Origin of the sequence: uncultured Nostoc sp. (assembly GCF_964247315.1) — a bacterium.
GTDB lineage: Bacteria > Cyanobacteriota > Cyanobacteriia > Cyanobacteriales > Nostocaceae > Nostoc.
In genome coordinates this window covers 1-115343 of the sequence record NZ_CAXTTT010000001.1, presented here as the reverse complement: position 1 = coordinate 115343, position 115343 = coordinate 1, and the positions used below count along the sequence as shown (strand labels likewise).

Here is a 115343-nt window from a genome sequence, read left to right as displayed (position 1 = left end):
AAAACAATGTTGCCACGAAAAATAAAGGTTTTTGTTGATTTAGTCAACAAGTTCGGGCAATACTCAAAATTTAACATCAAAAAATCGGTTTGACATCAAGCACTTTACATGATTTCTCTAGTTAATATTTACTAGCAAAAAACTAAATACTATAGCAATCTTGAATCATTCATGAGAAACAAGACTCCCGACAACTTTTAGGAAGTTGGGAATTTGTGGGTTGCAATTTTCACAAATTAAATAGAATTGCTATATATTTATTTTGAATATCCTGAATTTGACAGATGACAAATAGTCTCTTTGCCTAAAACTAAGATAGTGTTTATTAAGGAGGCGATCGCAATTGCGACCTCTCCTATGAAGGGAAGAAGTTTTTGAGCATAACTTCCTTGCCACCAAAAGCGGCTTAATTGTGAAGTGATATTACAAAGCTTGCAAAAATATTTAGAAATTGCCTACAAGGCAAACATAGTTCTAACGTAGAACCTATTAGGAGAGACTTGAGGCAAATGTGATGAGCGAAAATAATATTCAAAAGTATCGGTTTGTCTGTACCCTGACTTTCGGTGATATTTACGGTCAAATAATTGTTTGGTTGATTACAATTACCCTAAGTTTGGCATCAGCTTTAGCGCTGATGGGTGCCAAGCGGCCCGTGTACGCTTTAGCAACAGCTGGTCTCGTCGTTCTGCTATCGCTACCTTTCTTGTTGTTTGCGTTTGTCACGACCTTGTTAAATCATGTTGAAGTCAGTCCTGTAGGACCAGAAACCAAAATGGAACCCATACCAGGTAATGTGTCTCAGCAACAACCTGTACAAGCAACTAGCTAAAGAGTTAGGAGTTATGAGTACAGACGCGATTAATCGCGTCTGTACAGGAGTTATGAGTCGCTCCAGCAGTGCCGTAACTCTTTGTTTTTAACTTTTCACTCCTAATTTCAAAATTTTTTATAACGTCCCTGTCTATAAGCAGGGATTTTTTTGTAGAGATGCGACTGTTACAACTCACTAGCTGATTAATCACGTCTCTACAATAGAACAGCAGTGGTTTGCAATCAGAGGGCTAATTATGCTGGAACACGATGTGATTATTGTCGGGGGTGGATTGGCGGGATGTCGCGCTGCTGTAGAAATTGCCCGCATTGACTCTAGTTTAAATATTGCTGTGGTTGCAAAAACCCATCCAATTCGTTCCCACTCGGTTGCGGCTCAAGGTGGTATGGCTGCATCGTTGAAAAATGTTGATTCCGAAGATAGTTGGGAAGCACACGCTTTTGATACTGTCAAGGGTTCTGATTACTTGGCAGACCAAGATGCTGTGGCGATTCTCGCCCAAGAAGCGCCAGATGTGGTGATTGACTTGGAACATCTCGGCGTTTTGTTCTCTCGCTTACCCGATGGACGCATTGCCCAAAGGGCTTTTGGCGGACATTCCCACAACCGCACTTGTTACGCTGCTGACAAAACCGGTCATGCAATTTTGCACGAATTGGTTAACAATTTGCGGCGTTATGGGGTGCAAGTCTACGAAGAGTGGTACGTGATGCGTCTTATTTTAGAAGAAAATGAGGCGAAGGGTGTGGTAATGTTCCATCTTTTGGATGGACGTATAGAGGTGGTGCGGGCTAAGGCGGTGATGTTTGCCACCGGGGGTTATGGTCGCGTTTATAATACTACCTCTAATGATTACGCTTCTTCGGGTGATGGTTTGGCAATGACTGCGATCGCAGGTTTACCCCTAGAAGATATGGAATTTGTCCAGTTTCATCCCACTGGTTTATATCCGGTAGGGGTATTGATTTCAGAAGCGGTGCGGGGAGAAGGGGCATATCTGATTAATAGTGAAGGCGATCGCTTTATGGCGAATTATGCACCCAGTCGGATGGAACTAGCTCCTCGTGATATTACCTCACGAGCGATCGCTTACGAAATTCGCGCTGGACGTGGTGTTCATCTCAATGGAAGTGCTGGAGGCCCCTTTGTCTATCTGGATCTACGCCATTTAGGCAAAGAAAAAATTATGAGTCGCGTTCCCTTCTGTTGGGAAGAAGCCCATCGTTTAGTAGGTGTTGACGCAGTAACTCAACCGATGCCAGTCCGCCCGACAATTCATTATTGTATGGGTGGTATACCAGTTAACACTGATGGTCAAGTTCGTAGTAGTGGTGATGGTTTAGTTGACGCTTTCTTTGCTGCGGGTGAAACATCTTGTGTTTCCGTACATGGGGCGAATCGCTTGGGGAGTAATTCTCTGCTGGAATGTGTCGTTTATGGCAAGAGAACTGGGGCTGCGATCGCCAAATTTGTGCAAAAACGTAAGTTACCCTCGGTAGATGAGCAACGGTATGTAACAGAAGCCCAGCAACAAATTCAAGCTTTGCTAGAACAACCAGGACAGTACCGTATTAACCAAGTCCGTGAAGCTTTTCAGGATTGTATGACTGAATACTGTGGTGTTTTCCGCACTCAGGCATTAATGACTGAAGGTTTGCAGAAACTAGAAGAAATACAACAGCAATATCCTCAAATTTATTTAGATGACAAAGGTAGTTGCTGGAATACAGAACTTGTAGAAGCCTTAGAATTGCGAAGTTTGATGGTAGTAGGGCAGACCATTTTAGCATCAGCCCTAAATCGCCAGGAAAGTCGTGGCGCTCATTTCCGTGAAGACTATTCCCAGCGAGATGATGCTAACTTTCTCAAACACACAATGGCTTACTACTCACCAGCAGGTATTGAGATTCAATATCGACCGGTGGCGATTACTATGTTTGAGCCAAAAGAGCGCAAGTATTAGCCAAAGGTAAATTTATGTGATAAATCGAGGGGACTGCAAAAATTTTGTCCGCCTCGATTAAGAATATGAAATTATTAAGTTATCAATCAGAAACTAATTGTTTCTGAATCACAGCTATTATCTTTTCTTCCCAAGCCGGATCATTTAATTTTATTGCAGCATCACGATGACGAGATTTTCGTCTATCCATGTAAGCATAAAAGGCTTCCTTATCATCCTTGTGGGTGATAAAGTAACTCTTTAGCTCTTGGTCGCTCATTGCTGCATAGTTTAACTTATTTATAGTTCTACACTACCATCTGGTAGAATTTATAGCTCTATTTCTTCATTTTGAGCGATCGTTCATCTAATCGCACGATATGAATTGGCTGAAACATCACAAGTTCGTAGCGAATTGACAGAGGAAAACTTTTGAGGGTAGGGTAAGCAACAGAAACTACCTCAAGCATTCAAGATATGACTGGTCAGCAAAAAGCTACAGGATTTTATGATCGCACCTACAGAATGTAGGATTTAGCAGTAAGTGCGAAGATATTTTCTGTATACCGTAAAATTCTTACTATAAAAACAAAATTTTTATTTAAAATATGAACGCTCCACAAACTTGGTATATTGTCAAGTGTTCTGCTGGAAACTGTGAAATTATCCCCAGCGACCAAGTTGGCGACGATAATTTAGAAATTATAGAACAGTGGGGGCCTTTTAGTTCCCAAGAAGAAGCGATCGCTCGGCGTGTTGGACTTATTAGGGCTGGAAAGTGCCAACCAGTTTAAGTTAGGAGTTAGGAGTTGACAGTGAAGGTTTTTATTCCTAACTCCTCACTATTGACTCCTAACTCTTCATTTTTCTGCTGTAGGTGTACCCTTAACAGCAATTTTTTTACCTATCACTTCCACTGCTTTAGCAAATTGAGGGTCTGCTAAAGTAGCTAGTTTGTCACGTTCGTGGAGCCACAAATCCTCCATCTGCTTTTTGCTCAAATCCACCTTCACATCTGGCGAAATGCCTTTGTGATTGATATCTGTACCATTGGGGGTATAGTAATGAGCAATTGTCACCGCCAATCCTGAACCATCTTCTAAGGGACGCACCGATTGTACTAGTCCCTTACCAAAGGTTTGAGTACCAACCAAAGTAGCACGCTTATTATCCTGCAAAGCCCCTGAAAGGATTTCACTGGCACTAGCTGAACCTTTATCTACCAGCACCACCAATGGTTTAGTTGTCAAGGCTCGTCCGTTTGCTTCTTCTTTTTCTGCCTCTCCTTGGCGTTCAACAGTGGAGACAATCTTACCTTTATCTATCCACATCCGGGCAATATCCACGCTGGAGAAAAGTAAGCCGCCTGGATTACCACGCAGATCGAGAATATATCCAGCTACCTTTTTGTTTTCTAAATTTTTGATAGCGGTTTGCATTTCTTTACCAGCATTGGCGCTGAACTGGTTCAAGCGAATGTAACCAAGATTGCCTGCTGGGGTTTTCTTTTCAGAAAACTTAACTGGATGGATTTCAATTCGCGCCCGTGTAATGTCAAATTGTTTTGTCTTACCGTCGCGCTGAATAGTCAAGTTAACTTTCGATCCTGCCTCACCCCTAATCAAGGATACTGCCTGATTGGTATCCATCCCCTTGGTATCTTTGCCATTAATTTTGAGGATGATATCTTTTGCCAAAACACCAGCTTTAAAGGCTGGTGTATCCTCTATTGGCGCAATTACAACCAATTGCTTAGTTTTTTCATCCTGACTAATGGTGATCCCAATCCCTGTCAATTCTCCAGAGGTATCCACCTGCATATTCTTGAATTCCTCTGGATCCATAAACCTGGTGTAGGGATCTTCTAGCTTTTTCAGCATTTCCCGAATGGACTTATACGCATCCTGCGGATTACTGTAGGACTTGCTCAAGTATTCCTTACGAACAGCCTGCCAATCTACCTGATTAAAAGTACCGTCAACATATTGGCGCTGAACAATTTGCCAAACTTCATCTACTAATTCTTTGGGACTTGCTTTAAATAAAGCCTGACCTCGCGAGTGAATGCCAAGGCTAGTAACAGCGATCGTGGAGAGTGTAACTGCCGTAGCACCCAAAACAAGCCTACTTTTTGTAATCACCATAATGACAGCTGCGTCAGAGGGAAAATTTATAGTCAGTATGCTCAATCTAACACAGGCTACCACTTACAGACCAAGTATGTATTCTTAATTTGAACAAAATACTTGACAATCAGACGACCTTGGTGGTTAAAAAATATAAAGTTTTTAGGGATGGGGCATTGGGCATTAGGCATGGAGCATTGGGCACAAGAGCCAGAGGTGCACAGGGGAAAAACTTGCTGCAACTTCAATTTTCCCCTGCTCCCTTTAAGGTTCTACCCAGCGTTCATCTGCCTTAATGAGGTTAATTAATTCCTCTACACCTTTATCTTCTGGGACTTTTTTAATTTCTTCTCGACCACGATACAAAGAAATATAACCAGGTGTTTTGCCAACATAGCCATAGTCAGCATCTGCCATTTCTCCGGGGCCGTTGACAATACAACCCATAACTGCAATGTCTAGCCCAGTCAGGTGTTTAGTAGCTTCCCGGACTTTGTGCAGCACTTCCTCTAGGTTAAACAAAGTGCGTCCACAGGAAGGACAAGCAACGTATTCCACCATCGTTTTTCGCAATCCCAAAGCTTGGAGAATGCTATAACAGACGGGAATTTCTTTTTCTGGTGCTTCTGTAAGTGAGACGCGAATTGTATCGCCAATGCCATCAGCAAGTAAGGTAGCAATACCAGCCGTGGATTTAATTCGCCCGTATTCGCCATCACCGGCTTCGGTAACGCCTAAATGTAGCGGATAATCCATACCCAGTTCATCCATGCGCTTGGCTATCAGGCGATAGGCGGCTACCATCACCGGGACTCGTGAGGCTTTCATGGAAATTACCAAGTTGTGGAAATCCAAAGATTCACAGATGCGAATGAATTCTATGGCAGATTCCACCATTCCTTCGGGAGTGTCACCATAAGTAAATAGCATCCTCTCTGCGAGAGAACCGTGATTTACCCCAATTCGCATCGATTTCCCTTGATCGCGCAAAGAAACTACTAGAGGTTCTAAGGTTTCGCGGATTTTTTCGCCAATTTCATCAAATTCGGTTTTAGTATATTCAGTGCGATTGATGTTTGGCTTTTCAAACACATACAAGCCCGGATTAATCCGCACTTTCTCTATATGCTTGGCAACTTCCACGGCGATTTTTAGCCCGTTGTGATGGACATCAGCCACTACTGGCACGTCTTGATAAGTTTTTATTAATTTTTGTTTAATTTCCCCTAAAGCTTTAGCATGAGCCATACTTGGCACTGTGACGCGGACAATTTCGCAGCCAATTTCGTGCAGACGACGAATAGCAGCTACGGAACCATCAATATCAAGAGTGTCTTCGTTAATCATTGACTGCACCACAATGGGGTAGCCGCCGCCAATGGTGAGATTTCCCACCTTTACAGGACGGGTTTGACGCCGCTTGATAGTTGTATCAAAGGTGGCTTGAGGTGATGTGATGCTTGAGGTGTTTACTGTGGGCAGAGTTTGCATAACCTGATTAGGTAAATTTGCTGTAGCTAAAATATCAGATTTAATAAATCTCTGTTTCCCAGATTGCCACAGCTAGTGTCTTTTTTGGACGATTAGTATAGAAAAAAATGGAGAAAGTAACAATCCTCTAGTCTTTAGGGAACCCTAGTAAATGAAAAATCTATTGAAAAAGCAGGAATATGGGATTTATAGAAGCAATTTTTGGTGCTGGAGCTATTGTCATGAAGGCAATCCGAACTGTTAATCAAGTAACCAAAAACTATATTGCTAGAGTTGTTAATGAGATTTCGCAAGAGAGAGCCAAAGAAAACCAGGCTACGCCTAGTCCAACACCTATTACTGTAAATATTCAAATTGACATCAAGAATATTGACCTTGAGGAAACGGAACTTGAGAAAAAGCGGGCGCGTGATGGACTGCTAAAGCGAACTGAGCTAGAGAAACTCCAAGAGTTAAAAAAACAACGTGAGGATAAGTTTGAGCAGTGGCAAAAGGCTAAAACTCAAGAAGTCGTAGCCGAACAAGTAAAAAACCCTGATAAATATGAAACATCATTCTTGAACAATGATAAAGTTCACATACTTCAGTTTCACATGGGGCAAGTTGTTCTTGAAAAGCAATGCGGGTGTGGCAGACCAATGTTTTTACAACATAAAAATCGACCTGACAGCAGTTTATTGATGTTAAATGACTTTTTTTGGTCGTGTATTGGCTATTACAATCATGCAAATACTCAATGTAAAGGTACACAGAAATTTTCTACGCAGGATATTGGTTTAATGCATAAAGCAAATGTCTTTGAACTTAAGTTATCAAATGCCGAACTAAGTCAGAGTTTTACACCTAAAAATATCCAAATTACAGTGGTTGATCGTGTTAGACAGCATTTGAAGGTAGAAAATAGCGATGTACTATGCCCCATACATCATGTACCTATGGTCTTACGTGAAAAACGCAATCACTCAGATGTTGTTATAGATATGTTTTACCTGCAATGTCCGCATTTTGGATGTCAACAGCTTGTTAAATTGAAGTCAGCCGCACAAATTGCTGCATTTTTGCACAGTAAAGAAGGAAGGGGAATTTTGTAGTAAAAACTTAGTCAAGTATTATATTTAACTGAGTCAAGCCTAGTAATTATCAACACAAGTGTAGAATTATATGAACACTCAAATAACACCCCAACAACTAATTCCCCCACACTTTAATCCTGAAGAAGTGGGCAAAGTCTGGCGCGTACCTTATCAAGAACGTGCCGCTGAAGCTGAAATCTGGGCAAAACAACACGATATAAAACCAGCATCTTTAGATAAAACTCGTATTTGCCTACTATTAATTGATGTCCAAAACACCTTCTGCATTCCCGGATTTGAATTATTTGTAGCTGGGAAATCCGGGAATGCGGCGGTGGATGATAACCTCAGATTATCTGAGTTTATCTATCGAAACTTGGGAATAATTACGAAAATTGTACCAACTCTAGATACTCACACTGCAACGCAAATCTTCCATCCAATCTTTTGGGTGAACGCTGCGGGAGAACATCCCACTCCAGCAGCAACTAGCATCACACCAGCAGATATTCAACAAGGTATCTGGAAAGTCAACCCAGCAGTTGCTAACAGTGTTACTAATGGGGATTATGAATTATTAGAAAAACACGCTTACCATTACCTTAAGCAACTCAGTCAAGATGGTAAGTATCCCCTTACTGTTTGGCCTTATCATTCTATGTTGGGTGGTATCGGTCATGCTCTAGTTTCATCGATAGAAGAAGCGATATTTTTTCACGGCATTGCGCGTCAGAGTCAAACGCAATTTGAAATCAAAGGTGAAAATCCTTTAACAGAAAATTATTCCATCTTACGTCCAGAAGTATTAGAAGATTTTGAACAACGTCCACTTGCTCAAAAGAATACGCTGCTGATTAAACAACTTTTAGAATATGATGCAGTAATTATTGGTGGTCAAGCTAAAAGTCACTGCGTCGCTTGGACAATTGACGATTTATTAACAGAAATTAAACAGGTAGATGCTACTCTGGCGAAAAAAATCTATCTACTAGAAGATTGCACTTCCCCCGTTGTTGTCCCAGGTGTTGTGGACTATACAGAACAGGCAGATGCCGCATTTACAAGGTTTGCAGAGGCAGGAATGCACATCGTCAAATCTAGCGAATTTGGGAATTGGGCATAGGGCATGGTGCATTGGGCATTGAAGTTTAGTAGTCTCCCTTGTCCCCTATTCGCTATTTCCTACTCCCTACTTCCCATTTCTTCATTTCTTCAAATAACCCTTGGGATCTTGTGCTACCCAACCCAGGGATGAGCTAGAACGCACTTCAAAATGGAGATGCGGTTGAGTGGATGTTGGTTTTCCACTAGTGCCTACCGTTCCTAGTAAGTCTCCTTTTTTCACTTGTTGACCGACAGTAACTTTGATACTGTCAAGCTGGGCGTAGCGGCTTTGAAGTCCGCCACTGTGGTTAATAACGACCAACTTGCCATAAGAACCTTGCTCGCTGGCAAAGGCTACAGTTCCAGGTGCGATCGCTAGCACATTAGTACCAACTGGTGATAATAAGTCAACACCACTGTGGAAGAAAACTTCACCTGTCGCAGGATTAATTTGCCAGCCGTAAGCTAATCCCACAGTTGCCACTTGTGCTAAGGGATATCCAGACAAGGATGCACGGTTTGGTGTACCTGCATCAGTAGGCAAAGGGGACTTAGTTACAACACCATTGGGCGACCAATTTACCCCCGGAACAAACACGATTCTGGGGTTTTGTTGGCAGCCATTCACCTCAAACAGGCTATCAGCACGAACTTTGTATTGTGCCGCCACTTGTCGCCATGTTTGACCGCGAGGCACTTCGACTACAATCCCATTGTAGGGAGGAATCTGAAGCACACTACCAACGGCGGCAGCTGCACCATTCTGCAAAGCTGGATTCATGCCAATAATAGTTGTCGGAATGAGATTGTAGCTCTGCGCTATGCTCTCCAAAGTTTCGCCACGAACAACTTTATGGCGTTGGAAGCGAGATAGGGCTGGAGTTGAGCAACCACCCACAGCAGCCTTAGCACTGTTTGAATATGGCAGTATGCTTACTAGGCCCAAGGCGCTAACTAAGCTACAGAGAAACAGTTGACGAAAGGGTAAAGTCATGTACACAGGTCAATAGCGCATTAACTTTAGATTTTAGATGGGAAGAATGGGAATTGGGGAGCAGGGGAGCAGAAGAGGATAATTAATGCCCAATGCCCCATGCCCAATCCCTAATTTCTCGTAAATTGATCTGTCCACTTGCCGTTAGCTTGACTACACTTAGAAATTAGCAACTGCATTGCTGTTCTTGAGCAAAACAATTATGAAGTTATCCTTAAAGCAACTGGCGGTTTATGTATTTTTACTGGTAATTGGCGGTGGTGCAGGTTTGTTTGGCAGTCGCTATCTCATACCGCAAAATCGCTCGTTCCAACAGTTAAGAAATGTAACAATGGCTTCGCCTCCAGAATCCGTAGTTCCAAATTCTTCTAATGGAGCGACTGGGCCTACTGGTGGTGATAACCTGAATTTTATTGCGACAGCAGTGCAAAAAGTTGGCCCGGCTGTAGTGCGAATTAATGCCACTCGCAAAGTAGCCAATCCCATCTCTGATGCTTTAAAAAATCCCATATTGCGGCGATTCTTTGGAGAGGATGACCAACCAATTCCTCAAGAACGCATTGAGCGCGGTACAGGATCGGGATTTATTTTGAGCGAAGATGGAGAATTACTCACCAACGCTCATGTAGTGGCAGATACAGATACAGTACAAGTTACCCTCAAGGATGGTCGGAGTCTAGAGGGGAAGGTGGTAGGAGTTGATTCTGTGACAGATGTGGCGGTAGTGAAAATAAAAGCGAATGATTTGCCGACGGTAAAACTGGGCAATTCGCAAAACCTGATCCCAGGACAATGGGCGATCGCTATTGGCAATCCTCTGGGTTTAGATAATACTGTTACTATCGGCATCATCAGCGCTACCGATCGCACTAGCACTCAAGTTGGTGTCCCAGATAAGCGAGTCAGCTTTATCCAAACTGATGCCGCAATTAACCCTGGTAATTCTGGTGGGCCCTTATTAAACGCTCAAGGCGAAGTGATTGGTATTAACACTGCCATCCGTGCTGATGCTCAAGGACTCGGTTTCGCCATCCCCATTGAAACCGCCGCCCGCATCGCCGATGAACTTTTTACTAAAGGGCGTGTGGAACATCCTTTCTTGGGTATTGAAATGGCAGACCTTTCTCCCATCAGAAAGCAGCAGATTAATCAAGAAAATCAACTGAATATTCAGCAGGATGCTGGAATTGTGATTAAAGGAGTCACAGATGATTCCCCAGCCAAGCGTGGAGGACTGCTTCCTGGAGACGTGATTCAAAAATTTAATGGTAAATCGGTCAAAACTTCAGCCCAAGTTCAAAGGCTGGTAGAGTCGAGCAAAGTTGGAGACATTATAGCTATCGAAGTCAACCGCAGCGGTAAAAATCAAACCTTTAAAGTCCAATCAGGAGCTTATCCTGAAAGGAAGTAGTCAAAATAATTCGTAATTCGTAATTCGTAATTCGTAATTCGTGCTTACAAGATGCTCTCTAGGAGACGCTAAAAGCGTAGCTTGCTTCTCTGAAAGAGTACGCGAACTCGCTAAAGTTGTGTTATCAATGGAAGATTTAACTTTCCATAAATATCTTGTTGACCACTAAATTTTAATTCAGTGTCGACTACTATACCTTTTTTAATTACGAATTACGAATTAGTGATTATTTAGTCAATAGTCCCAGAATGTTTGATTACTGACTATTAATTATTGACCATTAGACAAATGCTCTAACTGCATTCTCTGTTCCATCTGGCGCAAAAAATACCCCGTCATCATAGCTGACGCTAGAAGTCCAGCTAAATTCTCCCGATCTGTTGTGATTTGCACGTTGAAATTTTCTGCCGGGAGCATTCCCACTAGCCCTTGGACATTTTGCGAGATGATTTGTTTAATTTCGGGGCTGGCGGACTGAGCAATCCTAGCTAAAACATCAGGAGACTGATGCTGTAGATATTTGAGTAACTGATTAGGGTATTCCTCAGAGTGGTCGGAAAGAAGTTGATTCGGGTGTTCCTCGGAGTTGTCATTCAAAAAGTCAGGATTAAACACCATTGGCAGTTTTATTTAGCTTAATTGCTAACTCTACTCTAAACCATAGTACAAGGGTAGCGCATTCACCACAGGTATAAGTCAAGAGAAGGGGGAATTGGGCATTGGGCAAAACAGTTCCTCTTTTTCGAGTTCCTCGGCAAGCGAGTAAACAAGTGAGATTCCCCACTCAGGACTCAGCACTCAACACTCAGCACTCCTGAAGGGCATTGGGCATTGATTATTTTTTTTATCTCCCTCATCACCCTACTCCCTTTAGTTCTAGTTCTAGTTCTAGTTGTTCTTCCTTCTGGCTGGTAGAAAGTATTTGCGGGAGTTGTTCGATTTGGAAATACTGATGAAATTTTGGTGTTACTTGGAGTGAGTAGGAGCGAGAATCGCTGTCTCGGCGTTTGCGGATGAAACCAAGTTCGACGAGTTCTGGAACATGTTGATATACTCCCGAACCGCGCAAGTTAATTAAGTCGCTCTGGAGTATGGGACTATTAAGGGCGATCGCTGCTAAAGTCCGCAATGCTCCTACACCCAATTCTACTGGTATCATTGTTTGCACTAGATCGTGAAAGTCAGATCGTAGTTGCAAACTGTAACCATCTGGGGTTTCTATGACCTCTAGAGCGCTATCTCGGTGGGCATAGTTGTCCATAAGTTCAATTATGCCTTCTTTGACAGTGGCGCGATCGCACGCGGCATACTCGGCGATTTCGCCGAGCGACAAGGGTTTACCCTTTAAATAGAGAATTGCTTCTATCTTCGTCGCTGTGGCTGTAATCATTTAGTAATTAGTCGTTAGTCATTGGTCATTAGTCATTGGTCATTAGTACATGACAACTAACAATCAACAAGTGTGTGGCATTATATCGTAAATTGTCAAAGTATTTTTTAAAACTTTTAAATTTGGCATTGGGATTAGAAAAGAGGTGACAGGTGACAGGGAATAATCTTTACCCTATTCCTTTCTTCGCTTCCTCAAAAGCCTCTACTTGTAAGAATAAATTCTGCGATCGCTAAATCTTGTGGAGTGGTTACTTTTAAATTTGTCTCTTCTCCCTCGACAATTCGGACTTCGATGCCGCACCTTTCAAATAAAGCAGCATCGTCTGTTACTTCCCAACCTTGACGGACTCCTTCAGCATGACACTGTTTCAACAACTTGACATCAAATCCTTGGGGAGTTTGTGCCGCCCATAGTTGTCGTCTGTCGGGTGTATCTTGAATTATGCCTTGCTCATCAACGACTTTGATGGTGTCTTTGACGGGTACACCAGCAATTAAACCGGGACAGTGGTAAATGGCCTCGGCACAAGAGTTAAATAAATCTGGTGTGGCTAGGCATCTAGCACCATCGTGAATTAACACTTGTTCTGCGGCTATTGGCAGAGATTGCAAGCCATTGTAAACAGATTCTTGGCGGGTAGAGCCGCCTTGAATCAATTCCACTGGTTTAGTCAGCTTTAGATCGGCGATAATTGCTTTGAACTCTGGCCAATCGTTAGACTGAGAAATAATCCCGATCCAACTGATTGTACTGGCGGCTTCTGCGGCTAATAAAGTCCAAGCAATAATTGGTTGCGATCGCACGAGTAGCAGGAGTTTATTGCGGTTACTACCCATTCTTTTTCCGATTCCCGCAGCTGGAATTAGTAAATACACAGAATTCCTCAATCTTTAAGCTATATATTTTCCCCTAAAATAGGGAGCGAGTAAGCGTCAATAAATATTATGCGAGTAGTAGCCCTTGTACCTGGCGGAATTGGCGACCAAATTCTCTTCTTTCCGACTCTAGATGACCTGAAGCACCATTACCCTAACGCTCAGATAGATGTCGTTGTTGAACCCCGGTCAAAGGCTGCCTACCGAGTGAGCAAGTCAGTTCACGAGGTGCTGAACTTTGATTTTAATGACCGTAACAGTCTGGCAGATTGGGGTAATTTAGTGGGGACAATTCGCGATCGCGAATACGATGTTGCCATTGCTGTTAAGCAAAATTGGTTGGTTGGTCTTTTACTCTGGTTGACGGGAATTCCTATACGTATTGGCTACCAAGGCAAAGGATCGGGTTTTCTTACCCATGCTGTGCCGTTCAAACCATCCCAATATGCGGCAGCAGTATATCACGACTTGCTGCAACCGTTGGAAATAAATAGCCCTGTCCCAGAATTAACAGTAAATGTGCCAAAACCAGATATTGAGTGGGCACAAAAGGAACAAAAACGTTTAGGGGTTCATGAAACAGGTTATATCTTGATTCATGGCGCTTCTGGCCAATTATTACAGGCTAAAGAACTAGATAAAATCTACCCTGTCGAGAATTGGCAGCAAATTATTCAAGCCTTCCAACAAAAGCAGCCCGATTTACCTGTGGTGGTGATTAAGGGACTTGATGATGAGCTGTTTGTGCGATCGCTTCTGGAGTCTTCTCCAGAAATCAAGGTAACTGCCCCAGATGATATTGGTAAGTTAACTGCCATAATTGCCGGGGCAAATTTGATGTTATCTACTGATAGCGCAGCACTACAACTGAGTGTTGCAGTTCAAACCTATACCATTGCTGTATTTGGCCCTAGCAATCCAGCTAAGTTGTTGCCGAAAAACGATAAATTCCTCGCTATTGAATCCCTCACGGGAAAAACGGCGGATATTTCACCAAACACAGTTTTAGAGAAAATTTGGGGTGGCTAAACCAGTAGTTTTCCCAAACTTAGATACCTAGAACAGAGAGTAAGTCTCAAAACCTCTCTCTTTACAGGAGAGAGGTGAATGTATATTGCATACAAATGAAAAGCTCTATAATTTATCACTCAGCCGTTGTCACAAGTTGGGAGCGGCTTTCAGTTTTTATTTAGACAAATCGATCTATTCTAAGGGAGCATCCCAATGCAAGCCAAAACACACAGGACTGCTACAAAAACCCTGTACAAACCTCTTTACTTTGCGTCCTTGGCGGTTCGTTATTTCATTCTCCGCCTAAGTCCAAATGCTGTATAAAAATAAACTTGCACATTTGGGATGCTCCCTTTATTAATTAGAGGCAAGCAATAAATGTCCAGCTTGCCATATATGTTCCCACAAATATACTGGGATAATCAGCATTACTATCGGAAACAAACCAGTCAGGAGTCGCTTTCTGCTGTCGAACTCTCTTTTCTAAACCAATTTGTAAAGATATATTCTCGTGAACAATTTTTGCATTAGCAATTTCTAGCATTTTCTCTATTGACTTTTGTAGCCACTCTGCTCGAACAAACAAAGTGTGAGATGGATGATCGCCGTAGCAAAAAGGTACAATGAGAACAAGATATCCTTTGTCGTTTAGTATTTTATTCAGGCAAAATTGAATAATTTCTTGATCGTCTTTTTTTTCTTGGGTATCTTTGTTAATGCTGTGAAATAATAAACCCGCTAGCACGACTGCATCAAATTTTTGATTATCTTCAACAAGTTCAGACAGGAAAAGCGATAAATCTTTGGTAACAAACTTTCTATTTGGGTAGAGTTTTAAACATTGTTCAATAGCTAATTCACTGTGATCGACTCCTAGATAGTCACATCGAGCCGGAAGATATTTGCTTAAAGCCCCATTACCGCATCCTAAATCTAATAAAGAGAATGAGTTTTCTGGAAAAGCGTTACTTAAAAAACCACCTGTAGGTGTGTATCGGGTGACATTCTCCGGGGATTCAAAGTAAGAATAATAGTCATCTTGAAAACGTTCTTCTTCAGATGTTGCACGCTCAGGTACTAAATTTTTCATTCCAAAACCCTCATTTTCTCAAGCTTGTTTAATTACAAAATTGCTCTTTCAGGATCTTGCGAACTACTGAAAGCACTTTAATGAACAAGTATAAAAGACAACTTGTTATTTTCCCTGTATAAGAAACAGGTTTCTATTCTCAGCATATTTGCTATAGTTAATTTAAAAAATATCTTTTTAGATAGATAAAAATTTCATCCTTAGAGGATGTTTGAAATATCGCAAAATATAGTATAGAGCAATACGATTCAGTTAAGTTTTTGGTATTGATTTCGGCAAATAAAGGCGCAAAATTATACTTCGTGTCGATGCGCTAACGCTTCTCTACAGAGGATTTAGGGCTTAACTGAACGATATTACAATCTAAGAATAATAACCTCACATAGTCCACTAAAATGAGGAAAATTTTCTCAAAACTCTTCCATGACCTATTAACTATTTAAAATATTTCAAAAAAAGCATCATCTAATTCATAACCTAGAATTTGCGCCATAGACTTTAGCCGCGAGAGGCTGGGGATATCTTGCTGTTTGAGCCAGTCACCTAAAATAAAGATTTTGTGCATCAAAAATATCTCTAAGGCTTCAGGATTGTATTGAATGCCTTCTTGGGAACTAAACTGGTGTGGTACAAGCATGGCGGCATAACGGGCAAATTCGCCAGTTTTCCAATCTAGTAAAAATGGCAACCAGGGATATTTGGCATCTAGACGCACAAACCACAGCCGCACCTCTGGAATTTCTGAAAGTTCTCGTGGGTCGCCAGGTTGGAGATCGTAATTGACATCAAAGTGTAGCTGCTGTTCGTGGGATGCAACCCCATCTTGCAGCAGTTTTTCAATCACCGTTGATGCAGGGGACAGATCCAGCTTGTTAATGAAGTCATTATTGAGTGCGATCGCAATTGTCATTGATTCAGCAGCCACTTTCTTGATGCTCAACTGTAGGATCGAGAATATACAGTAGCAGCTTTCAGGGATTGACGCTACATTAACTTTTGATAGCACAAAGTCTTCTTAATAAATCAATTAGTATTTACTGATACTTTTTTGCTGATAATTTCGTCAATCTATACAAAGTTTAAACATAAGTCTGACCTGGCTCAAATTTATTTGATACTTTTATTTAATTTTCGCTGGTTATAACAAATATACATCCATTAATAGCCTTGATATGAGCCACTGGTGATGGCTGCGGTAAATACTCGCCTACGCGACTCACTTCACCGATGTTTACTAAAATTAAATGTTACTTTTATCATTGCTATAATTACTCGCATCTAATAAATAATTACTACACGATTAATATGGTACGCCATTAGAATCAACCTACTTGGGCAAGACAATGGCTGCCCCAAGGTGGACATTTACAGCAATTTTAAGTTAAAGTTGTAATGAGTTTGTTTTAGATTAAAGTCTGACAAAATAGCCGTCAACAAGCAAAAAAAATCATAATCGCACCTGTCACTTCCCCAGCATCAAAAGCCAAAACATAAGTGCAGGTAAAACAGCAGTGTGCAATATCATTGCATATATTAAATAACCAATAAACATTTAGATTGGAAAATTCCCCAACAGTTAATAAGCTGTAATATGCAAAAACAAACAATTACTACAAAACCAATTCGTTCCTTAGAAGATGCGCTTGAGCGTTGTCAAATCCTGGGTATGCGCGTCAGTCGTCAGCGCCGCTTTATTCTGGAATTACTTTGGCAAGCAAATGAACATCTTGCTGCAAGAGAGATTTACGATCGCTTGAACCAAGAAGGTAAAGAAATCGGTCATACCTCTGTTTATCAAAATTTAGAAGCATTATCGAGTCAAGGCATCATTGAGTGTATTGAACGTTGTGATGGGCGTTTGTACGGCAATATTAGTGACTCTCACAGTCATATCAACTGTGTGGATACAAATCAAATTCTTGATGTTCATGTGGAACTACCAGAAGATTTGATTCACAAAATTGAAGAAGAAACAGGAGTGCGGATTACTGACTACAGTATTAACTTTTTTGGCTACCGCAATCCGCAGGAGGGCTAGTACCGCAAGGCGGAAGTCAAAAATCAAAAGTCAAAAGTCAAAAGTTTTATAGAATAAGCTCTAAAGAGCTTTTCAATGGTCTGCTTATTTACGCCGTACTGTGCTAGGGATTGGGGAGCAGGGGAGCATAGGAGAAGTTGTAGTAAAGTTTATACCCCTCTGCCTCTTGTGCCCAATGCCCAATGCCCTATTCCCCAATCGAATTATTGCCAAAAACTGTCTCATCATCGGCATCCTCATCATCTAAATCTACTGACAAAATTGTGCCTTCACAGCTTTCAATTAGTCCGATTGCAGGAGTTTTGTTCCAATTAACGTTTGTGTTTGGTGTAATTTTTACGGTGTTTAAAAAGGGTTGCTGCGATCGCAAATGTTTCAATATTTGAAAGGATTCTTTAGAGAATAGGGCACCATTATCAGCGGCCAATTTTTTGTCAGTCGCAGCAAGGATGGCGTCAAATAAGCAAGCGTTGGTAAGATTGGCAGAATTAAGATTTACCCCCATCAGGTTTGCCTGTTGCAGGTTTGCGCCTGTGAGATTTGCCTGCTGTAAGTTTGCGCCTGCGAGGTTTGCCTGTTGTAGGTTTGCGCCTGCGAGGTTGGCTTGTTGCAAATTGGCTTCAGCCAAATTCGCCCCTGTTAATTCCGCGTTAGATAAATTTGTTTGCTCAATATTTACCCCAGTTAACATTACTTGCGATAAAGAGGCTCCCGATAAATTGAGTCCAGCCAAAGACTTGATTCGGGTTACAAAAGCACTTTTATGCAAAACCGTTGTCCTAGCAATTAACACACTTAGCACTTCTGGATTGAATTCTGTCAAATTGACTGGGTTCCCACAAGGCCAAAATGGAACTTTTGTTTCTCGGTAGCAAGCACAAAGCAATAAAAACACATTCAGTCCCACAGCAGCATTCACCTGTTCAACATTCACAAGGTTTTGCAATGTGTGAAAACTAGTCAAAGCGTTATGGGCTATCCCTTCATCTAACCAACGTCCTTGACAGTAAGCACGCCAGAAAGATAAAAGACGTTGAAACAGAACTTCAAACGAAAATTTGTGCTTTTGTTGGCGACGCAATCCGGCGATCGTTAGTTCTTCAATTTCTTGGCTAAGTATCCCGTAACCTAGTAAATTATAAATATTCTGGGCTACGCTACTGAGAGAATCAAGTACAAAAGTGGGCGTACCATAAGCTTCATCTTGGTACTGAGTCAGAAGTTTAAGTTGAGCAGCAATCGCATCTGCACAAAGAGATTCTCCTAACTTGAGATGCGAAAACTCAATTAAACTACTTTTTGCTGCGCTTTCGCCTGAGCTTTCTACATCCCAAATTTTAAAATAAAATGCTGGTAAACTATTAAATTCACCAGCTAGATTAATTTGATGACGTTGCGAGTGTAAAATTTTGAGAGCGATCGCTTGCATCTGTTCGAGTAAATCTTGGGGATGACGACCGGCGAGTAAATTAGCGATCGCTTCTGGAGTCCGGTGGATATGAGCCGTACCCGAACGCAGTAGCATTGTTTTGCTCCCACCACTTAGCGGATAACCCAACAACCATCGACTCAGGCGATGATGAATTTCCGATAACAGAAAAGACTTTTGGGTATTAGCAGCTAACTGCAACAGTTCATCATCTAGCAATCCCTCGCGGTGCAAGATGCCCAATAAATGTAGCATTAGGGGTTGACGGACAAGAGCAGATAATTCTCTTAACTTTGATTGGCTGGTAAATAACCCTGCCTGTTTGAGAAATGTAAAGAAATTTTGAGTAATCGGCAATGATTGCACTTTTGCCCACTGTTGAAACCATTGTTTGAGTTCGTCCACATCCAACGGCTGAATAATAATTCGCCTCAACAACAATAGGGGTAGTTCGGAAATGATTTCTGGTAATATCTTTGACCGACTCGTTAACACAATTTTGTGCCGATGCTGAGATTGAAAGTTCAGTAATTGCTGAATAAAAATTGCTTGTGCCCTGATACCCCAAGCAGAATGGGGCAATTCATCCAAACCATCCAGCAGCAACAGACAAGGCAGATTTTCTTGCTCTAACCAAGTTGAAAGATTAACCAAAAAGGCAGAATTTAGAGTTTCGATCAGAGTTTTACCGTATTTTATATCTCGTAACCTAATTACTATAGGCATCCAAATAGGGTATAATTCCTGTGCTACCTGTGCTGCCCAAAGTTGGCAAAAACTAGTTTTTCCATAACCAGGTTCCGACTCAATAACAGCGATCGTTTCTAGATCGGTTAGCTGTTGCTGCGCCCATATTTTTAAATCAACTGGTTTAACAGCTTTTTTATCTTGTTCAGAAATATTTTCCTCTATTGGTAAGCCTTTTTGTGGCACATAAATATCCTTAAGAGCAAAGGATTCCGTTAGCAAAGGTATACTGAGGTTTTTAATCAAACTTGCACGGTAATGTTCTCGGTGCAAATCAATTTTCTCACCGACTGTAGAACCAACTTCTGGGGTAATGAAACTGGGAGATAACGAAATCCCCAAACGGAAAAATTTTTGCAGTTGGGCTAAAGGTGCAGCATTCTCGGTGACGACTACCAGTATGTCACCAGGAAGTGAGTTGACCAAACGCTGTATTAGGAGTTTCGCTTCCGGTTCTTCTGCACCATTGGCAACTAACCAAGCTATAACAGCGTTATTTATTTGTTGCACCAGTAATGAATCTGCAACTGAAGACAGTGCTTGTTCAGCTTGAGTATCAGTCAATTTACCTGGGCTGAGAGTTTTCAGCAATCCTTGTAGTTGTGGTTCTTGGAGAATGAATTTACCTAAATCCTCTTTAAGTATATGTGGTTGTACGGGTATAATTGCCCGGTCTAACCAGGGTTTTTGTAGGCTTGCTTCCTGGTCTAGAATTGCTTGCAAAGCCTGGAGATAGGCAATTTGAAACGCTAACCATGTGCCTTCGTTACGTTTTAAGGGTTTTTTTTGGCTAAGGCTACGTAACAGTTTTTCTGTCAACTGGGAAATGACACTGATTTCTTCCCAAACAATACTTAAGGGCAGTTCTAAAACCTCTACTAAGGTACAGATATCAAAAGGAATTAGGCTTTTGACTTCCATATCCTGAACAATATGGTAGGCAATACCTGCTAATTGCCCCTCTGAAAAGCCTTTGATTTGATTGATTGCGATATGGCGTTCTGCCAACCAGTGCCGAATACTCAGGTTCATTTAATTACACAGTGAAGGCTGCATAAGGCAATTATGATCGATTTATCAGTTTGCGAAAACAGGTGACAATGGGGAAGACAAAGTTTTGTATCAAAGCTATTTTCTGATTGGTAAAAAAACAGTGCTGATGTAATTGAGTGGATTATGAGCGATCGCCCTCTAAAATTATTGTTAATCGACCAAGACCCGATTTTTCGTCTAGGATTACAGGTAGCCTTAGAAGCGATTCCTAACCTAGAAGCGATCGCAGTTGTAGAAAGTGACACCATTGCCTTGCAGATTCTAGCAGAAATTGCTGAAAAAGACCCTAATCAGGTAAATTTGGTAGTTTTGGAATTCGGTAATAGTCGCTCCACTACTAGTCAACAGCTAGGTTTACAATTCTGTCGGCAAATCAGAGCGTTATATCCCAATCTACCGATTTTGCTCCTCAGTTCTGTGCAAGAACAAGGACTGCTATTAGCTGCGAAATCTGTTGGTGTAAATGGCTACTGCCCCAAAGGTACACCACTTCCTGAGTTAGTCGCCGCCATGCAAGAAGTTGCAGATAGTGGTTCCTATTGGTTTCAGGACACGCAAGCAATAATAACTCCTAATTCCCCACTCCCCTTCTCTAAACTGCGAAATAATTTGCGTTTGTCAGGAATTGCTAACATTGACGCTACCCTAGCCGCAGTAACAGCACAATTACAAATTCCTGGATTAGCAGTACTAGATCGAGCCATTCTAGCTGGACAGCGGCGAGAACTGCTAGCGGCTCGTTGGTTGCTAAATCGGTTGTTGGTTTCATCACAAGAAAGGCAAGAGGAACAGATTCTAGTTGCTGGTGAGCCGCCTTTGATTCCTCCATTAAGCAGTGCCATTCAGCAAAGGCAAACCGGATCGCCTTTACTTAGTCCGGGAACCCTACAATCTGCCTTGTTTACATCTTGCGTTAATAAGCTTCAATTTCCTTTAAGAAATGTCACAGATATACCTTTAGAAATTGACATTTTTCGTGAAGATAAAAAACGAGAATTACTTTATCTCATTTTACAAAAATTGGCTGAACAGTTGGATGATCTGCGTGCTTCTCAAATAGAGATAAATCAATTATATGAACTAAAAAATACCTTAATAAGTGATTTATGGCAAGCAGCCATTATAAATTTTTTTGGGAAGTTTTCTCGGATAAAAATAGTTAATCAAAATGTAGAAATTGTTAATTTATTGCTGCGAAATATAGAGATTGTGCAAAGAGATATTCTCAATAAAATTCCGTTAATTCGTGAGTTGTATTCTTATCTTTTATTTCAAACAGAATTGAACATTGATAATACCTCCTATCCAGTAGTGAGCACCGAAGCCAAGTCGCAAGCATTAATGATTTTAGAGAACTTGTTGATTCAGGTAGCGAATGGAGTAGTGCAACCACTGTTAAATTCTTTAGCAGATGTAGAAGAGATCAAGCAAAACTTTTATGGACGTGAATTGATTTCTACAAGAGAAATTGAACGGTTTAGAAATGATTTATCATGGAAATATAGATTAAAAAATTATATAAATGAGCCAAAAGCAGTTTTTGAAAGTCGGTATGAGCTATTTGTAATTGCGCCTCGTGGCATTGCCAATACTTCAGTTTATGCTCCTCGAAATCAGGAGTTAGTAAAACTTTCTAATATTCCTTTAGTAGTGACATTGCTCCTAGAATTTAGTGATGCGATCGCACCGCGTTTAAAATCACTATTAGCTGTTTTCGGTAGCGGTATAGTTTTTATCCTTACCCAAATAGTTGGTCGGGGTTTGGGTTTAATCGGTCGTGGTATTCTTCAAGGTATTGGTAGCGTTTCGTCACTAGAAAAGAACTTTAGACGAAATAGCGATCGACCTAAGTGAACCAGCAAAGCAGAGGGGCAGCTTTCTGTAAGTCTTTCTCCAATGACAAATGACAAATGACAAATGATTTTATCGGGCTAGCAATTTCTTATGTTTACGCTATCAGTCTGCTTGTGATTGGCGAGGGATTGCGTAAGCTGTTTGGTGTGAAGCCGGATTTGACCCGCAAGGTAATCCATATTGGTGCAGGGATGTGGGCTTTCGGCGTCCTGCTACTGTTTAGAAACTGGGAAATCGGAATTATACCTTTTGCTACCTTTATCGGACTGAACTACCTGTTTTACCGTTACCGAATCATCGGCGCAATGGATACCCAGGATAGCTCACCCGGTACAGTTTATTTCGCTATCTCAGTGACACTGCTGTTCGGGCTACTGTGGCGACCAGAGGGGCCAGTAGATAGCGCTCCAATTGCTGTAGCAGGGATAATGGCGATGACCTGGGGTGATGCACTAGCAGCATTAATTGGTAAGCGCTTCGGGCAGCATAAATACCAAGTGGGAAGTTCTATACGTTCCTGGGAAGGTTCAGCAGCAATGTTTGTGGCGAGTACAGTAGTAATTTTCTTGGTGCTGTTACTGCTACCTGGTTCGTTGCTGAGTCCCCTCGCAACGCCTTTAAGTTTAGGATGGGCATTGTTGACGGCGGTGGTAACTGCTACTTTTGCAACCCTAGCAGAGGCAGTCTCGCCCCACGGCACAGATAACCTCAGCGTACCTCTAACAGCGGCGGGAGTAGTTTGGATTTTCATGCAGGGTTTTTAAGGCACTCCCAATTACCTCGTTTGCAGTCTAAGACTAGAATTTCAGGCACTCATAATGTAGATTCTCAATAAAAACGGCTATTTCACTGCGATGTCTGCGGCGGGCTGTGACGCTCGACGGCTCGCTAACGTAGTGCTATCGGTATCGCACTATTAAATCGGTGATTTATACCCCTAATTTTTAGCACCTAACTTTGGAGTACTACTCCTTCATACTACAATACTACTATTTTGAAGTTTGCAGTGTACTGAGATGCTTGGCTGTGCTAACTATGAAAGCAAAAGACCCTTTTAAAACATCCTTTAAGCTCAATTTTGAGGGATACTCCCCAATTCTGATGACGTTGCGTTTGCAATCAAGGTGCTGTCAATATTGGCAAAGACAGCGAGAACTGCAAAGTCAGTAATAATATCAGCACCTTCTTTAAGTTATTATAGTGACAACTCTGTGCGTAAATGCTAATTCAATTGCGGCAGAAATGGAAGAAGCTTTCTAAAAACTCTTGCAAAGGAATGTTGGTATTTAACTTTTGCTTACTCCACTCTCTTGCAGTTCGTTCCAAAATTTCTGAGAAACTGGGATAGGCAGGAGATAAATTTGCTAGATGTTTGACTTTAATTTTTTGTGATATTGCTAGGGCAATCAAATTAATTAATTCGCCAGCTTCTCCCCCCAATATCGAAGCTCCCAAAATTTCGCCGTTGTCTAGCACAATTAATTTACACATACCAGTGGTTTCGTCCCGAAGTTGGGCTGCTGCCACTGTTTTAAAATATTGTCGCAAAACTAAAATTTTATCTCGGCTAAATAGGCGTTTTGCCTGTGCCTCTGTCAAACCCACTTGTGCCAGCATCGGCACAGAAAACATCGCCCAAGGAATGGAGCGATAATCTACTCGCAACCTGGGGAAAAAGAGTGCATTCTTCAGCGCAATTTTTGCTTCATAATTAGCGATATTGGCAAAGTCGTAACCACCAATTACATCACCACAAGCATAAATGCGGTGGTTAGTGGTTTGCAGCTTATCATTCACAACTAAGCTACGCCGATGCCATTTCACACCTACTGTTGCCAGATTTAAAGATTCAAGATTCGGCTGTTGTCCAGTCGCCACTAAAATTTCATCAGTTTCAATGGCCTTATCTCCTGCTTGAATCCACTTTTTATTCTCAATTAGCCTCACCTGAGTTACTAGTTTTTTGGTGAGAACGCGTACACCTTCGACTTCCAACTGCGCCTGAAGCAATATGGCTATCTCAGGGTCTAGATATGGAAGAACATAAGGATGCTTGACTACCAGCGTCACACTGCAACCAAATCTTGCTAAAGTTTGAGCGATTTCAATGCTTTGGGGAATTCCACCGATAATTACCCAATTTTTGGGTAATGTCGTTCCCTGTAAGGATTGCCAAATATTAGAAAGGGTTAGATAGCCAGTGGTTTGCAATCCTTCAATCTCAGGAATTTCTGGACGCGAACCACTAGCCAGCAAATAAGTACGAGCGCGTAGTAGGCGATTGTTAACGGCAAAAGCCAATTGGGGTAAAGATTGAAATTGACCACTGCCAACGAGCACATCGACTCCCTGCGCAGCTAAGATGGCAGGGGAATGCTGTTCTTGGAGATTTGAGGCGACGCATTGAGCATACAGCATCGCTTCTTGCCATGCCATAGATATGTGGCATTCTTCTGAGGTATCAGTGTGTGTGGCATGAATACTAAAACCAGCCGCATCCTTCAACTTCTGTGCTAGTTTACCAATTTCGGTAAGAGCATGGTGATGAGTAAACCCGTAGTCTACTTTGGGTTGTACCAGGGCTACTTTAGCACGTAGTTGGGTTGCAGCAAGGGCAGCGTAGTATCCAGCAAGACTGCCGCCAATAATTACAACATCGTAGTCAATTGTCATTTGTCATTTGTCATTTGTCATTGGGCATGAAGGAGAATGAAAAATTAGCTCATCTCCCTCATCTACCCTACTCCCCACTCCTCACTTAGCATTGAGCTTAATGCTGTTAGTAAGCGTTGGTTATCGGACTCTTCACGTACAGCAACCCGGAAAAAGCGATCGCCTAGTTCTTTAAAACTAAGGCAATCGCGGATTAAAATCTGGTGATACTTGAGTAATTGTTGCTGTAACTGGGAAGTAGATTCTTGGGACTCAACCAGTAAAAAGTTAGCAGCACTTGCTTGGGGTTGAAATCCTGGGATTTCATTTAAACCCTGAAATAGTTGGTTTCGTGCAGGTGGTAGCCATTCCCAAGTTTGCTGCTGAAACTCCGTATCCTGGAGTGCTGCAATTGCCGCCGCCACCGCTAGCGTGTTTACAGGCCAAGGATCGCGCCATAGCTGCCATTTAGCTAGGCAGTCAGGATGTGCGATCGCATATCCCAATCGCAGTCCTGGGAGACTGTAAAATTTGGTCAGCGATCGCAACACTACTAAATTTGGATATTCCTGCACCACCGAAATCAGGCTTTGTTCCTCATTGGGCGGCACAAAATCCATAAATGCTTCATCCACCACAACCAAAGCAAATTGCTCCAGGTAGGGCAAAATAGACTCCCGCGAAAATAGCTTTCCGGTTGGGTTGTGGGGGTTATTCAGCAATAGTCCACAGTGAGTGCTGTTAGCGGAAGCGGGGCGTTTAGCCCGTGCTGTTAGCGGAAAGCTAGGGTTTAGCCCGTGCTGAGTGCTGAGTAAAACTAGTAACTCAGCACTCGGCACTCGTCGCTCAGAACTAATCAGGGGACACTCCAGCACTTTAGCGTTGTACGCTGCCAAGGTTCGGTAGTAGTCGCCAAAGGCTGGAGTGATTAAAATTGTTGCGGCTAATTGAGCTAATTCCCTACCGATTAAAGTGAGTAATTCTGCGGAGCCGTTACCCGGCAGAATCCACTCAGACGGCAGTTGATGGAAGTGACTGAGAGCTAGTCTCAGTTCACTATAATTTGGATCTGGATAGTGCTTAAGATTACCAATTTGGGACTTAATAGCAGCGATCGCGCTATTTGGAGGTCCCAACGGGCTGATGCTAGCAGAAAAATCCAGAATAGCATCAGGGGGACAGCCAGCCAGTGCTGCTGCCCAGGCTAAATTTCCCCCGTGTGCAGGTTGCCGCATTAAAAAAGGGTTCCCGAAGACAGAACCTATGCTTTTGGGGGTGCTACCTTTTCTCTAAACAGTTTTCCTGCCGAAAAGGCAGGAACCCTCGTCGCTGGAATTTCCATTTTTTCATTTGTTTTCGGGTTGCGACCTTCACGGGCTTTACGTTCCCGTGATTCAAATGAGCCAAATCCCACCAACGTTACCTTATCACCAGAGGAAACCGCTTCAATAATCGTTTCCAAAGCGGCAGTTAAGACTGCATCTGCTTGTTTCTTGGTAACACTAGCCTTTTCAGCCACGGCATCAACTAATTCACCTTTGTTCATGTCAAACTCCTGAAGGTTTACTTGAGATTTTAGTACGGACGCACATTAATACATCCGTACTGAAATCTTTGCTTGCGGATATACAAAAATCAGCCTTTGGGAGTATTTTTACTCAAAACGGCTGTACATCCCATCGGCTCGACTTTTCAATGAATCATTCTAAGGTGTTGTAGCCTGATGTGGATAGATGAAACCATTAATTTATATAGATTTCAGGATTTTTTGTAATTTTAGGGTACTTGTTTCGTTAAAAACCACCTCAAAAGTAGGAAAAAATACTTAGTAAATCCCGTAATTGCAAAAAAACAGGGGAGTCAGGAGGTGGGAAATGGTCAACGTTTGTTGGCATTCATTACCGATGTTGAAGAGTTATTGCTGAGATTAACCAATTTTTATGGAAATTGAAGGCTCAGGTTCGCGATCTCTCTAAAAAGTCGGGGATTTTGCTCACTTTTCATGTGATGTGGAAAATCCAATGCGAAATTTAACCCCATAGGAAGCTTCTTTAGTCGGAAAGGGGTAAAAATTAAAGCTTCTCCCCTACAAGGCTATCCATTAGTCACATCTTTCTTAACATTTGTGGGGCGATCGCTGCAACAACTTCTTCTGGTGCATCCGTTACGCCTCTAACTGTCTCCATCTACTTTGGGATTATTTATTTTTTGCAAGTCCCTTATAAGAAAAATGCCGGAGTGAGTCAATCCCTAGCAGAAATTTTTTGTTGCACCCAAGCCCGAAAAGCACGAGTAGTAGCAATTTCCCCATTCTTCTTCGCTTCTTGGATAAATTGAGGAATCTCCTTCACTGGCACAGGCGCAAAAGTAGGGCTGGTTTCGACTTCTGAGTATTGCCCACTTACAAGCGTGTAGACTCGCAACACACTGCCGTTATAACGCCAAAATTCAGGAACTCCCATCGCAGCATAAAGCCTCAGCTTGTCTATTGCAGACCTGGAATATTCCACTTCAAGCACCAAATCAGGGGGCGGGTCGGTGGCGAGGTCAATATTTTCTTTATCTCGAACTAATGCTTCATTTTGGATGTAGTAGCTACTATCTGGCTCGGCTCCCCGCTGCAAATCATCCCGCGTTAAAGTTAATGAACCAGCGCGTCTAATTTCCCAGCCCAACTCTTCGCACAGTACGCCAACAAAACCTTCAATTACACGGTTTGAGTTCTCGTGCGGCATCAGTGGGATTATAATTTCTACGGTTCCATTGTCATAAGCCAGTCGGGAGTTACGATCTGAACCCATTTCAGCCAGCATGGTTTTAAAAGTTTGCCAGCTGATGTTGTGGAGTAAAACCCTATTTTCTGCGGATGTTGTTATTGCCACCATAGTTCAGTTCTTTGCAACAAACCTTTTCCAGTACTGTACCCATTAATATTACTGTTAAGGTTGAATGTGAATCGAGCCAAGGCAAAGAAGCGGTATGACCGAAACGACTACTAAGGGCGATAAATTATGACTCAAGTCATACCCAAACTAGTAACCTTTGAAGATTTTGCAGCATGGCGGCCCGAAGGCGGAAGATACGAATTACATGATGGCGTGATTGTTGAAATGGCACAACCAGTCGGAGACCATGAAGATGTTGTAGGTTTTGTAGCAAGAAAACTAATAGTAGAATTTGACCGATTAAATTTACCTTATACAATCCCCAAAACTTCGCTGGTAAAACCAACTAAGTCGGAATCTGGCTACTCCCCAGATGTGCTATTACTCAATCGCCCTAATTTGATAAATGAGCCGCTATGGAAAAAAGAATCAACTGTAAGCCTTGCAGCATCAATTCCTTTAGTAGTTGAGGTAGTTAGTAACAACTGGGATGATGACTACTACACAAAACAGGGTAAGTATGAGAGTATTGGGATTCCTGAATACTGGGTTGTAGATTATCTCGGTCTAGGTGCTAAAAAGTTCACTGACAATCCCAAACAGCCTACTATATCTATTTATCAATTAATCGATGGTGAATACCAAGTTACTCAATTTAGAGGCAGCGCTAACATAGTCTCGCCTACTTTCCCGGAATTGAATTTAACCGCTGAACAGATTTTTCAAGCTGGAAGTTTACTAACGTAGCCACAAATCTATTTGCTGTTTTATGCTACTAAAAAATGTCAGTTAAAGAAGCGTGAATATGAAAATAAAAGAACAACTTATCAAAGAAATCGAATCAGCACCAGATGCACTTTTGACTGAAACACTTAATTTTTTACGTTTTTTGAAAACAAAGGAAACCCAAGTGCAATCAACACAACATCTAGTAGAATCTGCTAGTCATACTACTGTTCATTCTACAGGAAGCACACTTTTAGAACATTTGAAAACTATAGGTACTTGGGAAGGTGACGACTTAGAGGAGTGTCTGAAGCTAGTAATTGCTAGCCGTGGTCAAGCAGAGTTTAATGAAGATAATCCTTTTGAATAATGTAGCTAATCGATACAAATCACTGTAGTCTAGCTATTTTAGGTAATGTCAATATATTAAGTCGCCTTGCTGAGATTGAAAACAGTCTAGTTTCAACTTGTGTCATTGTGCAGGGAGAATTAATAGATATGGCAGCACGTTCTCAAAAACAACAAATTAATTTAGCATTAGTAAGAAATTTTATTACAGGTATTTATATTTACAATATTGACCAGGAAACTGCTAATACTTATGGTCAACTCAAAGCTGCTTTATTCAATCAATTTGCACCAAAAGAAAAAAGTAAACGCAGAAAAACTAAAATAGCTGATTTAGGTTTTGATGAAAATGATTTGTGGATTGCTTCTATTGCTCTGCAACAAAATCTCACTATTGTCTCAGCCGATAGCGACTTTCAACGTATTCAACAAGTAAGAACATTATCTATTGAATCTTGGTTTACAAGCTGAAAACTTATATTTTTTCAAATCTTTTTATAGTATATGAGAACTGAAATTCACACACCGAAACTTTTACCAAATTCGTTGTATATTAAGTACAAAACTAGGTAAAATATTTTCACCGGAAAGATTTTGAGGAAATTTTAAAACTTCCACATCTGGTCCTGGACGATAAATTTCTACTTCCTGTTTTTTTCGGTTGATCAACCAACCTAGACGACAACCATTTTCGATATACTCTTGCATCTTCTTCTGAGTTATTTTTAAGCTGTCATTAGGGGAAAGTATCTCGATCACAAAAACAGTTTATCAGAACCAACAATCCTAATACGAATTTGCTGCAAACGTTCTCCCAAAGGGATTTTATTTGCAGAGTTTTTCAAACCAAGAAATTCAACAAAATCTAAAACTTCTCTTTGTTTTTTTTGTGGAAGAGAACGCCACTTTGTTAATAACTCTTGTTCTGAACTCATTAGTGTTCACCCAATACTGTTACTTCTATTGTAATTGGGTAGTTTTATTCTAGAATGACATTTAAACTTAAACCTACTCGTAAAAAAGAAGATACCCGGCTTCTTTAAGAAGTCGGGTATCTGAGCCTTTAGCAGAGTTAACTCACCTGCTTATCATCTTTATTACCTACCAGGAACCTTCAACCCCCGACGCTCAAGGATTTGCCGCACTTCGGGGCTGGGGGCGTAGTTATAGCCGTAGGAGGAGTTCTCAGAGTCATCCATAATCTGAGGTGTGAGTAATACAATCACCTCTTGACGCTGGTTCTGCCTGTTTGTACTTCTAAATAGTGAACCAATCAGCGGAAGATCGCCTAAGATAGGAATTTTGGAGACAGCTGTCCGGTCTTGGTCTTGAATTATACCACTCAGGACTAGTGTTTGACCATCTCGTAAACGAATTAAGCCAGAAGTAAGAGAGCGCTCAGACACTAAAACAATTTGTCCATTTCCTGTATCTTGTGAGGCGGAAGGAGCGCTGACAGTAGGAGCAATGGATAGAGAGACGAACCCATTATCGTCAATCCGCTCAATTTTTACGTTCAAGGTTAAGCCCACTTTTTGTTTCTCAATTGTTCTTTCTGTCCTAGAACCACCAGAAGTATCTGTTGTTTGGAGGGTTATATTTCCCACTACTTCTTGAGTAAGATTGACCAGAGCCTGTTGACCTTCTTGTACAATTAAGGTTGGGTCGGTCAAAATCTTGGCATTGCCATTTGTAACCTGAGCCTGCAAGCTAGTGAGAAGAGACTTGGTGAACCTGTATGCAGGAGTCAAAGCAGCTCTTGGATCTAGAATCGTTGGTGTACTAGTAACGCTACTTCTTACTTCACTACTAGTAGGTGTTCTGGCACCACCAAAATTTAGAGTTGCGACACCACCATCATTGCTAAAGTAGTTGTTACCAACCCCAAAAGAAAAGCTAGTGTTGTAGTCTTGAATGTTTGAGAGGTTGACATCAATAATCTTAACGTTGACTACCACTTGACGACGGCGGATATCAAGCTGAGTTAGTTGAGCCATCGCAATCTCAATCAGTCTAGGAGGGCCAATTAAGGTTAGGGAATTGGTGCGCTCGTCTCCTAATGCCTGTAAACCTCTTAGTAATGGACTAGAGTCTTGAAAATTAGCGCGTTGGGTTTCTAGTCTGGTTTCCGTGGTTGTCTGAGTTTGGGTGATGGGAGCAGCCGTATTACCCACGGCTACGGCACTAACACTGGTAACTTGTCGTTCGCGGCTGACGGCACTTTCTGCCCCCAAGCCAACCAAAAAATTCAGAGCGGTTCCCACCGTTACCTGATTGAGTCGCATACTACGTACAACCATATCACGCGTAGCATTAGGTAATTTAGCCCCGACAAAAACTGTACGACCACTGCGATTAGCTTCTAAACCACTCAGGCGCAAAACGTAGTTAAACACATCTTGCACTGGCTCATTTTCTATATCTAGCGAGATTGTTTGAGAAACTGCTGGTGCATTAGCAGCGGCACCTTGCTCACCTCCTACGTAAGCCAAGTTCAAACCAGCAGCACGAGCAAGCAATGACAAAACTTCACGTACTGGGGCATCTCGCAGTACTAGGCGGGGTACACGTTCCTGAGTTGCTAAGTCAACAGTGCTAGGAGAAGCATCGGTAGCCGAAATAGCAATATCTCCCACTGGTGGGGCAACGGCTCGAGGTAAGAATGGTGGAGCCTGACTCAGAGGTTGACCTGGCCCAGCAGCTTGTGCAGGTTGTCCGTCAATGGTGACTTGCGGGTTAGGAACGAGAACATCTGGCTTTTGACCCGGTTGGGCTGGAGTAGTAACAGGTGGTGCTGTGGATATTGGGGCTGTTGGGGTTGGTGCTGATGCTGTAGTGCCTGTTGAAGGGCTAAAGCTGAGTGTAATTCCATTTGGCGATCGCATCACCGGTTGACTGCTAGGTGTGTTGTTGCTGCCAGTTACCGTCACTCGGATGCTATTAGCATCAAGCTGATTAACCTCAACAGACGCAATTCCTGGTGCTGGGCTATCTTGACGAAAACTATTACCTTGTGGTAATCGTAATTGAGTATTGATAACATCTGCGACTAAAGCCTTGCCTCTTTTTGTAGTGAAAACTTGGGGGCGCGACCCGGAAGAAGTTTTCAAAACAACACTAACTCCACCATTAGCTGGATTTAATTGGACACCAGTAACTTGGCTCATTTGTGCCCAAACTGGTTGAGCTGCCAAAAATGCAAAAGCGGCAGTACCTAAAATAAAACTATTACCGTGAAGCTGTTTCACAGTTCATTCCTCACCTTATAAAACTTTGTTTACAAACAATTTTGAGTAGGCGGTTAGAAACCACACGCCAATTGCTTATGAGGGAAACCCTATTGGCGTTAGCCTCTCCTTTTTGGAGAAGATTGCACTGGCTTGACTATACGAGACTTTACCCACCTACCCTGCGGTAACGCCAAGGGCGAATGTGAGTTTCAAAACCCTCAATTATTTCCTTAGTTTGCGGGAAGGCTTTGTCTACGCTTGTGTAGCCGCGAATTCTATTTGTCCTGGCTCTAATTTGATTACTTTTTCGGAGCAGCTTTAGCTGCTGCGGCTATTTCTTCTGGACTAAGTGGCATCAATACCTGTAACTGGAATGATGTATTAATCGCTGCGGGGCCAACCTGCATCGGCGTTTTATCTAATGGGGATCTTGTCTCTGCTGGAGCCAAAGTTGCTTGATAATCTTTAACTATTAACAAAGGCTGTAACCGCTCAATGTTACGAATTATCGATTGTGTTTGTTCATAAGTTGCTGTAATCTCAGCACTGATAGTACTGCGTTGCAGCTTGCCGTTAACCTCTAGTCCTAGACTTCCATCGGTAATTGGTTCTGGTTTTTGGGAAATCGGCACATATTTCTTCAGTTTGGCTCTTACTGCATTAATAGAAGTTGCAGTATTGCCAGACTCAATTAAGCGGTTTAAATCCAATAGCAATGTATCTAAGGTTTTTTCGTTAGCAAATAAACTTAAAACCTGAACTTTTTGCTGCTTTGCGTGTGCTAGCTCGTCTTTAACTTTGTCAATCTGTTTGATATTGGCTTTCTTTTGCTCAATTTGCGCTTGCAGTTCAGAGCTTTTGGCTTGCTGCTGTTGATAGCTTTCCCAAGCTGGCATCAGCAGGTTTAAAAATATATAAGCTGCTCCCGCTAAACCAACTACCCCCACCAAGATCCCAATAATTTTTGGTGTGAAGGCAATACCAAATACCACAGGTGCGGCTGGCGTTGCCGGATCGAATTCCCCACCTTGTTCGGCAAAATTTAAATCATCACTCAGCGTCATTTTGAAATGACTCCTGTTTGTTGCATATTACGAATTCGAGTTACTAACCCCACTGTGCCTTTTTTTTCCAACTCTCGAATTAATTCCGATGCTGGAACGTTGTTCATGCTTGATTGAATAGTGTATTTAACTACTTGAGGTTGCTTAATTGTTACATCATTAGAAGATTGACTCGCACTTGATGTTAAGGGAGCATCTACTAACGTTGCTGTCATAATTCTGGTTTCTGTGGGCTTTAAAAACTGAGACTGTTGTAAACTCAATAAGAAATCATTGACATCATTAAAAGAACGAGCCAATCCGTTAATTTCTAATCCCCCTGCGGGATTATTTGGTGGCTGACCTGCCGCTACCGCTACAGGTGGGATTTGCTTGATGTTCTCGATTTGCACTGCCGTTGGGATGCGATCGCGCAAATCTTGCAGCATTGCTGACCAAGGACGAATCTGGTCAAATACAGTTACTAAAGCTTGGGTTTCCCCTTTAATTGCGTTTGTCTCGGCTTTGATATTGTTAATATTTCCTATTTCTGTATCTAATCTCTTGCTTTCTTGGTCTAGTTGTGCTATCTGACCATCTAATTCAACAATCTTCCCTTGCAGGAACCACCAACCAACTCCTAATAAAGCTGGAAAACCTACACCTACTGCAACTCCGACATACAGTAGTGTCAAATCTCCCGTAGGAAATTTTAGGGCTATTCCTCCCTTTCTCTCTGGATTTGGCTGGTATGCTGGGCGGTCTTTAAGAAAGTTAACATCTAGGCTGTACATTTTGTTACACCTCCCGCATTCCTAGACCTAGTACAATCGCCAAGCCAGAGCGTTGTACCTGTGGATATTTATCAGTGTCCACTTGCAAGGACAAAGACCCGATTGGATCTATTTGGGTAGTTGGCAAGCTCAATCGTTGGGTAAAAAATTCATCTAGCTGTTGAAGTCCACCTCCTGGCCCAGCTAATAAAATCTGCGCTACCTCCAAATTTTCACTTTGATTCAGGTAAAAATCGATGGAACGGCGCAATTCATCCGTTAGTTCTCCCAAGACTCTTAATATGGCAGCCATACCAGGATCGAGTTCGGTAACGCCAGTTTTGCCGCCGTCTATAGGAGTTGCAGGAATAACCATTCCGTGTAACAGTTCCATATCTCGTGATGTAGGTAAGCTCATTGCCCTTGCTAAGGCAGTTTGCATTTGATAAGTCCCGATTGGGACTGTGCGCGAAAATTGCGGCACTCCGTTAACAATGATGGCTATTTCTGTACTATCGAACTCGATATCAACTAGTACTGCTGCTTCTTGCGGGCCAAATTGTCGCAGTTGTTCGCGAATAGTCCGAATCAGAGCAAAACTGTTAATTTCTAAAACATCAATTTGTAATCCTGCCTGCTCGAAGGTACTTATATAGGTATCCGTTATCTCCTTGCGGGTGGCAACTAAGAGTACGTGTACTTTTTCAATGCCATCTTCATCTACAAAATACCCAAGTTTCTGATAATCTACATCAGCCTCTTCACGAGGATAGGGTAAATACAAACCTGCTTCATGGTTCAGCACCATTTCTCGGAGTTCTTTATCATCTAACTCTGCTGGCACTGGTATAATCCGAACAATAGAATCTCGTCCTGGTACACCAGTAGCAACGTGAGAAGTTTTGATTTTGCTCTCAGCTAGCGCTTGCTGGATTAATTGCGCCATTGCTGGAGGGTCGCTGATTTGACCATCGATAACTATCCCTTCTGGAACTGCTACCGATGTATAGATTTCTAGTTTCAAGCCTTGACCCTGCTTGCGTAGCTGAACAACATTCACCCGTTCGGGAGCAAGTTCAATGCCTACCCCTTTTTTCGATTTGCCAAACAGACTATTGAAGCTTTTTACCACAGTTGTGCCCGCTGGACTGCTAAATTGAAAATTTAAATTTGTTGCAGTAAAGGCGTTATATATTACGTCTTTACGGGTAATTTATTTAGCCTATAATCTCAACAATTCTGTCTAAGCTTTTCACACCGATCAAGCGTAAAAATACTGGGAAAATGATTCAATTGCGAAAATCTAAACAACTTGTTGCTTTGGTACTGCTTGGCTTATTAACCAGTTGGATTGTAAGTTGCAGTACAGGTAATGTTAATACAAGTACAAAACAAGCTACTTCAGGAGCGGGAACTGTTGAGTTTTGGACAATGCAACTCCAACCTCAATTTACCGACTACTTCAAAAGCCTAATTGCGAATTTTGAATCGCAAAATCCACGTATAAAGATTAACTGGGTTGATGTACCTTGGGCGGCAATGGAGAACAAAATATTAACAGCTGTCTCCGCAAAAACGCCACCTGATGTAGTTAACTTGAATCCGGGTTTTGCTTCCCAACTTGCCGGACGAAATGCCTGGTTAGATTTAGATGCGAAAGTCCCAAATGATGTACGTTCCTCCTATCTGCCGAATATCTGGAAAGCAAGCACGCTTAATGGTAAGAGTTTTGGGATTCCCTGGTATCTCACCACACGGCTAACCATTTATAACACTGATTTATTAAAACAGGCAGGTATCAATAAAGTCCCTACAACCTACGCAGAATTGGCACAAGCAGCGCAACAAATTAAAGACAAGACGGGGAAATATGCCTTCTTTGTAACTTTCGTACCGCAAGATTCTGGTGAAGTGCTGGAATCTTTTGTACAAATGGGAGTCACCTTAATAGATGCTGAGGGGAAAGCGGCATTTAATTCAGCACCAGGGAAAGCTGCGTTTCAGTATTGGGTAGACTTGTATAAAAAAGGGTTGCTTCCTAAAGAGGCCTTAACCCAAGGACATCGCCACGCGATCGATTTATACCAATCTGGAGAGACGGCGTTTCTAGCTTCTGGGCCAGAGTTCCTAAAAACGATCGCTAATAATGCTCCAAAAATCGCTCAAGATTCAGGAATAGCACCTCAACTTACTGGTGACACAGGTAAGAAAAATGTCGCGGTGATGAACATAGTTATTCCCCGCGATAGCAAACAACCAGATGGCGCTGTTAAGTTTGCTTTATTTGTCACCAATGACGAAAATCAGTTAGCCTTCGCTAAAGCTGCAAATGTCCTACCTTCTACAATCAAAGCATTATCTGATACTTACTTTAAAGATGTTCCAGCTAATGCTTCAACAATAGAAAAAGCGCGAGTTATGAGTGCTAAAGAACTGGCAAAGGCAGAAATATTAACGCCTACTTTGAAGGATTTTAATAAACTGCAAAAGGCTGTTTACGAAAATTTGCAAGCAGCAATGTTAGGCGAGAAGACTGTAGATAAAGCCGTAGAAGATGCGGCGCAAGAATGGAATCAAAGGTAAATTCGTAATTCGTAATTCGTAATTCGTAATTCGTAATTATGATTTACGAATGATATCAGTGGTTGCTAAAAAGTTGCCTACTAAATAAAGGGAACCACACAAAACGATTAAATCTTCTGTAGTAGTGGTTGAGGTTGCAGTCTCTAATGCTGTGAGTAAATCTGGATGGATTTGGCGATCGCTTAATTGGGGACAGAGGCTGTAAGCTAGGTTTGATAAGTAGTCTAGATCCGCAGAAGTTCTACCTGGCCAAGGTTCTACTGGTATTGGCACTAGAAAAAGGCGATCGCCTGGTCGCAGTAAGGCGGTAAAAATATCAGTATGATCCTTATCGGCAAACATTCCTATAACCCAATTGACGGGCTTGTGGTTAACTGCATCTAAGCTATCGACATACTGGCGGAGAACTTGGGCGGCGGCGGTATTATGAGCGCCATCAAGTAATAATTTATGGTTGTTCCAAGTAGTCCATTGCATCCGCCCTGGCCATTTAGTTTTTGCCATACCGTTAATTATGGCTTCTTCTGAAATCTGCCAACCCTGTTGTTGGAGAATTTCTAAAGCAGCTAAAGCCAAAGCTGAATTAGTTAACTGAATTTGTCCCGCTAACGGCAACGGATATTTAATTAAATTAGAATTTTGAATTGTTTGATATTCTGCCCATTCTGTAGCGATTTGACGGGCGGGTTGAGGCGTAAAAATCGGGCATTGTAATTCTAAGGCACGCGATCGCACCACTTTGTCTGCCTCTGGTGGTAATGGCCCAACCACAACGGGACATCCAGGTTTGAGAATACCTGCTTTTTCTCTAGCAATATCAGCGATGGTAGGGCCAAGTTGCTGCCAGTGTTCCCGGCTAATGGAAGTAATGAGCGTAACCAAAGGTTCTAAGCAGACATTGGTAGCATCTAAGCGTCCTCCTAGCCCGACTTCTACCACAGCCACATCAACTTTTTGCTGGGCAAAATATAACCAAGCAGCAGCCGTAATTACTTCAAACTGAGTTGCCGATTCGTCATCAGGGCGAATAACCGCTTGGACTTTTTCTAATAATTGACTCAATTCCTCTGAGTAAATTGGTTGTTCGTTCAGACAAATACGTTCCGTCCAATCAACTAAATGGGGGGAAGTGTAGCGTCCTGTACGATAACCAGCCTCAGTGAGTACCGAGGAAAGATAGGCACAGACTGAACCTTTGCCATTAGTGCCAGCAACATGAATTATCGGGACTTGGTGATGGGGATTGCCGAGATTTGCCAATAGATTGACAATGCGATCAAGTCCCAAATGGACACCAAAGCGTTGGAGAGGTTGTATTACAGAATCAATATCCAAGGAAGGGGAAGTGGAGAGAAATCAATTCAAAATTCAAAATTCAAAATTGAATAAAAAGACTGGGAAAGATGTAGCTTTAGCTTCTCGCAGGGTAAGACACAAAGGGACAAGGGGGACAAGGGAGACTACTAAACCCAATGCCCAATACTTCGGCTTCACTCAGTACAAGTGCCCAATGTCCCCATGCCCGATTAATGAATTTAGGCTTCCCTATCCAAAAAACCTTGAATTTGTCTTAGAGCCGCAGCGCCAATATTAAAGACTGCCCAGCCAGCAGCAATTGCAACTGGTGCTAAAACGATCGCTATACGAAAATCGATATCCATATCTAGAACCCCTCTCTTAAGTAGAAATTAAAGTTTTGTCAACAGCTCTCATTTTTATTTTTAGCTGAAGTGGGCAATTTTTCCAAATCTAAATGTAAAGAATGTTTAATTGATGGGGCATTAGGCATGGGGCAAAACAGTTCCGTTAGCGTCAGCGAGGCATTTAGCCCGTTTCGAGTTCCTCGGCAAACGAGTAAAGAAGTGAGATTCCCCACTCAGCACTCAGCACTCAGCACTCCTGAAGGGCATTGGGCATTGGTTATTAATTCTTGTCCCTCATCTCTCCCTGCTTCCCCTACTTCCCACTCCCCACTCCCTAAGCCTTGCTAAAACCAATATCACTACCCTTACCAGCATGAACTAAAGCTAACTTTTGGTAACGTTTAGCGTGTTCAATCAGTTCTGCGGCTTCAACGTCTGTTACTTGGCGTAATACTTTACCAGGAATACCGACAACTAGCGACAAAGGCGGTACATTTTTAGTTACCACTGCGCCAGCACCAATAATGCTACCAGTACCCACTCGTACTCCATCTAAAATCACTGCGCCAATGCCAATCAAACTTCCACGCTCAATGTAAGCAGAATGTACCACAGCGCGATGCCCTACGGTAACATGATCTTCTAAGATTGTTGGAAAACCAGCATCACCATGTAAAATTGCACCATCCTGAATATTTGTGCATTCGCCAATTTCAATCCGTTCTACATCTGCCCTCACCACTGCTCCATACCAAATGCTCACTCCTGTTGCTATATTTACCGAACCCATAACAACAGCATTGTTCGCAATGAAGGCAGCTTGAGAAAAATCAGGAGATGTCCAGTAAGAAGCGGTAGACACGATAGAATATGAATATGGTACCCAGGAACACTGGAGAAACTCCAACCTTTGAGGCTGGTTGCACAACCAGGATATCACAGCGTCAAGCCTCTACGCTGAGGAAAACACTAGTGAACAATGTTCCTGCTGCAACACCGTGTCTATGCAGCAGCGAGCAAGTAACCCAAAGTGGTTGAGCCGAAGTGTATAACCCAACCCACTAGTGCTGGTGAAGACAAAATTATGTTTGTACGCACTTCATGATGAATCCAGGTTTGCAGTACCCGATGTTTGGGCCGGAAATACAGTGTCCCCATTGTCGCCAGACTATTCCGGCGCTGACACTAACAGATACCTATTTGTGTCCTCGTCATGGCGCGTTTGAAGCTAATCCTAAAAATGGAGAGTTAATCCATTTGCAATCGGGGCGTCATTGGCGGAGGTGGAATAATGAATGGTATAGACAACATACTCATCCTGATGGTATTCGCTTTGAAATTCACGAAGCATTAGATAAGCTCTATACCCAAGGCTTTCGAGCAACACGAGTGATTATTGCTCGACGCTATCAGGAATTGATGAGTGGCTACTTGGAACGCAGCACACCTTGGCGTTCTGGACAACCAGAAGCTACTGCTGCGCGATTGTACGGTTTACCCGTGGAGTTTAGCCCCGATACTTCAGATGATGCCTGTTGGGAAGTGATTAATTTTGACTTGGAAAAAGAGCCTGGTGTCCCTGTACGCTACCCTTATTTCAGGTTGTTTGAGTAATGGTCATTTGTCATTAGTCATTTGTCATTAGTGAATAACAAGGGACAAATGACTAAGGACTAAGGACTAAGGACTAATATGCACCACGCTTCTATTCGGACTGCGAATATTCATCGAGCGATCGCTTTCTATGAACTTTTAGGGTTTACAATCTCAGAACGCTTTACCACAGGCTACACCTTAGCTTGCTGGATAGAAGGATTGGGCGGCAGAATTGAACTGATCCAAATTCCCGAACCAAAACCAGCCCCAGATGCTTTTGATGATGAGCATTATGTGGGATACTATCATCTCTCGTTCGATTTAACTGAGATTACACCAGATTTACCTAGCTGGTTGACAAGTTTACAAGAACGTGTATCGCTAGCTGCTGAGAGTCAAACCGAAGCATTAGAACCGTTGAAGGTACTTTTAGAACCGACACAACAGCAAATAGGCGATCGCATTTACGAAGTGGCTTTCATCGCCGATACTGATGGCTTACCTCTGGAATTCATTCGCGTTTTAGCAAAACTCCCATAATTTAGCTTTTTTATTACCTTTGTTGCTAATATATTGTTTTTCTGTATTGTTACTGAAGTCACAGATTTTTTTGCCAGATTAAAGTGTAGTCACCCACAAAAATAATTATGTAACTTAATTTACAGATATATCTGCTAAATACATGTATGGATTTTCCAAATTTTATTCTAAATTTTATAAATATCCTTTGCCGTTATTACTTTTAAGTTTATGGCTAGTAGCTGTTTTTTTGTTGAGCGATCGACCTGCTCATAGCCAACATCCAGTTATATTTACTAACAAAGAAAAATATCAGTCAACCTTGCTAGCAAAAAGAATAATGCCCTCAACACTGACAGAAAATGTCCGCAAGACAGTACTAGAGAATGGTCTAACTGTCCTGACAAAGGAAGTGCATACTGCGCCAGTGGTGACGGTGCAGGTGTGGTACAAGGTTGGCTCACGCAACGAAGAACCGGGTGTAAATGGCATTGCCCACCAGTTAGAACATATGATGTTTAAAGGTACAAAAAACCGTCCAATTCAATTTGGACGTTTGTTTAGTGCTTTAGGTAGTGATTCCAATGCTTTCACTAGCTACGATCAAACTGCATATTACGGTACTGTGGAACGAAACAAGCTAAAAGCGCTCTTAGTGCTGGAAGCAGACAGAATGCAAAATTCCCAGATTGAGCCAGAGCAATTAGCGAGTGAAAAGCGGGTAGTAATTTCCGAGTTGCAGGGTTACGAAAATAGCCCCGAATATCGCCTCAACCGCGCTGTCATGCAAGCGGTGTTTCCCAATCATGCTTATGGGTTGCCTGTAGGTGGCACAAAAGCTGATGTCGAAAAATTTGAAGTTGAGCAGGTAGAAAAATATTACCGCAATTTTTACAGTCCCGATAATGCTGTGTTAGTGATTGTTGGAGATTTTCAAACTGCAAATACCCTCGAAACAATTAAAGAGGTATTTGGTAAATTACCGAGGCAGGAGACAGGGGGCACGAGGCAGTGGACACGAGGCAGTGGGCAGGAGGCAGGAGGCAGGAGGCAGAGGGCTGGAGTTATTTCTCCATCACTCAGCACTCCCATAGTATTACGAGAACCGGGAGCAGGGCGGCTGTTACAAGTTGTGTATCCGCTACCGGATGCAAATCAACCGGATGTCCCGGCGCTGGATGTGATGGATTACATCTTGACAGAGGGACGGAATTCTAGACTTTATCAGGCATTGGTGGAATCAGGTTTAGCTAGTGAAGTTACAGCATCCGTCACCAGTTTGCGAGAATCTGGCTGGTATGAGGTGTTGGTAACGGCTGGTTCTAAACAAGATTTGAAAAAAATTGACTTAATGTTGAGTAGTGCGATCGCTAATCTAGCAGAAAAAGGCCTGACATCTGAGGAAGTAGAACGAGCCAAAACTCAATTAACAGCAGATGTAATTTTGAGTAACCGTGATATCACCTCTCAAGCAATGCGATTGGGCACTGATGAGACAACTGTTGGTGATTATAGCTACACAGACTGCTATTTGGCTGCTGTTCGTTTGGTGAAGCCGAAGGATGTTGTTGCTGTGATTAACAAATATCTGACAAAAGAAGCGCGGACAGTAGGCTTTTTTGAACCAACCCAGAAGCGGATAACAAAAGTTGCTGACAAACCAGACTCAGCCCAAACTACAGAAAATTTTTCTTCTGGCGTACCTGTGCTTTTTTCTGAGGTGATGAAATATTTACCACCTGTGGATTTGGCTACAGATGCGATTGCCCAAGTCTTACCTGATAAATTTAAATTTACCAACGGATTGCGAATATTACTGTTACCCGATCGTAGTACTCCCACCATTACCTTGAGCGGTTATATTCAAGCTGGGACGGAATTCGATCCAGAGAATAAAGCTGGATTGGCTGCTTTTGTGGCAGATAATTTGCTAAATGGCACTAAGAGCAAGGATGTTTTTACTATTGCTAAAGTCTTAGGAGAACGAGGGGCAAGTCTAGACTTTCAAACCTACCGTGAAGGTGTGCATATCGAAGGTGATAGTTTAGCAAATGATTTGCCGATAGTCCTGGAGATATTGGCAGATGTTGTTAAAAATAGTACTTTTCCAACCAAAGAGTTAGAACTACATCGCCAACAAACTTTAACCGAACTGCAACTGGAATTAGATGAGCCATCAGAAGTAGCCAGAAGAGTATTTGTTCAGTCAATTTATCCGAGAAAACATCCCTTACATACCTTTCCCACAGACGAAAGTTTACAGCAGATTCAGCGCCAGGATGTGATTGATTTCAAAGCTAAACATTATCGTCCAGATACAACAGTGCTAGCGCTGGTGGGAGATTTTGATCTAGACAAAGTGCGATCGCTGATTAAAAATAAGTTTGGAGATTGGGAAGTTAGCGGTCAAGCACCCACATTAAAATATCCCCCGGTGGCAATGCCGGAGAAAATCGTCAGTGTCAACCCAGTTTTACCAGATAAAGCCCAAGCTGTAACTTATATGGGTTACACAAGCATTAACCGTTACGATCCTCGATTTCATGCAGCCTTAGTATTGAACCAGATATTGGGAGGCGATACCTTATCTAGTAGACTAGGTGCAGAAGTGCGCGATCGCCAAGGTTTGAGCTATGGAATTTATAGCTCCTTCCAAGCCGGGAAGAATGTAGGGACATTTTTGATTGAGATGCAGACTAGTCCTGAAGATAGCAGTAAAGCGATCGCTAGTACCCGCCAGATGCTACAGCAAATCCATCAACAAGGTGTAACTGTACTAGAAGTAGAAACAGCTAAACGCACTCTCATCAGCAATTACAACGTTTCCCTGGCAAACCCAGAGGAATTAACAGATAGAATTTTGATGAATGAAGTGTATGGACTAGATAAAGTAGAGTTGCACTCCTTCACTGATAAAATCCAGAAAGTCACCCTTACCCAAGTGAATCAAGCGGCTCGTGAGTTACTCCACCAAGATAAAATCATAGTCGTTACTGCTGGGCCATCTGTGTTAGCAGAGAAAAGCATTAGGTAGAGATGGGCACTGAGCATGGAGAATATAAAGAATGGGTATTTGTCCCTCTGAAATCTGGTACTTTTGGCTTACGTTGTACAATACCAGGAGATACAGAAGCAGGTATGACTGGAGAGATTGCCATCAAGAATTAAAAATTAAAGATAATTGAGCTAAATACAACATTTCATTAAATTCTCTGCGTACCTTGGCGCTTACCTTTGCGTCCCTCTGCGTTTAAATTTCAACCCTCATTTTGGACAAAGCTGTACTAACTCCCATAGGGTGTCGTGAAAAATAACTTAGGACGTTTTTGATTCAAGTCCAACATATCAGGAGTATGTAAAGATGTTATTCTATATACATTAGCTCCAAAAATGGAAGAATCCCTATCAGGGATTAAAATAACTTAAATTATAGATATTATTTCTCAATTAATCTAGAGAAAGCATTGATACTTCAGCGTCAGAGCCACCAGTAATTATTAATTTCCCATGAACATTTTCAGTAACTTACTTTCTCAAACAACTCAGCCTACAACTGCAAAAAAACAACGCCGAGGAATTGAAATTAAATCGCCGCGTGAAATTGAAATCATGCGGAAATCAGCGGCAATTGTGGCAACTGTCTTAAAAGAAATTTCCGAGCTAGTAAAGCCAGGAATGACAACAGCTGATTTGGATGCTTATGCAGAAAAACGCATCCGCGAAATGGGTGCAACACCTAGTTTTAAAGGATATCACGGTTTCCCAGGTTCTATTTGCTCTAGCATTAATAATGAAGCAGTACATGGCATTCCTAGCCCCAAGAAAGTGATTCGCGTTGGGGATGTATTAAAAGTAGACACGGGCGCTTATTACCAAGGCTTTCATGGTGATTCTTGCATTTCAATTGCTGTCGGTGAAGTGACGCAAGAAGCTACTAAATTAATTCGCGTAGCAGAAGAAGCTTTATATAAAGGCATTGAGCAAGTTAAGGCTGGTGTATACCTGCTTGACTTAGCTGGAGCAATTGAAGATCATGTGAAATCTAACGGTTTTAGTATAGTTGAAGAGTTTACTGGGCACGGTGTCGGTCGTAACTTGCATGAAGAACCTTCAGTATTCAACTATCGTACTCGTGAGATGCCAAATGTTAAACTTCGAGCGGGGATGACGCTGGCAATTGAGCCAATTTTAAACGCGGGTTCTAGACACACGCGGACATTATCTGACCGTTGGACAGCAGTCACTATGGATAATTCTTTGTCAGCTCAGTTTGAGCATACAGTTTTAGTGACAGAGACTGGTTATGAGATTTTAACTGACCGTTCTAAGGTGTAATTGTTAGTTGTAATTATCTGTTGTTAAGAGGTGAAGTGCCAAAAGAGGGCGATTTACCTCTTTATTTTTTAACGCATAGGCGCTTCGCCTTCCTGCAATGTAGGTTCGCGAAGGTAAGGACAGAGAATATTAATTAATACCAATGCAGATTCAAATCCTATCTTATCCGCCTTATGGAGTTAGGTAAAATTATGCTGGACGAAGCAATCTATCACGGATAAGGTAGAAGGAATCCTATCTAATTTTCACAAATGATTTAGAACTGCTGACTAGTAGTCTGTCCCATTAATTTTGATGAGTTTGTAATAAGCAAAAAGCGTGCTTAAAAATCCAGCACTAAAGTCCTGACTACAAACTTGTTCACCCCTGGTAACTAATGAGAAATATCACTAGTAACTGCATAATTAATTTTATAAATAGTAAGCATCTCTTTAGCTTGTACAGAGACAGACGTACTCTCTGAAATAGCTTCTAATAAATTAATTGCTTGCTGGCATTTATCTTTTGCTTGTTGCCGACTTAGTTGTGAATGAGGTGAATTTTGAACAAATAAATTAGCTTCTGCTGCTAGCTTTTGGGCTGATTCTAAGTTTTCTAAGGCTTTTTTTTCAATTAACACTCTTTGAGTGATAAATTTATAGTTAATTTGATAGTAAGCCAATTTCTTTTTTGCCCGATCATAAACTGATGTCTCATGAGGAATAGTATCTAACAAGTTTATTGCCTGATACCATTTGTTTTGTGCTTGTTGCCAGACTTTTAGAGGATGCGGTGGCTTTTGAACCAGAGAAGCAGCCTCCATACCAAGTTTTTGAGCAGATTTAAACTTAGCATCAGCACTTCTTTCTTGAGTTAAACTTAGACTTTGTTCTTTAATTTTCCAACCACCAAAAGTTAATAGTAATAAACTTGAGGCTATAATCAAAGCTGAACGTACTACTTTTGGTGTAGAAAACTTCGGTACTATTTCTACTTCTTGACCATTAATTGTTTCTTCACTACTTTCCTGTTCAATTTTTTTTAGGGCTTGTTCTGCCTGTTGATTTAAAGTGTCACATTGCACGATCAAAGTAGCAATTTGTTCTTGGAAAAAATCACAATCATTGAGAATATCTGTTAACTCTTGAAATTTTCCCTCACTTGATATGATTAATTCATGGTCATCATCTAACCACTCTAAAACGAAACTAGATTTACCATAAAAAACTGATACACCTAATAAAATATTTAATAAGTTATGATTATTTTTAATAGTATTAAAAATATAATTTAATTTTTCTTGTAGCTGTAATAGTTGTTTTTGATAATCGCTAATGTTTTGAATTTGCTCTGTTAAAATATTAAAATTGCATAAATCTAACTTAATTATTAAACTTTTATTAAGCGTTTGAAGTTCATTGGATATGCTTAAATGACTAATCAAAGAGTTTAGTTGATTTACTAATTGAATATCACTGAGAATATCAGCCGCTATTGCTTGCAAAAAATAACCCCATTCAATCCAAGAATCAATTTTTAATTGTAAATCAGTTAATGAAATTTTAGTTTCTGAGTTCCCAAATTTTTCTGCTATGACTGGATCTACTAATCCTACACTAGGTATAAATAAAGTAGCTTGTGTGATTAATCGAGGAAGTGTAGCGATCGCAGAATGTTTGACGTTCTCAAATTTCAATTCCTGAGTGATTAATTTTTTAATATTTCGTAGTTTCTCCTGAGCATTATTAATCGGGATAATTTGTTCGATGATTTCATTAGAATCGCCAATAGTCAGTTTTAAACTCTGAATCAATGTTGGCAATTCACTAATAAGTATTTCTAGGTTAGCCATAAATACCCTTTAGAGATTTGTCGAAAGTTTATGCGAAACAATTAAAATGGCTTGAGTAAGAATATAACCACGCCTGTTGCATCTGAGCATCCTAAATGAGTCACCAAAACAGTGCTGAGTAACGAGTGCTGAGAAAGGAAAAATAATAATATTTTTTTCGAGACACGTAGTGCAAGAAAAAATATGTCCTTGTTTCAATCCTCTAGTTTTAATTATGGAGTTACATTCAGCACTCAGTACTTAGTACTACTGAAAAATCTTAGGAGCTATAAAATATATAGTTCCCGGAAATGCTGTTAAAGTAACAATTTCAGTTTAAAAATCCCAGAGAAAGACAAAATTATCCATTCACTAACCTATGAATGAAGTTGATTTAGCATTTACCCCAGCACTAGAGTTGGCGCAATTAATTCGTCGTCGGGAAATATCACCGCTAGAGTTGGTAGAAATATATTTAGAACGGATTGGGCAATTAAATCCCCAATTAGGAAGTTATTTTACGGTGACGGCAGAATTAGCGATCGCAGATGCCAAAGCCAAAACAGAATTATTGACAACTACCTCAGAATTACCGCCATTTTTTGGCGTGCCGATTTCCATTAAAGACCTCAATGCTGTAGCAGGTGTTACCTGTACTTATGGGAATCCAGCATTACTGAACAATATCCCTAACTATGATGATGGTGTTGTAACGCGGATTAAGCAAGCTGGATTTACTATTCTTGGTAAAACAGCAACTTCTGAATTAGGTTCATTCCCTTACAGCGAACCTGCGGGTTTTCCCCCAGCGAGAAATCCGTGGAATTTAGAATACACCCCTGGTGGTTCCAGTGGTGGCGCAGCGGCCGCAGTAGCAGCGGGATTATGTGCGATCGCTCAAGGTTCTGATGGCGGTGGTTCGATTCGGGGGCCTGCGGCTTGTTGTGGTTTGGTAGGAATTAAGCCATCTAGAGGCAGGGTAAGTAAAGCACCCGTAGGCGAACGCCTCGCTGGAATTGCCGTCAACGGGCCAATCGGCCGCACTGTAGCTGATGCTGCTGCCCTTTTGGATGCCATATCTGGGTACATGACAGGCGATCCTTACTGGTTGCCAGATCCCGAAGCATCATTTCTCGCCGCCACTCAGATAAAACTTGGTGCTTTGCGAATTGCTTTTGACACTAGCATTTCTCCTTTAGGAGAAGCTGACGCGAACTGTCAGCAAGGTGTCCGCCAAACAGTCCAGTTATTAGAACAACTCGGCCATCACGTTGAACAAAAATCCCCAGATTTTAGTGGTTTAGTTGAACCATTTCAAATCGTTTGGCAAGCTGGGGTAGCTGCATCAGGACTTCCTGTTGAAGCTTTGCAACCATTGAATCGCTGGTTATTTGCACGTACAGGTTCTGTTGCCCAGTACCTGCAAGCAGTTTCCCAAATGCAGATAGTGGCACGTCAAATTGTGGCGTTTTTCGATACCGTTGATGTGCTGGTATTGCCAGTTTATCTACATTCACCCATGCGCATTGGGGAATGGGCTTCACTGAGTCTAGAAGAGACATTCCAAAATATTATTGAGTGGGTTGCTCCTTGTCCGCCTGCAAATGCAACTGGACAACCTGCGATCGCAATTCCTGTGGGCTTTGACAGTCAGGGTTTACCCATGAGCGTGCAGCTAATTGGTAAACCTGCCGCTGAAGCCACAATCATCAGCCTAGCAGCACAATTAGAAGCGGCTAACCCTTGGATTCATCATCGTCCAGCTTGGGCAATATCGGGCTAATCATGCAGGCATCTCTGGAACAACTTTCGCAAATTATCGTGTTTGCGGGTTTAGAAACAGCAGAGAAGATCGGTTTGCAACCTGACACTCAGGTACAAGGCTATCGCAAAGGGGAGATTATTCTCCATGAAGGCGATCGCTTACCAGCAAAACTCTACGCTGTTGTTAGTGGAGTAATTCAAGTTACCAAAACAGCAACAACAGGAAAAGAAACAATTCTCCGCGCCTTAGCTGCTGGGGAAATTTTTGCGGCTCCGGCTTTGTTGGGAAATGGAATTTCTCCGGCAACTGTCACTGCTGAATCTGATTGTGAAATTCTCACTGTAAAGCGAGATGCTTTATTAAAAGCTATTGGGCAAAATCCTGAAATTGCTTTACAAATGCTGATGGTTTTTAACAATCGGATTCAGGAATTACATGAAACAGTCCACGGGTTAGTTTCTGAAAGAGCTATTGTTCGCCTTGCCAGATTAATACAATATTTTGCTGCCGAATCTGGAACTGAATCTACTTCCCAAGGCGAATGTTTAAAAGTTAAATTATCTTATTATCGGATGGCTCGAAGTAGTGGCATTACTTACGAAGAATGCGTGCGATTAATTAAAAGTCTCAAGTCGGTAATTGCTTATCGCCGTGGTGGGACGATTATAATACTTGATGCTGATAAATTAGATGCGATCGCTTCTGGAGATATAGATTAGTAGGCGCACACAGCTGTGCGCCCTTACACGCAAAGGACAGTAATTTACATTGCTACAGCTACTCTATCTTGTTCGCGTGCAGCAACAACTAAAACTAGACATAGAGCCGCGATCGCTTTTTGCCATTCCTGCCGAACTTGCACATCTTCGACACCTTCAAATATCTCTACCAAGCGGGGAATAGAAGCTTCTAAAGCCAGACGAGGTACTGGACGGTGTAACTCAACTAAATGAGTTAAACTTTCTTGATTATGGAGGAAACCAATTACCCATGTTGTTGTGTGATCGGGACTATCAGGAACCTGCTTTACTCCCAACTCATTTTTTAGCCAGTTATAAAAAGGTGGTAATTCTTTAGCTAAAACTCCTCCTGCTGTCGGCAAGGTTTTCTTAAGTAAATTGGTATCTAAGCTGTTTAATTCTTGTTGCAATTTAGGTAAAGTAAGAACTTCAGTTAAAGGTTGTGAAAGTATTCTTTCCAATTGGATTTCAAAAAAACTTAGATTTTGGTCAAAAGTTAAAAGTAGCGATCGCATTTTTCAGACTCCATAAATAACTAATTATTCTCTGCAACTTTCTCAGAGAGGTAAGCAAAAATGTCAGGTTTTATTCAGCTTTTAAAGCATCAGGTGTATTAGAAAACATCAAAAAAAACACCAGGTTATAGTATTTTGGGATTATGAACCGTAAAGAAAGGCTGATAATCCTCCAGGCTGAAATGTTTGCCCATTGAAATAATTTATCTGTAGCTATTCGTCCACTAGAACGCAGATATTTTTACCCGCTGCTAATACTTTGTGCTTCTCGCATTTCCAGGTCATTTACACGGATGCCACAATTGCCAATCAGCCGATTTTCTTCTTTAAGGATAATAGCTAACTGAAACTTTGTTCTTGGTTGCTCTTTTTGCTGATCGATAAACATCTAGATAAACTCGCAAACATCCTTCTGTGTGCGGTGTGTCCAGTAGTTGTAACGCAAGTACAAAGGATTTGATTGATAGGCAAAAACCGCTTGCCAGTCTGTCTCTACAAAATCACGCATTAGCAAGCGGTGTGTTTCTAATATCATGTCTTTTTTTATAGGCAACTTCTACTACATCTACGTTAGCGAGTGGAATAATTGGCATTGTTGAATTCAGATATGAAAATGATTTTGCGTGATTTAAAAATCTGGGTGTAAAAACGTTGCAATGCAACGTTTTTACACCCAGATTTATACATTTAATTAGCAACGCCGAATGATTAAGTTGCCCGATCAATTTTTTGCACTTCTTCATCAGATAGTTTCACATTGATAGCTTTTGCTGAATCTTCAATGCTTGAAACTTTGCTAGCACCAGGAATTGGCAAAATAGCAGGCGACTTGGAACGCAACCACGCCAAAACGATATTATATACCGATACGCCTTTTTCTTTAGCTAAATGAGCGATCACAGAAATATCTTGCAAGTCCTGATGGCGACGTCTACCACCAAAGGGACTCCAAGGTAAAAAGGTCAATCCTTGCTGTTCGCAATACTTCAATACGCCGTCATTTTCTGGCTGTCGTTGCCAAGGGCTGTATTGATTCTGCACCGAGACAATATCCACCACATCCCGCGCCCGCTTAATTTGTTCAACGGAAAAGTTAGAAACTCCCACAAACCGAATCAAACCAGCCTCTACTGCTTCTTTAACTGGTGTAAGGGATTCTTCAATGGTGTAATTAGTATCGGGAGAATGATATTGCCAAACATCGATGGGTTTAGCACCACCCAACGCCTCAAAACTGTCTCGAATTGTTTGGTGCAAATGTTCTGGGTTGCCGTTGCTTGTCCAGTTGCCATCGGGACGCATCAACCCGCCCTTAGTTGCTACAATCACTTGGCTAACATCACCTTTGTAACTACTAAGTGCCTTGTGAATTAGCCGCTCATTGTGGTGCTTATCTGACTCATCTTTGCAGTAAGAATCGGCAGTGTCAATAAATGTAATACCCAAATCCAAGGTACGATGAATAACTTGGATTGATTGTGATTCTGGAGGGCGATTAGAAATTGACATGGGCATACCACCCAAACCAATTGCACTTACAAAGATACCAGTTTTTCCTAGCTGTTTGGTTTCCATGCTTCTAGCTTTAGCTTTCTGCCCCAATTATCTATCAGTTAGTTATTCCTCATAAATCCTCCCTAGTACTTAAACTTGAGGATAAGTGAATATAATTCTTTTTTGGCTAGGCGTGGGAATACTAAGTTATTTGACAGACAACCGTCGGTTGCCTCTAACTTCAGGGTAACTTCTACCTAATAATGATTATTAATACGAGAATTAGCATTTAATTTTCTGAAAGTTATATTCAATTGCGTCTTGACGAATTTAACTTTTATTCAGGTTTGCCAATATTTAGATCCGTTTGCCCTGCTGTCAAAGGAGGAATATTTGTGATTAAGTAGAGTAAGTTATTAATATCTACGCCCGTCCAACGGACGTAAATATCATTAAGCAATTGTGTTGGCTAAATCATTTCATCTAAATTTATTAGGAAATTTAGATAAAATAATTAATAACCCTCTATAGTATAACCAGCAGATTGAACCATCTGTTTAATTGACTCTTCAGAAGCTGCCGCATCTACAGTTACAGTTTTAGTATCAACGTTCACGTCTACTTTGGCATCAGATTCCATAGTCAGAATAGATTTAGTTATTTTCTTGGCGCACTCATCACCTTTAATATCTGGAACTTTCAATTGAATTGCCATTACTTACCTCATTACGTAAACTGAAATTTACATTTACTAAATATAATATCGATTTTAATAGTAAGCGCACATCTTACTTGAGTTAGGGAATTGAGCATTAAACAAATAGTAATAAATAATAGTTATACCTAAATCATTATTGACAAATTATTTAGGCAGTAAAAACAAAAAAAATACTAAAATCTATAAAGTTATTTCTGAAAATGCACTTAGTACTACTAACTTATAAAAAGCCGCCTTTTTGGTTTATTCTAAAGACTTCACAGACATTCCCCCTGTTTTTCTAAACGTTGCTGCTCGACATAGTTGTTCTTGCAGCACTGCCCGATCGTACAAGCGTCTATACGTAAGTCACGAAACCTTTTTATCTGTAGTTTTTAATTTATTGTATACTCTAGATACTTTTGCCCAACTTTTACTGTACATATAGATTCAAAAAACAGCTATCTTGCGGTATAGATATACTGTGGGCTTCGCAACAAAGACCTTCAATGACGCAATTGTGACAGGAGGGTTGAAGGCTGCTAATTTGATTATTGACGGTAGAGACTGCTTCACGTTGCGAATGGAAACGATTGCTGAAATGTGCCAGTAGTTGAAGTGCGATCGCTAGAAGCAACGGAAAAATTAGCATTTCTCGTTTGATTTATTTTCCAATCTCTACGACTAGCTGTTACCCTCGAAGGAAGACTAGCTAACGCTTCTCTAGGAGACAGCTTGCTTACGCTATCGGTGGCGCGGTTTCAGGATACTGAAGTAGTCTTGCTTATAAACACAACCTAGTCAACTACAAATACCCACTTTGTCAGTTTGTCTAATTAAGATATGTTTGGTAAATAAAATAAGTAGCCTACATTATCGGCTGTTATTCCACACTTGACATAAAGCATTGTGAGTGCAAAACGTCTGCCAGAAACCATTGCCCATGTCAGAATTACCCGCCAATCCTGGCAACACGGCTTCCTTGAGGGCGAAGTGAGTGCGGGTGAGTTTGAGTGGCATTTCCAGTGGCATTTTCGCCGGGGAGAACTTGCCGTCAAGCCCTCCCAAGGTCGCGCCTTGATCAAAGAACCCCTCGGTCGATTCTTGGAGCAACAAGATTACCAGCTAGAGCCTGGAGGAGACTATGCTTTTACGATTCGGGCGGAACTTTAAAACTTAGGAGTTATTCAATTTTGGATTTTTGATTTTAGATTTTGGATTGAAGAAAAAATCTAAAATTGGCTGGCTGCTGATTCAGTGAGGCGATTTAAGTATCTTTCGATTAAAAGGATGGCAACAATATCATCTATGGGTCTTGGTGGCTGTCGCAGACCCTGTGGCAATAGCTTTATTAGCCCTTTGGGCGGGTACATTTGCCAATAGCGATCGCGTGCTTCTAAGGTTGTGTAGCGCTCATCCACTAAAATAATGCTCAGGGGTTCTGTCAATTCTTGATATAATTTCTCTCTCCACTGTTTAGCTGTAGTTTGGTCGCCCATGACCATCAAAGAGATCGGAAACCTTTGACGCAGTGTCTCAATGGTAGCGATCGCCTCTTTTGCTAGCACGACCTGATGATAATACAGTCGCCGATCCAGTCCCATCACCGCTAAACCACACTTATCTCGACCTGGATCAAACCCTAAGATGACTGGTTGCGTTGGTGAAAATTCACGGAAATTCATAATAAATTAAAAATTAAAAATTAGAAATGTACCCTTACAGGGATCTTGCTACGCGTAGTATCTGCTAAATAAAAAATGCAGCTACAGCAACTATTTTGACTGCTGTTCAATATGTTTAAATCTTACTAATAACAGCGTGCAAATAATTTTTTAAGTACCAAAAATAATTTTTCCGTTAACTATTGCCACCAATTTTACTCTCAATGGCCCGGCTGTATAAGTATCCTCTGCTGCGATCGCTTTGATCTCCAAGGGTTGATTATACTGTCTTAGTTGGCTAACAAAGCGCAGAAAAGTCCCCTCTACTTGCACATTTTCGACAATTCCGGCATTACGGGCACGAAATTGGGAAGCAGAAATCAGTATTTCTAGGCGCTGCTGTAACTGATAAGATGTCATGGTTTTGGAATCAGCAGTAGTCGTGGCTAGCACCGCGCCTCCTGAAAAAACCAGTTGATTCTGGGCTGTATCCGCGAAAAATTCTATCTGCTTTTCTCCTCTGACGTAATTACCAGCCGAGAAAATTCGCACCACATATTCTTGACCATCGCCAATCTGCTTGCTTAATTGGTCAACCCGATCCTGGGTCACGCGCAGCAGCTCTAAAGTTGCAGGATTTGCACCAGGCTCACTTAATTCGAGGTTGGCGTTGCGATTGGCTTCTTGTAAAAGTTGTACTACTGCCTGACGAGCAGCAGCAGGTTGAGTAACACGAATTACAGCAGCAGACAGAACTTGACCACGAACTAAGGCCAGCTTACCCAAACGCAGGTCGCGGTAAGACTGATAATATTTTTCCAGCCTAGCAACTTCCTGTTCTAGTTCCTCCTGTTGTGCTTCCAATTCTTTAAGGCGCGATTCCCGTTTAGCAATCACTTGCTCTCGTGCTGCAACTTCTAGATTACGCTTTTGAATTAGTTGATCTAGTTGGGAAATTTTTTGATCGCGCTGTTCTATAGCTTCTTGACGGTTAGCAAGTTCGCGATCGCGTTTTTCAATTGCTGTTTTGGCTTCGTCAATGGCTTTTTTCGCTTCCGCATACAGTCTTTGACGTTCTGTCTTCAGTAGTTCAACTGCCGCCTGTAGTTCCTTTCTCTGGTCGTAAACGCTTTGCAATTCAGCTATGGCTTTTTGGTATTGAGTTACCACCCGATCTAGCTGACCTTGAGTGCGTTGGAGTTGAGTTTGGGTTTGGGCTTGTTGACTAATTGTGCGGTTCAACTGAGCTTGCGTTTCCCTCTGTTTGGCATTTGCCGCCTGCAAGGATTGATTAATTGCCTGCAAGTCTTGTTGTGCCTTTGCTTGGGCAATTCTTGCTTGGTTTAGTTCACCCTCTACCTGACTTTTCTGAGTTTCTGCGGTTTTTAGCTGTTCCCGCTTCTGTCTAAGGTCTGTTTGAATATCCTCTAACTCAAAGACTCCTTTTCGCAAGCCTTCGTCGGCAGCGAATAAAATCCCTAAAGTTGATGCCGAAATCAAACCACCAGTAAAAATTGTTACTAGTACAGCGGTGTTTTTCGGACGAAGCTTAAAAAGTGAGAGGCGGGCTTTGCCAACTCGTGTGCCGATGCGATCGCCCACGGTGGCAATTACGCCTCCCAGAATCAAAATTGCTGCGATGAGGATGTATCCGGTGGTCATCTTTAGCTACCGAAATCCTTCCAGATACAGCCTACTACTTTTAAGTATTGTCTGTGGAGAAGTGAAAATTGGCAATAGCTGAAATTGTTCAATTTTAGATTTACCTCTAGCTATTAGTGTCATTTTTCAAAACACAACACGCGCCGACTCCCCTTTCTCCAATTGTTTTTATGTGAACTGCCTACTTAAGGTAACAGGTTTATGCACAGTAATCTTCTTTTTGTGGATAGAAATCATCTTTTTTTCACGCAAATCTCCCAGTAGCCTAGTAACGGTAACACGAGTTGAACCAATTGCCTCTGCGATCGCTTGATGAGATAATTTCAGATCAATTGTGATCCCATCTGCACAAGGAACGCCAAAATCTCGACAAAGAATTAACAAAAAACTCACTAACCTAGAACCCATATCTCGGTGAGCGAGAGTTTCAATCATCATCTCTGTTTGTAAAATTCGCGAAGACAGACCTCGCAGCATTAACATTGATAATTCTGGATTTTCCTTGAGTGCTAGCTCTACCTGTTCAATTGGTGCCGACAGTAATTCTACAGGAGTAAATGCAACTGCATGGTAAAACCGATCCGACTTATTTCCTGTCAGCAATGACAATACACCAAAAACACTATTTTCCCGCAGCAATGCTACCGTTATTTCCTCTCCTGCCTCGTACACCCTGGAAAGTTTAACAGCACCTTTCAAAAGAAAATAAACTCGTTCGGCAGGATCGCCAGGAAAAAAGATCGTTTTATTGCGTTCAAACGTTTCCACAACTGGCGGAAACGCCCCGGTCGCCATCTGACGAAAAACATTTGCTAGGGCTTTATCTTGTGTCACAATCATCTCCCTTCCCCTACCCAATGCCGGAAAAACAAAAACTGATTACCTAAGAATACACCCGAAAAATGAATAAAGCACCGTCAACCTTTCTGTACTTTCCTATACTCAAACTAATCTCTTCATAACTCTTTGTTTATAATGATACATAATTGTTGATCCTTTCAGCTACTAATTGTTGATAAGTAGTTCCAATAGCTGTATTCAAAAGGTTTTTTGAAGAACAAATAAAGATATCTTGAGAATATCTTTATAAAAAATCAAGATTTTTCTCACAAGAAACACCCTTAGCAATATTCATTTTTGTCAATCCTGTATAAAACAAAGACAAACTAGCCTCAGATTCTAGTATGCTCCTAATGATCGATCGCATTAACAATTTCTATGCTAAATCTGACTGGAAAAAATGCCCTTGTTACAGGTATTGCCAATAACCGCTCGATCGCCTGGGGCATTGCCCAACAACTGCACAAAGCCGGAGCAAACTTGGGTATCACCTACCTACCGGATGAACGCGGCAAGATGGAGAAAAAAGTTGCGGAATTGGTAGAACCTCTTAACCCCAGCTTATTTCTTCCCTGTAATGTCCAAGATGACGAACAAATTAAATCTACCTTTGAGACAATCCGCGAACAGTGGGGAAAGCTAGATATTCTGATCCATTGTCTGGCCTTTGCTAGCAAAGACGATTTGAGTGGAGATTTTAGCCAAACCTCTCGTTCTGGCTTTAACACCGCCTTAGAAATCAGCACCTACTCACTAGTGCAGTTAAGTGGTGCAGCTAAACCTTTGATGACAGAGGGAGGTAGTATCGTCACCCTGACATATTTAGGTGGCGTCAGAGCAATCCCTAACTACAACGTCATGGGAATTGCCAAGGCGGGGTTAGAAATTAGTGTGCGTTACCTGGCTGCTGAACTAGGGCCGCAAAATATTCGCGTGAATGCTATCTCCGCAGGCCCCATCCGCACTTTGGCATCTTCAGCAGTGGGTGGGATTTTGGATATGATTCATCACGTAGAAGAAGTAGCTCCCCTACGACGCACCGTCACTCAGCTAGAAGTAGGCAACGCTGCGGCTTTCTTGTGTAGTGATTTGTCCAGCGGCATTACCGGACAAATTCTCTATGTAGATGCAGGATATGAAATTATGGGAATGTAAGATAATTTGGGCATGGGGGATTGGGCATTGGGAATTGAGTATTAGTAAAATTCTTGTCCATTTTTCATTCCCCATACTCCATGCCCTATTCCTCATGACCTATTTCCCATGCAAACAACCAATCGCCAAGTAAATTCAAACTACGATCGCTTAACCCAAACCCCTCGGATTGCCACTGTTCACCGCACCACTGGTGAAACTAATGTGCAAGTTACTATCAACCTGGATGGTAGAGGAACTTGCACAGCAGCAACAGGTGTTCCGTTTTTGGATCACATGTTGCATCAAATTGCCTCCCACGGGCTGATTGATATCGATGTCCAAGCCAAGGGAGACTGGGAAATTGACGATCATCACACCAACGAAGATGTAGGCATTACTTTAGGGCAAGCTTTGAACCAAGCATTAGGCGACAGAAAAGGCATTGTCCGCTTTGGTAGTTTTCTTGCACCACTGGATGAAGCCTTAGTTCAGGTAGCGCTAGACTTTTCTGGACGGCCTCACCTCAGCTATGGCTTGCAAATTCCTACTCAGAGGGTAGGAACCTATGACACCCAACTGGTGCGAGAATTTTTTGTGGCACTGGTGAACCATAGCCAGATGACACTGCATATTCGGCAACTGGATGGCATTAATTCCCATCACATCATTGAAGCGACATTTAAAGCTTTTGCAAGAGCAACACGGCTGGCGGTAGAAATTGACCCTCGACGTGCTGGCGTAATTCCCAGTTCTAAGGGAGTTCTATGAAAGGAGTCAAATTGCATATTGGGCACAAGAGGCAGAGAGGGACAGGGGCAGAAGGGAAAAACTTACTGCAACTTCTCCCCTGCTCCCATGCTCCCCAGTCCCTAATCCCCAGTTCACGATAATTGACACACAGCTTGGTGATGGTTATTATCAGCCTACCGGGTAATTTTTAATTAATACCAAGCTGATAAATAGTGATTTAACCGAGATGAAGTCTGTTGCAGATGACCCTAATTCTCAACTTAATACGACAGACATTCCGCCAGTAGTCCTAACTTCTGAGTTGCGAAAAGTCTATCGCACTGGTTTTTGGCTAAATCAAAAAGTCGTATCTCTCAAAAACTGTTCTTTAACAGTTTACAAAGGCGAAACCTTTGGTTTGCTCGGGCCTAATGGTGCTGGGAAAACCACCCTTTTAAAATTGTTGTTGGGAATTATTCATCCCACCTCTGGACGGGGATCGTTGTTGGGTAAGCCAATAGGCGATCGCAGTGTTAAGCAACATATCGGCTATCTGCCGGAAAATCCCTATTTGTATGACTATCTTACTGGTTGGGAGTTTTTGCAGCTTGCTGCTGGGTTATTCCAAATTCCCCAAAGTGTCCAACGCCAGCGCATTCCCCAACTACTAGAATTAGTCGGTTTATCCCAAGCCGATGCCCGTAAAAAGCTGCTGCGCCGCTATTCTAAAGGAATGCTACAGCGTGTTGGTATGGCACAGGCATTAATTAATGAGCCAGATTTAGTTTTTCTGGATGAACCGATGTCTGGTCTCGATCCAGTGGGACGCTACCAAATGCGAGAAATTATTCTGGCACTCAAAGCTGCTGGTAAAACAATTTTTTTTAATAGCCACATTTTGAGTGAAGTAGAACAGATTTGCGATCGCATTGCCATCCTTGCTCAAGGTGAACTAATTTGCTCTGGTTCCCTCAATAAACTCTTAGGCGTCCCTAACACATATCACGTCAAAGGTCAAGGTGGTCACTGGGAAATTCTCAAAAAATGGATACCCGCTCTCATATTTGAGCCTGATGGTTCCTGGCACGGTACACTACAAGATGATTACTATGATTTTCTTGCCAGTCTTCGTCTGATGGAAGGTAAAATTATCGCCATTAACTTGTCACGTCACTCCCTAGAAGAATTTTTTATTCAACAGATCCAAAGAAAAAACAATTCATTGAATTAGTCTTGTTGCCAAATAGTAAATTATCGACTGGCTTGAAGAACAAAACCCAAAATTTTGCCTTTTTGAGTTCTCTTTGCCCAACACAACCCACAAAAAACAAAATTACGACATCTTTTCAAGGTTATTTATATTTATTTAATGAACTTGTTCCTAATTTTAGTAGTCCCTTACTACTCATCGTATATTTTAAATGTCATCAAATTAACTTTGACAAGAAAACTTTATTCGTGACTACTTGATTGTTGACTAACAAACAATTTATTGTAGAAACTGGGTTGAGTTGCGTAAATCCTATATTTTTTGATATTGCTCTATTCAAGCAACATTAACTTTAAGCTAACTTCACTAAAAATTTAAGTTCAATAAACAAATTTCCTCCGGAAAATCACACTTTTCTAGGAAAATAAGAGTGTCGGGGAACTTGAATATTTAGGTATAGTCAAAATAAAAATGTTTAGACAGTACTTTATTGATTGTAGTTTCAGAGTCTCAGGTAAATATGCTTAACAAAAGTTTGTCTAAATTCCTAATTCAGCCAGCTGTAGGTATGGCTTTGTTAACTGCTGTCAATGCCGCTGTGTCATCTGCCAGTCTAGCTCAGGGACAACCATTACCACCAACTACACAACCACCAATCATACAAACACAATTAGATACTAATTATTCATTGGGAGGCGGCGATCTCATCCGTGTAAATGTATTTGAAGTACCTGAATATACAGGTGAATACCAAATTCCCCCAGGTGGAGCAATCAACCTACCTTTAATTGGCAGTGTGTCCGTACTAGGGCTAACAACTGAACAAGCTTCTGACGAAATAGCTAGAAGATATGCTCGCTTCCTCAAACGTCCCTTAATCTCAGTCAATCTGTTATCGCCTCGTCCCATCAATATTTTCGTTGCTGGAGAGGTGACACGTCCTGGAGCTTACACTCTAAGCTTGAGCGGAGGCGCCGGGAACAATCCAGGCGTACAATACCCCACTGTATTAGCTGCATTAACAACAGCACAGGGGGTGACTTTAGCTGCGGATGTGACTCAAGTTCAATTAAGGCGTAAGATAGGACGTTCTTCAGAGCAAGCTGTCAGCCTCAATTTGAAGGAACTCATTCAAACAGGCAACTTATCGCAGGATATTACCTTGCGGGATGGAGACACTATAGTTGTGCCAACAGCAACCAACTTCAACGTGGCAGAATCTCGCAATATATTTGCATCCAACTTTGCCGCCAGCCAAACCACACCTCGCACGGTAACAATCATTGGTGAAGTTAACCGTCCCGGTTCGTATCTTGTCACCCCAGCCAACACAGATGCACAGGGGGACGCAACCACTAACAGTGGTACTATCACTCCCAATGGTTTGCCAAATGTGACACGGGTAATTCAATTAGCTGGCGGAATTACAGCACAAGCTGATGTTCGTAATCTCAAGCTACGTCGACCGACAAGAACTGGCTCAGAACAATCTATAGATATTAATCTTTGGCAACTATTACAAAGTGGTGATGCCAATCAAGACATCATTGTGCAAGACGGAGATACGATTGTTATTCCGACGGCAACTGAAATTAACCCCGCAGAAGCTACTCAATTAGCTACCACTACTTTGTCTCCTACACGGATTCAGGTTGGTGTGGTAGGCGAAGTTAAAAAACCAGGCTTAACAGACGTTCAGCCAAATAGCTCTTTAAATCAAGCTATACTCGCTGCTGGCGGATTTAATGATGCTAGAGCTAGTAGTAAGGCTGTTGATTTGATTCGCCTCAACCCTAATGGTTCTGTCACTAAACGTATAGTAAAAGTGGATTTCTCAGCTGGGATTAATGAGCAAACTAATCCCATACTCCGAAATAATGACGTTGTAGTAGTTAACCGATCTGGTTCAGCTAAGACTGGCGATACCGTCAACACTATAACCGCACCTCTAGGTGTTATCTTTAATCTTTTGAACTTATTCGGACTCTAGTTTAAGAGATAGATTGCAAATTGGGGGCGTTGGCCAACCCTCTTCGTCCCTAAAATTGCACTATCCTCGAATCAAAAGCAAGTTACACATAACAAACGCTCCACAAGGCATCGCTTCTTCCAAATTGCGTTTTATAGAGGCTGTCGTACTGGTTAGGACAAGTCTGCTATAAATACTCTGACAGCCACTCTCTTCTGATTTGCCAATGTTCTAAGCTATTTGACCACTGTTATATATCCGTCATTATAATAATTTTAAGTAATATTACTCATAGAGAAATACTGTAAACTTTAAAATTCTCACTGTAAATTCTTAATATGCATTGATAGGCTTTTGAAATTTTTATTGTAAGTACTCGGATTTTTTATGATAATGAGAATATTTTAGAAAGCAGATTCCGTAAATACTAGTCCCTAACCTATTTTTAGTCATTTAGCGATTCTTATTATCATAAGAATTATTTAAGTAAATTAACTAATTGATGACAGATATACTATTTTAACCACAGATACCGCGTATACACAGTAGAATGATGTCGAATTGCAAATGACGCTATTTGTACACTTGCTTGGTGTTCATAAATAGGTTAACTCTGGATACTGATATTTTTTTCAGTGATTTTATCAGATGTTTGCTATTTTTTAGAACACAAGCTCAAAAGGTGGTTCCGCCATATTTAGGCAAAAATGCGCAGGTTTAAACCTATAAAACCGTGTATAAACTTACAAGTGGCAGTGATACGACCGTATCCAATACTGGGTTATTAACTAAGGCTAGAGTTACTGACCGTTAACGATTGAGTTTTTGCAACATACCCTATTTTTCCCTATGATGATTCATGGTTTCGGTTTTCTCAGTTTGAGCGCATCTCTTGTACTTCCCTGGGCATTAACAGGTCTGGTTGAAGGACAGAAAATAACAGAGTCTTTATTTAAAGATGTTCCTCAGTCATCCACTGTTCAGGAAATACCACTACCTAACCGCAAGCTGATCAGTAGTATTTCAACTGCGACAACATACTATGTTAGTAGTAACGGAAACGACAGAAACAGCGGGCTTTCTACCTCATCCGCTTTTAGGACACTTCAAAGGGCAGCAAACCTTACTAATCCTGGCGACACGGTACTGATTATGAACGGGGAATACAAGAATAAACCCCAAGATGGGGCTGTACTAAATATTAAACGTTCTGGAACAGCAAATGCATGGATTAAATATAAAGCATATCCTGGGCATTTTCCAAAAATTCAGCACAATACATGGAATGGTATCTTGATTTCAAACAGAGCTTCATATATCGAGATTAACGGGCTGGAGGTTATAGGGAACAATGCTAAAATCGACCGTGATTATGCGATGAGTCAGAAGGATAACCAAAAAAATCAGTTTACTAACGGAAATTGCATAAGCATTGGAGAACAAAACAAAGGTCATTCTCATCACATAAATATTCTGAATAACAAAGTGCATGATTGTGGAGGAGCAGGTATCTCAGCAACCGAAGCTGATTATGTGAAAGTTGATAATAACACTGTTTTCAATAACTCTTGGTACACAGTTAATGGTTGCAGTGGCATTTCCATGCTTAATAATTGGAGTTCTGACAACAACCAGGGATACAAGATATTTGTTACCAATAACAGGAGCTACAATAATCGAATGTACGTTCCTTGGATTGTCCAGAAAAGGATTACAGACGGTAATGGCATTATTGTTGATGTTTCAAAAGGATATAGAGGACGGGTTTTAATTGCTAACAACATCACCTACAATAATGGCGGTTCAGGTATTCATTCCCATGATAGTCAGCATATCGATATTATCAACAACACGGCATATTTGAATCAGCAAAGTCCAGAAGTTCAAAAAAAGGAAAAGGGCGAAATTTATGCTGGTTATTCGTCTGATGTTAAAATTTTCAATAACATTATGTATGCTGCCCCTGGTAATGCTGTGAATAGCAATGTGAAGAATGTCAACGTCACTTATGACTACAATGTTTATCCCACTAATTCGACGATCAAGGTTACAGGATCTCACGATATGATTGCAGATCCACAGTTTGTTAATGCCTCGGCTCGTGACTTTAGATTGAAATCAACAAGTCCGGCAATTAATAATGGTTTAAAGTGGAGTAGTTTGAAAACCGATTTTCTAGGCAATCCTCGTGTGTCCGGTTATGCAACCGATAGAGGAGCATACGAAAACCGATAGTAGTTAAAAGTATAGCATTGGGTTGTATGATAAGGTTCTTATGTATACAGATTTATACAGACTTTTTGTCTACAACCCAATTGGAGACGGTTCAGAAAGAGTCACAAGGGAAAACAAGACCCAATAGCACGACCGCATAAACAAGAAGAATAGAGATGCTGAAATTATGTGCGGCTACTGGAGATATTTGGATGAATAAGGTTTTGTGCATGGAGCAAACGGAATTACACATATTACTTTCGAGGCTAGCAAAAACCCTAATGAATCCAATGAAACTGGAGTGGCAACACCTAAAGAAATCGGACTACCATCCTAAAAATCATTTATAGCTCCTAATATAGCGTTTCCTATACTGGTGAAGATATACCTTATCAGATGTAGGAGCGCTATATAATTCTAAGTCCGGTTAATTACTTATTATTTAAAACTTCTTGCGTCTTTGCATCAGTCTTTATTAATAAATATTTATCCGAACTTGATGTAACTCCTAAAATAATTTTTTGGAAGCTTTACTTCTTCGCCAGTCCCTTAAGCTCTTTTGTCAGCTCTCTTGGTTTAAAATATTCGTGAGAATGATATCGATAACTACTAGATTCATTTTTATCAATGACTCCGTTGACTACTAAACCTAGAACGTTGTAGTTGGATCTCTCTAATATCTCTTGAGCAGCATTAGCACTGTTGGAATCAATTATTCCAGGTCGGGCTACTAACAAAATACCATCAGTCATTTGGCTTAAAGTCAAAGCATCGGCTGCCAAAAGTAGTGGAGGGGCATCAATAATTACAAAGTCATATTTATACTGAGACGAGAAATTCTCAATGAGTGATGCCATCCGTTTTGAGTCAAGCAAAGCAAGTGGGTTGGGAGGTCTAACTCCAGCAGTTAAAACATCAAGGTTGTCCATTACCTTAGATATAGCAATGTCAAATTCAGCCTGACCTACAAGAACCTCACTCAAACCAACTTCATTGGTTAGTTGCCAGAGATGATGCTGAGAAGGAACTCGCATATCTGCATCGATTAGTAAAACTTGACGTCCTAGTTGGGCGATCGCTGCTGCCAAATTAGCTGAAACTGTAGACTTGCCTTCTTTAGGAACTGCGCTAGTAATCACAATGGTTTTGAGCAAATTATCTGAACTTAAGAATTTCAGATTTGCTTGAATCATCCGGTACATTTCGCTCGTTAAAGAGTGGGGAGTATCCCTTACAGCAATTGTTTGAGCTATTGATTCTGCATTTGAATAACGGGAACGAAGCTTTTTAACAGACAAAGGAACAATTCCTAGCAAAGTATATCCAAATACATCTCTAATTTCTTTAAGTGTTTTTAGAGATCTATCTCTCATAGCGAGAAAAAGTACAGTTGTGGTAGCAAAAAACAAACCGAACATGACTCCTAGCACCAAAACAATTATTGTTTTGGTTAATGTAGGATCTTCGGGCACTAAAGCCTGAGCAATAATCCGGGAACTAGGTGTATTTGTATTTTCAACTAACTGTAGCTCTTGAACCTTTTTCAATAGATTTTGATAGGTTGATTCTGCAACTTCAACTTTCCGTTCCAACTCTCGCTGGTTTTGTGCTAGCTGGGGTATGAGTTTCACCCGCTGTTCGTACTTTACACGAGAATTATATAGAGAGGAGAGTCTTTGAGTTAAGCCAAAACGTTGTATTTCTGATTGCAAAAAGTTTTGTATCAGGCTTTGTCGGAGTTCTCCAATTTGCAATAGGCTCTGAGGAACTTGTGTTTGATTGCCAATAGTCTGACCAACTTGTTGTTGCAGGAGAGATTTTAAATTAGCTTTTCTTGCTTCTAGGTTAATAATTATAGGATTGTCATCTAGAAAACGGCTGCGCTCAACCGCTAACTGCCGATCGGTCTCTTGGAGTTGTGTAAGAATTCCCTGTACAGCTGGTGACTGACTAAGGGCACTCACAGCGATCGCTTCTTGAGAATTTAGCTCTACTTTCTGCCGCAGTTCATTGGTTTGGGCATTTACCTCATCCAGTTGAGCCTTGACAGTATTCATCTCATTGTCTAGATTTCCAATAGTTGCAACAGCTGATCTTGTCTCCTCTGATAAATCTGCAATCTGATGCTTTTGTTTAAATATACGTAGCGCTACTTCTGCATTATTAACAGCAGCTTGAGTTGTAGGAAGTTGCTTAGCCATAAACTGACGAGTTGCTCCTGCCTCAGAGCGATTTGTCAGAATATCATTTTCTAAATAAAACCTCATAATTGTGTTGACTACTGCCGCTGCTTCTTCAGGATCGTCACTTCTATAAGCAACACGCAATACATCTGTCCCACCAACAATTTTTAGGTTTAGGACTTGTTGTAGTCCTTTCACCTTCAGAGGTTTGCCTTCGTTGTCTTTAAGTTGTAGTTTGTCTATTGTCCGTTGCAATAAAGCTGGGGAAGAAATAACTTCTATCTGACTGCTTATGGGATTTTGAGTTGCTACCAATGGTTTCAAATCTCCTGAGTCTCCTCCTTCAGAGGTGCCAGGGGAAAGATTATTGCCTGCTACTTTAAAACTGGGAACTCTGAATAACAGTTTTCCTTCTGCTTCATAGTCTGGCTTCAGAAATTTTGTAGATATGGCACTCAAAATAACTGTCGCCACAAATATACTGAAAGCCGGTAGCCACCACCGTTTCAATATCAATAAGTAACGACTAAGGTCTAAATCAATAGATTCTCTAGATTCCATAGATTTTTCTGACATAAATCTTCCCAAGTACAGGTCTTAAGCAAGAAACTAAAAATTGACTTAGAACAGTCACAAACTAGTGCAATTGACAATTATGTATAATTTTACAATATAAAATATAGTATAGACCAATACGGTTAAGTTAAGGCTTAATTCCTTATCAAAATCATTTTTTTACGAATCGCCATAGACGTAAAGATAAAGAAGCAAGAAATACTTAACTGTCTTGTAGTATAGAGTATTTAAGTTAAAAATTTAGTCCCCCTTTGGTGTAAATGTGTCCCTTTCTTCAGCAAAAAATTTGTTATTTTTGGGATTTTAGGTGAGTTAACTATGTCCTAACTATAACTGCCATCCCATAAATCAACCCAACCCTTTAGTAACAGGACGTTCAATTAAAAGTTTTTGCATTAGCTATTAACCATTAATATTCAAATTTCTCTCTGGATTATCAAAGGCTTGATTTTTTATTTGGATATTATACGGCTATATTCTTTGTTAGATCAACTATCTTAGCCAAAGGCAAAATTTCAAAATCAACTAAAAAACTCGACTTTTAGTCAGTTTGTAATTTTTGACCATAAATACCTATTCATTACTCAATACAGTTACTTACTATAGTAATTCTGAAAGTTAAAACAGCTAACTACTTTGCAATACTTTATCGTAAGCATCTAACAGTTTTGGAGCTTGATATTGCCATTCAAGAATCTCCTCCATTCTGCGTCGCCCCTCGGCTCCGAGCTTTTCTCTACGTTCAGGAAAATCTAGAAGTTCTAGCATTTTCTCGGCAAATTCCATTTCATCGTTAGGCTTGGCATAAAGAGATGCTTCTTGTGCAGAACGTCTTCCCTCTCGCAAATCAAACTGGACAATTGGTTTTCCCATTGCCATATATTCAAGGATTTTATTCATGGTGCAGTTTTCGTTATAAGCAGATGTTGGAGAAGGCTCTACACACACGTCGCAGCTGGAAAGCCGCTCTAAGAGTTCTTCACCTTGCTTAAACCCTGTAAATTCTACAAACTCATTCACTTCTAACTCTTTAGATAAGTCCTTGAGTTTTTCTGCCATAGGTCCACTACCAATTAGCATAAAGTGAATATCAGAGCGATTTTTTTTGTGGACAATGTAATATACCATTCTTAGGAGATAATCAATACCCTCTGGTTCTCCCATGACACCCATGTAACCTATCAAGTAGTTTCTACCTCTACGGTAATTGGGGTTTGGAGGCATCCGGCGAAAGCGCGAAAGATCCGGCGCACTACGAACTACAAATACTTTCTCTGGTTTCTTATGCCCACGGTTAAGAGCTACCTCTCGGTGTGACTCGTTCGTTGAAATTACCATGTCTGCTGTGGTATAGGTCAAGCGTTCAGCCCAGCGTAATCCATGATAAAAAATATCGCGCCGCCGATACTTAGCTTCATACATTTCAGGACTGAGGTCATGATGATCGAAAATAATAGATATACCATGAAATAATTTAAACCATGCTGCTACCAAGAAAAGTAAATCGGGCGGATTACAAATATGTATAACATCAAAACCACGCTCTCGCCATACCCTTTGAGCTAGACGGAATTGCCAGTTAATCGCCCAACTGTACTCTCGGAGATAACCAATGACAGAACTTTCTTCCGGTGGTAGAGGATGACGGTAAATGTGAATCTGCTCAATAATTTCGTAATCTTTTTCAAAGCCATTACCTGTAGGTGAAATTACACTAACTTCATACCCAGCTTTTTGCAAAGTAGTTGCTTCCATCCATACCCGTCTATCAAAGGGAACTGGAAGGTTCTCAACGATAATTAGTATTTTCTTTGGTGATGCCATAATAATTTCAATTTTTAATTAGTTTAGTAAGTAATTATTCACTCACTCGGAACAATGGTCGAAACATTGAATTTATGGGTGATAGGCAGGGAAATGTGAAACGTTACTTTAGTAAAACACTCACTTGTCAAGTCTAAAATATACCTTATTTATGGAACCTATATTAATACTTGGCGAAACTGGGTTAAACAATAAATATGCATATATACATCACAATAGTTATCGGTTTTGCTGTTATTAGCTGGTTACAGTTATATTGATTAATCATCTGATTTTCACTTCATTTTTACATTCTGACTGAGAGAGATGCCGCCACATAGAGTATCCAAGTTAAACTATTTGATTCCACCAAGTTAGACTCAGTGAGGCTAGATAAGAGTATATATGTCATGTGTATAAGTGGCCAAATATCAAATGCTGTTTTACTACTACGCACCCAAGCAAATCCTTGCAGATAACTGCGCCAAAATCCTAAAAAGAATACCCCTAATCCTAAAAAACCCAAATCCAGGCAAAGAGCCAGATAACCATTGTGGGGGTGGTTTGGCGTCCATCCAGATGCAAGCCAAATATAGGCAGATTCGCCATTCCATCCTTGCCAGAATCCACCATAACCGTAACCAAGCCAAGGATGTTTCCAAATCTTATCAATTACTAATGGCCACAATTCTGTTCGACCCGTCAGTGTCGCATCTTTACCAATTGCACCGAACAGGGTATCAGGGTTATTAGATAACCAAAAATATAAACTTTGGCTGATAGTCGCCATCATTATTAGGGTTGGTACAATGAACTGGTAAGACCAACGCCAAATTTGAAAAGTAAAAAATGCCAATATTATAATTAATAGATTAACTAGAGAGGAACCAGAAGCGGAAAGCCGTAAGAGTATTATTGACAAGGTAAACCCTGCCCATAAAAGCCAACTACGTCTTTGAGTTTGATAACCAAGAATAAAAAAAGTCATACTACTCGTTACCATTTTTGCTCCCAGACCGTTTTTGTGCGTGAAGACTCCACGCCACTTTGAGCCATCCAAATCGCTCTGTATTCCGTATTTAGGCAAAGCTATAGCAAAAACAAAACTGAGTATTATAATAATTGCAAAGTTCCAAGCAAGTAAATGTAACTGCTGTTTTAAGCTATATCGCGAAGCAAAATATAATCCAAATAAACTGGAATTAATAAGGGAAAAACTATTTTTTAATGTTGTTGATGGTTCAAAAGACCAAATAATAGAAACAGCTGACAATAAAATTAAAAAATAAAGCCAAAAGTCTTTGCTAAGGAAATAAAGAGTTTTCTTCCAACGCAAAACTAGTAGTATTATGGTAACTGCGTAGATTAAGGAATAAATAATCCGAATACCAGAGCTATCAATTTCTACTAAATCGCCCTGTCCAGCTCCTCCTGACAGTACGAGAACAAAGATTGCCCCTGAATACATCAGCAAGCTCACAATTGTGAATACCTGTTCAGAAAAAATTAGTATTTTTCTCATAATAAATTAACTAATATTTATTTTGCATATTCATTTCTTTATAATAAATTTGAGCTGTTTGAGCAGCAATATTTGACCAATTTAAATCTTCTTGACAACGAGCTAATGCCGCAGTTTGCATACGTTTTTGCAAGTCGCGATCGCTTAACAAATAAATAATGGCATCAGCTAAAGATTGGACATCACAAGGTGGAACTAATAACCCGTCTTTTTTATGCTGAATTATCTCACTTAATCCCCCTACTTCAGAGGCTACAACCAGTGTTCCTATCCCATAAGATAAGGCTGCTACACCACTTTGAGAGGCTTCTATGTATGGTAGAACTGTTATCGTACTGCGTTGAAATAGATTACTTACTTCTTCAAGGGGGATAAAGTCATTGATAATTTCGTAGCGTTTCTCATCATAACCATTAGGGAAATATTGTTTTATGTTTTCTCCTCGTCCAGCGATAATTAGCTTGACTTCAGGTATACGTTCAGCAATTAAAGGCATGGCCTGAAGTAAATATTTCAATCCTTTATAGGGCCAGATGCGTCCAAAAAATAGTAATGTATTTGGATCGCGAGTCTGACTATTGTGATTACCCCGACGCTTATACAAACTACCAAGTTCCCCATGTGGTAAAACATTGACTCGCTCTTGAGGTATACGGAATTGTTCAATTAGAATCTTTTTTAGTTGATGAGTATGAACAATCAATTGTTGGGAACGGTAGAAGGCAATACGCCTGGTATACTCTGAACCGAATACAGACATGCTATCACCTGGGTGACGGAATATATCATGGATAGTTGTCACCAGTGGTGGCATTTTGTTGAGTAACAGTGTCCAATCATACCAAGGATCGTTAGTTTCTTGCACATGCAAAATGTCTGGCTTTATGTCTTTGATAATACGCATTATCGCGTACATAGACAATAGGTTGCGCGGATCGCGAATCCGTGGTTTTTTAAAGGTAATCACGCGGATACTGGAATCAAGAACATTGCTGCATACATTTGAGACTTTTTCTGGGTGAATAAGCGTTAAATCAACATATTTAACCAAACTGTTTGCTAATTCAATAGTGTAATCTTCAAAGCAAAAATGTAATAAAGCAACTTTAATCATAATTAAAATTATACTCTCGCTCAATTTTGATGAGTTAATGGTAAAAATCTATCTTCAACAATTACTACTATTTTAAAAATTTGACCCATAAAAAACGAAACCCGCCAAACGCACTAATACCTAAATAAATTACAAACAAAGAATAGGCACAAGTTGCAATGAGTAGAGTGAATATAAAGTCTAAGTTAAGTTTTTGTAATAATATTAATATAGGTAGCATCACAATAGTTATTATTAATGGACGGCGCAATATTCGCCATAAATTTAATGAAAATAAACGAGTATAGGTGAAATAAATATACTGGATAAAACCCAAAATAGTCATTAATAATGCTACTAAAGCTGCACCTAGTAACTGATAGTGCGAAACTAATACCACACCTCCCAAGCTCCCTAATGTAGTGGTAATAACTACTTCACGTAAGTTCACTATCTCGAAACCATTGGCTACAAGTAAATAACTCAATGAGCGTGTAAACGGCAAGAAAAGCAGTGATGCAGCGGCTAAACTAAGGGCTATATTTGCTTCAGCAAAGCTGGTATTATAGATAAAAACTAATAAATCTTTGCCAAACAATAAGATTCCAAGATATAACGGCAATGCGATAATTAGTAGGATTTCGATAATATTTTCAGCTATCTGCCTCTGCTTGTCCCGTCCTTGCTCTACTGCCTTGGAAAATCTTGGAAATATAGCTAAAGTTAGACTATTAGCAATAATCAAAAAGGGTTGTAATAATTGTGTTATTCCGCCAAATAGACCTACTAAAAACTCATTTCCTAATAATGAAAGAATCAATATTTGAATTCTGCTATTAACTACAGCCATTCCTTCAATAGCAAAAAATGTCCGCGCCTCTTTAATTGTATTAAAGACAAAATTTCTATCAATCTGCCATTGTATTTTTACTAAAGGGACAATAAAAATCCATTCAATTATCAGAATTAGTGTTTCTGAAAAAAATAGGATCGCCCCCAAATATTCAATTCCATATTTTAGTTGCATCGCCCAAATCATTATTATTAGGCGTAGGATATAGATCGGCACTGTAGCGATCGCTATCAGATGCATCTTTTCTTTAGCTTGAAAAATCGCCTCTGTGATATTAGAAAGCGCAAAAGGAACGATCGTTAAGCCCATTATGTAACAAACAGTCGAGGTCTTGGAACTATAGGGAAGCAAAAACACTACAATTACCAATGCCGCATAACTAAAGAAACTAAATATTAACTGTAACCACGTACCACTCATTAGATAGACTGGTGTTTTTTGTGGCTCACGAGCTAGTTCTCTAGTAAACAATGTCTTTAACCCTTGTGAGGCAATGCCTACAAAGATAAAATAGTAACTATATGCGAGTAGATACTGCCCTAAAGCCTCAGCTCCTAAAGTACGAGCAATAGAAGCGGTTAATACAAATGCTGTAATGCTTTGTGCTAACCGATTGAGCATCATTGAAAGGGAATTACTTATGAATTTGTACTTTTCTACCATTATTGAAATTCTTAATTCAGCTTAATTCGTTCATTTTGAGTCACCATAATTTTTTCGGATAGATCCTTAGAAATAAAATATTTTTTAGATCCCTTTAAACAGGTAACTAATCAACAAGATAAAAAAATCCAAATTTAATCCGCTATCAACTAAACTGTAGACTGCAATACTTTTATCGATACTTAACCTAAACTATACAATCCTGAACCTGTACGGCTATGATTTTCTTTTTTAGTAAGCACCATCTTTTTTCAAAACCACCATAACTGTTTTAAGGAGAATTTCAAAGTCTAAAGCAAGTGACCAATTTTCGATGTAGCTCATATCCAGATGAATCACTTGTTCAAAATCTAAAATATCAGATCGACCTGATACTTGCCAAAGACCTGTAATACCAGGCAAAACTTCATGCCGAATAAAATGATGTTCAGAAAACTTATCAACGTCTCTAGTAGGTAAAGGGCGAGGACCTACTATACTCATTTCTCCAAGGATAACATTAAAAAGTTGGGGCAATTCATCTAAGCTGTAACGACGGAGAAACTTTCCTACACGGGTAATACGAGGATCGTCTTTTATTTTAAATATAATTCCATCTTTTGTTTCATTTAAAGCTTCTAATTCCTTCTGTAGTGTTTCTGCATCAGACCTCATAGTTCTGAATTTCCATACTTTAAACTGTTGTCCATGTAAACCTATACGAGTTTGTCTGTAAAATACTGTCCCAGAAGAGTCAAGTTTTATAGCTATAGCTATAGCTGTATAAATCGGGAATAAGAACATTACAAACAAAGTCGCCAAACAAAAATCACAAATACGCTTTATCCAAAAATCTTTACCTGTAATTATCGGGCAATCCAAACTCAGACAAGGCATTCCCCCTATTTTATTAAATTCTACGTTTCTATAAATTGGTTTTAATTCCATCGGTAAGATATGTACTTGAATTCCCGATGCTTGAAATAACCAGCACAAAAACATTCTATTTTTTAGAGCATCCCAAGATATAAAAACTTCTGTTACACCTAATTCATTAAGTTGACTCAATGTTTGTTGGCGTTTATATCTGTCTAATGAGTTAGCATTTGCCGTTCCAGAGACAATATAATGCTTTTCTTTTTTTATAAAGCTAGCAATCTGTTCGCGATCTTGAGGATCGCAAATAATGAATACAGAAGAACGAACGATTTTTTTCTGTTTACGCAAATATTCAAGAGTAACATTTACAGCATATCTACCAGTGCAAATAAATAATATACTTAGCAACCAAGATAATAATATTAATCTTGGGCTTGTGATCTCAACAACTGGCTTATACAAAGAACAAACAAGGAGTATTAATCCATGAGCAAAAGTTAACGATTTGATAATATTCCAATAGTCATAGCGTTTTTGACCTTCTCGATAAATACCTTGGAGAGCTAGCGATCCGATTTGAATTCCAATAGTTATTAAAATCGGGAAATATTGACTCGGTACATACCAAGAAAGATGCTCAGAAGAAAATTGATATCCAGCAAAAATCCAAGCTAAGGATAACAAAGTATAATCTACTAAAAACAATGTTGTTAATCTTAACCACCACGAACCCTTGCGTACCCTGACAAATGCAGATGCACGTAAATCTAAAGATACTTCACTCAATTTATTTGTTGCAATGCTTTGATTACTCATAGTTTAGTAATGCCTGGTATCGTTAAAAAAATTATGAAAACCTACTATATCATCGGGAAATCTTAACTTACATTCACGTTTTTATTTTAAAGAAAGTTGGTTTTTATAGTCTACTATTGAACTTTTTTTCAGAGTAACTTATAAGTTCTTTATTAAAAGCATATTCCAGGATTTATTTAAGTGTAACTACTACTCTAGTACTTAACTTTTGTTGACATGATAATATCCATCCTGTTTCGTACAGAAATTTCTAGCTTTGATGCTAAAGCAAAGGGGATAAGGATTTGTTGGTAAATAACTTAGTATGTTTGAATAACATTCCTGACATTAACAATCAACTTGGTCAGGTAAACAATATTAGTATTTTTAATGTACGTGTACAAAATAATTGGACTGTATTAGCAAAATTAACCCTCTTTTGTCAATTTTACCAGAGAAAAATCTCTTATTTTTAGGAACTTTAGCAACAAGGCTAATTAAATAAACAAATCATAGATAGCGATCACATAACCCATGATTTTGCTTAAAATTCAGGATAGACATAATGTACTTTTTTCGCCAGAGTTGACAAAATAGGTATCGCATCGCAGAGGTACGTTATATAACAGAGATATAGTTACATCTCTTTAGAAATTACTTTAGCATGTTTGCTTATAATATTTTAGTTTTGATTAAAAGCTTCTTTGTTTCTTTACGCATAATTACTTATTAACAAAACTTCCACATTTAACATATAACGAAATGCATCAAAAATTTGATTATCGTTACAAAAATTTACATAAACCAATATTGCGATTTAACTTGGGTCAGTTTCATGGGTACATTTAAAAGAATTAGTAACAAATTAATGATAATTATTATTAATAAGCAAGGTTAAGCTCAATAATGTATGTTTAATATCTGTAAATCTTGCAGTATCTTCATTCTAAACATTTTCACCTCTTGAGAGAGTCAATTTTTTGATATGTTTTTGATAAAACTTTTTTGTGTCATAGATTTGGATTTTAGACCGCTCTAATTCTTGTCTATTAAAAATTGAGGGTTTAAGCACGGTCATATCACCATCAAAAAATCAATATTTGACTTGCTGCAAGTGATTATTTATAGCCAAAAACCTTAAATAAGTTTTCGCTCTAAGAAAAAGCAAGGGTTTTGATGTATTTTTTGTTACATTTATTTAAAGGTTAATTCTATGTGCAAGACTTCACTTTATGTATGCTTTATATAGTGAGATGAAATCGTGCTGATGATGGTTTCACTGAGTCGGGATAAAGGTCTTTCGTCAATCTTGGTGAAAATTAATGATTTTTTATCGTCTCAGCTAACGAAAAATCAATCCTTCAACCTAAATTCATGGAAGAACAATAAGTAGAAAAGGATAAATAAAGATGAATAAGGCGCTAAAACCCTCTTTTTTCTGCTTTTTGCCTTTTTGAACTTTTGAAACCTGGGGCGGAGTGCCCCAACACCGGAAGTTAACGATTAAACTTCTCTTTGCCCCTTCTTGATTCTAATGATAAATTTTACACTGAGTTGAGCTTACTTAAGTCTTTTAGCAAATCCGATCGTAACTTTACACTATTTTTACATATCAATAAACACAATGAAGATTCGGTAAGAATGATTTTCCCATTAGGCAAACTTTCGTAAAAAAGGATAGAGTCTTTTTAGATATTGTATATTTAATTATACAATATCTAAAAAAATTGTTTTTTAATGAAAGGTAAAGTAAGCAAATTATAATTACTGCCTACTTTTTTGATCTTTAGTTAACAGTTAAGAAGAAATTGAGTACAAATGGGGAAATAGATTATTATACGGGTAATCAATCGATTCTCTCAATGTATAAGAAAATGGTTTTATATATAAAATATTATATAAGAATTAGCATGGATACTAGGAGCAGAAGCCACAACATTTTAAAATAGTGGCATTATGCCAATCTTACAGCTAAACAGGCATTATTTTTGTATTCCCATACTCATAGCCTCAAGGCGTTAATTTGTAGCCTTATATAGGATTTGTATAAACATATATTACAATAAATAATAATTTAAAAAATTGGATTTCCTGATGGAGCCGATAAATCAAAAATGCAGATAAATAGCCAAACTTCAGAATATAAGAAAAATATTCCGTTAGATACCTTAACTCACATCATAGGCACTCAAGTTTTACAGGAATGGAATGACACCCAAGTAGTTTATCATCAGGATCTGTGCATTCATCAAATGTTTGAGATGCAAGTAGAGCGATCGCCCCAAGCAATTGCGGTAGTATGTGAAAATACACAACTTACTTATCAGCAGCTAAACCAACGGGCGAATCAACTAGCGTATCACCTACGTGCTTTAGGCGTTGGCCCAGAAGTTCTAGTGGGCATTTGCCTGGAGCGCTCCTTAGAGATGATTGTAGGACTGCTGGCAATCCTCAAAGCTGGAGGCGCTTATGTGCCTATAGATCCAGCATATCCTTCAGAACGCTTGGCCTTCATTTTAGAAGACACTCAGACACCAGTATTGTTAACCCAAGAAAAATTGGTCAAGAACCTACCACCGCATCAGGCACAAGTGGTTTGTCTGGATTCAAACTGGCAAGGGAATATTCAAAACATTCAAGAAAATCCTGTAAATGAGACGACTGCTGATAATCTCATCTACGTAATCTATACATCTGGCTCTACAGGACAACCCAAGGGTGTAACGATCTCTCACCGTGGTATCTGCAATCAACTCCACTGGAAGCAAACAACTTTTGGATTAACTCACGCAGACAAAGTTTTACTGACTATTTCTTTTAGCTTCGATCCCTCAGTATGGCAGATATTTTGGCCATTGTGCTTTGGGGGGCAATTGTTTATAGCTCGCCCTGGTGGACATCAGGACACAGCCTACCTTGTGAAGGTAATTACTGAGCAGCAAATCACAGTTCTGGCTTTAGTACCTTCCACACTGCGTGTCTTATTGGAAGAGAGGGGAATTGAGAATTGCCGATTCATCAGACACATTACCTGCGGTGGTGAAGCTTTATCTGGCGAACTTATAGAACGCTTCTTTGCCAAACTGAATTTAGAGAATGTTTTACATAATTGTTATGGGCCCACAGAAGCTTCCATTGATACCACTTTCTGGACTTGCCAGCGCGGCACTAATTATGCAGTTGCTCCCATTGGTCGTCCGATTACCAATGCAGAGATTCACATCCTTAATGAAAATTTACAGCCAGTGTCTGTTGGTGAATCAGGTGAACTGCACATTGGTGGTATTGGTCTAGCGCGAGGCTATCTTAACCGTCCAGATTTGACCACAGAAAAGTTCATTTTCAACCCTTTTAGCTCTGAGGTTGGGACACGTCTTTACAAAACTGGTGACTTGGCACGATATTTGAGCGATGGTAATATCGAGTTCCTTGGTCGCATTGACGACCAAGTTAAAATACGTGGCTTCCGAATTGAATTAGGAGAAATTGAAGCCATATTAGCTCAACATCCGGCTCTGACGCAGACTCTAGTCATAGCCAGAGAGGATGTTCTTGGGGACAAGCGACTCGTGGCATATATTGTTGTCAGTTCAGAGCAAATTCCTAGTCAGCTTGAGTTGCGTCGCTTTTTAGAAACTCGGTTGCCTAAATACATGGTGCCTAGTTTCTTTGTATTTTTGAACACTTTACCATTAAATCCCAACGGTAAAATAGACCGCCACGCTTTACCTGCACCGGATACGTCTGATATTAGGCTGTCAACTAACTTTGTTCCACCTCAGAATTCGATAGAAGAAATCTTAGCTGGCATTTGGGCGAAAGTTTTGCGTCTGGAACAAGTAGGTATCCACGACAATTTTTTTGAATTGGGAGGTCATTCACTGCTGGCCACTCAAGTGATGTCTAGGGTTCGCCAAGCTTTTCAGATAGAAATACGGCTGCAACTATTATTTGAGCATCCCACGATCGCTACTTTAGCTCAAGCGGTCGCTCAAAACCAAACTCCAGAAAATGATCCCCAAAATCAGACCATTCTCCAAATAACCAATCGGGAATTAGCTCCTTTATCCTTTGCCCAGCAGCGAGTCTGGTTTTTAGAGCAGTTGGAACCCAATAGCCCAGCGTATATCGTCTCCAATGCACAGCGCTTAACGGGCAAGTTAAATGTGGATGTATTGCAACAGTCACTAGATGCGATCGTTGTCCATCATGAGGCTTTACGAACCAACTTTATTACATCATCTGATGGTAGCCCTATACAAGTAATTGGCACGCCTCGGTCAGTAGAACTCAAAATTATTAAGGTAATAAAAGAGCAAGTAGAATTTTTTCTCAATCAAGAGGTGCAACGCCCATTCAACTTAGAATTTGACTTGATGTTGCGAGCTACTTTGCTCCAAGTAGACGAACAGGAACATATACTCTTGTTAATGATGCACCACATCGCCTCGGATGGCTGGTCAATCGGCATTCTCTGGCAGCAGTTAACAGCGCTCTATGAAGCCTTTTTAAGCAATAAGCCTTCTCCCTTGGCAAAATTACCCATTCAGTATGCCGATTTTGCTGTGTGGCAGCACCAATGGCTATCAGGTGAGGTACTTTCCAGGCAAATTAACTATTGGAAAACCCAATTAGCAGGTGCTAATACTGTACTGGAATTGCCTACAGACCGACCACGGCCACCAGTGCAAACTTACCAAGGAGCAGCCCAATCTCTGATACTACCGCAGACTTTGAGTGCATCACTTAAAGAACTCTCGCATCAGGAGGGTGTCACTCTATTCATGACGTTGCTGACGGCCTTTGGGACAATATTACACCGCTACACTGGGCAAGAAGATATTCTCATCGGTTCTCCCATTGCTGGCCGTAATCGTTCTGAGATTGAAGGGCTAATCGGATTTTTTATTAACACCGTTGTTTTACGGACTGATTTTGCTGGCAACCCCAGTTTTCGGTCAGTTCTAAATCGAGTTCGCCAGATGGCATTAGCTGCTTATGCCCATCAAGATATGCCCTTTGAGAAACTGGTAGAAGAACTGCAACCAGAGCGAGATACCAGTCGCAACCCACTGTTTCAAGTGTGGTTTAATATGCTCAACTTAAGGGACATCCAACTGGAACTACCTGGAGTGGCTATAGAACCAGTCTCGATCCTAGAAACAGCTTCCAAGTTTGACTTAACCCTTTACATTACAGAACAAAATCAAGGAATCCAACTTGATTTAGTTTACAACACCGATCTGTTTACTTCAGAACGGATGATGGAAATGCTTCATCAATTCCATCACTTGCTAAATCAAATTGTTGCTGCTCCAGAGAGCCAGATTAGTTTATATTCCCTGGTGACACCAGAAGTGCGGTCTTTGCTGCCAGAGCCAAGGGTGGTTTTACCAGAACCACAGTATGAGTTGACGACAACAATGTTTACCTCTTGGGTAAATCGTACCCCAGAACATTCATCACTTCGTCAAGGATTTCGCACTTGGAATTATGGGGAATTGGGCAAAATCGCTCAAACCTTAGCACAGGTTATGTTATCTCACGGAGTAGAGCGGGGAGATGTTGTAGCCGTATTTGGGACACGAAGCTTTGGGCTAATTGCTAGTATGCTTGGCGTACTATTGAGTGGTGGTGTGCTACTCACCCTCGATCCAAAACTTCCTAGCCAACGCCAACGGTTGATGTTACAGGAAGCTAAAGCTAAATACATATTATATATTGATGGTCAGCGTCCAGAAGACGAAAATATAGGGGAGTCTTTAACTAGCATCTTTGTCAACCCAGACACAGGAGAAACTATAAATTCAAGCAAAAAGAGCATTAAAGCAATAAATCTACCTGAAATTACTGCCGACGATGCAGCTTATATTTTCTTTACTTCCGGCACTACTGGTGTCCCGAAAGGGGTATTGGGGTGTCATAAAGGGTTGGCGCATTTTCTGAACTGGCAGCGACAGACCTTTGAAATTAATCAGCAAGACCGTGTTGCTCAATTAACTGGTCTTTCTTTTGATGTCGTTCTTAGAGATATTTTCTTACCTTTAACTAGTGGTGCAACCCTATGCTTGCCAGAAGAAGATAACTTAGAACCGACTAGAATTCTGCGTTATTTGGAAAATGAGCAAATTTCTGTACTTCATACAGTTCCTTCGCTGGCGCAATTATGGTTAGCCAATGTGCCGTCAGGAGTCTCTTTACGTAACTTACGCTGGTTGTTCTTGGCTGGAGAACCTTTGAAGGAAACCCTTGTAATTCGGTGGCGGGATGCTTTTCCCGAATCAGGTGAAATAGTTAATCTTTACGGCCCGACAGAGACAACTTTGGCAAAGTGTTATTACCAAGTACCTGTTGAGTGTACACCAGGCATACAGCCAGTAGGACTGCCCCTGCCTCAAACCCAAGCACTGGTTTTTACACCAAATCACCAACCATGCGGTATCGGTGAACCAGGCGAGATTGTAATCCGAACTCCATTCCGCAGTTTGGGTTACATCAATGCCCAGGAAGAAAACCGTTCTCGGTTTGTCAAGAACCCTTTTCGGAACGATCGACAGGATTGGCTTTATTATACAGGCGATCGCGGATGCTATCGTCCAGATGGCTCTCTAGAAATTCTCGGTCGCCGAGATCATCAAGTTAAAATCCGTGGGATACGCATTGAGCCAGGGGAAATTGAAACGGTGTTAGCCCAACACCCAGATGTACTCCAGACTGTAGTAATTGCCCGTGAAGATGTTCCTGGCGATCAACGTTTGGTGGCTTACATTATACCGAATCAAGACTCAGCAATTGCGATTACTGATATCCGGCGCTTCCTCTCGACAAAATTGCCACAGTATATGCTACCTTCGGCTTTTATCGTGCTGGATACCATGCCTTTAACCCCTAATGGCAAGGTAAACCGACGTGCCCTACCTGCACCAGACTTATCGAGGCAAGAGCCAGAAAGCACCTTTGTTGCTCCCCGCAATCAAGTGGAACGCCAGTTAACACAGATTTGGGAACAAATTTTAGGTATCCAGCCCATTGGTGTTAGGGATAACTTCTTCGAGCTAGGAGGGCATTCTATCCTAGCAGTAAAACTGTTTTGGCAAATTGAAAAGACATTTAATAAAAACCTGCCTCTTGCTATTCTTTTCCAGTCAGGTACTGTAGAGGCTCTAGCCAAAATAATCTGCCAAGAAGAAGATTTAACAAAAAACTCGGCTTTAGTAAATACTTTAGACCAATCAAAATTTAGCTGGTCATCTGTAGTAGAAATTCAACCCAACGGCTCCAAGCCACCTTTCTTCTGTATTCATGGATTGGGTGGAGAAGTCTTATGTTTCCGTGAATTGGCATTGCATTTGGGGATAGAACAACCATTTTACGGATTACAACCACGGGGACTAGATGGAAAACACCCTCTCCATACCCGCATTGAAGATATGGCAGCGCACTACATTAAAGAAATTCAGACCCTTCAACCTCATGGCCCTTATTTTCTTGGAGGTTATTCCTTTGGGGGTACAGTTGCCTTCGAGATGGCTCGGCAACTCCATGAGCAAGGCGAACAAGTTGGCATTTTAGTTATGCTTGATAGTTGTCGTCCAGGATATAGCTGGCAGGCGCCATTTCTCAAGCGAGTTTTTTTGCATTTAAATAATATTGTTCAAAAAGGACCTAACTACCTTTGGCAAAAGTTTGTGAGATGGAGTTATTGGCGTAAGCAAGAACTGCAAAATACATATAACCGTTACTTGGAAGATGTACTTCATGTACCTGAAACTGACAAGCATTTAAAGGTTATAGATACTAACACTCAAGCCATCAGTGACTATATTTTTTCACCTTACCTTGGTCAAGCTATTCTTTTGCGGACAGAGGATAAAAATCGGAACGAAGCTATAGGCACAGAATACGATCCTCAATTCGGCTGGGGCAACCTAGTAGTTGGAGGATTAGATATCCATTACCTTCCCGGATCTCACCTTGATATACTTAATGAACCCCATGTACAAGTGTTAGCTGAAAAATTGAGAAAATGCTTAACTCAGGCGCAGTCTTAGTCTGCAAAGAATTAATTTGAACTTTTCTGTCAGTTCAACTTCGCACAACTCAGCACTGCTGGGTCGTTTTGTCATTTCTTGGTCTAAACTTGAGAGAATAATAGAAAAATTCTTGCTAGTGGTAACTAGGGTGAGATAATTATTCTGTGGAACTGGAATATTGGTAAAAATCCAATAACCAAAAGACCTGACCGATTTAAGAATGCGATGAATATTGCTAGTGTCACAGATTGAACAGAGGGAATAATTGTGGCATAAAAGCTGGAATGACTATCGTTTTTAGATTTTAAGTTGGTAAGCAATCCACAATCCACTGATGCTATATAGAAGATTTGGACGCACAGAATTACAGATGCCAGTGTTTTCCTGCGGTGGCATGAGATATCAGTTCAAATGGGAAGATGTTCCCAATCATGAAATTCCTGTTGATAATCAGGCGAATCTGGAAGCAACTATTAAAAGGGCAGTCGAGGTTGGGATCAATCATATTGAAACTGCCCGTGGTTATGGCACTTCCGAAATGCAATTGGGGAGAATATTGCCTAAGTTTCCCCGCGAAAAGTTGATTGTTCAGACTAAAATCAATCCAAAGGCAGATGCGAAAGAATTCCGAGAGACATTTGAACAATCCTTAAAAAATCTCCAGCTAGATTATGTTGACCTTCTAGGATTACACGGCATTAATCATCCTGAGTCGTTAGATGACAGTATCCGTCCCGGCGGCTGTTTGGAAGTAGCACAGCAGTTGCAAGCAGAGGGAAAAGTTAGATTTATTGGCTTTTCCACACACGGCTCAACAGATATGATTGTGCAGACAATTAATACCAATCAATTTGATTACGTGAATCTGCACTGGTACTACATTAATCAATGGAATTGGGCAGCAATTGAAGCAGCTAAACGCCACGATATGGGGGTGTTTATCATTAGCCCATCTGATAAAGGAGGTTTGTTATATAAACCTCCACAAAAATTAGTAAATCTTTGCGCCCCGTTGAGTCCAATGGTGTTTAATGATTTGTTTTGTTTGAGCCATCAAGAGGTACATACCCTGAGCTTGGGAGCAGCAAAACCAGAAGATTTTGATGAACACCTGAAGACTTTAGAATTAATAGATCGAGCAGCAGAAATTTTGCCACCAATTTTAGCAAGGTTGGAAGAAGAAGCGATCGCTACTTTGGGAGAAGATTGGGTAAAATCCTGGGAAACAAATCTACCAACTTTTGACGAAACCCCTGGTGAGGTAAATATTCGGGTGATTTTGTGGCTGTGGAATTTAGCGATCGCCTACGATCTAGTAGACTACGCTAAAATGCGCTACAACCTGCTTGGCAATGGTGGCCACTGGTTCCCCGGCAACAAAGCCGATCGGTTAGAAGAATTAGACTTAGGGAAATCTCTTGCCCGTAATCCCCACGCCGATAAAATCCCTCAACTCCTGAAACAAGCTCATCAGTTATTGGCGGGTGAAGCAGTCAAACGTCTATCTCGCACTTGATAAATTGCATAAATAGGGCATTGGCTATTATGGCGTATGGCAAATAGTAAATAATTATCAATGCCCAATGCCCAATGCTCAATCCTAGTCAGATTTTTTCGTATCTGCTGATTTAGATGCCTTCGGTACGACTAGCACCTTATCAACGCGATTACCATCCATATCCATCACTTCAATTCGCATACTTTGCCATTCAAAATAATCTGCTGCGGTAGGAATACGACCTAAATGGGTGATCACAAAACCGCCTAAAGTTTGATAACTGCCGCGTTCTTCAGATTCCCACTCTTCCATACCAAAAAGTTCTAAAAACTCCTCTACTGGTAACATCCCATCCAAAAGCCAGGAACCATCTTCGCGTTGTACAGCTTGTGGTTGATCCTGTCCATCCGTTGAAGGAACGTCACCCACGATTTCACTCATGATGTCGTTGAGAGTGACTAATCCTTGAATTACGCCGTATTCATCCACTACCAGCGCCATGTGAGTGATCGTTTGCTTGAACAATTCCAAAACTTTCAAGCCACGGGTGCTTTCTGGCACAAATACAGGCTGTCGCAACCCGATCGTTAAATCCAACGGTTCCCCTCGGAAACTCCTGGCTAATAAGTCGGTGACAGGGATAACACCCAGCACATTGTCAAGTCCCCCCTGACAAACTGGATACCGAGAATAAGCACTATCAACCATTTTTTGGCGATTTTCTTCGGCAGAGTCGTCTAAGTCTAGCCAGACAATATCGGGACGGGGTGTCATTAAGTAACTGACAGGGCGATCGCCTAAACGAAAGACTCGCTCCACCATATCCTGTTCAGCTTCCTCAAAGGTTCCCGCTTCAGTGCCTTGCTCAATTAAGATTTTAATTTCTTCTTCGGTGACTTGCGGCTCGGTAGAAGCTGTAATTCCCAGTAATCGCAAGATTAAATCTGTAGAAGCGCTTAAGAGAAAGACTACTGGAGAAGCGATCGCCGCCAAGGCTTGCATCGGAATAGCTACAATTGAGGCAATCTTTTCTGGGTTGTTTAATGCCAGACGCTTCGGTACCAATTCGCCAACAATGAGTGAGAAATAGGTAATGAGCAAAACCACTATTCCGAAGGAGAGCGGGTCACTATAAGGTGCTAACAAGGGGACACGTTTTACATAGATTGCCAACCGACTAGCAATTGTTGCTCCTCCAAAAGCACCAGTCAGAATACCGATCAGGGAAATACCCACTTGAACAGTTGACAGGAAATGATTTGGAGACTCCGCTAGTTTCAATGCTGCCTTTGCCTTGGCATCTCCTTGATTGGCAAGCTGCTGTAGTCTAACTTTCCGTGCCGAGACAATCGCCATCTCAGACATAGAAAACACGCCATTGGCAATAATTAGCACCAAAATGATTAAAATTTCAAAAGTTATGGAGGACATGTTTAAAATTGCCGCTTATCAGAGCGAACGTAGCTCAATCCCTAGTATCTAGTATTAAAGGTGCTTCGATAAATGCTTTGACTATACATAAAGTAATAGTTATAGTTCTTAAATTTATTAGTCGCTGTGCATTATTCTTCCACCGAAGGAATAAGAAAGCTGTTAACACTTTTAAAATAGTTGACATAAACTGCCTCAAGATTTGCTGACTCACAAAGACTCCCATCGCTAGTAGTACTTATGTCATTTTCTTCTATTGTGCGTGCCTTAGGCCGATCGCCGCTCACCACTGAATTTATTTCTAAGCTGAATCGACAACAAGAATTGCGGTTAAATGGCATTCCCAGGCTGCCCAAGACTCTAGTGGCTTCGGCATTAGCGCAGTCTCAGGGGAAGGATTTGTTTGTGGTTTGCGCCACTTTGGAAGAAGCTGGACGCGTTTACGCACAACTGGAGGCAATGGGATGGCAAACAGTACATTTTTACCCTACCTCCGAGGCTTCTCCCTACGAACCTTTTGACCCGGAAACTGAGATGAGTTGGGGGCAAATGCAGGTATTGGCAGATTTGGGAATGGGGCATGGGGAAGAAAACCAGATCCCAAATCCCTCGCAATTACCTAAAATGGCGATTGTGGCTACTCAAGGAGCGCTGCAACCTCATTTACCACCACCAGAAGCTTTTGGACAATTCTGTCTTACCTTGAAACGGGGGATGGATTTAGACTTGAATGCCTTCAGTGAGAAAATAACTATTCTGGGGTACGAAAGAGTGCCTTTGGTGGAAATGGAAGGACAGTGGAGTCGGCGGGGCGATATTGTTGATGTGTTCCCGGTTTCCTCTGAGTTACCAGTCCGGTTGGAATGGTTTGGTGATGAAATCGAGCAAATGCGAGAATTTGATCCAGCAACTCAACGTTCAGCCCTCGACAAAGTTGAACAGTTAATTCTGACCCCCACTAGCTTCACTCCCGTCGTAATGGCTGCACTGAAAAATAGTGCTGAGTTTCGAGCGCTGAGTGCTGAGTTAAATTCTGACTCAGCACTCAGCACTCAGCACTCAGCACTGATGGAGGGTAGCCGTCGCTTTTTGGGGTTAGCTTTCGATCAACCAGCATCTCTGCTAAACTACTTAGCAGAAAATACATTGATTGCCATTGATGAGCCAGAACAGTGTCATGCTCATAGCGATCGCTGGGTAGAAAATGCTGAGGAACAGTGGAGACTGGGAACTGGGGAAGAGTCTAACCAAGTACCAAAAATTCACCGTTCTTTTGATGAGTCTTTGGCTGATGTTGCCAGATTTAAAACCTTATATTTATCGGAACTCTCAGAAGAAAATGATGGGATTAATCTTGCCAGCCGACCTGTTCCAGTCACGCCGCACCAGTTTGCTAAACTAGCTGAAACCATCCGCCAAGAACGCGATCGCAATTTCTCGATCTGGTTGCTTTCTGCTCAACCTTCCCGTTCTGTCTCCCTCTTGCAAGAACATGACTGTCCGGCTCAGTTTATCCCAAATTCCCGCGACTACCAAGCAATAGATAAGCTCCAAATCAACCATACTCCCATTGCCCTAAAATATTCTGGTCTTGCGGAACTAGAAGGTTTTATTCTGCCTACGTACCGATTGGTAATTGTCACAGATCGGGAATTTTTTGGGCAGCATTCCTTGGCGACTCCTGGCTATATCCGCAAGCGCCACAAAGCTACTTCTAAACAAGTCGATCCTAATAAGCTGCGTCCGGGCGATTATGTGGTTCACAGAAATCATGGTGTTGGGAAATTTGTCAAGCTGGAAAGTTTGACGATTAATAACGAAACCCGTGATTACTTAGTGGTGCAGTATGCTGACGGGTTACTCAGAGTCGCAGCCGATCAAGTCGGTGCTTTATCCCGGTTCCGCGCCGGAGGTGATAAAGCACCGGAACTCAATCGGATGACTGGTAAAGCTTGGGAAAATACCAAAAATAAAGTCCGCAAAGCGATCAAAAAATTGGCGGTGGACTTGTTGAAACTGTATGCAGCGCGATCGCAACAACAAGGTTTTAGCTTTCCAGATGATATGCCTTGGCAGGAGGAATTAGAAGATTCTTTCCCCTACCAACCCACAACGGATCAACTCAAAGCTGTACAAGATGTAAAACGCGACATGGAAAGCGATCGCCCAATGGATCGCTTAGTTTGTGGCGATGTCGGTTTTGGGAAGACGGAAGTGGCGATTCGTGCTGTTTTTAAAGCAGTCACCGCCGGTAAACAAGTGGCACTCCTTGCGCCAACGACAATTTTAACACAGCAGCATTACCATACACTCAAAGAACGTTTTGCTCCTTACCCTGTAAATGTCGGTTTACTCAACCGTTTTCGTTCGGCTGAAGAACGCCGCGATATTCAAAAGCGATTAGCAACGGGTGAATTAGATGTAGTGATTGGGACACATCAACTTTTAGGTAAAGGTGTGACATTCCGCGATTTAGGACTGTTGGTAGTAGATGAAGAACAGCGATTTGGGGTAAACCAGAAAGAGAAAATTAAAAGCTTGAAAACTCAGGTGGATGTGCTTACCCTCTCCGCCACTCCCATTCCCCGGACTTTGTATATGTCCTTGTCGGGAATTCGGGAAATGAGTTTGATTACCACCCCACCCCCAACCAGACGACCGATTAAAACCCATTTATCACCGATTAATTCCGAAAGTATCCGCACTGCAATTCGTCAAGAATTAGACAGAGGTGGACAGGTTTTTTATGTAGTTCCACGAGTGGATGGAATTGAAGAGACAACAGCCAATTTACGAGAAGTGATTCCGGGAGCTAGATTTGCGATCGCTCACGGTCAAATGGATGAAAGCGAGTTAGAATCAACCATGCTCACCTTCAGTAATGGCGATGCAGACATCCTCGTTTGTACGACAATTATTGAATCTGGCTTAGATATTCCGCGAGTCAACACCATTTTGATTGAAGATGCTCACCGCTTTGGATTGGCACAGTTGTATCAATTACGCGGTCGTGTGGGACGTGCAGGGATACAAGCTCATGCTTGGTTATTTTATCCGAAGCAACGGGCATTATCTGATGCGGCACGGCAACGATTACGAGCAATTCAGGAATTTACTCAGCTAGGTTCTGGGTATCAACTAGCGATGCGCGACATGGAAATCAGAGGCGTGGGTAACTTGCTAGGTGCAGAACAATCTGGTCAAATGGATGCCATCGGTTTTGATTTATACATGGAAATGCTGGAAGAAGCAATTCGGGAAATCCGAGGACAAGAAATTCCGAAAGTGGAGGATACTCAGATTGACCTCAACCTGACGGCGTTTATCCCAGCAGATTACATTACCGATTTGGATCAAAAGATGAGTGCTTATCGGGCGGTGGCGACAGCTAAATCTAAATCAGAATTAAAGCTAATTGCTGCTGAGTGGAGCGATCGCTATGGTACTTTACCAGTCCCTGCAAATCAACTTTTGCGAGTCATGGAACTCAAACAGCTAGCGAAAAAACTCGGATTTAGCCGGATTAAACCAGAAAACAAGCAGCACGTCGTTTTAGAAACGCCGATGGAGGAACCAGGTTGGAATTTGTTGGCGGCGAATTTACCGGAAAATCTCAAGACGCGCTTTGTCTATTCTCCAGGTAAAGTGACAGTGCGCGGGTTAGGAGTTTTTAAGGCGGATCAACAATTGCAGAATTTGATTGATGCTTTCGGGAGAATGCAAGGTGCGATTCCAGAGGCAGCTATTGTTTGAGCAGTAGCTTAACCTGACTCTTATGTTTCTATTAATCTAGAATCAAACCTATACAGGAGAACCAGAGTGAGTATTAATCTTGATTTGCCGCCAGAGCTAGAAAATGAGCTTTTTTGAGTAATGGTTTAAAACTGGTTGCGCCGCTACCTGTAGTCTGGGCTACTGAGGCTGACTTGACTCGCGCCTTGTCTGACTTTACGACCGTACCATTTATCTCACAGTTTAAGGTTGTTAGATGCGGTGATAGCTGCTTGTGCTGTTGGGCAAGGTGCAACCCTTTGTACATTCAATGTGAAACATTACCGTGTTGTTCCCGGTCTTGTTATTGCACAGCCCTACCCACGTTAATAACTACCCAACACTGCGACGTTTTGAGTAAAATGCAAAGTGCGTAGGCATAGCCAGTCGTAGACATCGCTGTTATCTGTGTAATTTCGGTGGTGAGTTAGTTTTGTCTGTGAGAAATTAGGCATCTAAGTTTTCATAGCGCGGACAACCAAGGATGGAAAAAGAAAAGTTTCACATTGGGTTAACATACCTTCGTATTGAGGGTATTTTTGATAGCACGGATATGTACGGAAATCAAATTAAACGTCCTGATTTTTGGGAGGATGAGGGAGAAGTTATTGTTTAGGGATATAGAATATCTGGTTCAGCAGTTTCTTCTCATTCTCAGATTGACTACTTTCCAAAAAATCGACTTGAGTATGTAGATATATGTCAGTTTGTTTGCGATCGGATGGCAGACTTACTTGATGAATGCATTCAGAGGATTAAACAACATAATAATTTAGAAGATTCATCTGTAGGCGTAGCAAATTATGAATTTAGAATTTATCATTTTTGCGAATATTTATTAGGAGAAGAAGAAGAGAGTCTATCTCTCAAGTTAAACCGTCTTTCTAAAAGCGGGAACCTAAAACAGGCAAATGGTAAAGGTGGGTTGTCTGATAAGGTTGCTCAAATTAAAGGAATTGATTTCTTGCTAGGTGCTAATTCGATAACTTTGATGAGAAAAATTAACAGCTACAAAAAAGAATTCGTTAGAGATGTTGAGCAACACAAGCTCAAAACATATCAAGATTATTTAAACTTGAGAAAAGGGAGAATAAATGACTATAATCTGCTGGAAAAGCTTGCTCTTTAAAGAGAAGTATAGACAACCAGTTATCGCAACCTAACATTTTATTGGAGCGATCGCGCTTTGCTCTCACCCTAATTGATCGCACCCTAACAACCCCAACAGAGTGTAAGCAGAGATAATTTATATTATGACTTTCGTATAACAGCTATGACAGAGCTACTTGAACAAGCGATCGCCAAACTAAAAAACTTGCCTGCCAATGAACAAGATGCGATCGCAGCGATGATTTTGGAAGAACTAGAAGATGAACGCTCTTGGGATGAAGCTTTCACTCGTTCCCCTGACGTACTTGCTTTCTTAGCAACCGAGGCAATGGCTGAATACCGTAGAGGAAAAACCCAAGAGTTAGATCCAGATACATTGTGAAGTCACGTATAACCGCTCAGTTTCGTCAAAAGTTTGCTTATCTACCTGAGCAAGTTCAAGAGCAAACCCGTGAGGCATACCGCCTCTTCAAACAAGATCCGAGCCATCCAAGCTTGCGCTTCAAAAAAGTACATCCAGAACTACCAATTTATTCAGCACGGATTAGCAAAAGTTATCGAGCAGTTGGACAGTTAGATGAAGATACCGTTATTTGGTTTTGGCTAGGTTCACACGCAGAGTATAAGAAGTTGCTCTCTGGGTTGTAGCTATACAGTGCGATCGCATTCCCGATTTTAATCATAAGATGAATGCTTACTGTGCGGGAACGATGGCAAAATCTAAAGCATAACTAACGCAGATCAGACTTGATTAGAGCGATCGCGCTTTGTTTGCTCCCACCCCAAGCGATCGCTTGTTGTATCTCTCAAAATTTAATAAGTAGTAATGATAGCTACAGCGGTAAACTACTACTACAAATGCCTAAATCTTTACACAGGTGTTTAGCTGAGACTTCTGAACGGGAAGGCGTTAGTCTCAACCAGTATATTGTATTTTTGCTGAGTGCAATTTCTAGATAATTTATAAATATTCAAAAAAGACTTCAGGTACTAATCTGAATTCACCCGATTTCAAGCGAGAGATATCTATCCATAATGCTCTATGTTTATGATGTGGTGATTCGGAAAAAACTAAACTTTCCAGCTGATAAAATTTTGAATTAGCAAAGTCACATTGATAAAGCTGAATAATTTCATGACCTTGTCTACCATTAAATGTAAACAGGTTCTCTATACAACCTAGATATTTAATATTCGTTAAGTCTGCCTGAATTTCCTCTTGAAACTCCCGTTCTAAAGCGGCGCGGCTGGTTTCGCCAAATTCAATACCACCGCCTAAAGCCCGATAAAATCTTTCTTGTTTGACGGGATCGTAGCCTTCAGAAAGAAATATGCGTTCGCCATTCCGAATTAGCCCCAAAGCTATTACCCGAATTTCGCCAGCTTTATTCATTTTTGTAACTAATTATCATAAACAGACTGAGGACGACTTTCGCTATCCTCAATAGGCCAATCTGGATTTTCACCACCAATGTACAATTCTTCAATGGTGACATATTCCTGACTTAGCTGTGTGAGGGCATTGATTAAAATATCCAGAGCGATCGCATCACTGGTTCCTAAATCAAACCAACAACGTCCCCACTGTCCCTCATATTCAAACTCACCCATATTGTGCATCAGTGCTAGTAGGCTTTTGTCATAGCCTTGTTCATCATAATTCATGTAGCTGATATCGAGTCCAGTGTCCTGCACCTGGAGATTCTCTGCATTAAATGCACCCAATTTACCCAGATAAAACCAGGAATTGAAAACTTCTTCTACATATTGCTTTTCACGCGCAGAAGGATTTGTGCTGAATTTCAGCCAAATCCACACATCAAAAGGATTTATTTCGCGGAACTGAATCTCCATTTTGGTCTAATATCTCAATTACTCTTCTGCAAATAAGCATATCAAAGTGGGGGATGGGGAATGGGGCATAGGGGATAGAGAAAAAACTTAATCGCCAATGAATGCCCAATTACCCAGGATTTTTCAGGCTAACAGCACTTCTGCGTTCACGCTCAATTTGTTTGACTAAATCGCCTGGGAGTTGGGATTTTTTAGTCAATGCTTTGTCAAAATTAGCGATCGCTTCCTGGATTATCTGCTGGCTTTTTTCTTTTTGCCCCAGTTGTTTAAGGATTTGGGCTTTGAGATAATAAATTTCTGGATTATCGGATGTGGTTTTTATCGCCCGATTCACATACTCTAGTGCCTGTGGATACCTTTTTAAATCTCGGTAAGCAAGAGCAATACCCCGATCCACTAGATACCCAGGAGCAGCATTTTGTTCTAAGCGTCGAATTGCCTGATCTGGGCTAGCAAAAGGCAAATTAACCGCCAATAATAAATCCATATAACCTTTGATTAAATTCAGTTCTGGATCGTTGGCAGAAATTGCTTCGGCTTTGTCTAAATATTCATAAACTTGTCGCAGCCGACTCAAGGCTTGGGGTACACCGTTGACTGTACCTTCACGAGTGATAACTACTGCACCTTCTAAAAAATGACCAACAGCAGTGTATAAATTACCACGTAAGGGATCGCTAGGAATCAGTTTTTGTCCTGTTTCTAAAGTTTTCTGACTGTAGGTGTCGAGTTTAGCCCAATCCTTATTTCCGTATGCTAAAGATGCCTTCATAGCATAAGCTAAAGGTTCATTTGGCTCTTTGGATAGTGCTTGTTGCAGATAACGATCTGCAGCTGGATAGTTGCCTTGTTGGAAAATCGCTTTAAAAGCTGCTTCTGTTTGGTCGCCAATTTGATGAGGTTCGCGATTGCGAAATGGATCGCCAGCCAGGGAGGGATTTACCCAGATATTAATTGCGATCGCAGCTACAAAAGCAGTCTGAGCAAAGGTAGTGAGTTTAGCAGACACTACTATTTGAGGCGAAGAAAACCTTTTAGTCATTTTAACCCTCAGAATAATTGCGGTTGAAATAGTTGTATGTGTTACTTAGAATGCAAAAATGGTTAATTTTAACTTGCCTCTGCTTCAACCAAAATTTTCTTATATATGGGTAATCTTTCCATGCTTCCAGGCTTACTCTAGCCATTATTTAAGGCTTAGTCTGCCACAATGGAGAAAAAGTGGATAATTCTTGCTGCTAAATTAAGGTGTTAATCCAGGTAATGCGCTATAAATTTTTCCAGAATTTTCCAGATACTCTCAGTGTAGCTAATCAGTAATTTGCTGACTTTTTGGTAATCTTAACAAATGCTTTATCTCCGAAATGTAAATTATCATCCGACAGCGTGCCCAACAGCGATTCTCAAATCGATCAATTTAGAATTAGCACCCCAGCAGCTAGGTCTGATTATTGGCCCGAGTGGTTCGGGTAAAAGTACCTTACTAGAAATTTTGTCGGGACTAGCCGAACCCACCACTGGCGCTCTCTTCTGGCGGGAACAAGAACTTCTAGCCGAACAGCTACAACAATTAGCCGGGTTGGTATTTCAGTTTCCAGAGCGACACTTTTGTGGTGGTTCGATTTTAGAAGAATTACGTTTAGGACATCCTGAGTTAGGGTCAGAACGAGTCAGACAGGCGCTGAGTGAGGTGGGATTAGAGCATTTATCCCTATCTACTGCTCCCCATGCTTTGAGTGGTGGTCAGCAACGACGTTTAGCTTTAGCAGTGCAATTAATTCGCCAGCCAAATTTACTGTTATTGGATGAACCCACAGCTGGTTTAGATTGGTCAATGCGTCGGCAACTGGTAAATTTATTAGCGAAACTGAAACAAGATTGGACATTGTTGATAGTGACACACGATGCTGGGGATCTGTTAGCGATCGCAGACCGTTGCTGGACACTTAACCACGGCGAACTAGAATCAGTAGACCCAAAGACACTAGAATCTAAAGTTAAAGAACCTCTACCAACTGTGTGAGAAAAGAGCAGGGGGCAAGGGGAGAAAGAGAATGCCTCATACCCCCTGCCCAATGACAAATGATAAATGACAAATGACAAACTTATTGCCTGAAATGGCAGAAATCTGGCAGCAAACTCTCAATTGGCAACCAACTCTTCAACAGCAAACACAATTTCAAAAGCTTTATGAGTTAATTCTAGAAGGGAATCGCCAACAAAATTTAACTCGGATTGTTGAACCCCAAGAGTTTTGGGAAAAACATCTCTGGGATTCTTTGCGAGGAATTGCATCTCTGTTATCAGTAAATTTCTCTTCTGCTTCTCCCGCTCTCATCGATATTGGTACAGGTGCAGGTTTTCCGGGTATTCCAGTGACAATTACTGTACCTAATTGCACAATTACTCTTCTCGATTCCACTCGGAAAAAAATTACTTTCCTCGACAATATATTAAGTGAACTTGCCTTAACTAATGCCAAAACTCTTGTTGGTAGAGCGGAAGAAATTGGTCAGCACCCACAGCATCGACGAGCTTATAATATTGCATTGATCCGTGCCGTAGGGTCAGCCTCTGTCTGTGCAGAATATACTCTACCACTGCTCAAACAGGGAGGTTTAGCCATAATTTATCGCGGTAATTGGACAGAGGATGAAACAGCTGCTTTACAGAATGCTGTGAACCAGTTGGGTGGCGTCATTGAATCAATCGAACAATTTACAACACCCTTAAGTCACAGCATCCGGCACTGTGTGTATTTGCGTAAAATAAGCACCACACCAGTTCAGTTTCCGCGTGCTATTGGTATACCTAGCCAAAAGCCTCTTTAACTAATTCGTAATTCGTAATTCGTAATTCGTAATTATAAAGTAATACAGTTCAGTTAAGCCTAAAAATTATACTGGTGTAGGTTGAGTTGAAGAATGAAACCCAATAAGATCAAAACTTTGTTGGATAACGCTTATGCTCAACCCAACCTACTATTTTCTTAACCCAAGCGTATTGAATTATAAAGGCTACAGCAGCCCACACTGATTATAATTACGAATTACTTTGACAGAGCAGAAGATAAACTTTTTTTCTATCTTTCCGTGTCCCAATGTTTAAGCAAATTTGCTGGCTGCTGCAAACCGCTTGTTAATCTCATCCCAATTAACCACGTTCCACCAAGCATCTAAATAATCGGCACGGCGATTCTGGTAATTGAGATAATATGCATGTTCCCATACATCATTACCCAGAATGGGATATTTACCTGCACTAAAGGGACTATCTTGATTAGCTGTAGTTGCCACTTCCAACTTGCCACCCTTGTTACGCACTAGCCAAACCCAACCACTACCAAAACGACCAGCACCAGCCTCGTTAAACTGTTTTTTGAAAGCTGCAAAAGAGCCAAAATTTTGATTAATCGCGGAGGCTATATTTCCTGTTGGTTCTCCCCCACCTTTCGGCTTCATAATTTGCCAGAACATTGAGTGGTTGACATGACCACCGCCATTATTACGTACTGTTTTGCGAATATCTTGTGGTACATTGTCAAGTTTTTGCAACAGTTCTTCAACAGTTTTGCCTTTGAGTTCTGGGTGTTTGGCTAACGCTGCATTCAGGTTTTTCACATAAGTTGCGTGGTGTTTATCATGGTGAAATTGCATTGTTTTAGCATCAATGTGTGGTTCTAGTGCTTCGTAAGCGTAAGGTAAAGGTGGTAGTTGGATAGCCCCTGTTGTATTTTGCGTTGTATTTGCTGTTGTATTTGGTGTTATATTTGCTGTTATATTTGGTGTTGTGTTGGAAGTTGCAGTGTTTCCCTGAGGAGATTTCTCTGCCGATGCACAAGCGTCTAATGCAAAAGCACCAGCACCTGATGTAAGTAAAACCAAGAAATGGCGTCGATTAATAGTCATATAAGTTTTGCAGCGAATCTATTCAGTCTCTATTGCAGTTTTCATTTTCTTAGATTTTGGCTACAAAAAATTAGAAATTAGCGATTACTTCTGGCAGTTTAAGAAACTCTTTATAAAATTCTGTCCCCAGTTTTGGGATCGAATACAAACAACTGATTTAAATCGAGCTGTAGAGAAAGGCGATCGCCTGGACGAAGACGCATATCACCGCCTACCTGAATATTCAACATCACTGCCGAACCAGGTAAACCAGCACGAATCAAAGTTTCTCTTCCCAAAGGTTCCACAACTTTAACTTCAACCGATAATAGTCTTGAATTTGAAGTACTGTTAGCGGTAGCGGGGCGTTCAGCCTGTTCTGAGTCAGTGTTTATTTTTATATGCTCTGGACGAATCCCCAAATCAAAACTGTGTCCCTGACGCAACTGTAATTTTTCTTTTACAACTGCTGGAATTGCTAATAATTGTCCACTCACATCAAAACAATTCTTTTGATAGATTGCAGGCAAAATATTCATTGGCGGACTGCCTAAAAAACTTGCCACCATCTGATTAGCAGGATTTGCATAAATAGTTTGGGGATCGCCAATCTGTTGAATCCGCCCTCGATTTAGCACGACAATTTTATCAGCCAAAGTCATTGCTTCAACTTGATCGTGGGTGACGTAAATAGTTGTAATACCTAATTGTTGATGTAACTGTTTCAATTCTGCCCTGGTATCATCGCGCAATTGGGCATCTAAATTAGATAAAGGTTCATCAAGTAAAAACACTTGGGGTTCACGAGCGATCGCTCTCCCTAATGCTACTCGTTGTTGCTGTCCCCCAGAAAGTTGTTTAGGTTTACGATCCAGCAGGTGATCCAGAGAAAGCGATCGCGCTACATTCATCACTCGTTCTTGAATGATTTTTCGGTCAACCTTCCGCATTTGTAAGCCAAAGCCAATGTTTTCTGCCACACTCATGTGAGGATAGAGAGCGTAGTTTTGGAACACCATCGCTACATCTCGTTGTCTGGCTGGGATATTATTTACCAAGCGATCACCAATATAGAGTTTGCCAGATGTAGCGGTTTCTAAACCGGCGATCGTTCGCAAAATTGTAGACTTACCACAACCCGATGGCCCGACTAAAACCCAAAACTCGCCATCGGGAATTTCAAAGGTAATATCCTCAATCGCAGTGACGTTATTGAATCTACGCTTAATATCTTCTAGACGAACGTTGGCCATTATCCAATTTGATATTTTTAGTTTGGGATCTGCGGCAAGTAACCTCCAATTTAGTACTAGGGGCTTTTATCCGCCCCCTCTGAGGAACTGTGAGGCTGCTTTGCAAGTGCAGAAACTTGGTTATCCTGCACAACTCTAATCAGAAATCTTAGAGCTTCATTGACGGCATCGGCATTGGGAAAAACCTTTGCAACATCAGGTTCTAAACGAATTGTTGTCTTACCAAAGCTTTTTCGTTCAGGGCCGAATTTTCTGACTCTTAGGCTTTTTAAGTCATACTCTGAACGCAAATCCTCTTCCATTTATGGCTTACCCTTCTTTATATGCTTCTCGCTCGGCTCGCGTTACTTCTCTTGCACTAATGAGACGAATCGAATTTCCTCTTTCCGTATACGACATGATTAGTAAGTGTCCCCGATTTGACTCTCCAATAATAAGGTAACGCTCCTCATCATCAGAGTGGTCTGGATCGTAGAAGTCAACATAGAGCGGATTATCGAAAACAGTTTTGGCTTCTTCAAACGAAACCTGATGTTTTAAAAGATTTATTGCCGCTTTATTTTCGTCCCACTCAAACTTCATGAAATTATTAAATCACTACCTTTTGAATACCTATAAATTCTGGTATTTTTTCATCACTTTTTGTTTCTAAACAAAGTTAAATTACTTCTTTCATATTAGCCATCAACTCATCAATTGTTTCTCCTTGACTGTAACAGGCTTGTAGCTGAGGTATTTCTCCGACATAGTAGCCATCTTCATCCCGTTAAATAATGACGTATAATTCTGTGTTGTTGGGATTGATTATAATCTATTTGTACGTAGACTCAAAATCATTTTTCTGGATTCTTTGTCCAAGCAGGGTGAGAAAGTAAAGAAGCAAAAACTCGTACTCCCCGAAGTTGATTAGAAAGGGGTAAATGACCTCTAGGTGCACTCAAATCCCAGGTAAACCCGTTAGGGTAGCGCGTCCAATTATTACCTGCTTTCCAGCCAATTTTTGGCCAGAAATTCTCCCAGTTTTTACCCAAACTTAACCAGATTTCTCGCTGCACTGAAAAACCAAATTTACCTTCGGAGTGGACTAACCAGAGGTTGTTAATAGTTTGCAAGTCAACAGCCGAGGTATTTTCTACCTCAGTAAAATACAACCATTTTCGTTGTACAGCCGTTGGCCCTGATAGTTCGCACATTTTTTCGATGGTAACGCGATCGGCTGCTTGGAAGTCTTGAACAGCTAGTAGCTGTTGCAAAAAATTGTAGTTAATCCCGCACTCTGATTTTAGAGGTACAATTCCTTCAGGAAAACAGGAGCGCAGAAACTCTTTTACTTGAGGTATATCAGAGTTGTAAAGGACTTGGTAGGCTTTGCCATCAATCCAAGTTGCTGGGTTTTCACGTCGTTTCAGTAAAAATTCCATCAACACGTCTAATCCCTTATTACCCAACTCAGCTAACTGTGGGATTATCTGTTGTTGGACTTTTTCAGATCCAGCGATTAACGGTTGTCGGAGGGAGTCGATGTCATTAGCAGGGCCTGATAAAATCATTGGGTCTGTCATGCCATTCTCGCTTTAGCGGTCAGTGAAAGAGCGGTAAGCTATCGGGCATTCTCCAAGGTGAAGTCACTGATAGCGAAAAGTAGTTTACTATTTTTGATCGTACAAAATTGCGATCGCTTCACTGAAATCCCACACTTAATTCCCAAATAATGTACAAGGGGAGTAGGGGGAAAATCTGTGCCTTATGGCTTGGTAAACAAAAGACATAGCAAAATATACAAGCCTGCCACATAAGGATTTTTTGAATAGCAGCGTATCGATTAGGAGTGTGTGAACGATGTACGAAAAGATTACCCCCCCCGGAACTGGAGCAAAAATCACCTTCAAAAATGGTGAACCAATCGTACCGGACAATCCAATTATCCCTTTTATTCGGGGCGATGGTACAGGTATAGACATTTGGCCTGCTACCCAAAAAGTTCTCGATGCTGCGGTAGCCAAAGCATATAAGGGTCAGCGTCAAATTAGTTGGTTTAAAGTTTACGCTGGGGACGAAGCTTGTGATTTATACGGTACTTATCAATATTTACCTCAAGACACTCTCATAGCAATTGAAGAATATGGTGTAGCTATTAAAGGGCCTTTGACTACTCCCGTTGGGGGGGGAATTCGTTCTTTAAATGTGGCGCTGCGGCAAATTTTTGACTTGTATGCCTGTGTACGTCCTTGCCGTTACTATGCAGGTACGCCCTCACCCCACAAAAATCCCGAAAAGCTGGATGTAATTGTTTATCGGGAAAATACGGAAGATATTTATTTAGGCATTGAGTGGCGACAAGGTAGCGAAATTGGCGATCGCTTAATTAAAATTCTCAATGAAGAATTGATCCCTGCCACCCCAGAACATGGGAAAAAACGCATTCCTCTTGATTCTGGTATTGGCATCAAACCCATCAGCAAAACTGGTTCCCAACGCTTAGTCAGACGTGCCATCAAACACGCTTTGCTATTGCCCAAAAACAAGCAACAAGTGACTCTGGTGCATAAGGGCAACATCATGAAGTACACCGAAGGCGCTTTCCGCGATTGGGGTTATGAATTAGCAACCAGTGAATTTCGCCAAGAAACTGTTACTGAACAAGAATCTTGGATTTTGAGTAACAAGGAAAATAACCCTAATATTTCCTTAGAAGAAAACGCCCGCCAGATTGAACCTGGGTTTGATAGTCTCACTGAAGAAAAGAAAGCGCAAATTGTCAAGGAAGTTGAAACTGTTCTTAACTCAATTTGGGCAACCCACGGCGATGGTAAATGGAAAGATAAAGTTTTGGTGAATGACCGGATTGCTGACAGTATTTTTCAACAAATCCAAACCAGACCGGATGAATATTCGATTCTGGCGACGATGAACTTGAACGGTGATTACTTGTCTGATGCTGCCGCCGCCATTGTTGGGGGATTGGGAATGGGGCCAGGGGCAAATATTGGTGATGCTAGTGCCATATTTGAAGCCACCCACGGCACTGCACCCAAACACGCCGGCTTAGATCGGATTAATCCAGGTTCAGTGATTTTGTCTGGTGTGATGATGCTGGAATTTATGGGTTGGCAAGAAGCCGCAGACCTCGTTAAGAAAGGTTTAAGCGATGCGATCGCGAGTAGTCAAGTCACTTACGATTTAGCCCGGTTGCTAGAACCACCAGTTGAACCCTTAAAATGTTCTGAATTTGCCGAGGCAATTATTCAGCATTTTGGTTAAGTACACTAACGTCAACTTAAGTCCTAGCGAATAGAATTTCCACGCTAGGTTCAAGCCTCTTAACCTGACGTGAATTCGACAGCGATATATGCGAAAGATTAACGTCTAAGGGATTAAGAGGCTTTGTAGGGCATTCTAGATCATGTAGAGCGTTGGCAAGTGCTCAGTAAGTTGATTTAATCAGCGTTGATGCGCTGCCCTGTGAAAGTGGCTGTGAACGACTTCACCGACGAATCATTATTTCTATTTAGCGGATTGGCATTTAAAGGGAAGGAACGAAATGTCAGTGTCCCTTGCACTGCGTGAGTTGTGGAATCGAACGTTATATGATAATCATCTCGAACAACGCTAGCGGATAATGTCCCAGTTGGAAAACCGAAGTTGAGTGCCGTAACGGTGATCTCCCTGTTCCCGGTACACTTCCAACGTCCCTGTATATTACCAAAGGGTTGTCCCACCACCCCAGCCGTACCCGAAATGCCGGCTTGGCTCGAGTCAGAGGCGAAAAAGTTGCCATCTTGGGTCAACGTTAGCAGTTCGCGGGCTGAGGATGCACCAGATAATGTTATCAGGTATGTGCCAACAGCAAACCTATCACAATCCTTTTTGGGGTAGGCATTCGCTTGGCGCAGATTCATAGCAAATGGAATGGTGAATGCTGACAGCGCACAGATAGTCAATATCGTCAAAGATTTACTAGTTTTCATCACATAATTCCGATTAAAAAAGTTGATATCAATGCTGTTCAATTGAGCGGAACAGTTTCAATTTCAAGCATTTTAGCCGGCTTTGGCAGTACTTTTTTATAAAGTCCGATCCTAATGTTATATGCATCTTGATCTTTATACAGGATTGATGTTAAGTAGTCGGACAGAATTAATTACACAATGTCATTGGGAGTGTAACAAAGTGAAATAAAGCAATCGCAAAAGTTTGGGATTGCTTCATAACTTCGCAATGACTATAAATATTTTTGTTCAGCTACTTAAGCTACTTGCTTTATCTGTGATTTCACTAATTCCCCTGGAGCGATCGCTCCATTCTCTGTAATGATGGCTGTAATCAACTCAGCCGGAGTCACATCAAAAGCTGGATTGTAAAAATCTACACCAGCAGGTGTGAGAATCGTATCACCAACTTGATAAATTTCTGTTGTTTCGCGTTCTTCAATGGGAATTTTGCTACCATCGGCTAATTCAAAATCAACGGTGGAAAGGGGTGCAGCCACAAAGAAGGGGATATTATGTGCTTTAGCTGCGATCGCAACACTATATGTACCAATTTTATTGGCAGTGTCACCATTGGCAGCAATGCGATCAGCACCCACAACTACAGCATGAATCAAACCCTGTTTCATGCAATGGGCTGCCATATTATCAGTAATTAATGTCACTGGAATCCCTTCTTGCACGCATTCCCAAGCGGTGAGTTTTGCACCTTGTAAGCGAGGACGAGTTTCGTCGGCAAACAAACGTTCTAAACGTCCTTCCCTCCAGGCAGAACGCACCACACCCAAGGCTGTGCCATATCCAGCAGTAGCCAGCGCCCCAGCGTTGCAGTGGGTAAGTAACGTTAGCTTTTCTGGGGTAGACGGTAAAACTGCTAAACCATTGTCGCCGATTGCCTGACAGGTTTGCAAATCTTCAGTATTGATTGCTTGGGCTGTTTGGAAAAGGGTTTGCTTGATGTCTTCTACCGTTCCCAGCGTTTCGTAGGCAGTTTTCATCATCCGGCTAATTGCCCAAAATAGATTTACCGCCGTTGGACGAGTAGAACGTAACAACTGGGCTACTTTATCTAAGTGTTGCAAAAATTCGTGGCGATCGCTTGTTGCAATTTCTCTTGCACCAAGATACATTCCATAAGCCGCAGCCACACCAATTGCAGGCGCACCTCGCACAATCATGGTTTTAATCGCCCGCGCCATATCTTCACTGCGGTGAATTTCTACAAATGTATATTCGTTGGGTAGACGGGTTTGATCGATTAGTGACACTGAGTAATTATGCCAAATAACGGGATAAACCTGGTTTGTGGAAGGTGTCATAGCAATAGGTTGTTAGTAAATAAGCAACATTTTTTACTTTAATGCATACTGATAATTTTATTTTAAAAACCAAATTTCATTAACTACAGCATTTTCTACCTTAATTAAGTAACTTATTTAATTTTAAGTACACATAGAATATGCAGTAAAAAGATTAAAGAAGATTTTCTTAACCAAAATTTTTACTCATTTTGAAAGGCTAGTTATGACATTTATGTATTGACAAAATGTTATTTTTATGCATAAACATTTAAAATATCTTAATTACAGGTTAAATATATAACATTTATGTAATTGCTTTATTGAAAATGAAGTGTTTTAATAAATAACTAAAATGAGTGAACTATTATCTAAGACTAGGTTTTAATTTTTTATATTGAAAATTATTACTCTTTTCAAATATGAAATTATTTAGTTTATTCCAAAAGGAAAAAAAGGAACCAAGTATGAATAAACAAGCAAATTATATACCTGCTGTTGATTTAGTGATCGTCATCGATACTAGTCCTTCGATGAAAGATGAAGCCCAAAGTTTGAGTGATGCTGCTGCGAGTGCGATCGCTAAAGCTAAATCTAGTTGTCCATCAGATTTAAAAGTAGTTTGGTTAGGGATAGAAGGTACTTGGAAAGGGACAAACTTTGCCCAAACTATCAGAAATTATCTGACTCAAAAGTCTAAAGTGACTGAATCTAAACTCCGGGGTAGAAAAAGAGGAGAATTAAAGTCAGCAGGAGCGCAAGAAGATGCAGCCCGTGCCATTGAAGATATTTCAGAATACTTTGATTGGCGCGAAGGTGCAGCACGAGCTATCTTTTATCTCGGCGATGAAGCATTGGAAGGCGGTGGAGATAAAACAGAGCAAAAGGATATTACAGCTGCTAATTTGGCTATTCAAAAAGCCCAAACAGCAGGAGTTACTGTTCACACCTATTTTGGAACTTCTAAGAGCAAGCATCAAGCAGGTATCAAAACTGAATACGCTAGAATTGCAACCTCAACAGGTGGACAATCTTTTACAGATAAAGATGCTATCGGTGGTTTTAGTGCAGTCTTAGAAAAAGTTATCTGTGGGAGTCGCACAGCTAAAACAATTAAGCTCAAACCAGGAGCAGTTTATATCCAAGATTGTGTCTCCAATGAATTAAGCAAACTTTATACTCTAGATTTAGTCACAGGTAAAGCTACTTTTATTGGCGAGATAGTTACAGAGGTTTCTGATATTGCTTTTGTCGGTTCCCAACTATATGGACTAGATCGAGAGGGCGATAAGACCAGACTAGTTAAAATTGACCTCAATTCAGGTGATGCTACTGTAATTGGTGATATTGGCTTTGCTACATCTGGTTTAGCATATAATAGCCAGCATCATACCCTCTACGCCACAACTGCTAAACAACTGATTGCGATTAATCTGGAAACAGGAAAAGGTACACCAGTAGTAACGGTAGCTGATAAAGACTATAACTGTGGCGAAGTTGCCTTTGATGCTGATGGTAAAGCTTATATTACCTTGATTGGTTACGACAAGAAGAAATTATTAGCAAGCTCCAATATCGAGACAGGTGAAGTCAAAATTATTGGCGATATTGGCTTTGCTGATCTTGCCAGTATGGAGTTTGTCGGTGATATTCTTTATGGCGTGACTGGCAACTTCTTTAAGTTAGGTAAAGACGGTCAATTAATCTGTATTGATACTACCACGGGTATTGGAACTTTAGTTACTATAACCGATCCTATCGGTCGTTGGGCAGGTATCACTATTTATGAACCAGCTACGGCAGTAATAACAGAAATCGCTCCGGAAGTAAACTCAAACGAAAAATTGGAAAAGACAAAATCTCAAGATATTCAAGCGATCAAGGAAGAAAATATGAATATTTTAACCATCGATACCAAAAATAATTGTTACGTTATCGACCGCGATCAGATGAACAACCTGCAACAAAATGTTGCAACTTCCTTTACTTTCGAGAAAGGTAGTTTTGATATCAAAATTACTGATGGTCGCTACAGCTATGACCAAAGTAAAACAGAAGGAGAACCATTTGTTCTCCTCTGGATATATGGGGCTGATGGTAGTACATTTATCAATAAAAGCACAGGTTTTGAAGTAGGCGCAACCTGGACAACCTTAAATGGATATAATGATAGTTTGAAGTTAGAAGTCAAAAAGAAAGCAGTTCTCAACGCCTTGTTTTTTGATGTCAATAATGCTGACAACAGTGGAACAATTAATCTTTCTATTACCAGTAATAAACCATTTTTCAGCACTCAAACTTTAACAGTAGACAGTAAACGCAATTGTTATCTGCTGGATGAAACAAACCTGTCTAGCTTAAAACAATCGGGTTCCAATTTTGTGGAATTAACCCCTGGAAATTATCAGATAAAAATTCGTGAAGGGAATGCCACCTATTGGTCTGATAGTAAGAAGTTTGACTTAGAACCTTGGGCTTTGATTTTGGTTCAAAGTGGAAAATTTATTACAAAACTGACTGGCATAGAAGTTGAAGAAAGTTGGTTTTCATTGAATGGTCTGAAAGACGAAGTAATTTTAGAGGTCAAAGAAAAAACTACCTTATTAGGTTTATTTATTGACACCTACAAAGATGATAACGAAGGTCAAATTATTCTGGCAATAGAACCAGTAAGTGCAACTGAACTGACTGAGAAGTATAAAAAACAGAAGAATAATAAGGCAACTGTTACAACAGGGTCTGTGACAAATAGTGCAACCGAGGCTGCTACAACAGGGTCTGTGACAAATAGTGCAACCGAGGCTGCTACAACGGGATCTGTTACAAATAGTACAACCGAGACGGTTACAAATATTCAAGGTTCAGGTGGATCTGTGAGTCGTGAAGCAGTAGGTGCGAACAGCTCAGTAGAGTTTACCTTCCGTTTTAACGAAGACGAGTTTAAAAAGAAGTGGGAGGAGCAGTTACAGCAAATTAATGCATCTATCAAAGTGACAGATGAAGCCGATGTGACGCTGGAGGCTAAGTATTGGGATCAGCTTGAAAATTGGCTGCTGAAGAACTACGAGAAGCACTTCAAGAATTTGGCTGTAGAAGTGGCAAAGGTCAGATTCTCAATGGATGCCTATATACAGCAGATGGAGTTTAGTCTAAACCAGCATTTGCAAGGCTGGTCTGGCTACTTAGACAAGCTTATGGAAGATAAGATCAACGTTGAGATATCAAAGAGAATTAATCAGCAGGTTAACCAGTACGTAGACCAGACCTTTGAGCAAAGGATACGTAACAACGTTGGATTAATTATCAACAACATTGTCAAGAAGCAGGAACTCAATCAGTACATTGACCAGCATGTTGATCAGCAAATAGACCAAACCTTTGAGCAAAAGATACGCAATAACATCAACGTTATTGTCCAGAATATAATCAATAATAATACTGAAATTAACCAGTACGTAAGCCAGCAAATCGACAACAGCTTCGAGCAAAAAATACAAAATCACATCCAAGGGATTACTCAAAACATCATCAATGATAATGATGTATTAAACCAGTACGTTGACCGACGCTTACAGCAAACTGTAAACAACAATACTGAAGTTAACAACAATATTGTCAACCTTGTAACCAACAGCACTGAAATTAACGAAAAGATTGAGAACATCCGCAACGAGTGGAATCAGACATTTATCAGTCGGGTTACAGAGCAAGTCGATGAAGTTATCAATATAATAGGTGGCAGACAGGCATTCATCAGATTAATTACTCAGAACACCGTCAATAATTCTGAGATTAGTCAGTACGTCAGCCAGGAAATCGACAGCACCTTCGAGCAAAAGATACAAAATCACATCCAAGGGATTACTCAAAACATCATCAATGATAATGATGTATTAAACCAGTACGTTGACCGACGCTTACAGCAAACTGTAAACAACAACACTGAAGTTAACAACAGTATTGTCAACCTTGTAACCAACAGCACTGAAATTAACAGCAAGATTGAGAATGTCCGCAACGAGTGGAATGAGACATTTATCAGTTTGGTTACACAGCAAGTTGATGAACTGATAAACATAATAGGTGGCAGAGAAACATTTGTCAGATTAATTACTCAAAACATCGTCAATAACAATACTGATATTAATCAGTATGTTAGCAAGCAAATCGATGACAGCTACGAGCAAAAGCTACAAAATTACGTCAAGTTAATTACTCAGAATATTGTCAATGAGAATGACGTATTAAACCAGTACGTTGATCGGCGCTTACAGCACAATGTAACCAACAACATTGTCATTAACCAAATTTTTGATAACGCTCAATTAACTCAGAAGATTGAGAATATCTTGAACGATAATTCTCAAATACATCAGAAGATTGAGAGTGTTGTTATTAATAGTACTGAAATTAACAACAGGATTCTGAACTTCGTTGTCAACAGCACTGAAATTAACAACAAGATTAATAACGTCTACAGAGATATTGACACCAAGATTGAGAACGTCCGCAACGAGTGGAATCAGACATTCATAACTCTGGTTACACAGTATGTCGATGAAGTGATCAACATAATAGGCGATAGAGAGTCATTCAACATCCAGGTAGCGAATGTGATCAACATCAAAGTGGACGAGCTTCTCAATCAAATTTTGAGAATCAGAAACGAACTGACGGTGATCATTAACAACGCAGACAGACATCTCTATGAGTGGACTTTGGGAGAACTCATGGCAATCAAAGGCTGCTTAACCGATCGCCAGGCTCTTGTTGAGCAGCTAGTTACTTTCAGCGCTGAACTCAGAACCAAGCTGGATAGTACCATCTGTGTAGATATCAACACATTCAAGCCATTCAAACCTATCTCAATTAATCCTGCACAACCACAGCAGTTACCAGGAAACAAATAACTAGACTTGAGCCGCTAAAAGCTAAGTTGACTGAAATTTGATGAGGTAGAGGTTGCGTTATTGCATTGCTTTAACGCGCTTTACTCCCATAAAACATCTAAAGGTAAAAAAAATGACACAACAAATTATTTACGGCACAGTTGGTGAAGATGGAACAAAACAAACTGGACAAGGATATGAAGTTAAGTCACCGGATACAGGAACCTATGTAATTACTTTTTTACAACCTTTTGTTGAACCTCCCAGCGTGGTAGCTACTTTGAAAGATTGGGGTGCTGATAATCAAATTATTGTTAAAGATATAACTCCAAACAAGGCGGAAGTTGCTATCTGGGATTTAGGAATTAAACAACAATCTGGCACAGGTTCTTCAGAACTCGCAGTGACGAAAGAAAAATCAGCTTTTAATTTTATTGCTATTGGTGAAGGGAGTTAAGTAAGAACATTTACCTAAAATTGATACAGCGATCGCACGTTTATTTATTTTTCATAAATCACCATCATTTATCTTCAGTTGATCAAGCCGATCGCTCTCATAAAATCTTTTTTTACTTAGTTAGTGAAAAGTGGTCTAACAAACCAATAACATCGTTAACCTAATTACTTAAAGGCTTTGAAATAGAACTATGAAACGTATTGTTATTTGCTGTGATGGAACCTGGCAACAATTAATAAGTCCTTACCCAAGCAATGTGGTTAAGTTAGCTCAATCCGTGAAACCGATCGCCAATGACGGGGTTACACAGATCATATTTTATGACGAGGGCATTGGAACCGAAAGTCAAAAGGTTTTAGGGGGAGCTACCGGACTAGGAATCGATAGAAATATAGAAGATTGCTACCGATTTCTGAGTCTCAATTATGTTTCTGGTGACGAAATCTATCTGTTCGGGTTCAGTCGCGGTGCTTACACAGTTAGGAGTCTATCAGGGATGATCTATTGCTCCGGTCTTCTAGACCGCCCTCATGTGACCAAAGCACATGAAGCTTACGAGCTTTACCGTAACCGGGGTATTAAACCCAAGGATAAGGAAGCTGTAGAATACCGTCAAACTTTCGGTGAGCGTGTCCCTATCACCTTGCTCGGTTGTTTTGACACTGTAGGTGCTCTTGGGATTCCTGGGATGCCCGCCTTCAGCAAGTTGCACGAGCAGCTAAATAAGCGGTACAGATTCCATGATACCACTTTAAACAAATATGTTCAGAATGCATTGCACGCGATGGCGATCGACGAAATCCGCGAAGTTTTTGACGTCACTCCCATGAAAAAGCATCCTGAGGCTGAAAACCAGCGAGTGATTCAAAAGTGGTTTCCTGGTGAACACGGCTGCGTTGGTGGTGGAACGGAAGAACATAGCGGCTTATCAGATGCTGCCTTAAAGTGGATGATTGATTCCATCGGTGTTCTGGGATTGGGGCTTGACTTAGATCCAAGCGTGATTCCGACAGGCATTAACCCCAATTATGAATGTGACTTTAAGAATGATGTTGGATTCTTTAAATTGGCCGGAATCAAGTTTCGTGAGGTCAGCGATGTCATTGAAGACCTTCATGAAAGCACGATCAATCGTTTGAAAAGTCGCAAGGACTATCGACCCAAGAATCTACAAAAGATTATCGATAAACTCAATTAATTTCTTAATAATGTTGTTTCAAGGAGCACCTGCCGCTTTAGCCCTCCTACTGATGTTTTAGTCTTGCCAAAACCATCAGCAGAAATAAGCGTTATTTTCAAACAGAAACAAGCGATTCTAAAAGAGAAACAATTATGACCGCAAAAAGAGACACATCAAGAGATGGGTTTAAAAATAAACTTGAAACGGCTGTTTTAACCGGCTTTAAACCAATTTGGAACTTTATTCAAAGCAACCCAGGTCTCGCCAGAAAAGTCAACAAAACTCTCACTAACAATGCCATCTTAAAAATTCCCACTCGCCCCTATCCGTTTAGTACAATGTCTCCCTATACATCCTGGGATTCGTTGATTGATCGAACATATTCGGGACTCCAACTACCACCGCTAGATTGGAAACCCTTGACCAATGAAAACTATATCGGCATTAATTTAACGCCCGCTGAAAAGTTCGAGAAAAATCTGCCGCCGATTCAAGATTTGGAGATTTTGTATCGCAAAACTGGTGAAACGAAATACTCGCCTAAATCCTCTCTAATTTTCCCCTATTTTGTTCAATGGTTTACAGATAGCTTTCTTAGAACCGATCGCCACGATCCACGCAGGAATAGCTCCAACCACCACATCGATATGTGCAATGTCTATGGGTTAAATCCAAAGATTACACACCTGCTGCGATCGTATCAAGGCGGTAAGCTAAAAAGCCAAATTCTTAATGGAGAAGAATATCCTCTCTTTTATTATGATGAAGATGGAAAACCCAAAGAAGAATTTAACGGGTTGCCCCATCTTTACACCAACGACACCCCAAAAGCAGAAACGTTCCCTCCAGAAAAGAAACAGAAGTTGTTTGCGATGGGGCTGGAAATAGAACGAGCAAACGTGCAAATCGGCTATGTAATGCTGAATGTTCTTTCCTTAAGGGAACATAATCGCGTGTGCGATCTGTTAGCAAAAAATTATCCAACTTGGGACGATGAACGCCTTTTCCAAACGGCAAGAAATATTGTCATGGCTGAATTTCTCAAGATTGTTTTAGAAGATTACATCAACCACATCACTCCCTATCACTTTCAATTTTTCACTGATCCCCTGGCGTTCACTGATGAAAAGTGGTATCGCCATAATTGGATGTCGGTGGAATTTAGTTTAGTCTATCGTTGGCATAGTATGCTACCCGATACTTTAACTTACAACGGACAAAAGCTTCCCATGCCTGCCTCGATGTGGAACAACGACATGATTATCAACAAGGGATTAGGAGCCATCTTTGAAGAAAGTTGTTCCCAACCCGCGGCGCAACTGAGTTTATTCAATACACCTGAATTTCTCATTCCCACTGAAATAGCTAGTATTCGCATGGGTCGTGAGGCAAAATTAAGAAGCTATAACGATTATCGGGAATTATGTAAGTATCCCCGCATAACCAACTTCAATCAGATTAGTGGCGATGAAAAAGTCCAAAAAGAACTGCAACGATTGTATGGTCATGTAGATAACATTGAGCTGTACGTCGGTCTTTATGCAGAAGATTTACGACAAAATTCAGCTTTACCACCTTTAGTCGGACGACTGATAGGAATTGATGCTTTTTCTCAAGCGTTTACCAATCCTCTGCTAGCAGAAAGTGTCTTCAATCCAGAAACTTTTTCACGCGTAGGTTGGGAAGAAATTCAGAATACAAAGACTCTCTCCCAAGTGGTGCATCGCAACATTCCTGAAGGTAAAAACTATAGAATTTCGTTTTATCGAGAAGATTGGCACCCAGTTTGATTACCTAAGAAATTTGGGTGTGTTACGAATAATAAAACACACCCTACTTGTTTAAGATACATCAAGTATTTTCTAATTAATTTTACCTTTAAAAAAATGAAACTATTTACCGAATATCCAGAAAAAGACGAACTCAAATATTGCGATCGCATGAGTGAGCTAGTCAAAAAGAACATGGATAATCTTTACGGTGGTGAGAAGAAAAAAACTGCAAAAAGAGATACCCACTCTAAAACCAACGCTGCTGTACAAGGAACTCTAGAAATCTTTGACTTTGATGAAGCAGCAATTAAGCAGGAATTGAGCAAACGCGCCTCATTAACAGAAGCTCAACTTCAAGCCATTTCCATAAAACAAGGTTTATTTGCCAAACCGAAACAATATCCGGTTTGGCTACGATTTGCAAATGGTGCGTTTTCAGTAAAGAATGATTATGAAGGAGATACGCGCTCCATGTCCGTAAAAGTGATCGGGGTAGAAGGAGAACGACTACCGCAAAGTCACGAGTTAAAAACCCAAGATATTATTACTCACAATACCGAATTCTTTTTTGTTAGAACTATCAAAGACTTCCACAGCTTTTTCTTGACGGTTTATCGAGCAGGGCTGTTTCCGCTTTTTAAGCTGTTGGTGCTTTTATGGCTAAAGTCGCATCCCTACGAAGCTACACTTCTAAAAAACAGTTTCAAACGCTTTCCCAAAAGTTTGCTCATAGAACGCTATTGGAGTGCTTCAGCGTATTCGTTGGGACTCAAATCTGATTTCGATCCATCTCAACCAGGGCGAGTTCCTGTGGAATATCCGGTTGTGATTAAATATGGATTTACTCCAGTTTCCAGTCAATCACCTCATCAAAAACTTCCTCTGGAGTCCAGACCAGAAAGTGAGCTTCAGCGTGCCAAAGCTTCGGGTTCAGAGGACAACTACTACCGAGAGGATATCATTCAAGCTTTAGCAAAACCTGATGCTGAATATAGTTGGGACTTTCAAATCCAATTTCAAACTAGCCCGGAAATGTCCATTGATGATACCACCATTGTTTGGAATGAAGAGGAATCACCCTTCTTTACAGTTGGTCGCTTGACAGTTAAGCATCAGCAGGTTAATTCTCCTAAAGAAAGTGACTTTGGGGAAAATCTCAGTTTTTCTCCTGCGAATGGTTTAGCAGTGCATCGTCCGGTCGGTGCAATCAATCGGTTACGCAGCATTGTTTATCATATCGTTGCTGATAACCGTCATCAAAAACGAGGAGTCAAATACCAGGAACCAAGTGTCTGACTTTCAGATATCCGACTTCCGACTTATTTAATTTTATTGCGATCGCACAATTGCAGCAGTACGAAAATTTGCCATTTTCATAAGCAAATCGCCCACACCTGAATCACAAGTGTGGGCGATTTATTACTACAAAGAATTAACTAAACAACAGCAGATACTTGCTGCTTAAAGAAAGCTTGCAACACTCTCTCTGCTATTTGATGGCTAGTCAAACCTAATTCTGTCTTAGATTCATTGGGTTCAGCATGATCTACCAATATATCTGGTACACCAAATCGCTTGACAGGAACAAGAATATCTGCATCTAGTAAAGCTTCGGCGATCGCAGAACCAAAGCCACCCATGATACAACCTTCTTCTAAGGTGACAACACGGCCGATTTTCTTCGCTAAAGGCAAAATTAACTCGGTATCTAAAGGCTTAACGAAACGCGCATTAATTACAGTTGCTTCAATGCCGTGTTCACTAAGAATTTCAGCAGCTTGCATTCCTGGATAAACCATTGTGCCATAGGCGACGATTAACACGTCATCGCCTGTACGCAGAATCTCGCCTTTGCCGATTTCCAAAGGTTCCCAACCTTCTTCCATCAGAGGGACACCATAGCCATTGCCACGAGGATAACGCATAGCGATCGGCCCGCTGGTATGATTAACGCCAGTTACTACCATGCTTTGCAGTTCTGCCTCGTCTTTGGGAGCCATAATTACCATGTTGGGAATGCAACGCAGATAGGCAATATCATACATACCTTGGTGGGTGGGCCCATCAGATCCGACGATTCCTGCCCGATCCAAGCAGAAGAATACTGGCAGGTTTTGGATGCAGACATCATGAATTATCTGGTCGTAGGCGCGTTGCAAAAAGGTGGAATAAATAGCTGCAACAGGGCGCATCCCTTCGCTTGCAAGTCCTGCTGCTAGGGTAATTGCGTGTTGTTCCGCAATGCCGACATCAACATATTGATTGGGCAGTTTTGCTTGAAGTTTATCTAAACCTGTCCCCGTTGCCATAGCCGCAGTAATCCCAATGATTTTCGGGTTTTGTTCGGCAAGTTTCACTAGAGTGTGAGAAAAGACTTTGGCATAAGCCGGAGGTTTAGGTTTATTAGAAGGAATGGCTTTACCAGTTGCGACGTTGAAGGGGCTTTGAGCGTGGTAGCCAACTTGATCTAGTTCGGCAATTTCATAACCTTTGCCTTTTACTGTTGCCACATGTACCAAAACTGGGCCTGGTATTTGATGTGCTTGTTGGAAGGTGGCAATTAGTTCTTCAAGATTATGCCCATCCACTGGCCCAATGTAGGTAAAGCCGAGTTCTTCAAAAACTGCACCTACCTTTGGAACAGCCAAGCGCTTCATACCTTCTTTGATGCGTCCAAGTTCGGGTGAGAGGGATTCGCCAACGAAGGGAATTTGCTTCAACTGTTCCTCAAGATTATCTTTAATAAATTGCACCGGTTGGCTGAGGCGCATTTTGTTGAGATAGCGGGGAATCGCGCCGACGTTGCGAGATATGGACATATCGTTGTCATTGAGAACAACCAACAGATTGGTTTTCGGCATGTGGCCGGCGTGGTTGATGGCTTCTAAAGCCATGCCGCCAGTTAGTGCCCCATCCCCAATCACAGCTACGGCTTTAAATTTTTCTCCTTTCAAGTCTCGCGCTAAAGCCATGCCCAATGCTGCTGAAATACTTGTAGAAGCGTGTCCAGCCCCAAAGTGGTCAAACTTGTTTTCACCCCGTTTAAGATAACCCGCAATTCCATCTTTTTGTCTAAGGGTGTGAAAGCGATCGTAACGTCCTGTAAGCAGTTTATGGGGATAAGCCTGGTGTCCTACATCCCAAATCACTTTATCCCGATCTAAGTCCAGTGTTTGGTAAAGTCCTAGTGTTAATTCGACAACACCCAACCCTGGCCCCAAGTGTCCACCATTAACTGCTACTGTTTGAAGATGCTTATCTCGAATCTGACGGGCAATCTGTTGCAGTTGGCGAACAGATAAACCGTGCAACTGATTAGGATGGGTGATTTCGCTCAGATGCATATTATAAGGTTTTCCTCTCTAACTTCGAGTCTCGGTATTTTGATTTTCCCACGGTCGGGTTGTCCACAGAATCAAACTTTTACATTGTTACTAAGTTGTAGTGGAAAGTATAACTTCTTAATTGATGATGGTGAAAAATTTGTTAACCATTAACAATTCGTCAAATAAGATTCCAATCAGTTAAAGTTATAACACATTTTTCCGTGAGTAATGCTACTTATAAAATGCCTGTGATGCGTATATAAAAACAAGTTTTTTAAGAGTAATTTGCGGAAGTTCCCTAAGCAGATGACTCAATTTTGCCATCTGTAAGTTAGTAAAAAAGAAAATCAAATATTTTAATTTACAGCTATATATCTAGCATAATTACTAGTAAATTTTTAACTAGAGTTTTTGCTCTTCTTCAGTGACAGCAGCTAATTTTATCAGCGATCGCTAGTTCCTATAACTGTGATAAGTATGTATCTAAAGCTACTCGATTACTTGATCTAACTTCATGTATTTAGTAAATTATTTCTGTATCTTATCTCGTTAATCTCCAACTGAAAACGAGGCTTTAACTACAATCCCCTGTAGGGATGCAGAGCTAGCTACTCTACCATAACGTTTAACTACCTGTAAATTGTTGTAATAATATTGACGTAACCTGAGACTTTCCGAAATTACTCGTAAACAACAATATTTCCGACTTTTTTAAGAAGTCGGAAATTCAAAGCTTTCGATTTTCGCAAATCCAATCGGATTGCTATTCTATATCTCTATTTAACAAAAGCATCCTTAATGTTTTCAACAGTACGTTCAACAACATTCTTTGTGTTGTCTACTGCTTCTTTAGTCCGAGATGCATCTTCAGTTGCTCTTTTCTGAATTGTAGCGGCATCTTTCTTTGCTTTGCGCCCAATAAAGCTATCATTGTCTGTTGCTTGGTCAACTTTACTGGCATTGCTCTTGGCAGCGTCCTTAACTTTATCTGCCGTATCATCAATGAAATTTTTGGTTCGTCCAGCATCTCTATTAGCTTTGTCTTGAGCGCGATCTGCATCATCATATGCAATCAAGGTTCCAGCAGGATTAGCCATTGCTGAGGTGTTGGAGAAAAATGCACCTTGCCAAACAAAAGCAATCGCTAACATACAAAGTAATGTTGTAGCCATCCAGCGTTTTACTGTGGAAAGTTGTTTTGCAACATAATTGGATTTCATACAATACAATCTCATGTGATTTAGTATACTATTTTTACTTCATTTGGCTTATTATCCATATCGATCCCTAGATAGAACTTCTCGCATCAATAGTTATGAAATTAGTTCCCTATTTTGATAGATTGAATTTGGAGTAAAGATTATTTCCTAGTAATCAAAGGTCGGTTTAAACAAATTACAATTTTTCGACATGGGCGATTGCACCCAGAGAAAAGTTAGCGATCGCTTCTGGCGGGCGGTTACGCCATCGCAACTGACTTTTTACGATTGGGACGCTTGCGTTCTGATTTTTTCTTCAGTCCAACGGCTTGAGCTTGATCGCTATCTGAGCCATATTGTCCGCGGATTACTTCTTTCATCGCTAATACAGCATTATGAAATTCCCATTCTGCTAATCGCGCAGCATCGGTTGCAGCACGATATAAAGTTAGTTTTTCAGTTTCGGATTGTTGCTGCGCCAACATCGCTTGATAAGCTTGCTGTAAGTTTGCTACAGAAGCGTCAGTACGGGTTGTGTTATATGTGCTGATGGTTTGCAAGCCGTGAAATGAGTTTATATCTTGACTAATTGATTGAGAAGGCAAACGACGGGTTTTATCTTGGGCGGGCATATAAGTATATTGGTATAGTGTATACCTTTAATGTGCCCATTACAACAAAAAATCTAACAATAAAGTGAGATTTTTAGATAGAACAAGGTTAAAAAAAGCGTGAGTTAATTTTTGCAGGTCGAAACAATGGCATTGTCATCCGAAACAATCGAGTTGTCAGCCGAAACAATCGA

General features: G+C 40.9%; 97 protein-coding genes and 3 pseudogenes. 43 read left to right on the top strand and 57 right to left on the bottom strand.

Translation table 11 applies throughout. The features are described from left to right. Positions 1 to 514: 514 nt before the first annotated feature. Positions 515 to 832: a hypothetical protein gene (locus tag ACFE93_RS00500; protein WP_104908405.1), complete on the top strand. Its 318-nt coding sequence runs from the start codon at positions 515 to 517 to the stop codon at positions 830 to 832. Between the two features lie 238 nt (positions 833 to 1070). Then, positions 1071 to 2798, top strand: a complete 1728-nt coding sequence (locus ACFE93_RS00495; RefSeq protein ID WP_375471541.1) for a succinate dehydrogenase/fumarate reductase flavoprotein subunit — start codon at positions 1071 to 1073, stop codon at positions 2796 to 2798. Between the two features lie 82 nt (positions 2799 to 2880). On the opposite strand, the gene ACFE93_RS00490 is transcribed toward ACFE93_RS00495, so the two are convergent. Together ACFE93_RS00490 and ACFE93_RS00485 are read right to left on the bottom strand one after the other, a co-directional pair. Next, positions 2881 to 3081 carry a DUF6887 family protein gene (locus ACFE93_RS00490; protein ID WP_375471591.1) on the bottom strand — a complete coding sequence of 67 codons (201 nt, stop codon included), beginning with the start codon at positions 3079 to 3081 and terminating at the stop codon, positions 2881 to 2883. Positions 3082 to 3115: 34 nt separating this feature from the next. Next, a complete protein-coding gene (locus tag ACFE93_RS00485; RefSeq protein ID WP_375471540.1) occupies positions 3116 to 3247 on the bottom strand; it encodes a hypothetical protein in 132 nt (43 codons plus the stop codon). 138 nt (positions 3248 to 3385) lie between these two features. Here ACFE93_RS00485 and ACFE93_RS00480 point away from each other — a divergent pair, with 138 nt between their 5' ends. Continuing rightward, complete coding sequence (locus ACFE93_RS00480; RefSeq protein WP_375471539.1) at positions 3386 to 3571, top strand: DDE transposase family protein; 186 nt, start codon at positions 3386 to 3388, stop codon at positions 3569 to 3571. 66 nt (positions 3572 to 3637) lie between these two features. Here the strand turns inward: ACFE93_RS00480 and ctpC are convergent, their stop codons facing one another. Beyond that, complete coding sequence (ctpC, locus tag ACFE93_RS00475; RefSeq protein WP_375471538.1) at positions 3638 to 4921, bottom strand: carboxyl-terminal processing protease CtpC; 1284 nt, start codon at positions 4919 to 4921, stop codon at positions 3638 to 3640. Positions 4922 to 5167: 246 nt separating this feature from the next. Beyond that, entirely contained in the window at positions 5168 to 6394 is a 1227-nt protein-coding gene (ispG, locus tag ACFE93_RS00470; RefSeq protein WP_375471537.1) for a (E)-4-hydroxy-3-methylbut-2-enyl-diphosphate synthase, read from the bottom strand. 179 nt (positions 6395 to 6573) lie between these two features. Between ispG and ACFE93_RS00465 the strand changes: the two genes are divergently transcribed. Further along, the gene (locus ACFE93_RS00465) at positions 6574 to 7485 is read left to right on the top strand and encodes a hypothetical protein (protein ID WP_375471536.1); all 912 of its coding nucleotides are present in this window, start codon (positions 6574 to 6576) and stop codon (positions 7483 to 7485) included. A gap of 70 nt (positions 7486 to 7555) precedes the next feature. Further along, positions 7556 to 8590 carry an isochorismatase gene (locus ACFE93_RS00460; RefSeq protein ID WP_375471535.1) on the top strand — a complete coding sequence of 345 codons (1035 nt, stop codon included), beginning with the start codon at positions 7556 to 7558 and terminating at the stop codon, positions 8588 to 8590. Between the two features lie 81 nt (positions 8591 to 8671). On the opposite strand, the gene ACFE93_RS00455 is transcribed toward ACFE93_RS00460, so the two are convergent. Then, positions 8672 to 9565, bottom strand: a complete 894-nt coding sequence (locus ACFE93_RS00455) for a LysM peptidoglycan-binding domain-containing M23 family metallopeptidase (RefSeq protein WP_375471534.1) — start codon at positions 9563 to 9565, stop codon at positions 8672 to 8674. 202 nt (positions 9566 to 9767) lie between these two features. On the opposite strand from ACFE93_RS00455, the gene ACFE93_RS00450 reads away from it, so the two are divergent. Then, on the top strand, positions 9768 to 10976 hold the full coding sequence (locus ACFE93_RS00450) for an HhoA/HhoB/HtrA family serine endopeptidase (protein WP_375471533.1): 1209 nt from the start codon (positions 9768 to 9770) through the stop codon (positions 10974 to 10976). A gap of 270 nt (positions 10977 to 11246) precedes the next feature. Here ACFE93_RS00450 and ACFE93_RS00445 read toward each other — a convergent pair whose 3' ends face one another. From ACFE93_RS00445 to ispD, 3 genes are all read right to left on the bottom strand, one after another. Further along, entirely contained in the window at positions 11247 to 11594 is a 348-nt protein-coding gene (locus tag ACFE93_RS00445) for a DUF760 domain-containing protein (RefSeq protein WP_104908394.1), read from the bottom strand. Between the two features lie 238 nt (positions 11595 to 11832). Beyond that, complete coding sequence (gene scpB / locus ACFE93_RS00440) at positions 11833 to 12366, bottom strand: SMC-Scp complex subunit ScpB (RefSeq protein WP_375471532.1); 534 nt, start codon at positions 12364 to 12366, stop codon at positions 11833 to 11835. Positions 12367 to 12560: 194 nt separating this feature from the next. Continuing rightward, on the bottom strand, positions 12561 to 13244 hold the full coding sequence (ispD, locus tag ACFE93_RS00435; protein WP_375471531.1) for a 2-C-methyl-D-erythritol 4-phosphate cytidylyltransferase: 684 nt from the start codon (positions 13242 to 13244) through the stop codon (positions 12561 to 12563). 69 nt (positions 13245 to 13313) lie between these two features. On the opposite strand from ispD, the gene ACFE93_RS00430 reads away from it, so the two are divergent. Further along, a complete protein-coding gene (locus ACFE93_RS00430; protein ID WP_375471530.1) occupies positions 13314 to 14273 on the top strand; it encodes a glycosyltransferase family 9 protein in 960 nt (319 codons plus the stop codon). Positions 14274 to 14616: 343 nt separating this feature from the next. On the opposite strand, the gene ACFE93_RS00425 is transcribed toward ACFE93_RS00430, so the two are convergent. Then, positions 14617 to 15345 (bottom strand): class I SAM-dependent methyltransferase, encoded by a 729-nt coding sequence (locus tag ACFE93_RS00425; RefSeq protein WP_375471529.1) that lies wholly within the window; start codon positions 15343 to 15345, stop codon positions 14617 to 14619. Between the two features lie 439 nt (positions 15346 to 15784). Continuing rightward, positions 15785 to 16255 (bottom strand): CRR6 family NdhI maturation factor, encoded by a 471-nt coding sequence (locus tag ACFE93_RS00420; protein WP_375471590.1) that lies wholly within the window; start codon positions 16253 to 16255, stop codon positions 15785 to 15787. Between the two features lie 681 nt (positions 16256 to 16936). Here ACFE93_RS00420 and ACFE93_RS00415 point away from each other — a divergent pair. Next, positions 16937 to 17383, top strand: coding sequence for a Fur family transcriptional regulator (locus ACFE93_RS00415; RefSeq protein WP_375471528.1), 447 nt, complete (start codon positions 16937 to 16939; stop codon positions 17381 to 17383). A gap of 187 nt (positions 17384 to 17570) precedes the next feature. Here the strand turns inward: ACFE93_RS00415 and ACFE93_RS00410 are convergent, their stop codons facing one another. Further along, positions 17571 to 20591, bottom strand: a complete 3021-nt coding sequence (locus ACFE93_RS00410) for a pentapeptide repeat-containing protein (protein WP_375471527.1) — start codon at positions 20589 to 20591, stop codon at positions 17571 to 17573. A gap of 144 nt (positions 20592 to 20735) precedes the next feature. Between ACFE93_RS00410 and ACFE93_RS00405 the strand changes: the two genes are divergently transcribed. Further along, a complete protein-coding gene (locus ACFE93_RS00405; protein ID WP_375471526.1) occupies positions 20736 to 22466 on the top strand; it encodes a DUF3685 domain-containing protein in 1731 nt (576 codons plus the stop codon). A gap of 56 nt (positions 22467 to 22522) precedes the next feature. Continuing rightward, the gene (locus ACFE93_RS00400) at positions 22523 to 23230 is read left to right on the top strand and encodes a diacylglycerol/polyprenol kinase family protein (RefSeq protein ID WP_375471525.1); all 708 of its coding nucleotides are present in this window, start codon (positions 22523 to 22525) and stop codon (positions 23228 to 23230) included. A gap of 463 nt (positions 23231 to 23693) precedes the next feature. On the opposite strand, the gene ACFE93_RS00395 is transcribed toward ACFE93_RS00400, so the two are convergent. The 4 genes from ACFE93_RS00395 to ACFE93_RS00380 form a co-directional block, all read right to left on the bottom strand. Continuing rightward, positions 23694 to 25139 carry a dihydrolipoyl dehydrogenase family protein gene (locus ACFE93_RS00395; protein WP_375471524.1) on the bottom strand — a complete coding sequence of 482 codons (1446 nt, stop codon included), beginning with the start codon at positions 25137 to 25139 and terminating at the stop codon, positions 23694 to 23696. A 62-nt stretch (positions 25140 to 25201) separates the two neighbouring features. Then, positions 25202 to 26353, bottom strand: coding sequence for a threonine-phosphate decarboxylase CobD (cobD, locus tag ACFE93_RS00390; RefSeq protein ID WP_375471523.1), 1152 nt, complete (start codon positions 26351 to 26353; stop codon positions 25202 to 25204). 26 nt (positions 26354 to 26379) lie between these two features. Beyond that, the gene (locus ACFE93_RS00385; RefSeq protein WP_010998076.1) at positions 26380 to 26664 is read right to left on the bottom strand and encodes an HU family DNA-binding protein; all 285 of its coding nucleotides are present in this window, start codon (positions 26662 to 26664) and stop codon (positions 26380 to 26382) included. Between the two features lie 697 nt (positions 26665 to 27361). Next, positions 27362 to 28003 carry a Uma2 family endonuclease gene (locus ACFE93_RS00380; protein WP_375471522.1) on the bottom strand — a complete coding sequence of 214 codons (642 nt, stop codon included), beginning with the start codon at positions 28001 to 28003 and terminating at the stop codon, positions 27362 to 27364. A gap of 126 nt (positions 28004 to 28129) precedes the next feature. Here ACFE93_RS00380 and ACFE93_RS00375 point away from each other — a divergent pair, with 126 nt between their 5' ends. The 3 genes from ACFE93_RS00375 to ACFE93_RS00365 are packed head-to-tail and all read left to right on the top strand — an operon-like array spanning position 28130 to position 29548. Next, positions 28130 to 28750 (top strand): Uma2 family endonuclease, encoded by a 621-nt coding sequence (locus ACFE93_RS00375; RefSeq protein ID WP_375471521.1) that lies wholly within the window; start codon positions 28130 to 28132, stop codon positions 28748 to 28750. A 58-nt stretch (positions 28751 to 28808) separates the two neighbouring features. Further along, positions 28809 to 29099 carry a DUF2281 domain-containing protein gene (locus tag ACFE93_RS00370; protein ID WP_375471520.1) on the top strand — a complete coding sequence of 97 codons (291 nt, stop codon included), beginning with the start codon at positions 28809 to 28811 and terminating at the stop codon, positions 29097 to 29099. Positions 29100 to 29107: 8 nt separating this feature from the next. After that, on the top strand, positions 29108 to 29548 hold the full coding sequence (locus tag ACFE93_RS00365) for a type II toxin-antitoxin system VapC family toxin (protein WP_375471589.1): 441 nt from the start codon (positions 29108 to 29110) through the stop codon (positions 29546 to 29548). 63 nt (positions 29549 to 29611) lie between these two features. Here the strand turns inward: ACFE93_RS00365 and ACFE93_RS00360 are convergent. From ACFE93_RS00360 to pilM, 6 genes and pseudogenes are all read right to left on the bottom strand, one after another. Further along, positions 29612 to 29839 (bottom strand): annotated as a pseudogene (locus tag ACFE93_RS00360) (Uma2 family endonuclease); the annotation flags it as partial. Continuing rightward, the gene (locus ACFE93_RS00355; protein ID WP_375471519.1) at positions 29833 to 30012 is read right to left on the bottom strand and encodes a hypothetical protein; all 180 of its coding nucleotides are present in this window, start codon (positions 30010 to 30012) and stop codon (positions 29833 to 29835) included. The pseudogene ACFE93_RS00360 and the gene ACFE93_RS00355, both read right to left, overlap by 7 nt. 162 nt (positions 30013 to 30174) lie before the next feature. Next, complete coding sequence (locus tag ACFE93_RS00350; protein ID WP_375471518.1) at positions 30175 to 32325, bottom strand: AMIN domain-containing protein; 2151 nt, start codon at positions 32323 to 32325, stop codon at positions 30175 to 30177. 281 nt (positions 32326 to 32606) lie between these two features. Next, complete coding sequence (locus ACFE93_RS00345) at positions 32607 to 33371, bottom strand: pilus assembly protein PilO (protein WP_375471517.1); 765 nt, start codon at positions 33369 to 33371, stop codon at positions 32607 to 32609. After that, on the bottom strand, positions 33368 to 34144 hold the full coding sequence (locus ACFE93_RS00340) for a PilN domain-containing protein (protein ID WP_375471516.1): 777 nt from the start codon (positions 34142 to 34144) through the stop codon (positions 33368 to 33370). The genes ACFE93_RS00345 and ACFE93_RS00340 overlap by 4 nt, the downstream gene beginning before the upstream one ends. 4 nt (positions 34145 to 34148) lie before the next feature. After that, on the bottom strand, positions 34149 to 35255 hold the full coding sequence (gene pilM, locus ACFE93_RS00335; RefSeq protein WP_375471515.1) for a type IV pilus assembly protein PilM: 1107 nt from the start codon (positions 35253 to 35255) through the stop codon (positions 34149 to 34151). 152 nt (positions 35256 to 35407) lie between these two features. On the opposite strand from pilM, the gene ACFE93_RS00330 reads away from it, so the two are divergent. Continuing rightward, positions 35408 to 36706, top strand: coding sequence for an ABC transporter substrate-binding protein (locus tag ACFE93_RS00330; protein ID WP_375471514.1), 1299 nt, complete (start codon positions 35408 to 35410; stop codon positions 36704 to 36706). A 36-nt stretch (positions 36707 to 36742) separates the two neighbouring features. Here the strand turns inward: ACFE93_RS00330 and ACFE93_RS00325 are convergent, their stop codons facing one another. From ACFE93_RS00325 to ACFE93_RS00315, 3 genes are all read right to left on the bottom strand, one after another. Further along, entirely contained in the window at positions 36743 to 38041 is a 1299-nt protein-coding gene (locus ACFE93_RS00325) for a bifunctional folylpolyglutamate synthase/dihydrofolate synthase (protein WP_375471513.1), read from the bottom strand. A 200-nt stretch (positions 38042 to 38241) separates the two neighbouring features. Continuing rightward, on the bottom strand, positions 38242 to 38367 hold the full coding sequence (locus tag ACFE93_RS00320) for a photosystem II protein Y (RefSeq protein WP_229547922.1): 126 nt from the start codon (positions 38365 to 38367) through the stop codon (positions 38242 to 38244). Positions 38368 to 38683: 316 nt separating this feature from the next. Further along, positions 38684 to 39211 carry a gamma carbonic anhydrase family protein gene (locus ACFE93_RS00315; RefSeq protein WP_375471512.1) on the bottom strand — a complete coding sequence of 176 codons (528 nt, stop codon included), beginning with the start codon at positions 39209 to 39211 and terminating at the stop codon, positions 38684 to 38686. A 239-nt stretch (positions 39212 to 39450) separates the two neighbouring features. Between ACFE93_RS00315 and ACFE93_RS00310 the strand changes: the two genes are divergently transcribed. From ACFE93_RS00310 to map, 5 genes are all read left to right on the top strand, one after another. Continuing rightward, positions 39451 to 39963, top strand: a complete 513-nt coding sequence (locus ACFE93_RS00310; RefSeq protein WP_292868208.1) for a TIGR02652 family protein — start codon at positions 39451 to 39453, stop codon at positions 39961 to 39963. Between the two features lie 78 nt (positions 39964 to 40041). Beyond that, on the top strand, positions 40042 to 40485 hold the full coding sequence (locus tag ACFE93_RS00305; RefSeq protein ID WP_375471511.1) for a VOC family protein: 444 nt from the start codon (positions 40042 to 40044) through the stop codon (positions 40483 to 40485). Positions 40486 to 40627: 142 nt separating this feature from the next. Further along, on the top strand, positions 40628 to 43498 hold the full coding sequence (locus ACFE93_RS00300; protein WP_375471510.1) for a M16 family metallopeptidase: 2871 nt from the start codon (positions 40628 to 40630) through the stop codon (positions 43496 to 43498). A gap of 2 nt (positions 43499 to 43500) precedes the next feature. Continuing rightward, entirely contained in the window at positions 43501 to 43632 is a 132-nt protein-coding gene (locus tag ACFE93_RS00295) for a hypothetical protein (protein WP_375471509.1), read from the top strand. 339 nt (positions 43633 to 43971) lie between these two features. After that, positions 43972 to 44799, top strand: a complete 828-nt coding sequence (gene map / locus ACFE93_RS00290) for a type I methionyl aminopeptidase (RefSeq protein ID WP_375471508.1) — start codon at positions 43972 to 43974, stop codon at positions 44797 to 44799. Positions 44800 to 45172: 373 nt separating this feature from the next. Here map and ACFE93_RS00285 read toward each other — a convergent pair whose 3' ends face one another. Continuing rightward, positions 45173 to 46630 carry a hypothetical protein gene (locus ACFE93_RS00285; RefSeq protein ID WP_375471507.1) on the bottom strand — a complete coding sequence of 486 codons (1458 nt, stop codon included), beginning with the start codon at positions 46628 to 46630 and terminating at the stop codon, positions 45173 to 45175. Between the two features lie 358 nt (positions 46631 to 46988). On the opposite strand from ACFE93_RS00285, the gene ACFE93_RS00280 reads away from it, so the two are divergent. After that, positions 46989 to 48392 (top strand): amidase, encoded by a 1404-nt coding sequence (locus tag ACFE93_RS00280; RefSeq protein ID WP_375471506.1) that lies wholly within the window; start codon positions 46989 to 46991, stop codon positions 48390 to 48392. Positions 48393 to 48394: 2 nt separating this feature from the next. Beyond that, positions 48395 to 49093 (top strand): Crp/Fnr family transcriptional regulator, encoded by a 699-nt coding sequence (locus ACFE93_RS00275; RefSeq protein WP_375471505.1) that lies wholly within the window; start codon positions 48395 to 48397, stop codon positions 49091 to 49093. A 44-nt stretch (positions 49094 to 49137) separates the two neighbouring features. On the opposite strand, the gene ACFE93_RS00270 is transcribed toward ACFE93_RS00275, so the two are convergent. The 6 genes from ACFE93_RS00270 to ACFE93_RS00245 form a co-directional block, all read right to left on the bottom strand. Then, entirely contained in the window at positions 49138 to 49629 is a 492-nt protein-coding gene (locus ACFE93_RS00270; protein ID WP_375471504.1) for a hypothetical protein, read from the bottom strand. A 241-nt stretch (positions 49630 to 49870) separates the two neighbouring features. Beyond that, positions 49871 to 50017, bottom strand: a complete 147-nt coding sequence (locus tag ACFE93_RS00265) for a hypothetical protein (protein WP_375471503.1) — start codon at positions 50015 to 50017, stop codon at positions 49871 to 49873. Then, entirely contained in the window at positions 50018 to 50164 is a 147-nt protein-coding gene (locus ACFE93_RS00260; RefSeq protein ID WP_375471502.1) for a hypothetical protein, read from the bottom strand. A 173-nt stretch (positions 50165 to 50337) separates the two neighbouring features. Then, positions 50338 to 51204 (bottom strand): aldo/keto reductase, encoded by an 867-nt coding sequence (locus tag ACFE93_RS00255; protein ID WP_375471501.1) that lies wholly within the window; start codon positions 51202 to 51204, stop codon positions 50338 to 50340. A 256-nt stretch (positions 51205 to 51460) separates the two neighbouring features. Then, entirely contained in the window at positions 51461 to 51583 is a 123-nt protein-coding gene (locus tag ACFE93_RS00250) for a hypothetical protein (protein ID WP_375471500.1), read from the bottom strand. A 54-nt stretch (positions 51584 to 51637) separates the two neighbouring features. Then, positions 51638 to 51838: a heavy-metal-associated domain-containing protein gene (locus ACFE93_RS00245; protein ID WP_099104264.1), complete on the bottom strand. Its 201-nt coding sequence runs from the start codon at positions 51836 to 51838 to the stop codon at positions 51638 to 51640. Between the two features lie 891 nt (positions 51839 to 52729). Between ACFE93_RS00245 and ACFE93_RS00240 the strand changes: the two genes are divergently transcribed. Next, positions 52730 to 52993 carry a DUF3146 family protein gene (locus tag ACFE93_RS00240; RefSeq protein ID WP_069070640.1) on the top strand — a complete coding sequence of 88 codons (264 nt, stop codon included), beginning with the start codon at positions 52730 to 52732 and terminating at the stop codon, positions 52991 to 52993. A 59-nt stretch (positions 52994 to 53052) separates the two neighbouring features. Here ACFE93_RS00240 and ACFE93_RS00235 read toward each other — a convergent pair whose 3' ends face one another. The 3 genes from ACFE93_RS00235 to ntcA all read right to left on the bottom strand — a co-directional run bounded on the left by ACFE93_RS00235 (position 53053) and on the right by ntcA (position 55986). Further along, complete coding sequence (locus ACFE93_RS00235) at positions 53053 to 53505, bottom strand: resolvase (protein ID WP_375471499.1); 453 nt, start codon at positions 53503 to 53505, stop codon at positions 53053 to 53055. 150 nt (positions 53506 to 53655) lie between these two features. After that, positions 53656 to 55146: a DUF3084 domain-containing protein gene (locus tag ACFE93_RS00230; protein ID WP_375471498.1), complete on the bottom strand. Its 1491-nt coding sequence runs from the start codon at positions 55144 to 55146 to the stop codon at positions 53656 to 53658. Between the two features lie 168 nt (positions 55147 to 55314). Beyond that, entirely contained in the window at positions 55315 to 55986 is a 672-nt protein-coding gene (gene ntcA, locus ACFE93_RS00225; protein ID WP_094347373.1) for a global nitrogen regulator NtcA, read from the bottom strand. Positions 55987 to 56364: 378 nt separating this feature from the next. On the opposite strand from ntcA, the gene fabI reads away from it, so the two are divergent. The 5 genes from fabI (at position 56365) to ACFE93_RS00200 (ending at position 63266) form a co-directional block, all read left to right on the top strand. Continuing rightward, entirely contained in the window at positions 56365 to 57141 is a 777-nt protein-coding gene (gene fabI / locus ACFE93_RS00220) for an enoyl-ACP reductase FabI (RefSeq protein WP_375471497.1), read from the top strand. A gap of 108 nt (positions 57142 to 57249) precedes the next feature. Beyond that, a complete protein-coding gene (gene hisB / locus ACFE93_RS00215) occupies positions 57250 to 57891 on the top strand; it encodes an imidazoleglycerol-phosphate dehydratase HisB (RefSeq protein WP_375471496.1) in 642 nt (213 codons plus the stop codon). A 208-nt stretch (positions 57892 to 58099) separates the two neighbouring features. After that, entirely contained in the window at positions 58100 to 59083 is a 984-nt protein-coding gene (locus ACFE93_RS00210; protein WP_375471495.1) for an ABC transporter ATP-binding protein, read from the top strand. A 499-nt stretch (positions 59084 to 59582) separates the two neighbouring features. After that, positions 59583 to 61052 (top strand): SLBB domain-containing protein, encoded by a 1470-nt coding sequence (locus ACFE93_RS00205; RefSeq protein WP_375471494.1) that lies wholly within the window; start codon positions 59583 to 59585, stop codon positions 61050 to 61052. 828 nt (positions 61053 to 61880) lie between these two features. Then, positions 61881 to 63266 (top strand): choice-of-anchor Q domain-containing protein, encoded by a 1386-nt coding sequence (locus ACFE93_RS00200; protein ID WP_375471493.1) that lies wholly within the window; start codon positions 61881 to 61883, stop codon positions 63264 to 63266. 509 nt (positions 63267 to 63775) lie between these two features. Here ACFE93_RS00200 and ACFE93_RS00195 read toward each other — a convergent pair. The 6 genes from ACFE93_RS00195 to ACFE93_RS00170 all read right to left on the bottom strand — a co-directional run bounded on the left by ACFE93_RS00195 (position 63776) and on the right by ACFE93_RS00170 (position 73612). After that, complete coding sequence (locus tag ACFE93_RS00195) at positions 63776 to 66004, bottom strand: GumC family protein (protein ID WP_375471492.1); 2229 nt, start codon at positions 66002 to 66004, stop codon at positions 63776 to 63778. A 627-nt stretch (positions 66005 to 66631) separates the two neighbouring features. Further along, entirely contained in the window at positions 66632 to 67828 is a 1197-nt protein-coding gene (locus ACFE93_RS00190) for a glycosyltransferase family 4 protein (RefSeq protein ID WP_375471491.1), read from the bottom strand. A gap of 286 nt (positions 67829 to 68114) precedes the next feature. Next, positions 68115 to 69143 (bottom strand): O-antigen ligase family protein, encoded by a 1029-nt coding sequence (locus tag ACFE93_RS00185; RefSeq protein WP_375471490.1) that lies wholly within the window; start codon positions 69141 to 69143, stop codon positions 68115 to 68117. 196 nt (positions 69144 to 69339) lie between these two features. Next, the gene (locus tag ACFE93_RS00180; protein ID WP_375471489.1) at positions 69340 to 70443 is read right to left on the bottom strand and encodes a glycosyltransferase family 4 protein; all 1104 of its coding nucleotides are present in this window, start codon (positions 70441 to 70443) and stop codon (positions 69340 to 69342) included. 67 nt (positions 70444 to 70510) lie between these two features. Further along, positions 70511 to 71938 (bottom strand): oligosaccharide flippase family protein, encoded by a 1428-nt coding sequence (locus ACFE93_RS00175; RefSeq protein ID WP_375471488.1) that lies wholly within the window; start codon positions 71936 to 71938, stop codon positions 70511 to 70513. 231 nt (positions 71939 to 72169) lie between these two features. Then, positions 72170 to 73612 (bottom strand): sugar transferase, encoded by a 1443-nt coding sequence (locus ACFE93_RS00170; protein WP_375471487.1) that lies wholly within the window; start codon positions 73610 to 73612, stop codon positions 72170 to 72172. Between the two features lie 2093 nt (positions 73613 to 75705). On the opposite strand from ACFE93_RS00170, the gene ACFE93_RS00165 reads away from it, so the two are divergent. Together ACFE93_RS00165 and ACFE93_RS00160 are read left to right on the top strand one after the other, a co-directional pair. Continuing rightward, the gene (locus ACFE93_RS00165) at positions 75706 to 81642 is read left to right on the top strand and encodes an amino acid adenylation domain-containing protein (protein ID WP_375471486.1); all 5937 of its coding nucleotides are present in this window, start codon (positions 75706 to 75708) and stop codon (positions 81640 to 81642) included. 316 nt (positions 81643 to 81958) lie between these two features. Beyond that, a complete protein-coding gene (locus ACFE93_RS00160; RefSeq protein WP_375471485.1) occupies positions 81959 to 83140 on the top strand; it encodes an aldo/keto reductase in 1182 nt (393 codons plus the stop codon). Between the two features lie 84 nt (positions 83141 to 83224). Here ACFE93_RS00160 and ACFE93_RS00155 read toward each other — a convergent pair whose 3' ends face one another. Beyond that, positions 83225 to 84553, bottom strand: a complete 1329-nt coding sequence (locus ACFE93_RS00155; RefSeq protein ID WP_375471484.1) for a hemolysin family protein — start codon at positions 84551 to 84553, stop codon at positions 83225 to 83227. Positions 84554 to 84793: 240 nt separating this feature from the next. Between ACFE93_RS00155 and mfd the strand changes: the two genes are divergently transcribed. Then, complete coding sequence (gene mfd / locus ACFE93_RS00150) at positions 84794 to 88306, top strand: transcription-repair coupling factor (RefSeq protein WP_375471483.1); 3513 nt, start codon at positions 84794 to 84796, stop codon at positions 88304 to 88306. Between the two features lie 73 nt (positions 88307 to 88379). Here mfd and ACFE93_RS00145 read toward each other — a convergent pair whose 3' ends face one another. Together ACFE93_RS00145 and ACFE93_RS00140 are read right to left on the bottom strand one after the other, a co-directional pair. Next, entirely contained in the window at positions 88380 to 88592 is a 213-nt protein-coding gene (locus ACFE93_RS00145; protein ID WP_375471482.1) for a hypothetical protein, read from the bottom strand. A 58-nt stretch (positions 88593 to 88650) separates the two neighbouring features. Next, the gene (locus ACFE93_RS00140) at positions 88651 to 88779 is read right to left on the bottom strand and encodes a hypothetical protein (RefSeq protein ID WP_375471481.1); all 129 of its coding nucleotides are present in this window, start codon (positions 88777 to 88779) and stop codon (positions 88651 to 88653) included. Positions 88780 to 88808: 29 nt separating this feature from the next. Here ACFE93_RS00140 and ACFE93_RS00135 point away from each other — a divergent pair, with 29 nt between their 5' ends. The 5 genes and pseudogenes from ACFE93_RS00135 to ACFE93_RS00115 all read left to right on the top strand — a co-directional run. Further along, positions 88809 to 88940, top strand: coding sequence for a hypothetical protein (locus tag ACFE93_RS00135; protein WP_375471480.1), 132 nt, complete (start codon positions 88809 to 88811; stop codon positions 88938 to 88940). A 105-nt stretch (positions 88941 to 89045) separates the two neighbouring features. Then, positions 89046 to 89453 (top strand): hypothetical protein, encoded by a 408-nt coding sequence (locus ACFE93_RS00130; RefSeq protein WP_375471479.1) that lies wholly within the window; start codon positions 89046 to 89048, stop codon positions 89451 to 89453. A 144-nt stretch (positions 89454 to 89597) separates the two neighbouring features. Beyond that, complete coding sequence (locus ACFE93_RS00125; RefSeq protein WP_375471478.1) at positions 89598 to 89816, top strand: hypothetical protein; 219 nt, start codon at positions 89598 to 89600, stop codon at positions 89814 to 89816. Then, entirely contained in the window at positions 89813 to 90082 is a 270-nt protein-coding gene (locus ACFE93_RS00120) for a hypothetical protein (RefSeq protein WP_375471477.1), read from the top strand. Before ACFE93_RS00125 ends, ACFE93_RS00120 begins: the two co-directional genes overlap by 4 nt. Positions 90083 to 90256: 174 nt before the next feature. Next, positions 90257 to 90394, top strand: a pseudogene (locus ACFE93_RS00115) (toxin-antitoxin system HicB family antitoxin); the annotation flags it as partial. Position 90395: 1 nt separating this feature from the next. On the opposite strand, the gene ACFE93_RS00110 reads toward ACFE93_RS00115, so the two are convergent. The 3 genes from ACFE93_RS00110 to ACFE93_RS00100 form a co-directional block, all read right to left on the bottom strand. After that, positions 90396 to 90827, bottom strand: a complete 432-nt coding sequence (locus ACFE93_RS00110; protein WP_375471476.1) for an NUDIX hydrolase — start codon at positions 90825 to 90827, stop codon at positions 90396 to 90398. An 8-nt stretch (positions 90828 to 90835) separates the two neighbouring features. Continuing rightward, positions 90836 to 91288, bottom strand: coding sequence for a DUF3531 family protein (locus ACFE93_RS00105; RefSeq protein WP_375471475.1), 453 nt, complete (start codon positions 91286 to 91288; stop codon positions 90836 to 90838). A gap of 109 nt (positions 91289 to 91397) precedes the next feature. Next, positions 91398 to 92330: a Sll0314/Alr1548 family TPR repeat-containing protein gene (locus ACFE93_RS00100; protein ID WP_375471474.1), complete on the bottom strand. Its 933-nt coding sequence runs from the start codon at positions 92328 to 92330 to the stop codon at positions 91398 to 91400. A 306-nt stretch (positions 92331 to 92636) separates the two neighbouring features. Between ACFE93_RS00100 and ACFE93_RS00095 the strand changes: the two genes are divergently transcribed. Together ACFE93_RS00095 and rsmG are read left to right on the top strand one after the other, a co-directional pair. After that, entirely contained in the window at positions 92637 to 93311 is a 675-nt protein-coding gene (locus ACFE93_RS00095) for an ABC transporter ATP-binding protein (protein WP_375471473.1), read from the top strand. Positions 93312 to 93384: 73 nt separating this feature from the next. Beyond that, positions 93385 to 94119: a 16S rRNA (guanine(527)-N(7))-methyltransferase RsmG gene (rsmG, locus tag ACFE93_RS00090; protein ID WP_375471472.1), complete on the top strand. Its 735-nt coding sequence runs from the start codon at positions 93385 to 93387 to the stop codon at positions 94117 to 94119. A gap of 273 nt (positions 94120 to 94392) precedes the next feature. Here the strand turns inward: rsmG and ACFE93_RS00085 are convergent, their stop codons facing one another. From ACFE93_RS00085 to ACFE93_RS00060, 6 genes and pseudogenes are all read right to left on the bottom strand, one after another. Further along, the gene (locus ACFE93_RS00085) at positions 94393 to 95196 is read right to left on the bottom strand and encodes a superoxide dismutase (protein WP_375471471.1); all 804 of its coding nucleotides are present in this window, start codon (positions 95194 to 95196) and stop codon (positions 94393 to 94395) included. A 110-nt stretch (positions 95197 to 95306) separates the two neighbouring features. Then, entirely contained in the window at positions 95307 to 96428 is a 1122-nt protein-coding gene (locus ACFE93_RS00080; protein WP_375471470.1) for an ABC transporter ATP-binding protein, read from the bottom strand. A gap of 56 nt (positions 96429 to 96484) precedes the next feature. Further along, positions 96485 to 96730, bottom strand: coding sequence for a hypothetical protein (locus ACFE93_RS00075; protein ID WP_375471469.1), 246 nt, complete (start codon positions 96728 to 96730; stop codon positions 96485 to 96487). A gap of 7 nt (positions 96731 to 96737) precedes the next feature. After that, complete coding sequence (locus ACFE93_RS00070; protein WP_375471468.1) at positions 96738 to 97010, bottom strand: BrnT family toxin; 273 nt, start codon at positions 97008 to 97010, stop codon at positions 96738 to 96740. Between the two features lie 7 nt (positions 97011 to 97017). After that, positions 97018 to 97236, bottom strand: a pseudogene (locus ACFE93_RS00065) (type II toxin-antitoxin system HicB family antitoxin). Between the two features lie 25 nt (positions 97237 to 97261). Beyond that, entirely contained in the window at positions 97262 to 97990 is a 729-nt protein-coding gene (locus ACFE93_RS00060; protein ID WP_375471467.1) for a GUN4 N-terminal ARM-like repeat domain-containing protein, read from the bottom strand. Between the two features lie 277 nt (positions 97991 to 98267). Between ACFE93_RS00060 and ACFE93_RS00055 the strand changes: the two genes are divergently transcribed. Further along, complete coding sequence (locus ACFE93_RS00055; protein ID WP_375471466.1) at positions 98268 to 99689, top strand: NADP-dependent isocitrate dehydrogenase; 1422 nt, start codon at positions 98268 to 98270, stop codon at positions 99687 to 99689. 176 nt (positions 99690 to 99865) lie between these two features. On the opposite strand, the gene ACFE93_RS00050 is transcribed toward ACFE93_RS00055, so the two are convergent. Then, positions 99866 to 100396, bottom strand: coding sequence for a hypothetical protein (locus ACFE93_RS00050; protein ID WP_375471465.1), 531 nt, complete (start codon positions 100394 to 100396; stop codon positions 99866 to 99868). Between the two features lie 278 nt (positions 100397 to 100674). Then, complete coding sequence (gene mtnA, locus ACFE93_RS00045; protein ID WP_375471464.1) at positions 100675 to 101736, bottom strand: S-methyl-5-thioribose-1-phosphate isomerase; 1062 nt, start codon at positions 101734 to 101736, stop codon at positions 100675 to 100677. A gap of 446 nt (positions 101737 to 102182) precedes the next feature. Between mtnA and ACFE93_RS00040 the strand changes: the two genes are divergently transcribed. The 5 genes from ACFE93_RS00040 to ACFE93_RS00020 all read left to right on the top strand — a co-directional run bounded on the left by ACFE93_RS00040 (position 102183) and on the right by ACFE93_RS00020 (position 111309). After that, positions 102183 to 106625 (top strand): hypothetical protein, encoded by a 4443-nt coding sequence (locus ACFE93_RS00040; RefSeq protein WP_375471463.1) that lies wholly within the window; start codon positions 102183 to 102185, stop codon positions 106623 to 106625. 112 nt (positions 106626 to 106737) lie between these two features. Further along, positions 106738 to 107061, top strand: a complete 324-nt coding sequence (locus tag ACFE93_RS00035; RefSeq protein WP_375471462.1) for a hypothetical protein — start codon at positions 106738 to 106740, stop codon at positions 107059 to 107061. Between the two features lie 190 nt (positions 107062 to 107251). Continuing rightward, entirely contained in the window at positions 107252 to 108259 is a 1008-nt protein-coding gene (locus ACFE93_RS00030; protein ID WP_375471461.1) for a DUF2235 domain-containing protein, read from the top strand. Positions 108260 to 108393: 134 nt separating this feature from the next. Further along, positions 108394 to 110031, top strand: a complete 1638-nt coding sequence (locus ACFE93_RS00025) for a peroxidase family protein (protein WP_375471460.1) — start codon at positions 108394 to 108396, stop codon at positions 110029 to 110031. 96 nt (positions 110032 to 110127) lie between these two features. Beyond that, positions 110128 to 111309, top strand: coding sequence for a catalase (locus ACFE93_RS00020; protein WP_375471459.1), 1182 nt, complete (start codon positions 110128 to 110130; stop codon positions 111307 to 111309). Positions 111310 to 111449: 140 nt separating this feature from the next. On the opposite strand, the gene dxs is transcribed toward ACFE93_RS00020, so the two are convergent. The 3 genes from dxs to ACFE93_RS00005 form a co-directional block, all read right to left on the bottom strand. Further along, entirely contained in the window at positions 111450 to 113357 is a 1908-nt protein-coding gene (dxs, locus tag ACFE93_RS00015) for a 1-deoxy-D-xylulose-5-phosphate synthase (RefSeq protein ID WP_375471458.1), read from the bottom strand. Between the two features lie 758 nt (positions 113358 to 114115). Continuing rightward, positions 114116 to 114559 carry a hypothetical protein gene (locus tag ACFE93_RS00010; RefSeq protein ID WP_375471457.1) on the bottom strand — a complete coding sequence of 148 codons (444 nt, stop codon included), beginning with the start codon at positions 114557 to 114559 and terminating at the stop codon, positions 114116 to 114118. Between the two features lie 239 nt (positions 114560 to 114798). Further along, a complete protein-coding gene (locus ACFE93_RS00005; protein WP_375471456.1) occupies positions 114799 to 115170 on the bottom strand; it encodes a hypothetical protein in 372 nt (123 codons plus the stop codon). Positions 115171 to 115343: the final 173 nt, after the last annotated feature.

What these genes read in the sequence shown, in the direction of transcription:
- ACFE93_RS00205 (WP_375471494.1), top strand. Translation starts at nt 59,583, where the DNA reads ATGCTTAACAAAAGTTTGTCTAAATTCCTAATTCAGCCAGCTGTAGGT.
- ACFE93_RS00395 (WP_375471524.1), bottom strand. Translation starts at nt 25,139, where the DNA reads ATGACAATTGACTACGATGTTGTAATTATTGGCGGCAGTCTTGCTGGA.
- ACFE93_RS00020 (WP_375471459.1), top strand. Translation starts at nt 110,128, where the DNA reads ATGAAACTATTTACCGAATATCCAGAAAAAGACGAACTCAAATATTGC.
- dxs (WP_375471458.1), bottom strand. Translation starts at nt 113,357, where the DNA reads ATGCATCTGAGCGAAATCACCCATCCTAATCAGTTGCACGGTTTATCT.
- ACFE93_RS00200 (WP_375471493.1), top strand. Translation starts at nt 61,881, where the DNA reads ATGATGATTCATGGTTTCGGTTTTCTCAGTTTGAGCGCATCTCTTGTA.
- ACFE93_RS00165 (WP_375471486.1), top strand. Translation starts at nt 75,706, where the DNA reads ATGCAGATAAATAGCCAAACTTCAGAATATAAGAAAAATATTCCGTTA.
- ACFE93_RS00155 (WP_375471484.1), bottom strand. Translation starts at nt 84,553, where the DNA reads ATGTCCTCCATAACTTTTGAAATTTTAATCATTTTGGTGCTAATTATT.
- ACFE93_RS00340 (WP_375471516.1), bottom strand. Translation starts at nt 34,144, where the DNA reads ATGTACAGCCTAGATGTTAACTTTCTTAAAGACCGCCCAGCATACCAG.
- ACFE93_RS00145 (WP_375471482.1), bottom strand. Translation starts at nt 88,592, where the DNA reads ATGTACAAAGGGTTGCACCTTGCCCAACAGCACAAGCAGCTATCACCG.
- ACFE93_RS00010 (WP_375471457.1), bottom strand. Translation starts at nt 114,559, where the DNA reads ATGAAATCCAATTATGTTGCAAAACAACTTTCCACAGTAAAACGCTGG.
- ACFE93_RS00495 (WP_375471541.1), top strand. Translation starts at nt 1,071, where the DNA reads ATGCTGGAACACGATGTGATTATTGTCGGGGGTGGATTGGCGGGATGT.
- ACFE93_RS00305 (WP_375471511.1), top strand. Translation starts at nt 40,042, where the DNA reads ATGCACCACGCTTCTATTCGGACTGCGAATATTCATCGAGCGATCGCT.
- ACFE93_RS00140 (WP_375471481.1), bottom strand. Translation starts at nt 88,779, where the DNA reads ATGCCTAATTTCTCACAGACAAAACTAACTCACCACCGAAATTACACA.
- ACFE93_RS00245 (WP_099104264.1), bottom strand. Translation starts at nt 51,838, where the DNA reads ATGGCAATTCAATTGAAAGTTCCAGATATTAAAGGTGATGAGTGCGCC.
- ACFE93_RS00230 (WP_375471498.1), bottom strand. Translation starts at nt 55,146, where the DNA reads ATGACCACCGGATACATCCTCATCGCAGCAATTTTGATTCTGGGAGGC.
- ACFE93_RS00030 (WP_375471461.1), top strand. Translation starts at nt 107,252, where the DNA reads ATGAAACGTATTGTTATTTGCTGTGATGGAACCTGGCAACAATTAATA.
- ACFE93_RS00330 (WP_375471514.1), top strand. Translation starts at nt 35,408, where the DNA reads ATGATTCAATTGCGAAAATCTAAACAACTTGTTGCTTTGGTACTGCTT.
- ACFE93_RS00375 (WP_375471521.1), top strand. Translation starts at nt 28,130, where the DNA reads ATGACTCAAGTCATACCCAAACTAGTAACCTTTGAAGATTTTGCAGCA.
- ACFE93_RS00005 (WP_375471456.1), bottom strand. Translation starts at nt 115,170, where the DNA reads ATGCCCGCCCAAGATAAAACCCGTCGTTTGCCTTCTCAATCAATTAGT.
- ACFE93_RS00095 (WP_375471473.1), top strand. Translation starts at nt 92,637, where the DNA reads ATGCTTTATCTCCGAAATGTAAATTATCATCCGACAGCGTGCCCAACA.
- ACFE93_RS00275 (WP_375471505.1), top strand. Translation starts at nt 48,395, where the DNA reads ATGCAGGCATCTCTGGAACAACTTTCGCAAATTATCGTGTTTGCGGGT.
- ACFE93_RS00400 (WP_375471525.1), top strand. Translation starts at nt 22,523, where the DNA reads ATGACAAATGATTTTATCGGGCTAGCAATTTCTTATGTTTACGCTATC.
- ACFE93_RS00175 (WP_375471488.1), bottom strand. Translation starts at nt 71,938, where the DNA reads ATGGTAGAAAAGTACAAATTCATAAGTAATTCCCTTTCAATGATGCTC.
- ACFE93_RS00285 (WP_375471507.1), bottom strand. Translation starts at nt 46,630, where the DNA reads ATGGCTAACCTAGAAATACTTATTAGTGAATTGCCAACATTGATTCAG.
- ACFE93_RS00055 (WP_375471466.1), top strand. Translation starts at nt 98,268, where the DNA reads ATGTACGAAAAGATTACCCCCCCCGGAACTGGAGCAAAAATCACCTTC.
- ACFE93_RS00070 (WP_375471468.1), bottom strand. Translation starts at nt 97,010, where the DNA reads ATGAAGTTTGAGTGGGACGAAAATAAAGCGGCAATAAATCTTTTAAAA.
- ACFE93_RS00295 (WP_375471509.1), top strand. Translation starts at nt 43,501, where the DNA reads ATGGGCACTGAGCATGGAGAATATAAAGAATGGGTATTTGTCCCTCTG.
- ACFE93_RS00370 (WP_375471520.1), top strand. Translation starts at nt 28,809, where the DNA reads ATGAAAATAAAAGAACAACTTATCAAAGAAATCGAATCAGCACCAGAT.
- ACFE93_RS00035 (WP_375471462.1), top strand. Translation starts at nt 106,738, where the DNA reads ATGACACAACAAATTATTTACGGCACAGTTGGTGAAGATGGAACAAAA.
- ctpC (WP_375471538.1), bottom strand. Translation starts at nt 4,921, where the DNA reads ATGGTGATTACAAAAAGTAGGCTTGTTTTGGGTGCTACGGCAGTTACA.
- hisB (WP_375471496.1), top strand. Translation starts at nt 57,250, where the DNA reads ATGCAAACAACCAATCGCCAAGTAAATTCAAACTACGATCGCTTAACC.
- ACFE93_RS00060 (WP_375471467.1), bottom strand. Translation starts at nt 97,990, where the DNA reads ATGACAGACCCAATGATTTTATCAGGCCCTGCTAATGACATCGACTCC.
- ACFE93_RS00320 (WP_229547922.1), bottom strand. Translation starts at nt 38,367, where the DNA reads ATGGATATCGATTTTCGTATAGCGATCGTTTTAGCACCAGTTGCAATT.
- ACFE93_RS00180 (WP_375471489.1), bottom strand. Translation starts at nt 70,443, where the DNA reads ATGATTAAAGTTGCTTTATTACATTTTTGCTTTGAAGATTACACTATT.
- ACFE93_RS00405 (WP_375471526.1), top strand. Translation starts at nt 20,736, where the DNA reads ATGAGCGATCGCCCTCTAAAATTATTGTTAATCGACCAAGACCCGATT.
- ACFE93_RS00410 (WP_375471527.1), bottom strand. Translation starts at nt 20,591, where the DNA reads ATGAACCTGAGTATTCGGCACTGGTTGGCAGAACGCCATATCGCAATC.
- ACFE93_RS00455 (WP_375471534.1), bottom strand. Translation starts at nt 9,565, where the DNA reads ATGACTTTACCCTTTCGTCAACTGTTTCTCTGTAGCTTAGTTAGCGCC.
- ACFE93_RS00380 (WP_375471522.1), bottom strand. Translation starts at nt 28,003, where the DNA reads ATGGTGGCAATAACAACATCCGCAGAAAATAGGGTTTTACTCCACAAC.
- ACFE93_RS00345 (WP_375471517.1), bottom strand. Translation starts at nt 33,371, where the DNA reads ATGACGCTGAGTGATGATTTAAATTTTGCCGAACAAGGTGGGGAATTC.
- ACFE93_RS00425 (WP_375471529.1), bottom strand. Translation starts at nt 15,345, where the DNA reads ATGAAAAATTTAGTACCTGAGCGTGCAACATCTGAAGAAGAACGTTTT.
- ACFE93_RS00465 (WP_375471536.1), top strand. Translation starts at nt 6,574, where the DNA reads ATGGGATTTATAGAAGCAATTTTTGGTGCTGGAGCTATTGTCATGAAG.
- ACFE93_RS00190 (WP_375471491.1), bottom strand. Translation starts at nt 67,828, where the DNA reads ATGGCATCACCAAAGAAAATACTAATTATCGTTGAGAACCTTCCAGTT.
- scpB (WP_375471532.1), bottom strand. Translation starts at nt 12,366, where the DNA reads ATGATTACAGCCACAGCGACGAAGATAGAAGCAATTCTCTATTTAAAG.
- ACFE93_RS00025 (WP_375471460.1), top strand. Translation starts at nt 108,394, where the DNA reads ATGACCGCAAAAAGAGACACATCAAGAGATGGGTTTAAAAATAAACTT.
- ACFE93_RS00485 (WP_375471540.1), bottom strand. Translation starts at nt 3,247, where the DNA reads ATGCTTGAGGTAGTTTCTGTTGCTTACCCTACCCTCAAAAGTTTTCCT.
- ACFE93_RS00135 (WP_375471480.1), top strand. Translation starts at nt 88,809, where the DNA reads ATGGAAAAAGAAAAGTTTCACATTGGGTTAACATACCTTCGTATTGAG.
- ACFE93_RS00085 (WP_375471471.1), bottom strand. Translation starts at nt 95,196, where the DNA reads ATGACTATTAATCGACGCCATTTCTTGGTTTTACTTACATCAGGTGCT.
- ACFE93_RS00385 (WP_010998076.1), bottom strand. Translation starts at nt 26,664, where the DNA reads ATGAACAAAGGTGAATTAGTTGATGCCGTGGCTGAAAAGGCTAGTGTT.
- ACFE93_RS00195 (WP_375471492.1), bottom strand. Translation starts at nt 66,004, where the DNA reads ATGTCAGAAAAATCTATGGAATCTAGAGAATCTATTGATTTAGACCTT.
- ACFE93_RS00500 (WP_104908405.1), top strand. Translation starts at nt 515, where the DNA reads ATGAGCGAAAATAATATTCAAAAGTATCGGTTTGTCTGTACCCTGACT.
- ACFE93_RS00460 (WP_375471535.1), top strand. Translation starts at nt 7,556, where the DNA reads ATGAACACTCAAATAACACCCCAACAACTAATTCCCCCACACTTTAAT.
- ACFE93_RS00130 (WP_375471479.1), top strand. Translation starts at nt 89,046, where the DNA reads ATGGCAGACTTACTTGATGAATGCATTCAGAGGATTAAACAACATAAT.
- ACFE93_RS00300 (WP_375471510.1), top strand. Translation starts at nt 40,628, where the DNA reads ATGTATGGATTTTCCAAATTTTATTCTAAATTTTATAAATATCCTTTG.
- ACFE93_RS00265 (WP_375471503.1), bottom strand. Translation starts at nt 50,017, where the DNA reads ATGTTTATCGATCAGCAAAAAGAGCAACCAAGAACAAAGTTTCAGTTA.
- ACFE93_RS00260 (WP_375471502.1), bottom strand. Translation starts at nt 50,164, where the DNA reads ATGATATTAGAAACACACCGCTTGCTAATGCGTGATTTTGTAGAGACA.
- ACFE93_RS00450 (WP_375471533.1), top strand. Translation starts at nt 9,768, where the DNA reads ATGAAGTTATCCTTAAAGCAACTGGCGGTTTATGTATTTTTACTGGTA.
- ACFE93_RS00105 (WP_375471475.1), bottom strand. Translation starts at nt 91,288, where the DNA reads ATGGAGATTCAGTTCCGCGAAATAAATCCTTTTGATGTGTGGATTTGG.
- ACFE93_RS00420 (WP_375471590.1), bottom strand. Translation starts at nt 16,255, where the DNA reads ATGACAATTGCGATCGCACTCAATAATGACTTCATTAACAAGCTGGAT.
- mtnA (WP_375471464.1), bottom strand. Translation starts at nt 101,736, where the DNA reads ATGACACCTTCCACAAACCAGGTTTATCCCGTTATTTGGCATAATTAC.
- ACFE93_RS00255 (WP_375471501.1), bottom strand. Translation starts at nt 51,204, where the DNA reads ATGGAAACCAAACAGCTAGGAAAAACTGGTATCTTTGTAAGTGCAATT.
- map (WP_375471508.1), top strand. Translation starts at nt 43,972, where the DNA reads ATGAACATTTTCAGTAACTTACTTTCTCAAACAACTCAGCCTACAACT.
- ACFE93_RS00280 (WP_375471506.1), top strand. Translation starts at nt 46,989, where the DNA reads ATGAATGAAGTTGATTTAGCATTTACCCCAGCACTAGAGTTGGCGCAA.
- ACFE93_RS00235 (WP_375471499.1), bottom strand. Translation starts at nt 53,505, where the DNA reads ATGAATTTCCGTGAATTTTCACCAACGCAACCAGTCATCTTAGGGTTT.
- ACFE93_RS00075 (WP_375471469.1), bottom strand. Translation starts at nt 96,730, where the DNA reads ATGGAAGAGGATTTGCGTTCAGAGTATGACTTAAAAAGCCTAAGAGTC.
- rsmG (WP_375471472.1), top strand. Translation starts at nt 93,385, where the DNA reads ATGACAAACTTATTGCCTGAAATGGCAGAAATCTGGCAGCAAACTCTC.
- ACFE93_RS00445 (WP_104908394.1), bottom strand. Translation starts at nt 11,594, where the DNA reads ATGGTGTTTAATCCTGACTTTTTGAATGACAACTCCGAGGAACACCCG.
- ACFE93_RS00170 (WP_375471487.1), bottom strand. Translation starts at nt 73,612, where the DNA reads ATGAGTAATCAAAGCATTGCAACAAATAAATTGAGTGAAGTATCTTTA.
- ntcA (WP_094347373.1), bottom strand. Translation starts at nt 55,986, where the DNA reads ATGATTGTGACACAAGATAAAGCCCTAGCAAATGTTTTTCGTCAGATG.
- ACFE93_RS00050 (WP_375471465.1), bottom strand. Translation starts at nt 100,396, where the DNA reads ATGAAAACTAGTAAATCTTTGACGATATTGACTATCTGTGCGCTGTCA.
- fabI (WP_375471497.1), top strand. Translation starts at nt 56,365, where the DNA reads ATGCTAAATCTGACTGGAAAAAATGCCCTTGTTACAGGTATTGCCAAT.
- ACFE93_RS00480 (WP_375471539.1), top strand. Translation starts at nt 3,386, where the DNA reads ATGAACGCTCCACAAACTTGGTATATTGTCAAGTGTTCTGCTGGAAAC.
- ACFE93_RS00110 (WP_375471476.1), bottom strand. Translation starts at nt 90,827, where the DNA reads ATGAATAAAGCTGGCGAAATTCGGGTAATAGCTTTGGGGCTAATTCGG.
- ACFE93_RS00415 (WP_375471528.1), top strand. Translation starts at nt 16,937, where the DNA reads ATGCAAAAACAAACAATTACTACAAAACCAATTCGTTCCTTAGAAGAT.
- ACFE93_RS00270 (WP_375471504.1), bottom strand. Translation starts at nt 49,629, where the DNA reads ATGCGATCGCTACTTTTAACTTTTGACCAAAATCTAAGTTTTTTTGAA.
- cobD (WP_375471523.1), bottom strand. Translation starts at nt 26,353, where the DNA reads ATGCGGCAACCTGCACACGGGGGAAATTTAGCCTGGGCAGCAGCACTG.
- ACFE93_RS00430 (WP_375471530.1), top strand. Translation starts at nt 13,314, where the DNA reads ATGCGAGTAGTAGCCCTTGTACCTGGCGGAATTGGCGACCAAATTCTC.
- ACFE93_RS00355 (WP_375471519.1), bottom strand. Translation starts at nt 30,012, where the DNA reads ATGAGTTCAGAACAAGAGTTATTAACAAAGTGGCGTTCTCTTCCACAA.
- ACFE93_RS00125 (WP_375471478.1), top strand. Translation starts at nt 89,598, where the DNA reads ATGACAGAGCTACTTGAACAAGCGATCGCCAAACTAAAAAACTTGCCT.
- ispG (WP_375471537.1), bottom strand. Translation starts at nt 6,394, where the DNA reads ATGCAAACTCTGCCCACAGTAAACACCTCAAGCATCACATCACCTCAA.
- ACFE93_RS00160 (WP_375471485.1), top strand. Translation starts at nt 81,959, where the DNA reads ATGCTATATAGAAGATTTGGACGCACAGAATTACAGATGCCAGTGTTT.
- ACFE93_RS00310 (WP_292868208.1), top strand. Translation starts at nt 39,451, where the DNA reads ATGATGAATCCAGGTTTGCAGTACCCGATGTTTGGGCCGGAAATACAG.
- ACFE93_RS00080 (WP_375471470.1), bottom strand. Translation starts at nt 96,428, where the DNA reads ATGGCCAACGTTCGTCTAGAAGATATTAAGCGTAGATTCAATAACGTC.
- ACFE93_RS00040 (WP_375471463.1), top strand. Translation starts at nt 102,183, where the DNA reads ATGAATAAACAAGCAAATTATATACCTGCTGTTGATTTAGTGATCGTC.
- ACFE93_RS00100 (WP_375471474.1), bottom strand. Translation starts at nt 92,330, where the DNA reads ATGACTAAAAGGTTTTCTTCGCCTCAAATAGTAGTGTCTGCTAAACTC.
- mfd (WP_375471483.1), top strand. Translation starts at nt 84,794, where the DNA reads ATGTCATTTTCTTCTATTGTGCGTGCCTTAGGCCGATCGCCGCTCACC.
- ACFE93_RS00210 (WP_375471495.1), top strand. Translation starts at nt 58,100, where the DNA reads ATGAAGTCTGTTGCAGATGACCCTAATTCTCAACTTAATACGACAGAC.